The sequence below is a fragment of the Frigoribacterium sp. CFBP 8751 genome, from assembly GCF_014841545.1.
Taxonomy (GTDB): Bacteria; Actinomycetota; Actinomycetes; order Actinomycetales; family Microbacteriaceae; genus Frigoribacterium.
The window spans coordinates 958,642-1,072,697 of the sequence record NZ_JACYUB010000001.1 but is presented as its reverse complement, the minus strand read 5'-3'; the positions used below and the strand labels follow the sequence as shown (position 1 = coordinate 1,072,697).

Sequence of the window (114,056 nt, the reverse complement as noted above, 5' to 3'; positions counted from 1 at the left end):
GGCGCCGACGGGCTCGTCGTCTCGGGCGTCGCCGACGTCGTCGGGCCGCTCACGACCGAGGGCTGAGCCCCGACGCCCGCCGATGGGGCTCACCCCTCGCACCCCACGGGTCAGGCCGCGGTGACGGTCACCCGCTCGGGTCGCTCGGCGTCCGCCCCGAACACCAACCGACGGGTGGCGACCTTGTCGGCGAAGAACCGGTCGTGGCTGACCACGACGACCGCCCCGGGGAAGTGCTGCAGCGCCCGCTCCATCACCTGGGCGCTCGGCACGTCGAGGTGGTTGGTGGGCTCGTCGAGCAGCAGCACCGAGGCCCCCGAGAGCAGGCACTGCGCCATCGCGACGCGGGCCCGCTGACCACCCGAGAGCGCCCCGATGCGCTTCTTGAGATCGGCCTCGCTGAACTGGAACATGGCGAGGAACCGCCCGACCGACTTCCGCGTCGCGGTCAGGGCGAGGCTGTCGGGCATCGCGTTGACCGAGTGCGTGACGGTGTCGTCCTCGTCGAGTTCGGCGAGCACCTGGTCGTACGAGATCACCTTGACCCCGCCCGCCCACGCGGCCCGACCGGCGTCGGCACGTTCCTCGCCGGTCAGCACCCGCAGCAGCGTGCTCTTCCCGCTGCCGTTCGCCCCCGTGATCACCAGGCGGTCGCCTCGACGCAGCTCGAAGGTGAGGTCGTCGAAGAGCGTGCGGTCGTCGCGGGCCTTGCCGAGGCCGTCGACCCGGCAGAGGACGTCCTTGACGTGCAGCCCCGAGTAGATCTCGGTGATGATCTGGTCGACGGGGCGCGGTGCCCGCGACTTCTTCACCTTGGCCAGCTGCTTGAGCAGGTCGCCGCCGTCCTGGCGCTTGGCGGCCTTGGCGGCGTCGCGGCGGTCCGAGATGCCCTCGGCCTCGAACGCGAGCAGCTCGGACTCGTGCACGAACTGCTGCTCGAGGCTCTTCAACCGGAACTGCTTCTGGACGACGTACTCGGCGAAGTCGCCCGGGTAGTCGTGCAGGTGGAAGTTCTCGACCTCGACGATGCGGGTGACGACCGCGTCGAGGAAGCTGCGGTCGTGCGAGACGACCACGGCCGCGCCGTGGAAGTCGCGGAACCACGACTCGAGCCACTCGACGCCGGCCACGTCGAGGAAGTTCGTGGGCTCGTCGAGCAGCAGCACGTCGGGGTCCTCGAGGACGATCTTCGCGAGGGCCGCCCGGTTGCGCCAGCCACCGCTGAGGTCGTCGATCGGGCTGGTGCGGTGCGCGTCGCTGAAGCCGAGCACGCTCAGGGCGGTGTCGATGCGGCGCGGGTACTCCCAGCCGTCGACCCGGTCCATCTCGGCGAACAGCTCGGACTGCCGGTGGATCAGCTGGTCGAGGGCGTCCCCGCCGTCGGGGTCCATCGCGACCACGGCGATGTCGGCGTCGATCTGCGCCAGGTCGGCCTCGATCGCCCGCTCGTGGGCGAAGAGCCCGGTCAGCACCTCGACGATCGTCTGCGTGCCGTCGAGCTCGGAGAACTGCGAGAAGTACCCGACCCGGACGCCCTGCTCGAGCGTGACCGTGCCCTCGTCGGGCTGCACCTGGTCGAGCATCAGCTTGAGCAGCGTGGACTTGCCGCTGCCGTTGCGACCGACGATCCCCACGCGCTCCTTCTCGTCGAGGCGGAAGAACGCCTCGCGCACCACCGGGGTGCCGTCGAAGCGGACGGTCACGTCGTTCAGTCGGATCAGGCTCATGCGTCGATCCTCGCAGGCCGACGGAACACGCGGCGCCGCCCGGTTGTTGTCGTCGGAGGCATCGACGCGACCGCGGGCACCCGACCCATCCGATTGCACCGACGCCGACGAACAGGAGGCATCATGTCGGACCAGTACCGGAAAGACCCCGAGGCGGTCGCACGCCTCACCTCGACCCAGCGCCGGGTGACCCAGGGCGGCGGCACCGAACCCGCGTTCCGCAACGAGTTCTGGGACTCGAAGGACGCGGGCATCTACGTCGACGTGGTGTCGGGCGAGCCCCTGTTCGCCTCGGTCGACAAGTTCGACAGCCGCACCGGCTGGCCGAGCTTCACGCGCCCCATCGACGCCGAGCACGTCGTCGAGAAGCGCGAGGGCTTGTTCTTCAAGCGCACCGAGGTGCGCTCCACCGCCGGCGACAGCCACCTCGGCCACGTCTTCCGCGACGGCCCCACCGCCACCGGCGGGCTGCGCTACTGCATCAACTCGGCGGCTCTCCGCTTCGTCCCCTACGCCTCACTCGAAACCGAAGGATACGGTGCCTACATGACGCTCTTCTCCCCCGAATCCACCCCCGCCCCCAGCGGCACGACCGAGACCGCGATCCTCGCCGGCGGTTGCTTCTGGGGCGCCCAGCAGCTGCTGCGCCGCCGACCGGGCATCGTCTCGACCCGTGTCGGCTACTCGGGCGGCAGCGTGCCGAACGCGACGTACCGCAACCACCGCGGTCACGCCGAGGCCGTCGAGATCGTCTTCGACCCGGGCCTGACCTCGTACCGCGAGATCCTCGAGTTCTTCTTCCAGATCCACGACCCGTCGACGAAGGACCGCCAGGGCAACGACGTCGGCGACAGCTACCGCTCGGCGATCTTCTACACGAACGACGAGCAGCGGGCGACGGCCCTCGACACCATCGCCGACGTCGACGCGTCGGGCATCTGGCCCGGCAAGGTGGTCACCGAGGTCACCCCGGCCGGCGACTTCTGGGAGGCCGAAGAAGAACACCAGGACTACCTCGAGAAGGACCCCTTCGGCTACACCTGCCACTTCGTCCGCCCGGGTTGGGTGCTGCCGAAGCGCGACCAGCAGGTCGCCGCGGGCTGACGCCCGTCAGGCCCTCAGGAGGCGCGGTGCCGGTCCGACCGGCACCGTCCCTCCTTGCGCCTAGCCTGTGGGCATGCGCATCGACGACCACGGCCCCCATCGCGTCCTGCACGTCGACGCGGCCGGGCCGCGGCTGTCGACCGAGACGGACGCCGTCGACCTCGTCGGCGAGGCGTTCGGGGCGGACGCGTCGGTCCTCGTCGTGCCGGTCGCCCGTCTCGACCCGACCTTCTTCGACCTGAGCACCCGCCGGGCGGGCGAGTTCGCCCAGAAGCTCGTGGACTATCGCGTGCAGTTGGTGGTGCTGGGCGACGTCGGACGCCACGAGGCGGCGAGCGCCACGTTCCGTGACTGGGTGCGGGAGTCCAACCGTGGGCGGCACGTCTGGTTCGTCCCCGACGAAGGCACGCTGGCCGCCCGGCTCGCCGCGACCGGACCGCGCGGGTGATCGTGAGCCTCGTGTTCGACGCCGTCCTGCTCGCCGGGGGTCGCGCCTCCCGGGTGCACGGTGCCGACAAGACCGGGTTCACCAGTGGCGACGCGACGCTGCTCGACCGGGCCGTCGAGGCCTCGGTCGAGGCCCGCAGCCTCGTCGTGGTCGGCCTGCGCGACGGTCGGGTGCCGCCCGCCGGAGCCCTGCTCACCCGTGAGGAGCCCGCCTGGTCCGGGCCGGTCGCCGCCCTCGCGGCCGGTCTCGACGTGGTCGAGGACGCGGCGCCGTGGACGCTCGTGCTCGCCTGTGACCTGCCACGGGCGCCCGAGGCGGTGCAGGCCCTGCTGGCCGGCAGCGGCAGCGGCAGCGGCGACGACGTCGGCGAGCGCCGCGACGGCCTGCTGGCGATCGACTCGGGCGGGCGACGTCAGCCGCTGCTCGGGCTCTACCGGACCGGCGCCCTCGAGACCCGACTCGCGGCGCTGAGAGCCGACGGCCCCCTCACCGACCTCTCGCTGCGCCGTCTGCTCGACGGGCTCGACCTGCTCGAGGTGCCCGTGCCCGACGAGCTCTGCGCCGACGTCGACACCGTGGACGACGCCGACCGCCTGGGTGTCGTCCGGCGCGAGGCCGACGCGACTGGTTGAGTGTCGACCATGACCGACACACCTGCCGAACTCGACGCCTGGGCCGCACGACTCGTCCGGGCCCTGGGCCTGCCCGACGACTTCGTGGTCGACATCCCCGTGGTTCTCGACCTCGCCCGCGACGCGGCGCACGGCGTCGCCCGCCCGGCCGCCCCGCTGACGACGTTTCTCGTCGGCTACGCCGCGGGGCTCGCCGGCGGCTCGCAGTCCGAGCTGGACCGGGCGACCGCGACCGCCACCGCCCTGGCCACGGCCGACCCGGCGTGACGGTCCGGCGGGCCGACTGGCGGGTGGCCCGCGCCGAGGCGTCCGACGCCGCGCGGGCCCTGCCCCGCGACCTCGAGACCGTCGTGCTCGCCGACGCGGTCGGTCGCACGCTGGCCCGGGACGCCACGAGCCTCGCGCGCGTGCCCGGCTCCGACGTCTCGGCGATGGACGGCTGGGCGGTCGCCGGCGAGGGCCCCTGGCGACTCGGCCCGTCGATCGTCGCGGGCCGGGTCGCCGACGACGACGGCTCGCTGCCGACCGGGGTCGCGCGACCGGTCACCACGGGCGCCGTCGTCCCGGACGGGACGGACCGGGTGCTGCGCTCGGAGTCCGGGCACGTGGCCGACGGCGTCCTGACGGCCGACGACGACCCCCGCCGCCCGTCGCACGTCCGGCGGGCCGGAGAAGAGATCGACCGCGGCGACGCCCTGATCACCGCGGGCACGCTCCTCACCCCGCCCCGCGTCGCCGTGCTGGCCCTCGGCGGGCACGACGCCGTGCCCGTGGTGACCCGCCCGACGGTGGCCCTGGCCGTGCTCGGCGACGAGGTCGTGGCCGAGGGCGTGCCCGGGCGCGGCACGGTCCGCGACGTGTTCTCGGTGCCGGTGCCGCGCCTCCTCGGCTCCCTCGGCACGGCGTCCGCGACCACGACGCGGGTGGCCGACGACCTCGACGCGACGATCGCCGCCCTCGACCGCCCGGACCGTCGCCTCGTGGTGACGACCGGCGGCACCGCGCACGGCCCGACAGACCACGTCCGCGCCGCCCTCGACCGGCTGGGCGCCGAGCTGGTGGTCGACGGTCTCGCGATGCGTCCGGGGCAGCCCCTGGTCGTCGCGCGCCGCGACGACACGGTCTACCTGTGCCTGCCCGGCAACCCGATGGCCGCGTACGTGGGGCTCGTGGTCGTGGGGACCGCGGTGGTGGACGGCCTCCTCGGGAGGCGACCCGCGCCTCCCGGGTCCGTCACGCTCGCCGTCGACGTGGCCCACCCCCGACCCGGCGCGCTCGTGCAGGCGTACCGGGCGACCCCGGACGGAGCCGTGCCGACCGAGCGCCAGTCGTCGGCGATGCTGCGCGGCCTGGCCGACGCCGACGGGCTGCTCGTCGTGCCCGAGGGCGGGGCGCGGGCGGGCGACGTCGTCCCCTCGCTCGGCCTCCCGTGGTGAGGCGCGGACCCCGCCGGCTTTCGATTCCGGGGTTCGAGGGGTAGACCTGACCCATGGCACGCATCACGTCCCGCAAACCGGTGACCCGCATCACGGTCGGCGACGACGGCAGCGCCGGCGTCCGTAAGACCATGGACACCCTCGCGGTCGAGGAACCCCTCGAGATCCGCGTCGGCGGCACGTCGCTCGCCATCACCATGCGCACGCCCGGTCACGACTTCGACCTGGCCGCGGGGTTCCTCGTGTCCGAGGCCGTCATCTCGACCGGTGACGAGTTCTTCGCCGCCCGCTACTGCGCCGGGGCCACCGCCGAGGGGCTCAACACGTACAACGTGCTCGACGTCACGCTCGCGCCCGGGGTGCCGGCGCCCGACCCGAGCCTCGAGCGGGCGTTCTACACGACGAGCTCGTGCGGGCTGTGCGGCAAGGCCTCGATCGACGCCGTCCGCACGACGTCGCAGCACGACGTGCTGCACGACCCCCTCGTCGTCGACCCCGCACTGCTCGCCACCTTCCCCGACCGCCTCCGCGAGGGTCAGGACGTGTTCGAGAAGACCGGCGGGCTGCACGCCGCGGCGCTCTTCGACGGCCGCACCGGCGAGCTGCTCGTGCTCCGCGAGGACGTCGGCCGGCACAACGCCGTCGACAAGGTCGTCGGCTGGGCCGTCAAGGAGGCGCGGCTGCCGTTGACCGGGACCGTCCTGATGGTCTCGGGTCGCGCCTCGTTCGAGCTCACCCAGAAGGCCTCGATGGCCGGCATCCCGGTGCTCGCCGCCGTGTCGGCGCCGTCGTCGCTCGCCGTCGACCTCGCGACCGAGCTCGGCGTCACGATCGTGGGGTTCCTCCGCGGGCGGTCCATGGTCGTGTACTCACGGCCCGACCGACTCGGCGAGCCCGACGGGACCGAGCCCGCGGCCGACGTGGGCGTCCCCGGCGAGGCGGCCCGCGCCTCCTCGTCCTCCCTCGACTCCCCCGGTGGCGCGACGCGCGCCTCCTCGCCCGTCCCCCTGACGATCGGAACCAGACCGTGACCGAGAAACCGCCCGTCTCCGACGTGACCGACGCCGACATCGAGGTCGGCCCCCCGCGCGAGTGGGCCGCCGGCGTGCCCGGCGTGCTGCACTCGATGGACCCGGCCATCAAGCAGCTCGGGCTGGCCCGCACCGTCAAGCTCATGACGTCGCTGAACCAGAAGGACGGCTTCGACTGCATGAGCTGCGCCTGGCCCGACCCGAACCACCGCAAAGTGGCCGAGTTCTGCGAGAACGGCGCCAAGGCGGTCACCTGGGAGGCCAACCCGGTGCTCGTGCCCGACACGTTCTGGGCCGAGCACTCGGTGACCGACCTGCTCGACAAGACCGAGTACTGGCTCGGCATGCAGGGCCGCCTCACGAAGCCCGTGCACAAGCCGGCCGGCAGCGACCACTACCGCGAGGTGTCGTGGGACGAGGCGTTCCGCATCGTCGGCGACAAGCTGAGGTCCCTCGACAGCCCGGACGAGGCGTCGTTCTACACCTCGGGCCGCACCTCGAACGAGGCGGCGTTCGCGTACCAGCTGTTCGTGCGCGCCTTCGGCACGAACAACCTGCCCGACTGCTCGAACATGTGCCACGAGTCGACGAGCCTCGCCATGGCCGAGGTGGTCGGCATCGGCAAGTCGACCATCGCCTACGACGACTTCGAACAGGCCGACCTGATCGTCATCCTGGGCCAGAACCCGGGCACGAACCACCCGCGCATGCTGACGGCCCTCGAGGACGCCAAGCTGAAGGGAGCGAAGATCGTGGCGGTCAACCCGCTGCCCGAGGCCGGCCTGCGTCGCTACAAGAACCCGCAGCTGCCGCGGGGCGTCGCGGGTCGCGGCACCGAGATCGCCGACCAGTTCCTGCAGATCCGGCTCGGCGGCGACATGGCGCTGCTGCAGGCCGTCGCCAAGCGCGTCCTCGAGGCCGAGGACGCCGCCCCCGGCACGGTGCTCGACCACGAGTTCCTGGCCGAGCACACCGTCGGGCTCGAGGCCTTCCGCGAGCACATCGCGCAGGTCGACGACGACGAGGTGCTGCTCGCGACCGGGCTCGACCGCGCCGAGATCGACGAGCTGGCCGACCGTTACCTGGCCTCGGACCGGGTGATCATCACCTGGGCGATGGGCATCACGCAGCACCGCAAGGCCGTCGACACCATCAAGGAGATCATCAACCTGCTGCTCCTGCGCGGCAACATCGGCAAGCCGGGCGCCGGCGCCTCGCCGATCCGCGGGCACAGCAACGTGCAGGGTGACCGCACGATGGGCATCTGGGAGCAGGTCTCGGACGAGTTCCTCGACGCCCTACAGAAGGAGTTCCGCTTCGACCCGCCGCGCGAGCACGGCGTCGACGCCCTCAAGGGCATCAAGGCCATGCAGGAGGGGCGGATCAAGTTCTGGATGGGCATGGGCGGCAACCTCGTGGCCGCGATCTCGGACACCCAGCTCGCCGAGGCCGCGATGCGCGGCACCGACATGACCGTGCAGGTGTCGACGAAGCTGAACCGGTCGCACGCCGTCGTGGGCGCCGAGGCGCTCATCCTGCCCACGCTCGGCCGCACCGAGATCGACGTGCAGGCGGCCGGGCCGCAGTTCGTCTCGGTCGAGGACACCGTGTGCTCGGTGCACGGCAGCCACGGCCAGGTGCCGCCGGTCGCGCCCGACCTGCTCAGCGAGGTCGCGATCGTCAGTCGCCTGGCGCGGGCGACGCTCGGCGACCGGGCCGACCTCGAGATCGACTGGAAGGGCTTCGAGGACGACTACGACACGTTGCGCGACCACATCAGCCGGGTCGTGCCGGGCTTCGAGCGCTACAGCGAGCGGGTCCGCAGCCGCGACGGCTTCGTGCTGCCGAACGGGCCGCGCGACTCGCGCACCTTCGCGACGAAGGTCGGCAAGGCGATGATCACGGTCAACGACCTCGAGCACGTCGAACGCCCCGAAGGCACGCTGCTGCTGCAGACGCTGCGATCGCACGACCAGTACAACACCACGATCTACAGCCTCAACGACCGCTACCGCGGCATCAAGAAGGGTCGGCACGTGGTGTTCGTCAACCCGCTCGACCTCGACGACCTCGGGCTCGTCGACGGCCAGAAGGTCGACGTGTCGACGGTCTGGACCGACAACGTCGAGCGGGTGCTCCGCGACTACCGCATCGTCGCCTACCCCACGGCCCGCGGGTGCGCCGCCGCGTACTTCCCCGAGGCGAACGTGCTCGTGCCGCTCGACAGCGCGTCGATCGGCAGCAACACGCCCGTGTCGAAGGCGGTGCTGGTGCGGGTGACGCCGGCGGAGGTGCCGGTCGGGGTCTGAGCCCGGGCCGACGCGTCGGCGATCGGCGGCGCGCGGCGACGACGTCCGGTCGGTGCGGACCGACGCCCGCGGCGATGACGGGCGACTTCGCGGCATCCGGGCGGTCGACGACGCCCGGGTCCCCCGAACACGCCCGTTCTGGTCCGTCGGGTCAGCGGGCGGCGGCATGGACGGCGGTGACGGCCGCGGCCACGCCACCGTCCCAGGGGGCGCCGTGGCCGGGCAGCACCCAGGTGGCACCGGTGTCGAGCAGGGCGTCGAGCGACGCCAGCGCCTGCTCGGGCTCGTCGGTGAACGGAGCCGGTGCGGGCCCGACGTGGCCGGTCGTCACGTGTCGCGTGGTCAGGGCGTCACCCACGAAGACGGCGTCGACGCCCGGGACGAAGACGGCGATGCTGCCCTCGGAGTGTCCGGGCATCGGGATGATCCGGGGTGAGCCCGGCAGGTCGAGCGTCTCGCCGCCGTGCACCTCGACGACCTCGGTGAGCCAGGCGGTCTTCGCCCCGCCCTTGCGCAGGCTGTACCCGGCGAAGCCCAGCAGGGGGCCGAGCTTCACGGGAGGCATGCCGTTCTTCGGCTTCGGTCCGCCCTTCGCCCGCGAGGCGTCGGCCGCGTGGACGTACACGGGCACCCCGTGGTCGCGGCGCAGCCGTTCGGCGAAGCCGACGTGGTCGGAGTCGCCGTGAGTCAGCACGACGCCCTTCACGTCGGAGAGGGTGCGTCCGACCGAGGCGAGTTCGGTGACGAGTTCGGACCAGAGGCCGGGCAGGCCGGCGTCGATCACGGTCACGCCCTCGGGCGTGACGACGAGGTAGGCGGCGACGATGTCGTTGCCGATGCGGTGGAGGGAGGGGGCGAGTTCCATGATGGCTACGGTACTTAGCCATCATGGCTATTGTCAATAGCTATACTCGACGGATGCCCACACCGGACCGCACCTCGCTCGACGCCATCCTCCTCGCCGCCCGCGAGCTGCTCGAGGCCGACGGCCCCGCCGGCCTGACGATGGCCGCCGTCGCGGCACGGGTCGGCGTCCGCGCCCCCTCGCTCTACAAGCGGGTCGAGAACCGGGAGGCGCTGCTGCGGTCGGTCGCGGAGGCCACCCTCACCGACCTGGCCGCGCGGCTCGGGGGGGCGGGGTCGGCCCGCGAGGTGCTCGACGCCTTCCGCGCCTTCGGCCACGAACGCCCGGCTGCGTTCCAACTGGTCATGACGCCCGGGCCCGGCGTCCCCACCGCGCGACGCGAGTTCGGCGCCGCGGCGAGCGCTGCCGCCCTCCGGGTCGGCGAACAGCTCGTCGGGCCGGAGCGAGCCCTCGACGCAGCCCGCACGCTCACGGCGTGGGTGGCGGGCTTCGTCATCATGGAGCTCAACGGAGGCTTCCAGCTGGGCGGCGACGTCGACGAGGCGTGGGACTTCGGGGCCGGGCGCGTCCTGGCGGCCCTCGCCGCGCCTCCTGCGCCCTGAGCCGCCCGACGGACGGGCGGCTTCGTGGCGAACGGGCGTTCACGAACGCCCGGTTCCGCCGAGACCGCCCGGCCTGTCCGCCTTGCGTTCCTGCCTGCCTGCCTGCGCTAGCCGAGCGGTGCGTGCGGGTACGAGGAGGCGCGGTGCTGGAACTCGAGGATCGCCGCGTTCTCGACCCGCCCCTCCGCGATCTCGACGGCGCGGCGGATGGTGTCGGACGCCGCCCACGAGGTCGGCCCCTCCATGACGGTGCGCAGGAAGGGCAGGAGGGCTTCGCTGATCTCCCACGTCGTGGAGTTCCAGAGCAGTGAGGGGCTGTGGTCCACGGCGTAGTAGTTCGTGGTGGCGCCCACGGTGACGAGCGGCTCGGCGAAGGTCGTGGCGCGGGCCCAGTCGAAGCCCATGCCCTCGTCCACCGAGACGTCGACGATGAGGCTGCCGGGGCGGAAGGCGTCGAGGTCGGTCTCGCGGAGGTAGGTGAGCGGGGCGTTCGGGTCCTGGAGGGTGCAGTTGACGACGATGTCGGCGGCGGCGAGGAACGGGGCGAGGGCGACCGGCCCGTCGGGGGTGTTGACGGTGCTGGCGCCGGGTGTCTCGGGGTCGTGTTCGAACTGGAAGATGTCGACCGATGGGATCGGCGAGCCGACGGCGGCGATGTTGCGGTTCGTCAGGACGCGCACGTCGTGGATGCCGTGGGCGTTGAGGGCCGTGACGGCGCCGCGGGCGGTGGCGCCGAAGCCGATGACGACGGCGCTGAGGCGGCGGCCGTAGTCGCCGGTCGAGCCGCAGAGCTGGAGGGCGTGCAGCACCGAGCAGTAGCCGGCGAGTTCGTTGTTCTTGTGGAAGACGTGCAGACCGTAGCCGCCGTCAGACTGCCAGTGGTTCATGGCCTCCCACGCGATGAGGGTGAGCCGTTTGTCGATGGCGAGCTGGGTGATCTCGCGGTCCTGGACGCAGTGCGGCCAGCCCCAGAGGGTCTGACCGTCGCGCAGGCCCTCGAGGTCGGCGGCCTGGGGCTTGGGCAGCAGGACGACGTCGCTGTCCGCGACGATCTGCTCGCGGTCGGCCATCGCGACGAGGGGCTCGAGGTCGGCGTCGGGGATGCCGAAGCGCAGGCCGTAGCCGCGCTCGAGGGTCATGTTCGCGCGCAGATCGGCGTCGATGCGGTCGAGGTGGGCGGGGTGGATCGGCAGGCGCCGCTCGTCGGGCTTGCGCGAGGTGGCCAGGACGCCGAGGCGCAGCAGTGCGGGGGCGCCGGAGGTGGTGCCGGTGGGCGTGAAATCCGTTTGGCTCATGCTTGAGAGTAGATGAGTGGCGCTCGCCCCCGAGCCGGAGGGTCAGTTGTTGAAGCGGAACTCCACCACGTCGCCGTCCTGCATGACGTACTCTTTGCCCTCGATGCGGGCCTTGCCGGCCGAACGCGCCTCGGCGATGGAGCCGGTCTCGACCAGGTCGTCGAACGAGATGACCTCGGCCTTGATGAAGCCCTTCTCGAAGTCGGTGTGGATGACGCCGGCGGCCTGCGGGGCCTTCCAGCCCTTGCCGATCGTCCACGCGCGGGTCTCTTTCGGGCCCGCCGTCAGGTAGGTCTGCAGCCCGAGCGTCTCGAAGCCGATGCGGGCGAGCTGGTCGAGACCGGACTCGTCCTGGCCGAGCGACGCGAGCAGCTCGGCGGCGTCCTCGTCGTCGAGGCCGATCAGCTCGGACTCGACCTGCGCGTCGAGGAAGATCGCCTCGGCCGGCGAGACCAGGGCCTGCAGTTCGGCCTTGCGCGCCTCGTCGGTGAGGACGGCCTCGTCGACGTTGAAGACGTAGATGAAGGGCTTCGCGGTGAGCAACCCGAGTTCGCGGATCGGCTCGAGGTCGATGCTCGTGGCCGAGAGCGCCTCCCCGCGCTCGAGCGCCTCCTTGGCGGCCACGGCCGTCTCGTGCACGATCGGCTCGACGCGCTTCAGCCGCAGCTCTTTCTCGTACCGGACGAGCGCCTTCTCGACCGTCTCGAGGTCGGCGAGGATCAACTCGGTGTTGATCGTGCCCATGTCGCTCTCGGGGTCGACCTTGCCGTCGACGTGCACGACGTCGGGGTCGTCGAAGCCACGCACGACCTCGGCGATGGCGTCGGCCTCGCGGATGTTCGCCAGGAACTTGTTGCCGAGCCCCTCGCCCTCGCTCGCCCCCTTGACGATGCCGGCGATGTCGACGAACGACACCGGTGCGGGCAGGATCTTCTCGCTGCCGAAGAGACCGGCCAACACCTGGAGGCGCGGGTCGGGCAGGTTGACGATGCCCACGTTGGGCTCGATGGTCGCGAACGGATAGTTCGCCGCCAGCACCTGGTTCTTGGTCAGGGCGTTGAACAGGGTGGACTTGCCGACGTTGGGCAGTCCGACGATCGCGATAGTGAGAGCCACGAGGGTCAAGCGTACCGGGCCTGCCGAGCCGTGCCGTCGGCGTCGCGCCGGCTGGGGACGGAACGGCATCCGACCGTGCCTGGGGAGGCGGTGTCGGAGGCGCGTGAGACCATGAGTCAATGCCCATCGACTTCACCGCGATCGACTTCGAGACCGCGAACTCGAGCAGCGCCAGTGCCTGCTCCGTCGGCCTCGTCAAGGTCCGCGACGGGGTCGTCGTCGACAAGGTCGGCTGGTTGATCCAGCCACCGGCCGGGCACGACGAGTTCTCCGAGTGGAACACCCGAATCCACGGCATCGTCGCGAGCGACGTGGTCGGCGCCTTCGGCTGGGCCGAGCAGTTCGAGCTGCTCGCCGACTTCGCCGGCGACGACGTCTTCGTCGCCCACAACGCCGGTTTCGACATGGGCGTCATCAAGGCCGCCTGCGCGGCCACCGGGCTCACCCCTCCCCCGTGGTCGTACCTCTGCAGCCTGCAGGTCGCCCGCAAGACCTACTCGCTCGACTCGTACCGGCTTCCGGTCGCCGCGACGGCCGCCGGGTTCGACGCCTTCTCGCACCACGACGCCCTCGCCGACGCCGAGGCCTGCGCGGCCATCGTCGCCCACGCCGCGCTGTTCCACGGCGCCTCCGACCTCGGCGAGCTCGCGACGATCGCCTCGGTCAAGGTGAAGGTGCTGCAGCCGGCCGGGGCGCCGACGGCGCCCGCCGTGCCCCGGGCCGACCGACGCCCGATGGCCTTCGGCTAGGCGCCTCTCCCACGCCAGCCCGACGCCGTGAGGCGCGTCGGGCATCCCCGACCCCACCGCGTCGACTCCCGGTCGGTGTCGGTGGCCGCTGCCACACTTCCGCCATGCCCCTTCCGCTCGCGCTGTTCCTCGCCCTGCTGCTCGGTCTCGTCCTCGGCGTCGCCGTCGGCGCACTCGTCGCCCGCACCCGCGCGGCCGAGGCGACGGCACGCCTGTCGTCCGACCTCGCCGCTGCCCGCGCCGTGGCCGACGCGTCGCGCGAGCGCCTCGAGGGCCAGGACGACCAGTACCGTCGACAGATCGCGCAGCAAGAAGACCGCCTCCGCGAGTTCCAGGACCGCCTCCGCGACGTCCGCATCGCCGAGGCCGAGAGGGCGCGCACCGACGGCCAGGTGCTCGTCGCGCTCAGCCCGGTGGCCGAGAGCCTGCAGGCCGTCCAGCAGAAGGTGGCCGAACTCGAAGCCGAACGTACCCTCCAATACGGCGCCCTCAGCGAGCAGCTGCGAACCGCCGCCGAATCGGGTGAACGGCTCCGCGGGACGGCCGAGTCGCTCGCCTCCGCGCTGAAGTCGAACAGCACGCGCGGCGTCTGGGGCGAGACCCAGTTGCGCAACGTCGTGCAGGCCGCCGGCCTCGTCGAGCGCGTCGACTTCGACGTGCAGACGTCGATCTCGTCGGACGCCGGCTCCGGCCGGCCCGACATGGTGGTGCACCTCCCCGGTGGCAAGAACATCGCGGTCGACGCCAAGGTGCCGTTCTCCGCCTACCTCGAGGCGAGCGCCATCCCCGCATCCGCCACGGGCGACGAGGGCGCACGACGCGACCAGCTGGTCCGGCAGCACGTCAAGGCACTGCGGGCCCACGTCGACGCCCTGGCGGGCAAGACGTACTGGGCCGGGCTCGAGTCCTCGCCCGAGCTGGTCATCGCGTTCATCCCGAGCGAGTCGCTCGTGTCGTCCGCCCTCGAGGCCGACCCGGCCCTGATGGACTACGCCTTCCAGAAGCGCGTCGCCCTCGCCTCGCCCGTGACCCTCTGGTCCGTGCTCAAGACCGTCGCGTTCAGCTGGCAACAGGACGTCGTCACCGCCGAGGCCAAAGAACTGTTCGACCTCAGCCGCGAGCTCTACGGGCGGCTGTCGACCATGGCCGGTCACGTGGACAAGCTCGGCCGGTCGCTGCGCGCCGGCGTCACCGACTACAACCGGTTCGTCGGTTCGCTCGAGCGAACGGTCCTCCCGTCGGCCCGGCGGCTCAGCATGCTCGACGAGTCCAAGGTCCTCGCGACCCCGACGACCGTCGAGGAGTCACCCCGAGAGCTCACCGCCCCCGAGCTCGCGTCGGCCCTGGGCGAGGGCAGCACCGACCGCGACTGACCCCCGATGCGACGAACGCCCGGCCGAGGCCGGGCGTTCGTCGTGTCGTGAGGTGGCGTGGAGGTCAGGCCTTCTCGCCGTACCACTTCGACACGAGGTGGTCGGCCTCGACCCGGCGGATGGTGCCCGAGTGCGAGCGCAGCACGATGCTCGAGGTCCGGATCATGCCCTGCTTGCGCGTGACGCCCGCGACGAGTGCACCGTCGGTGACACCCGTGGCGACGAAGTACGCGTTGTCGCCCGTGACGAGGTCGTCCTGGTCCAGGACGCGGTCGAGGTCGTGACCCGCGTCGATCGCCTTCTGGCGCTCGGCGTCGTCCTTCGGAGCGAGACGGGCCAGGATCAGGCCGTCGAGGGCCTTCACCGCACAGGCCGTGATGATGCCCTCGGGCGTGCCACCGACGCCGACGCACATGTCGATGCGCGAGTCGGGACGAGCGGCGTTGATGCCGCCGGCCACGTCGCCGTCGAGCAGCAGGCGGGTCGACGCGCCCACGGCCCGGATCTCGGCGATGAGGTCCGCGTGACGGGGACGGTCGAGCACGGCGATCTGCATGTCCTCGACGGCGATGCCCTTGGCCGCCGCCAGGGCGGTGATGTTCTCGCCGATCGGACGGTCGAGGTCGATGATGCCGCGGCCCTCGGGGCCGGTGACGATCTTGTCCATGTAGAAGACGGCGCTGGGGTCGTACATGCTGCCGCGGTCGCTGACGGCGATCACCGAGAGGGCGTTCATGCGTCCCGCCGCGGTGAGGCTGGTGCCGTCGATCGGGTCGACGGCGATGTCGCAGGCCGGCCCGAAGCCGTTGCCGACGTGCTCGCCGTTGAAGAGCATCGGGGCTTCGTCCTTCTCGCCCTCGCCGATCACGACCACGCCGTCGAACGCCACCGTGCCGAGGAACTTGCGCATGGCGTCGACCGCGGCCTTGTCGGCGGCGTTCTTGTCGCCCTTGCCGATGAACGGCGCCGAGCGGATCGCGGCCGCCTCGGTGGCCCGCACCAGTTCCATGCCGAGGTTGCGGTCGGGGTGCGAGTAGAGGGTTCCGGAATCCGTGTCAGCCATGCTCCGGATCTTACCCGCGCCGCGCCTCCCGACCGGGCTCCGGCGACCAGGACGAACAGACGTGCGCTGACTAGGGTGGACGAGCCACCAGTCGTGATCGAAGGAGATTCAATGCCCGTCGCAACCCCCGAGCAGTACGCCGAGATGCTCGACAAGGCGAAGAACAAGGGCTTCGCCTACCCCGCCGTCAACGTCTCGTCGTCGCAGACGATCAACTCGGTGTTGCAGGGTCTCACCGAGGCGGGCAGCGACGGCATCATCCAGGTCACCACCGGCGGCGCCGACTACTTCGCCGGCCACACCGTCAAGAACCGTGCCGCGGGGGCCATCGCCTTCGCCAAGTTCGCGACCGAGGTCGCGAAGAACTACCCGGTGACCGTCGCACTGCACACCGACCACTGCCCGAAGGACGCCCTCGACGGCTTCGTGCTGCCGCTGATCGCCGCCTCCGAAGAAGAGGTCCGGGCCGGACGCAACCCGCTGTTCCAGTCGCACATGTGGGACGGTTCGGCCGTCCCGCTCGACGAGAACATCTCGATCGCGCAGGACGTGCTGAAGCGCACCAAGGCGATCAACGCCATCCTCGAGGTCGAGATCGGCGTCGTCGGCGGCGAAGAAGACGGCGTGCAGCACGAGGGCACCAACGACGCGCTCTACACCACGGTGGGTGACGTCACCCGCGTGGTCGAGGCGCTCGGCCTCGGCGAGCACGGCCGCTACATCGCGGCCCTCACCTTCGGCAACGTGCACGGCGTGTACAAGCCGGGCAACGTCAAGCTCCGTCCCGAACTGCTGGGCGAGATCCAGCAGGGCATCCAAGAGAAGTTCGGCACGGCCGCGAAGCCCCTCGAACTCGTCTTCCACGGTGGCTCGGGGTCGTCCGACGCCGAGATCGCCGAGGCCGTCTCGAACGGCGTCGTCAAGATGAACCTCGATACCGACACGCAGTACGCCTTCAGCCGGTCCATCGCCGACACCGTGCTGAAGAACTACGACGGCTTCCTCAAGGTCGACGGCGAGGTCGGCAACAAGAAGCAGTACGACCCCCGCGCCTGGGGCAAGGTCGCCGAGAGCGCCATGGCCGCCCGCGTCGTCGAGGCGACGAAGCAGCTCGGGTCGTACGGTCAGTCGGCGAGCTGACCCGCGCCTCCTGGTCGCACGACGAAGCCCCCGAGCGAGTGCTCGGGGGCTTCGTCGTCGAGGCGTGCGGCGAGGGTCAGTTCGATCCCGAGAAGTAGTCGTTCGTGAAGCTCTGCATCGCCTCGGCGAAGGCCGGGTCGCCCATCAGGATGGCCGCCGCTCCGAACCCCTGCACGAGACCGAAGACGACACCGGCGACGAGGGGCACGACGAATCCGAGACGCCCCGCGCGCAGCCGCCGGAGGGTCCACCAGGTCGAGACGGTGAACAACGCCACGGCCAGCACGGCCATGACGACACCGAAGGTCTGCAGCGCGGCCGACGAGCCGAACCCCGAGAGGTCGAGCCCGAACGTCTCGAACTGGGCGAGCTGCGTCGTCGCGTAGCCGGGCACGCGGGCGATCGCCTGGACAGCCCCGAAGGCACCCAGCCCGATCAGGGCGAACGTCGCCACCCGGTCGATGCGCCGCCCGGTCGAGAGCGCAGGAGGCGCGGTGCGGGTCTCGTCACCGGGGCGCACGTCGGTCGAGATGGCGGGCCGCGCGTCCTGACCGGCGACCCGCGCCTCCTCGGTGGTGTCGGCCTCGGCCGTGACGGGATTCACCCAGCCCTCGGGCGCGTACTCGCCGTAGCGCGGCTTCGGACGGTCGTCGGTCATCGGGTGCGACCGCCGAGGCCGCGGGCGTCGACCTGGCCCGTCGCGTCTTTGCGCAGCTCTTTGGGCAGCGAGAACATCAGGTCTTCTTCGGCCGTGACGACCTCTTGGACGTCGACGTAGCCGGCGTCGGACAGGTCGGCCAGCACCTCGTCCACGAGGACCTCGGGCACCGACGCGCCGGAGGTGACGCCGACCGTCTCGACACCGTCGAGCCACTCCTGCTTGATCTCGTTCGTGTAGTCCACGCGGTAAGCGGCCTTGGCCCCGTGCTCAAGGGCGACCTCGACGAGACGCACACTGTTCGAGCTGTTCGCCGAGCCGACGACGATGACGAGATCGGCACCCTGGGCGACCTTCTTGATCGCGACCTGGCGGTTCTGCGTGGCGTAGCAGATGTCGTCGCTCGGGGGGTTCTGGATGGTCGGGAAGCGCTCGCGCAGACGACGCACGGTCTCCATCGTCTCGTCGACGCTGAGGGTGGTCTGCGACAGCCAGACGAGGTTGTCGGGATCGGCGACGACGAGGTCGTCGACCTCGGCCGGGTTCTGCACGAGGGTCGTGCGGTCGGCCGCGTGACCCATCGTGCCCTCGACCTCTTCGTGCCCGGCGTGGCCGATCAGGATGATGTGCCGGCCCTGGTTGCCGAAGCGCACGGCCTCGCGGTGGACCTTGGTGACGAGGGGGCAGGTCGCGTCGATGGCCTGCAACTCGCGGTCGGCCGCACCCTTCACGACGGCCGGCGAGACGCCGTGCGCGCTGAAGACGATGTGCGACCCCTGGGGAACCTCGTCGACCTCGTCGACGAAGATCGCACCCTGGCTCTCGAGGGTCGCGACGACGTGGACGTTGTGGACGATCTGCTTGCGGACGTAGACGGGGGCGCCGTAGTGCTCGAGCGCCTTCTCGACCGCGATGACGGCTCGGTCGACGCCGGCGCAGTACCCGCGAGGTGCTGCGAGCAGCACCCGCTTGCGTCCGTTGACGGGGGTATCCTTTAGCCTGTTCCGCACCGCAGGAACACGCGGTGTCGGCAGGTCGATGGCGAGGGCGCCGTTGGAGATGTGGCTCACCCGACGAGTCTAGGTGTGCCGGACTGGTCGCGTACTGGGAGCGGCAGCGCGATCGGTCGATCGCCCCTGGCCGTCGCTCGTCCTGCCGGTGTCGACCACCCCTCGAACGGAGCTCCATGACGATCGTTCCCCCTCCCCCCACCGCCGAGTCCCCGTGGCCCGTCGGGCTCCTCGCGAGCAAGGTGCGCGACTGGATCGACCGCCTCGGCACGGCCTGGGTCGAGGGCGAGATCACCCAGTGGAACGTCTCCGGGGGCAACGTCTACGGCAAGCTCCGCGACCTCGAACAGGACGCCACCGTGTCGTTCTCCATCTGGTCCAGCGTGAAGTCGCGCGTGCCCGCCGACCTCAAGCAGGGTGACCGCGTCATCGCCGCCGTCAAACCGAACTACTGGGTCAAGGGCGGCAGCCTCACGATGCAGGTCTTCGACATGCGCCACGTGGGGATCGGCGACCTCCTCGAACGTCTCGAACGCCTCCGCCGCCAGCTCACGGCCGAGGGGCTCTTCTCCCCCGAACGCAAACGGGCCCTGCCGTTCCTCCCCGGGTGCATCGGCCTCGTCACCGGCAAGGACAGCGACGCCGAGAAGGACGTCCTGCGCAACGCCCAGCTGCGATGGCCCTCGGTCTCGTTCCGGGTGGTGCACGCGGCGGTGCAGGGCGACCGCATGGTCGGCGAGGTCACGGCGGCGATCCAGCGTCTCGACGCCGACGACGAGGTCGACGTCATCATCGTCGCCCGAGGCGGCGGCGACTTCCAGAACCTGCTCGGCTTCAGCGACGAAGGACTCGTCCGCGCCGTCTCGGCCTGCACCACGCCGGTCGTCAGCGCCATCGGGCACGAGGCCGACCGGCCGCTGCTCGACGACGTCGCCGACCTGCGCGCGTCCACGCCCACCGACGCCGCCAAGCGGGTGGTCCCCGACGTGACAGAAGAACTGTCACGCGTCCAACAGGCGCGCACCCGCATCGGCGTGCGACTGACGTCGCTTGTCGCCACCGAGATCGACCGCCTCGAACAGATCCGCAGCCGGCCCGTGCTCGCCTCACCCCAGACCCTCGTCGACGTCCGGGCCGACGAGGTCGTCCGGGCGGTGGCCCGGGGTGAAGAACTCGTCGGGCGGGCCGTCGAGAGGGCGCACACCCGGGTCTCCGAGCTGACGGCACAGCTGCGCGCCCTGTCGCCGCAGGGCACGCTGCGTCGCGGCTACGCGATCGTCCAGCTGCCGTCGGGCAGCGTCTTGCGGTCCCCCGACGAGGCCCCCGCCGAGACGCGGCTCGTCGTGACCACCGACGGAGGCGCGGTGGGCGCCGTCAGCACCGGTGCCTCCTCCCCAGGCTCCGCTGCGGCGAGCGAGTCCTCGCCCGTGGCGTCCGTCACGACCTCGGTCACCACCCCTCGTTAGGATCGTCCCGTGGACACCACCCCGACCAGCACCCCGCCCGACGTCTCCTCGCTCAGCTACGAGCAGGCCCGCGACGAGCTCGTGTCCGTCGTGAACGAACTCGAGCAGGGCGCATCGACCCTCGAACGCTCGCTGGCCCTCTGGGAACGCGGCGAGGCACTCGCCCGGCGCTGCGAGGAATGGCTGATGGGGGCGCGTGAGCGCCTCGAGGCGGCCCGCCGCCAGGTGTCCGCCGAATGACCTCCCCCTCCGACGGCGGCCCCCGGGGCCCGCGACGCCCTCGGGAGCCCCGCGTCGTCGCCGAGCTCGGCCGGCCCGAGACCCCCGACGAGACCGCGGCGCGCAAGGCCGAGAACACGCGCAAGCACTACGCGAACCAGACGGCGATCAACCTGACCCTGTCGATCGTCGCCTCGCTCGGCATCGTGCTCTTCCTCGTTCTCGTCGTGGTCCGCCCGAGCGGCACCGTGAACCGGCAAGAGATCGACTACGTCCAGGTCGCCTCACAGGCCCAGGCGAGCGTCGACGCCCCCCTGGCCGCGCCTCCGCTGCCCGACGGCTGGAGCTCGAACGCCGCCGAGGTCCGGTCCACGACCCGCGACGACGTGCCGACCTGGTACGTGGGGCTGATCACGCCCGCCCAGCAGTTCATCGGCCTCGAACAGGGCATCGACGCCAACCCGACCTGGGTCAGCCTGCAGGTGCAGAACGCGGCGGCGACGTCGACCCGGTCGATCGGCGGTCTCACCTGGGACGTCTACGACCGGCGTGACGCCGACGACCCGGGCAACTACGCCTACGCCCTGACCACGACGGTCGACCGCAGCTCGTACGTGCTGTACGGCACGGCCGACGACGCCGAGTTCGACGTCCTGGCCACCTCACTGGCCGAACAGATCTCCAGCCAAGAAAGCGAATGACGTGACCCGACACGACCCCGCCGACACCCCTTCCGCCTCCAGCTCCCCCTCCGGTTCCGCCTCGACGGACGTTCCGACGACCGACCCCACCGAAGATTCGGCTCCCGGTACCGCGTGGAGCCGCATGGTGGAGGGCAACCACCGATTCGTCGACGGGGCACCGCATCACCCTCACCAGGACAGCGACCGCCGATCGTCCCTCGCCGCCGGACAAGAACCGGTGGCCGCCCTCTTCGGCTGTGCCGACTCGCGACTCGCCGCCGAGATAATCTTCGACGTCGGTCTCGGTGACCTCTTCGTCGTCCGCAACGCCGGCCAGGTGGTCGGCGACACCGTCATCGCCTCGCTCGAATTCGCCGTCTCGGTGCTCCACGTCCCCCTCATCGTGGTCCTCGGCCACGACAGCTGCGGTGCCGTCGCCTCGGCCATCGACTCGATCGGTTCCGACGCCGCCCCCGGGTCGGAGTTCCTGGGTGGGCTGATCGACATGATCATGCCGTCGGTCGAGCGGGCGCAGATCGACCTCGAGAACGGTGCCGACCTCGACCCCCGCACGGTCGGCCAGCTGCACATCGAGGCGTCCGTCCGCACGCTCGTCGACCGGTCCGCCCTCATCGCGTCCGCCGTCGCGGACGGTAAGTTGGCCGTGGTCGGCGCGAACTACGACCTCGCCAACGGGCGGGTCGACCCTTCGGTCGTCGTCGGCCGACTCTGAACCGAGTCGGGGCGAACGCTCCGACGCCCCGCGCCCTCGACGGGCGCAGCAGCCCGGCAGGGCCCGAGGAAAGGACCACGACGTCGTGACCACATCCGAGACCGAGTACCGCATCGAGCACGACACGATGGGCGAGGTGCGGGTGCCCGCATCGGCCCTCTACCGTGCCCAGACGCAGCGTGCCGTCGAGAACTTCCCCATCAGCGGGGCCGGACTCGAGCCGGCGCAGATCGTCGCGCTCGCTCGCATCAAGCGGGCGGCCGCCCTGGTGAACGGCGAGATGGGCATCATCGACCGACCCGTCGCCGCCGCGATCGTCTCGGCCGCCGACCAGATCATCGGTGGCAGCCATCACGACCAGTTCCCGGTCGACGTCTACCAGACCGGCAGCGGCACGTCCTCGAACATGAACATGAACGAGGTGCTCGCGACCCTCGCCGGAACGGTCGACGGCGTCGCCGTCCACCCCAACGACCACGTCAACGCATCGCAGTCGTCGAACGACGTCTTCCCGACCTCCGTGCACGTCGCCGTCACGGGTGCGCTGCTGCACGACCTGATCCCCGCCCTCGACCACCTGGCGATCGCCCTCGAGAAGAAGGCCTCGGCCTGGGCCGACGTGGTGAAGGCCGGGCGCACCCACCTCATGGACGCCACTCCGGTCACGCTCGGTCAAGAGTTCGGCGGCTACGCACGGCAGATCCGTCTCGCGATCGAACGGGTGCAGAGTGCCTTGCCCCGCGTGGCCGAGGTGCCCCTGGGCGGAACGGCCACCGGCACCGGCATCAACACACCCCAGGGCTTCCCGCAACGGGTCATCGCCGTCCTCGCGGACGACAGCGGCCTGCCCGTCACCGAGGCGCTCGACCACTTCGAGGCGCAGGGGGCGCGCGACGCGCTCGTCGAGGCCTCCGGTGCCTTGCGAGTGCTCGCCGTGAGCCTCACGAAGATCAACAACGACATCCGGTGGATGGGTTCGGGTCCCAACGCGGGCCTCGGCGAGCTGCACATCCCCGATCTGCAGCCCGGTTCGTCGATCATGCCCGGCAAGGTCAACCCGGTCATCCCCGAGGCCGTGCTCATGGTCTCGGCACGCGTGATCGGCAACGACGCGACGATCGCCTGGGCCGGCGCGTCCGGAGCCTTCGAGCTCAACGTGGCGATCCCCGTGATGGGCACGGCGCTGCTCGAGTCGATCCGCCTGCTCTCGAACGCCACCCGTGCCCTGGCCGACAAGACCGTCGACGGGCTCGAGGCCAACGTGGAGCACGCCCGTGCCCTCGCCGAGTCGTCTCCCTCGATCGTGACGCCGCTCAACCGGGTCATCGGCTACGAGGCCGCGGCGAAGGTGGCCAAGCACGCGGTGACCCAGAAGCTCACCGTTCGCGAGGCCGTCGTCGATCTCGGGTTCGTCGAGCGGGGCGAGGTCACCGAGCAGCAGCTCGACACCGCCCTCGACGTGCTCAGCATGACCCACCCGGGCTGAGCCCAGCGCGACGGGGCGCCCTGCCCCACCCTGCCGGGCTGAGCCCTTGCCGGCGGGGCGCCCTGCCCCACCCTGCCGGGCTGCGCCCCGGTCGGTGGGGTGCCCTGCCCCACCCTGCCGGGCTGAGCCCAGCGCGACGGGGCGCCCTGCCCCACCCTGCCGGGCTGAGCCCCGGCCGGCGGGGCGCCCTGCCCCACCCTGCCGGGCTGAGCCCCGGCCGGCGGGGCGCCCTGCCCCACCCTGCCGGGCTGCGTCCAACGTGCGGCACCGAGCCCGGGTCGCCGCCCCCGGCGGCAGCCCGTCGGGCGTGCCCGACCGGGGCGTCGCCGACCCGGGCGTCCCGACCGGTCGTCGCGCCCGCAGCACGTCGAGGAGGTGCGCGCCCGTGGGAGACGGACACGCACCTCCTCGGCGTCACGGCCACTTCTCGTGCTCGTCCTCGTCCTCGTCGTGTGGCCGTGGCTGGACCGCGGCACGGTCCTCACAGAAGCGTCACGACGGCATCGATGCCGACGCTGCCCGAACGGACGACCACCACACACCAGAACGCCGCGAGCAGGCATGGCCCGAAGGGGACACCCCGACCGGCGCGTGCCGAGTCCGCCGCCGGATGCGAGCGTGACCGTCGCCGCCTCGTGCGGAACGTCCGAATGCCGGCCACGCCGGTGGCCAGAGTTCCGGCGAGGCCCCAGAAACCCAGCAGAGCCGTCGGGTCACCCGTGGACAGGAGTCCGGTCAGGACGGCCCCGAGCTTGACGTCCCCCATGCCCAGGCCACCCGCGAGGGCGGCCAGCAGACCGAACCCGGCCGCGGCCAGGGCGAGGGCCAGGCTCGTCGCCGCCTCGGCGGAGTCACCCCCGGCGACGCGCTGAGCCGTCGACACCCCCCACGCACCCGCGGCCACTCCGACGAGGACGTTGGGCAGTCGACGTTCGGCGAGGTCGATCCGGACCAGGGCCGGTGTCACGGCCGCGACTCCGAGAAAGCCGACGAGCGCCACCGTCCCCGCGTCGGCGCCCGCGCCCGAGAGCGGAACAGCGTGAGACGTGGCAGCCGCGGCAGCAACCGCGACCGCCGACAGCGCAGCCACGGCGACTGCTTCGCGAGCCTGTGTGCGCTCCGGCAGCGGCCCGCCACTGCGTCGAGGTGCTCCCCCGTCCGACGAGCGGGGTCCGTCCCACGAGCGGGGTCCGTCCGACGACATCGTCCCGTCCTCCGGACCGTCGGACGAGGTCATGTCGCTCCCGAAGTCGAAGCCGTCACCGGCCCAGGTGGACCCCAAGGCGAGACGCGCTCCCGAGCCGGTCGAACCAGATGCCACGGTCGTCGCCCCCGTGTGCGCCGGACACCAGGACGGCAGGCACGTCCGCGAGGCGCGACGAGACGGCGTCGAGGCCGTCGGGCGTCTTCGAGCACCGCGTGGACGGCCTCGATGACGAGCGGTCGATGGTCGCGCACCATCTCGTAACTGGCCCGAAGGGCGGTCCGACCCTGGATCGTGATGGCCAGGTCCTTCAGACGATCCGCGTCGAACGTGTCGTTGTGCCAGCTGCGGCCGTCGAGTTCGAGAGCGACGACGCCGTCGACGACGACGTCGATGCGACGACGGTCCCCCGGGCCGACTCGGGTCTGTGATTCGACCCGGTGCCCCAGACAGGCGAAAGTCATCCGCATGACACTCTCGAGGAAGCTCTCGCTCCGGACATCGGCCCAGTCGACGATGCCCCTCACGTCGGCTGGAGCGTCGGCGAAGGCCTCGTGCAGTCCGACGACCGAGAAGTGACCGCTGGACAGCGCCCAGTCCAGCAAGGCGACCGCCTCGTCGAGAGGTGCGGCCACGACGGCGTCAACCAGCGCGGTTCGAAGGGGCACCGCCCAGGCCGCCCGGTGTGCGTCGTCCACCGCGTGGTCGTCGTCGTCGGGGTGACGGGGCGTCGTCCCTGGTGACGGACGAGGGGGCACTCGCCCGTCGGACCGCCACCGGACCGTCGCGCCACGCCGTGGCCGAAGTCGTGACGCCCCGGGGGGCACCACGACGCTGACGGTGGGAGCAGCCGTCCACATCCACGCCCCGAGCAGGGCCAGAAGCGACGCCCCGGTCAACCTGCCCCCGATGCGCACGGCCTCGTGCCTCACGTCACCCGGCGGGAACGTCGTGTACCAGCCTCGGCGGGCCCGATGCACGTGCCCGAAGCGGACGGCTGCGGTGAGCATCCGGTCGGTGGCTCCGAGGGCGACGAGATCCCGCTTGTGGAGCACCCCGCCGGCATTCCTGACGTGGGTCGCGATCTGCTGCATGCCGACAGCGTGGCGCGACCCGCACCTCCTCGGCGGTGCGTGAGAGCCCACCGGTGGACAAGAAGGGCGTCGCACGAGCTGGGGCCGGGGCGTTCCGCACGCGGCTCAGGGGTTCACCGGCACACGAGCTCCCCGCCAACCTCCACTCCGAGGGTCCTTGCCTCCGTCCGAAGCTGCTCCTGTCGGCGGCCGGGCCGGCCCCGGCCCGCCCTGCCCGGCCCACCCGTGTGGGCAAGTCCGGAGAATGAGGCCCGCGAACCTCCATCCGCCCTCGAACCCTGCCGACGTGCTGAGTTGCCGACTCGGCAGGCCGCAGCCCCGCGGCGTTCGGAACGCCCCGCAAGGGCCCGTCGCGGACGGCAGAGCACGACGAGACCCCGAGCACCGCGGGTGACTCCGGAGAACGAGGTCCAGGTGCGGCGCTGGCAACCGTCAGCGCGCCGATCTCGGGAGTTGCCGACGCGGCGCGCGGCTCGCCACCCCTGCCCCGCTCACGCCGAGCGCACCCCGTACCGCCCGAACCGGCAGGAGGCGCGGGTCGGGTGACCAGCGCCTCCTGCGGTCCCTGCTACATCAGGTCGTTCGACTCGAGCATCTCGGTGACGAGGGCTGCGATCGCGGACCGCTCGGAGCGGGTCAGCGTCACGTGGCCGAACAGCGGGTGGCCCTTGAGCGTCTCGATGACCGAGGCGACCCCGTCGTGCCGACCGACGCGCAGGTTGTCGCGCTGCGCCACGTCGTGGGTCAGCACCACCCGCGAGTTCTGGCCGATGCGGCTGAGCACGGTCAGCAGCACGTTGCGCTCGAGGGACTGGGCCTCGTCGACGATCACGAACGCGTCGTGCAGCGATCGTCCCCGGATGTGCGTCAGGGGCAGCACCTCGAGGATGCCCCGCTCGACCACCTCGTCGAGGACGTTCTGGGACACGATGGCCCCGAGCGTGTCGAAGACGGCCTGCGCCCAGGGGTTCATCTTCTCGCCGGCATCGCCCGGGAGGAACCCCAGGTCTTGGCCGCCCACCGCGTAGAGCGGGCGGAAGACCATGATCTTCTTGTGCTGTTGCTTCTCGAGCACGGCCTCGAGGCCGGCGCAGAGCGCGAGGGCCGATTTGCCCGTGCCGGCACTGCCGCCCAGCGACACGATGCCCACCTCGGGGTCGAGCAGCAGGTCGATCGCGAGACGCTGCTCGGCCGAGCGGCCGTGCAGCCCGAAGACGTCGCGATCGCCGCGGACGAGACGTGCCTCGCCGCGGGCGAACACCCTCGCCAGCGCCGAACCACGATCCGAGTGCAGGACCACCCCGGTGTTCACGGGGACGTCCGCGAGCGATCGAGCGGAGATCTTCTCGGACTCGTAGAACGAGGCCATCTGCTCGCTCGAGACGTCGATCGAGGCCTGCCCGGTGTACCCGCTGTCGACGACCTGCTCGGCCCGGTACTCTTCGGCGGCGAGCCCGATGGATGCGGCCTTCACCCGGAGGGGCAGGTCTTTCGACACCACCGTGACGGCCAGCCCGTCGGCGGCGAGGTTCGACGCGACGGCGAGGATGCGCGAGTCGGCGTCGTTCAACTGCAGGCCCGAGGGCAGGACCGACATGTTCGAGTGGTTCAGCTCGACTCGCAGCGAACCCCCGTCGCCCACGGCCACCGGGAAGTCGAGACGGTCGTGCTTCACGCGGAGGTCGTCGAGGAGGCGCAGGGCCTGACGCGCGAAGTAGCCCAGTTCGGGGTCGTGACGTTTGCCCTCGAGTTCGCTGACGACGACGACGGGCAGCACCACGTCGTGTTCGGCGAAACGGAAGAGAGCCTGCGGATCGGACAGCAGCACCGAGGTGTCGAGCACGTAGGTGCGCTGGGCGACCGCCTGGTCACCCCCCGTGGCTGATGCGGTGTTGCGTTCGGTTGAGGTGATGTTCGACGCGGTCACGACCACTCCGTCCTCGGGCGGCTGGGCACCCGGGTACCTTCGGCAGAGACGGCCGCGGAGCAGTTGCGAGGCGAACTTTCGTGGCCGTCTCGATCGGGCTCCTTGCCCGATGTGACGAACCTACGACGCGCCTCCGACATCCGCATCATCGACGCCACCGTGTCGTGTGACGATCAGGTGAACGACCCTCATGTGGCGGTCGAGGGTGTTGAGTGCCGAGCCCCACCCCGCAGGGCGGACCCGCCTAGTAGAAGACGGTCGTGCCGAACGAGGTGAACGCGCCCCGCAGCATCTCGAACGACTCGTCGCCCGTGGACACGTGCACGCTCAGCCGGACGGTCGTGTCGCGGACGGTCGCCGTGACCCCGTGATTGATCAATGCGGCCGTCAGCGTCGTCATCTGGTCGAGGGCCGGCTCGAGCACGACGATGCCGGCGCGCTCCGCCTCGTCGCGGGGTGAGACCACGGGCACGGCGAACTCGTCGGCGAGGTCGATCACCCGGGTGGCCCGCTCGGCCACGGCTCGCGAGACGGCGGCGACGCCCACGTCGGCGAGGTCCTCGAGCGCCGTGGCGAACCGCGCCTGGGCGATGGGGTCGGGGTTCGTCAGCTGGAAGGCCGCGGCACCCGGACGGGTCGGCTGCCGTTCGTGGTACGAACCGCCGAGGGTCAGGTCGCTGCCGGCGACACCGCTGAACACCGGGGTCAAGGCCGAGAGGGCCCGATCGCTCAAGGCCAGGAACCCCGTTCCCCACCCGGCCCGGACCCACTTCTGGCCGCCCGACGCGACGACGTCGGCCACGGCGTAGGGCGCGTCGACCACGCCGAACCCCTGGATCGCGTCGACGATCAGCAACCGGTCGCCGATCACCTGGCGGATGCCCTCGAGGTCCACCAGGTACCCCGTGCGGTAGTCCACCAGGCTGACGGCGACGGCGGTGACCGAGTCGGTGAGGTGGCGCTGCACCACGGCCGGCGTCACGACGTCGTGGTCGAGGTCCATCCAGACCGGCTCGAGCACGCGCAGCGCCTCGGCCGATCGCGTCGCCGCGATGGGCATGCTCGGGTAGTCCCGCGGCGACATCAGCACCTGTCCGGTCAGACCGAACAGCGTGTGGGTGAGTCCCGCGCTCGTGTTCGGCTGGAAGACGACGTGGTCGGGTGCGAAGCCGACGATCGACGAGATCGCCCGTCCGACGCGCCCCGCCTGCTCGGTCAGGGCGATCTCAGACCCGAAGCGGGCCCGGGCCTGCACCTCGACCAGCGAGCGCTGCTCGTCGGCGACGGCACTCGAGATGGGTCCCCACTTCGCGAAGTCGAAGTATCCGGGTTCGTCGGTGAAACCCGAGGCGAGGTCGTCGATGGTCTTCACGGTGTTCTCCTAGGCGGCGGTGACTGGTCCACCGTAGTGCCGTCCGTGGTTCGCCGACCCGCGCCTCCTCGTCCCGTCGTCGGCGCAGGCGCGTGCGCGGCCGTCGGCGAGCCGTCGGCAACTCAGGAGAACGGCACACCCGACGCCCCTCAGGAGGCGCGGTGCAGCCCGTCTCCGGAGTTGCCGACACCAGCCCGCTCCCGCCCACCCCACACCGGCGCCAGCGCTCGCGCCGCGCCCGCTCGCGCCCCCGCCCGCGCCCGCTCCCGCGCCCGTCGATCAGGCCGTCGGCAACTCAGGAGAACGGCACACCCGACGCCCCTCAGGAGGCGCGGTGCAGCCCGTCTCCGGAGTTGCCGACACCAGCCCGCTCCCGCCCACCCCACACCGGCGCCAGCGCTTGCGCCCACGCTCGCGCCCCCGCCCGCGCCCGCTCCCGCTCCCGTCGATCAGGCCGTCGACAACTCAGGAGAACGGCACACCCGAACCCCGTCAGGAGGCGCGGTGCAGCCGAACTCCGGAGTTGCCGACACCAGCGCGGTCACCGAGCCGGCAGCCGCGCCCCGATCAGCTGCCGTAGCGGCGGTGCCGGAGGGCGAAGTCGCGCACGGCACGCAGGAAGTCGACCTCGCGCAGGTCGGGGTAGAAGGCCTCGACGAAGTAGAACTCGCTGTGGGCGCTCTGCCACAGCATGAAGTCGCTCAACCGTTGTTCGCCCGACGTGCGGATGACGAGGTCGGGGTCGGGTTGGCCGCCGGTGTAGAGGTGGTCGGCGATGAGCTCGGGGGTGAGCACCTCGGCCAGGGCGTCGAGCGTGCCGCCCGCCGCGTCGTGCGCCCGCACGATGCTGCGCATGGCGTCGGCGATCTCGCGGCGCCCGCCGTAGCCCACGGCGAGGTTCACGTGGAGCCCCGTCTTGTCGGCGGTCCGGGCCTGGGCCTCGCGGAGGGCCGAGCAGAGCGCCGGCGGCAGGTCGTCCGTCGCGCCGACGTGCTGCACGCGCCAGTCCCGCTGACGCGAGAGCTCGTCGGCGACGTCGCCGATGATGCCGAAGAGCTCGGTCAACTCGTCGGACTGGCGGTTGCCGAGGTTGTCGGCGGAGAGCAGGTACAGCGTGACCACCTTGATGCCGAGGTCGTCGCACCAGGTGAGGAACTCGCTGATCTTCGCCGCACCCGCGCGGTGCCCGTGGGCGGCGGTCTCGAGCATGCGCTGCTTGGCCCAGCGCCGGTTGCCGTCGACGATCATGGCGACGTGGTGCGGCAACTCTTGACCGTCGAGGCTGCGGCGGATGCGGTTCTGGTAGAGGCCGTACAGGACTCCCCTGGCGAGGGGAGAAGGACGGCGCTTTTTCACAGGGCTACGGTAGCCCACGGTGGGCCCTCCACAGAGCAAACGATTCTCAGCCCGCCTTCTCGGACGCTCCCCTAGGCTCGGCCCCATGAGCAGCCACACCGACGGAGATCGCGCGGGCCTCCAGGCCGACGAGGTCGACCGGGCCGACCGATCCGACGGGGCCGACATCCCGAACCTGCCGTTGCTCGACGACGCCCTCGCCTACCCCGGCATCGAGCGCAAACCGAGTTGGCGCGGCTGGATCCATGCGGCCACCTTCCCGGTCGCGATCGCGACCGGAGTGGTGCTCGTGGTCCTCGCGCAGGGCGTGGCGGCGACCTGGGCCTGTGCCGTGTTCATGACCACGTCGCTCCTGCTCTTCGGCATCTCGGCGACCTACCACCGCTTCCCGTGGAGCCCGAACGCGAAACGCTTCCTGAAGCGCCTCGACCACGCCAACATCTTCTTGCTGATCGCCGGCACCTACACGCCGATCGCGGTCATCGCCCTGCCGCCGTCCAAGGGCGTCACGCTGCTCGTGCTCGTCTGGACGGGCGCCGTGCTGGGCATCCTCTTCAGGGTGTTCTTCCTGAACGCGCCACGCTGGTTGTACGTGCCGCTCTACGTCTTGCTGGGTGTCGGCGCGTTGGGCTTCATCGTCGACCTGCTCGACGCGAACGTCGCGATGATGGTGCTCGTGCTGGTCGGCGGCGCCCTCTACATCGCGGGCGCCGTGTTCTACGGAATCAAGAGGCCGAACCCCGTACCGGGGCACTTCGGATTCCACGAGCTGTTCCACACCATGACGGTGCTGGCGTACCTCTGCCACTGGACGGGCATCCTGCTCGTGGCCCTGGACCCACCGACCTTCTAGGGCGAGGTCACCCGAGCCGAGGAGGCGCGGGTCGCCGCCCCGGCACCGGTCGCGTCGGTCACGAGTCGCCCTCGCGCCTCCTGCGGTCGGCGTCGTCGTCGAGGTCGCCCTCGACGGGGCGAGCCCGTCGGTCGGCGTCTCCGGGGAGTTCTTCGTCGTCGAGAGCCGCGGCGGCCAGGGTCGCCTCGTCACGCTCGGCCTGGATGCGCTCGCGCACCTCGCCTCGGTAGCGGGTGCGTCGGACCCGACGGGTCATGTCGACGACGATCAGCACCGTCGCGATCGCGACGAACGCGATGGCGACGAAACCCCAGACGCCGGGCGTGACCGCCTCGTCGGGGATGGTCGACGGCGGCAGGGTCGGATCGGGCGTCTGCGGCTGGGCGAGCAGACGGGTCGTGACCGTGAGCACCGAGTCGGAGAGCGCGCTCATCGCTGCACTCCGACGAGGCCGGTGTCGGGGTCGACGACGCCCGCGAACAGGTCGTCCTCGGGCACGTCGGACTCGACGTTCGACTCGACCAGCTGGAAGTCCTCGGTGGGCCAGGCGGCCACCTGCAGGTCGTGAGGCCAGAAGAAGAAAGCGCTGTCGAGCGGCACCTGACTGGCATGCGACCGGAGGGCGGCGTCGCGCACGGGGAAGAAGTCGGAGACCGGCACGCGGGTCGTGGCCAGGTCGGGACGGTCGCTGAAGCGGGCCAGCATCTCGGTCAACGACTCGATGAGGGGCGACTCGGGGTCGCTCTCGCGCAGGTGCGTGATCATCGCGCCGATGCGTCCGGCACTGAACATGCGGTCGTAGTACACCTTGTCGATCTGCCAGGCGTCGCCGGTCGCCGGGTAACGCTCGGGGTCGGCGGCGTCGCGGTAGGCCGCCATCGAGATCTCGTGCGTGCGGATGTGGTCGGGGTGCGGGTACCCGCCGTTCTCGTCGTAGGTCACCAGAACCTGCGGCTTGAACCGGCGGATGATCGCGACGAGCGGCTCGGCGCTGATCTCGAGCGGGATGGTCGAGAACGAGTTCACCGCGACCGATTCTCCCTCGGCCGGAAGCCCCGAGTCGGCGTAGCCGAGCCAGAGGTGCTCGATGCCCATGGCCGCCTGGGCGGCCGCCATCTCGTGCACGCGCAGGCCCGCGATGTCGCGCTCGGCGTGAGCACTGGCCTCGAGCTGCTCGTTGAGGATCGACCCCTGCTCGCCGCCGGTGCAGCTGACGACGAGGACGTCGACGCCGAAGCTGCGGTAGTAGGCGTAGGTCGCCGAGCCCTTGCTGGACTCGTCGTCGGGGTGGGCGTGGACCGCCAGCAGGCGCAGGGTCAATTCTTCCTCGCAATGTGTGCCGGGCAGACGTTGCTACCCTGGGGACAGCTTAATCGGACGGAGATCCGCGTGACGTCCACGCCCCGTGTCACCTCGCCCTCGTCGCGCCTCGACGCACGGTACGGGCGTTCGCCGCGGGGTCGCCGCAGACGCCTCGTCGTGGGCCTGTCCGTCGCCGTCGCCTTCGTCGTCGTCTTCGCGGCGTGGGTCGTCTTCGCCGCCTTCGACGGGACCTCGTCGCAGCTCGAATCCGCCGACGTGGGCTACCAGGTCACCTCCGATCGGGCCGTCGAGGTCCAGTACACGGTCACCGCGGACACGGGCGAGGCCGTCGACTGTGCGGTCGAGGCCCAGAACAGCGGCTTCGCGGTCGTCGGCTGGAAGATCGTGCACCTGCCCGCCTCCGAGCGGCGTTCGGTGACCTACACGACCTCGCTCGCGACGTCGGAACGGGCGGTCACGGGCTTGATCTACCGGTGCTGGCTTCCCTAGACTGCTCGGAATCGCACGACGAGACCGGCCACTCGGCCGGTCTCCTTTTTTCGGTGGGCGACCTCGCCCCGGCTCCCGGCACCGCGCCTCCTCGGCTCGATACGCCCGACCGGGTTCGGCCGCCGCACGAAACGGAGACACCATGAGCACTGACAACGAGACCACCTGGCTCACGACGGACGCCCGCGACCGTCTGCAGGCCGAGCTCGACACCCTCAGCGGCGAGGGACGTCGCGAGATCGCGTCACGCATCGAGGCCGCCCGCGAAGAGGGCGACCTGAAGGAGAACGGCGGCTACCACGCGGCCAAGGACGAGCAGGGCAAGATGGAGGCGCGCATCCGCACGCTCATCAACCTGCTGAAGCACGCGACGGTCGGCGACTCGACGGCCGCCGACGGCATCGTCGGCCCCGGCACCGTCGTCACGGCGACCATCGCCGGCGACGAGAGCACGTTCCTGCTCGGCAACCGCGAGATCATCGCCGCGGGCAGCGACCTGTCGGTCTACAGCGAGACCAGCCCGCTGGGACAGGCCATCAACGGTCTGAAGGTCGGCACGACGACCAGCTACACCGCCCCGAACGGCAAAGAGATCTCGGTCTCGATCACGAACGTCGAGACCTACCAGCCGTAGGTCGCCCGACTCGAAGGCCCCCGCTCGATCGGAGCGGGGGCCTTCGTCGTCCCCGGGCCTGCTGGCGGCGACTGCCGACGCGGGTGTCGGCAACTCCGGAGGACGACGTGCGGAACGCCCGTCCCGCGCCCTGCGGGTCGTCGTTCTCCTGACTTGCCGACCGGGACACGAGCCCACAGGAGGCGCGGGCCGGGTCAGGAGGCGCGCGTCGCGTCAGGAGGAACGGGCCGGGTCAGGAGGCGCAGGTCACGTCAGCAGGCGCGCGTCACGTCCGCAGGTACGGGCAGCGGCACATCAGGGAGGGGCGGCTCAGAAGTCGACGTTGGGCTCGTACCCGGCGTCGCGGAGCCGCTGCAGCACCTCTTCGACGTGGTCGGGGCCGCGCGTCTCGACGCTGAGCTCGAGCTCGACCTCGCTGATCTGGAGCCCACGACCGTGGCGGGTGTGCAGCACCTCGACCACGTTCGCGTTGGCGTCGGACAGCACCTCGCTGACGCGGGTCAGCTGGCCGGGGCGGTCGGGCATGCCGATGCGCAGCTTGACGTAGCGGGCGGCGGCCGCGAGGCCACGACCGATCACGCGCTCCATCATCAGCGGGTCGATGTTGCCGCCGCTCAGGATCACCACGGTCGTGCCGAGGTCGCGCACCTGCTCGGTGAGGATGGCGGCGATGCCCACGGCACCCGCGGCCTCGACGACGAGCTTCGCACGCTCGAGCAGCACGAGCATCGCCCGGGCCGTGTCGTCGTCGCTGACCGTGACGATCTCGTCGACCGTGTCGCGGATGATCTCGAAGTTGAGCACGCCGGGTTTCGCCACGGCGATGCCGTCGGCGATCGTGGGCTGGGCGTCGATGTCGGTCCGGACGCCGAGTTTCATCGAGACGGCGTAGGGGGCGGCGTTGGCCGCCTGCACGCCGATGATGCGGACGTCGCGCCCGATGCGTGCCGCGCTCTGCTTCAGGGCACTGGCCACACCGGCTGCCAGCCCACCCCCGCCGACGGGCACGATCACGGTGTCGACGTCGGGCACCTGTTCGAGGATCTCGAGCCCCAGCGTGCCCTGGCCCGCGACGACGTCGGCGTGGTCGAACGGGGGGATGAAGACGGCGCCGGTCGTGTCGGCGAACTCTTGCGCGGCTCGCAGCGACTGCTCGACCGTGTGCCCTCGGAGGACGACGTCGGCGCCGTAGTGCCGGGTCGCCTGCAGCTTGGGCAGGGCCACGCCGACGGGCATGAAGATCGTGGCCACGATGCCGAGTTCACGGGCCGCCAGGGCGACGCCCTGCGCATGGTTGCCGGCCGAGGCGGCGACGACCCCGCGCGCCTTCTCGTCGTCGCTCAACTGGGTCAGGCGGTTGTAGGCGCCTCGGATCTTGTACGACCCGGTGCGCTGCAGGTTCTCGCACTTGAGGTGCACCCGCGAGCCGAGCACCTCGGCGAGGTAGTGCGAGGTCTCCATCGGGGTGACGCGGACGACCTGCGAGACGCGGTCGCGCGCCTCCTCGATCTCGACGAGGGTGGGACCGGCCAGGGTGCGTTCAGACATCGGTGAGGCCTCCGGGCTGCGTGACGTCGTGCTCGACGGGTCGCGGCTTCTCTCGCCACGTGCCCCTCGCGACGTAGGTGATCATGACGTTCAGCACGGCCACGAACGGGACCGCGAAGAGGGCGCCGGGGATCCCGGCGACCAGGGTGCCGGCCGCGACGGCGAAGACGACGGCCAACGGGTGCACCTTGACGGCGCTGCCCATGACGAACGGCTGCAGCAGGTGCCCCTCGATCTGCTGCACGAGGATCACCACGGCGAGCATGAGTAGGGCCACGACCCAGCCGTTGTAGACGAGGGCGATGACGACGGCGACGGCCCCGGTCGCGACGGCGCCGACGACGGGAACGAACGACCCGAGGAACACCGCGATCGCGATCGGCGCCACCAGGGGCAGGCCGAGGAAGAACGCCCCCAACCCGATGCCCACGGCGTCGACGAACGCGACGAAGATCTGCACCTTGACGAAGTTCGTCAGCGTGAGCCACCCGGCACGGCCCGCCCCGTCGATCGCCGGACGCGAGACGCGGGGGAAGAGCCTGACGACCCATCGCCAGATCTCGGCCCCTCCGATGAGCAGGAAGATCGTCGCGAAGAGCCCGAGCACGAGCCCCGCACCCACGTGCCCCGCCGTCGACCCGACCGAGAGGGCACCGCGCACGAGCGGCTGGCTGTCTTGCTGGACGGCCGCGACGGCGTCGGACACGTACCCGTTGATCTGCGCCTCGGTCAGGTGCAAGGGCGAGGTGAGCAGGAAGGCCTTGAAGTCGCCGTACGAGGCGATCGACCGATCACGCAACGAGGGCCAGCCGTCGACGATCTGGAGCACGACGAGCAGCAGGAGGCCGGAGACCGAGACGAAGAACCCGACCAGGACCGACACGACCGCCAGCCACTTGGGCCAGCCGTGCCGCTGCAACCACCCCGACAGCGGGACGAGCAGGGCGGAGATCAGCAGGGCCACCAGGAAGGGGATGACGATGACCCGCAGCTGGGTGACCAGCCAGATGAACACGCCGGCCACGGCCACGATCAGCAGGATGCGCCAGGACCAGGCCCCGGCGATGACCATGCCCCGCGGCACCGACGGATCGGCGACGACACCGGCCGCGCGACCGCTCGTCGCGTCACCCAGCACCTCGTCGCCGCGCGTGGGGCGGTTCCGCCAGATCATCGCGTCAGTTTATGGCCCCGCGGGGCCGGTGACCTACCCCTCCACATGCCGTTGCGCGCATGTGTCGACGGGAACCAGTCGACGGCAGGAGGCGCGGCGCCTGTCGGTGGCCGTGGCTACAGTCGTCCGCGTGCCCCGTCAGCAGCTCTCCCCCGCCCAGGCCCGTCGAGTCGCCCTGGCGGCCCAGGGCTTCGGGAGGCCCGTCGGCGGCCAGGCCCGCCCGGGGACGCGGCAGTTGAACGGCCTCGTCGATCGTCTCGGACTGCTGCAGATCGACTCGGTGAACGTGTTCGAGCGCAGCCACTACCTGCCCGCGTTCGCACGCCTGGGCGCGTACGACCGCGCGACCCTCGACCGTCTCACCTTCGCTCCCCGCGGGCGGTACGTCGAGTACTGGGCCCACGAGGCGGCCATCGTCCCGGTGTCGACCTGGCCCCTGTTGCGGTGGCGCATGCGCGACTACGACGTGAAGTGGCGGGGGGACGCCTCGTCGTGGCTGTCCACGAGTCCGCGCATGGAACGCTGGCTGCTCGACGAGATCCGTGACAAGGGGCCTCTGCCTGCCAGCCTGGTCGAGGCCGACGCCGCCCTCTTCCCCCAGCCCGACCGGACGGGCCCGTGGTGGGGGTGGGGCGACGTGAAGCGCGGTCTCGAATCGCTGTTCCGCACCGGCGCCCTGGTCAGCGCCGGTCGCCGTCGATTCGAGCGCGTCTACGCACTTCCAGAACAGGTGCTGCCGGCCGAGATCCTGGCCGTCGACGTCGACCGGCACGAGGCCCACCGGCGCCTCGTCGCCCACGCGGCCCGCGCCTCCGGGGTGGCGACGGCCGCCGACCTCGCCGACTACTTCCGCCTCAAGGTCGCCGACGTCGTGCCCGCCCTGCGCGAGCTGCACGACGAAGGAGTCGTCGAGCCCGTGGTCGTGCCGGGCTGGGGTGCGACCGCGTGGCTGCACCGTGACGCCCGCGTACCCCGTCGGCTCGAGGCCGACGCCGTGCTGTCGCCGTTCGACCCCGTGGTCTGGTACCGGCCCCGGGCGGAGCGCCTCTTCGGCTTCCGCTATCGCATCGAGATCTACACCCCCCGCGAGAAGCGAGTGCACGGCTACTACGTGCTGCCCGTCCTGCAAGACGACCAGCTCGTGGGGCGGGTCGACCTCAAGAGCGATCGTCAGGCGGGCGTCCTGCGGGTGCAGTCGGCGTGGCGCGAGCGCGACCTCCCCATCGACGTCGAGCGGCTCGCGACGACGCTGCGCCGGGCAGCCGCCTGGCAAGGGTTGGGCGCGGTCGAGGTCGCCGACCGCGGGGACCTGGCAGGAGCCCTCCGAGCGCCCCTGGCCGGCCACGCCGAGTCAGACGCCGACGCCGACGTCGCGGTCCGCCGCCTCGACTAGAAGGTCCCCGCGTTCTGTCGCAGACGCTGGATGCGATCGGCGAGCGGAGGGTGCGTGCTGAAGAGTCGGTCCATCATGCCGGGCTTCATCGGATCACTGATCCAGAGGTGCGACATCGAGGTGTTCTGTTGCCGCATGGGCCGCCCCTGGGCACCGAGCTTCTCGAGGGCTCGGGCGAGACCTTCGGGGTACCGCGTCGTCAATGCCCCGGTGGCATCGGCGAGGTACTCGCGCTGACGCGAGACGGCGGCCTGGACACCCGCCGCGGCGAGAGGCGCGATGATCATGGCCACCAGACCGAGCACCAGGAAGACCGGGTTCCCGCCGCCCCCACCGTTGTTGTTCGAGTTGCGGTTCCCCCCGGACAACGCGCTGAAGAACGACATGCGCAACAGGATGTCGGCGATGAATCCCACGGCCACGACGAGGCCGAACACCATCGTCGACACACGGATGTCGTAGTTCTTCACGTGGCCGAGCTCGTGAGCCATCACGCCCTGGAGCTCGCTGTCGTCCATGATCTCGAGCAGGCCGGTCGTGGCGGCGACCACGGCGTGTTCCGGGTCGCGCCCCGTGGCGAAGGCGTTGGGAGCCGGATCGACCACGACGTAGACCTTGGGCATCGGCATGCCCATCGTGATGCTGAGGTTCTCGACCGTGCGGTACAGCCGCGGAGCCGTCACGCCGTCGACCTGCTGGGCGTTGCTCATCGAGAGTGCCTGCCCGCTGGCCGCGAAGTACTGGATCACGGCGTACACCGCGGCACCGCCGAGCACCAGGAAACCGATCGATCCGTTGTTCCAGATGGCGCTCGCGGCGAACCCGAGAGCCCCGACGATCACCAGGAAGATCAGGACGATGAAGACGGTGTTGCGCTTGTTGCGCGAGATCGCGGAGTACACGGTGTCGAGGACGACTCGGGCTGGATCAGAACTGGACGCGCGGCGGTTCGGCGATCGCCGACGGCTCGGAGACCTCGAAGAAGTCCCGCTCGCTGAAGCCCAGCCGCTTGGCGAAGAGGGAGTTGGGGAAGACGCGGTTCTTGGTGTTGAACTCGCGAACGCCGCCGTTGTAGAAGCGGCGGGCGGCCTGGATCTTGTCCTCGGTGTCGACCAACTCGGACTGCAACTGCAAGAAGTTCTGGCTCGCCTGGAGCTGTGGGTAGGCCTCGGCCACGGCGAAGATGCTCTTCAGGGCGGTCTGCATGTGCCCCTCGGCAGCCGACGCCTCGGCCGGTGTGCCGGCCCCGATGGTCTCGGCACGGGCCGCTGTCACGTTCTGGAACACCGACGACTCGTGCGAGGCGTATCCCTTGACCGCCTCGATGATGTTGGGGATCAGGTCGGCCCGGCGTTTCAGCTGGATCGTGATGTCGCTCCACGCCTCGTCGACGCGCACCTTGAGGGTCACCAACGAGTTGTAGGTGGCCCAGAGGTAGATGCCGATGATGACCGCGAGCAGGACGATGATCCCTGCTGCTACCAAGATGCCGATCGTGGCCGGTTGCATGACGTGTCACTCCTAGGTGGTGGACCGATGACGGCGGGCGCCGGATGGTCGCCCGCGACCTGGGTCGGGTCGTCGGGAGCCCGTTGGACACTATAAATGCGCTGCATGTGGGCTCCCTGCCCGTCGGGAGATCTCGGAGCAGACTCCCGACGGGCGCTCCGCCGGGCATCTCCCCCGCGCAACGGATTGACTTGTACCCCGAGAACGTGCTGAATGGGTGACAGTGTTCGAGTCGCCGACCCTGCATCCGACGCGTCCGTCGACCTCGGTCGACGAACGGCTCCTGGTCGTGCCGCGACGCGGGCGACGCATCGTGTCGACCCTCGCGGCGGTCGTGCTCGGTCTCTCGCTCGTCCTGTGGGTCGGCGTCGGCGCCCATGCCGCAGGCAACCCCTCGGGTACACCCACACCCGTCCCGTCGAACGGCCAGCCCGGTCCCGTTCCGGTCACACCGACCATCCGCGACGTCGGCGATCAGGACGTGAACACCGTCGTGGTCGGCGGCACGGGCACGTCCGGAGCCACCGTGAGGGTGCTCGACCCCCGCGTCCCCAGTCGGGCCCTCTGTGAGGTCACCCTGCCCACCGGAGGCACGACCGGCGTCCCCTGGTCGTGCACGGTGACACTCGAGGACGGTGCCGACCAGACCCTCACGGTCCGCGACGTCACGAACTCGGCCGTGGTCGGCGACGCGATCAGCGCTCCGTTCTCGGTGCTCGGTCCGCCGACGGTCCAGGGCGGACCCGCCGTCGGCGGCAAGGTCGCGGGCACCGCCTTCGCGGGTGCCCGCGTGACCCTCGACGGAGGCGCGGCGCCGGTCTCGGTGACGGCCGACGCATCCGGGGCCTGGTCGGCGGTGCTCCCGTCGACGACCTGGCCGACCGGCCGGTACACGGTCACCGCGTCCCAGTCCTCGGGATCCGTTCCTGCCGTGCCCCGGTCCTCGACCTCCACCGGCGTCACCGTCACGATCGACCGCGACCCACCCGCCGCGCCGGCCGTCCTCTCGCCCCGGGCCGGCGAACGGTTCGCCACGCAACCCCTCACCTTCTCGGGGACGGGAGAAGACGGCGCGACCGTCACCGCGTACGTCGACAGCACCCCCGTCTGCCAGGCCACCGTCGCCGACGGCGCATGGGGCTGCACGTCCTCCGACGCCGCTCTCTCCGACGGAGAGCACGTGGTCCAGGCCGCCCAGATCGACTCGTCGGTGAACGTCGGGCCGCCCAGCGCGGGCATCTCGATCACGGTGACGTCGTCGGCCGCGCAACCCGCGCCTCCGTCGTCCTCGACCGCACCGGCACCGACACCGGGGCCCGGCGCGTCCGGGGGTCCTGCCGTCCCGACCGAGCCGACTCCCGGGACGCCCGGGGGGACGGTGCCCGGCGACGGCTCGGGAGGCACACCGGGCGACGGCGGCGGGGGCCGGTCCGAGGCGGCCACGCCGACGACCGACTCCTGGGCCGTCGCGACGACCTTCGGCCGCGACCTGCCCTCGCTCGGCCAGACGATGGGCGGCACGGGGTGGTTACTCGCTCTCGGCCTGGCAGCCGCGTTCGTGCTGCTCGTCGTCGCCCCGGCACGACTGCTGGCCACGGCACTCAGAGGCCGACTGGTGCCTCGTGGCCCACGGCTCACCGGCCGCAATCGTCGCCGCGAGCTCCCCACCTCGTTCTCGACCGCCACGCTCGACCCCCGCCTCGCCGCCGCATTGACCGTCACCGCCGGAGCCGCCGTGGTCGCGCTGGCGGCCGGCCTCGACGACGAGGTCCGCTACGCGCGCCTGTTCGCCGGGATCGTCATCGGGGTCGCCCTGGTCAACCTGCTCGTCGTCGTCGTCCCCACCCGGCTGATGGGGCGTGCCCGAGAACGCGAGGGGCGCGTCCGCATGTCACCGCGCCTCCTTCTCGTCGCCGTCGTCGCGTGCGCGGTCACGCGGCTGCTCGGCCTCGACCCGCCCCTCGTGCTCGGCGTGGTGCTCGTCGGCAGCCTTGCCGCAGCACCCCGGTCGCCGGCGCGCCACGGCCGCACCGACGCGGTGGACGATCGCGAGGCCGGGCTGCTGGCGCTCGTCCAGGTCGTCACCCTGGTGGCCGTGTCGGCCGCGGCCTGGGCCGTCCACGGGGCCTTGCCCGCCACCGGGGGGTTCGTCACCGAGCTGGCCCTCGAGACGAGCGCGACGGTCTGCCTGACCGGGCTCGGGTCCCTCGTGCTGGCACTCGTCCCCCTGAGCTCCCTGCCGGGTCGGCGGATCTGGGCCTGGTCGCGCCCGCTGCACGTCGGACTCAGCGTGGTCGGCGTGGCTGCGGCGGCCGCCGTGCTGACGGGCGGTTCGTCGTCGTTCCCCGTCGGAGGAGCGGTCGTGGCCGCCGCCGTCACGGCAGGGCTCTGCCTCGCCGTGTGGCTCTGGACGTCGTTCGTCGAGATCACTCCCGACGACGCCTGACCCGACGCGCCCCTTGGCGGTGGCCACGCGTGCCGTGGCCCGGCCGGACGCCAGACCGCCGACTGCGGTCCGGCCGACGGTGATCCTGCCGACTGCCACCCCCTGACTGCGATGCCCCTGACTGCAGTCCCGGGTCGCGCCGCGCCTCTTGCGACGGCCGTCGTCGGCACGTCAGGTGGACGACGCACGAACATGCTCGCCGGCCCCGCGAAGGCGCCGATCTCCTGAGTTGCCGACGACCCGCAGGCAGAGCATGGCGAGGCGAGGCGAGGCCAGGCGAGGCGAGGCGAGGCGAGGCGAGGCGAGGCGAGGCGGCCGGGGCGGGAGCGGCGCGGCGAAGCGGGCGAGACGGTTGTCCCGGCCGCCGGACAGAGCCCCGACCGCAGACGACAACTCAGCAGAACGACACAGCGGCGGGCGCTGCACGCCCACCAGCATGCCGATCTCCTGAGTTGCCGACGCGCGCGGAGGCGACGGCGAGGCGCGGCGCTGGAGAGGCGGGGGCTGGCGCATCAGGGCGCGGCGGGGCGACAGGCGCGGCCGAGATCAGGAGGCGCGGGCGGGGTCGACGACGAGAGGCTGCGTTCCACAAGGGGACGGAGGCGCGGGCGGGCCCCCAGCCTCAGGGCACAGGTCCTCGTGCCACCTCGGGGGCAGGTGCCCCGTGCAGCCACGGGTGGCAGGTGCCCCCGCAGGGACTCGAACCCTGACTGAAGCGATTTTAAGTCGCCTGCCTCTGCCGATTGGGCTACGGGGGCCCGAACGACCAGCCTACGAGACGCAGACGCCCGCCACGCTGCAGGCAGCGGGCGGGCGTCTCGAACGTGCTCGTGGGTCACTCGGAGGCGGTTGCTCCGTCGGTTGCCGCGGTCTCGCCGGTCGCCGTCTTCTTGGCGGCGGGCTTGCGGGCAGGGGTCTTGCGAGGAGCCTTCGCAGCGGCCTCGACCCCTTCGGCCGTGCCCTTCTTCGCCGTGCCGTCGTCCTCGACCGGGTTCGCGTACGCGGGACCGGCCTCGCCGGCGGGCTGGCCGGCACCGACGGATGCGGGAGCGGTCGCCTCGGCGGGCGTCTCGACGGCCGGCTTGGGACGCGAGGCGAACTCTTCGAAGGCCGCGCGGGGACGCTCACGGTTGTCGAGCGACACGATGTCGCGCCCCAACCAGAAGTTGTTCCACCAGCCGCCCACGACGCGGAACTTGCGCTCGAACGACGGCATGGCCATGCCGTGGTACCCACGGTGGGCGGCCCAGGCCGGGAAACCCTTCATGGCGAACTTGCCGCTCTGGAAGACCCCGACGTTCAGACCGAGGCCAGCGACGGCACCGAGGTTCTCGTGCTTGTAGTCGACGAGGCCCTCACCGCGGAGCGACGCGACGATGTTCTTCGAGAGGCGCTTGCCCATGCGGACGGCGTGCTGGGCGTTCGGGACGCAGAACCCGCCCACGCCCTTCCCGGTGAGGTCGGGGGTGGCGGCGACGTCGCCACAGGCCCAGGCGTCGGGGACGACGGTCTCGCCGTCGACGATGCGCAGGTCGGCCTTGACGGTGATGCGTCCGCGCTGCTCGAGCGGGAAGTCGGTGCCGCGGACCATCGGGTTGGCCATGACGCCGGCCGTCCAGACGATGAGGTCGGACTCGAACGACTCACCGGTGGAGAGTTCGATCTTGCCGCCGACCGCCGACTGCAGCTGCGTGTCGAGGTGGACCGTGGCGGCGCGTTCGGCGAGGTTCTTGAGCACCCAGTGGCTCGTCTCGAGCGAGACCTCGGGCATGATGCGGCCCATCGCCTCGACGAGGTGGAAGTGCGTGTCGTCGATGGTGAGGTCGGGGTAGTTCTTGAGCAGGTCGCTGGCGAAGCTGCGCAGTTCGGCGAAGACCTCGATGCCGGCGAAGCCACCGCCGACGACGACAACCGTGAGCAGACGGTCTCGCTCGGGACCGGCCGGCAGGTTCGCCGCCTTCTGGAAGTTCGTGAGCACCTTGTCGCGGATCGCGGCGGCCTCTTCGATGGTCTTGAGGCCGATGGCCTCGTCGGCCACGCCCGGGATCGGGAAGGTGCGGGACACGGCACCGGCCGTCATGACGATCTGGTCGTACTGCATCGTCCAGGCGTCGCCCACCTCGGGCGTGATGGTGGCGGTCCGCGAAGCGTGGTCCACGCCGGTGACCTTCGCCGTGACGACGTTCGTCTTCTTGAGGTGGCGTCGGAGGGCGACGACCGCGTGGCGCGGCTCGATCGAGCCGGCGGCCACCTCGGGCAGGAACGGCTGGTACGTCATGTAGGGCAACGGGTCGACGATCGTGACCTCGGCCTCACCCGCGCGCAGCCATTTCTCGAGCTTCCAGGCGGTGTAGAAACCGGCGTAGCCGCCGCCGACGATCAGGATTTTGGGCACGGCGAATGTCTCCTTGAGGTGGGGGTGTCGCAGACGACCTTACCCCGACCGCCGCGCACGCCTGAACTGGCGGACCGCGCCGACGGCGACGAGCACGGCCGCTCCGCCGAAGACCGTGAACACGATCAAGGGGATGCCCGTGGACCTCATGGTCTCGACGGTGGGCAGCAGGACCGCCAACGGCTGACCCGGATCGGTCACCGGCGTCGGCACGGGCGCCTCGACGGCCGGGTTCGACGCCTGCGCCGACGGCGCCGGCACGTCCGCTCGCCGGTGCACCCTGATCCACTCGGCCAGGTCGCCCATCGGGTTCTCGGCGACCGTTGGCACCGAGGCGGTGACGGCCGCCGCGGCGTCGACGAGCCCGTAGCCGTACAGGGGGTCGGGGGTCGTGGTGCCCTTCGGGGTGGCCGTCGCCACCACTCGGTTGATGACGTCGTCGGCGTCGAGCTCGGGGTGGGCACTGCGCACGAGCGCGACGATGCCCGCGACGAGGGGGGTGGCCCCGCTCGTGCCGCTCCAGCTGTAGTGGACGTCGCCGGGACCGACACCCACCAGGTCTTCGCTGGGAGCGGCCACGCCGATCGTGATGCCCTGACTCGACGCGTCGAAGCTCGCCGTTCCTTGCCGGTCCACCCCGGCGACGGTCAGGACGCCCGGCATCGTCGCCGGTGCACCCACCTCGGTCGTCCCGCTGCCGCGGTTGCCGGCCGCCGCGACGACGACGACGTCGTGCTGCATGGCGTAGAGGAAGGCGTCGTCCCAACTGGTCGGCCAGTCGAGCGTGTTGCGGGTGAGGGACATGTTGATGACGTCCGCCCCGGCATCGACCGCCCAGCGCACGGCTCGGGCGATCTGGTCGTCGGAGTCCACGGCCGTCGAGCCGAAGCCCACCGACACCGAGAGCAGGTCGGCCTCGGGCGCGACACCGATCACACCGTCGCCCGACCCGGTGCCGCGGCCCGCGACCATCGATCCGACCAGCGTGCCGTGGTTGGGGTCCTCGCCGACCGGCGTCTGGCCGTCGGGCGAGCCGAGCCCCGAGACGTCCGTGCCGCCGACGACGGCGCCCTGGAGTTCACGCACCGACGAATCGACACCGGTGTCGATCACCGCCACGGTCGTCCCCGCACCACGTGTCGTCTGCCACGCCCGCTGGATGCCGTAGTCGGCGAGCCAGTACTCGGCGTCTCGCACCTGATCGGCCGACGCCGCCGACGCCGGCACGACGGCCGCGACAAGGGCCCCCAGCACGATCGCCACCACGAACCCCCCGGAACGGCGCACGCGCGTCAGGCTCCCCCGCGGATCGCGGAAGCGGCGACGGACGGTTGGTCGTCGGCCAGGAAGTCGGGGCACCGGCACACGTCGGGACTCCACGACGCGCGCTCGAGGGCGAGGTCTCCGAACGGATTGACGCCCGGCCCGGCGGCCAACGAGTGGCCGACGAGGGCGTGCAGGCACTTGATCCGCTCGGGCATGCCGCCCGCCGTGACGTGATCGATCTCGTCGATGTGCTCGATGCCCTCACGGTCGGCCAGGTAGGCCTCGTGGGCGGCCTGGTACCGGCTCCGCAGCGCGGGGTCGGACTCGAGGAGGTCGGTGAACTCGGCCATCACCCCGGTGGCCTCGAGGGTCGACACGGCAGCCGTGGCACCGGGGTGGCACAGGTAGTAGAGCGTCGGGAAGGGCGTGCCGTCGGTCAGACGAGGTCTCGTCGCCACGACGGTGGGTGCACCGCAGACGCAGCGCGCGGCGATGCCGATCACGTCGCGCGCGGGACGCCCGAGCTGGGCCGTCACGACGCGGACGTCGTGGTCGGTGACGGGGTCGAAGGGGGGCGTGGTCACGGCGTGCCGCCTGTCTGCTCGGAGGTCGGGGCGGGCACCTGGCTGCCGCTGATGTCGGGGGCCACGAGTTCGGTCGCGGGTTCGTCGCTCAGGCCGGCGTCGAGCACCGAGGCCGTCATGGCCGCCACCCAGTCGACCTGGGGCGTCTGCAGCGAATCGCTGATCGTCGTACCGGTGCCCGGAGCCGTGCCGGAGGTCTGAGCCGCGTCGTCGCCCATCACGAGGTAGCTGTACTCGCCGGGATAGACGTAGAGCAGGCGATCACGCGCCTGCGCCTCGATGTACGCCGGGTCGCTCCACCGCGCGACGTCCTCTTTCAACTCGTCGACGGACTGCTCTTGCTGCCGGACGTCGTCCTGAAGGGCGGCGATCTGCTGCTGCTGCTGGATCAGGGTGCGCAGCGAGGGGGCGAGGATGACGACGAACATGACGAGGATGACCAGCATGAGCACGCTGAATCCCGAGAACCGGATGGAGCGCAGCCAGTGGCCCGTCGGCGTCTCGCCGGTCGGCAGGGTCACCGGCACACGGCGGTTCGCGGTCTCACGGGGCATGCGACGAGCCTAAACGACGTCTCTGGGGAACGACGGAGGCCCGCCCCGCACGAGCAGGACGGGCCCCGAGGAGGCGCGGGTCGCGTCAGGCGGAGAAGCGCGGGAAAGCGCTGTACCCGGCGTAGACCGCGGCGTCGCCGAGTTCTTCCTCGATGCGGAGGAGCTGGTTGTACTTCGCGACGCGCTCGCTGCGGGCGGGTGCGCCGGTCTTGATCTGGCCCGCGTCGGTCGCGACGGCGAGGTCGGCGATCGTGGTGTCCTCGGTCTCACCCGAACGGTGCGAGAGGACGGTCGTGTAGCCGCTGCGCTGGGCGAGCGCCACCGCGTCGAGCGATTCGGTCAGCGTGCCGATCTGGTTGACCTTGACGAGGATCGAGTTGGCGGCGCCGGCCTTGATGCCCTTGGCGAGGCGCTCGGGGTTCGTGACGAAGAGGTCGTCACCGACGATCTGCGTCTTCGAGCCGATCTCGCTCGTCAGGTGGGCCCAGCCCTCCCAGTCGTCCTCGTCGAGCGGGTCCTCGATGGTGACGAGGGGGTACGACGCGACGAGGTCGGCGTAGTAGTTCGCGAGGAAGGCCGAGTCGCGCTTCTCGCCCTCGAAGGTGTAGCTGCCGTCGGAGTAGAACTCGCTCGACGCCACGTCGAGTCCCAGGGCGAGGTCCTTGCCGGGGGTGAAGCCGGCCTTGGTGATGGCCTCGACCAGCAGGTCGAGCGCGGCGCGGTTGCTGTCCAGGTTCGGCGCGAAGCCACCCTCGTCGCCCAGCCCGGTCGAGAGGCCCTTGGCCTTGAGCTCGCTCTTGAGGGCGTGGTACGTCTCGGCACCCCACTGCAGCGCCTCGGCGAACGAGGACGCGCCGACCGGCAGGATCATGAACTCCTGGATGTCGACGTTGCTGTCGGCGTGCGAACCGCCGTTGATCACGTTGAGCATCGGGACGGGCAGCGTGTGCGCGTTCGGCCCGCCGAGGTAGCGGAACAGGGGCAGGTCGGCCGAGTCGGCCGCCGCACGGGCCACGGCCAGCGAGACGCCGAGGATGGCGTTCGCGCCGAGGCGCTTCTTGTTGTCGGTGCCGTCGAGCTCGATCATGGCCTGGTCGATCAGGCGCTGGTCCGTGGCGTCGAGACCCTCGACCTCGGGGCCGATCTCGTCGATGACGGCGGCGACGGCCTTGAGCACGCCCTTGCCGAGGTAACGGCTCTTGTCGCCGTCACGCAGCTCGTAGGCCTCGAAGGCCCCGGTCGATGCACCCGAGGGGACGGCCGCACGCGACACCGTGCCGTCCTCGAGCAAGACCTCGACCTCGACGGTGGGGTTGCCCCGCGAGTCGAGGATTTCGCGGGCGCCTACGGCGTCGATTGCTGCCACTGGAGAGCTCCTTAGTAGTCGTTCGTCTGGGGACGCGAGGTCCGCGGCCCAGCTTAGCCGCGCCTCCTGCTCTGGTTCGTGGCGAGGAGCGGTGGGAGGCGGTCAGCCGATCGTGCGGACCTCGAGGTCGGCGACCGACTCGCCCCCGCGCACGGTCACGAACCGGCCGAAGCCCGCCGCCGCCAGGCCGTCGAGCTGGTTGGTGAAGTTCTTGGCCTTCTTCTCGAGGCGTACGCGTCGCTCACCGCCCGCCAGGAGCGCACGCTGGAGGGCGAGCAGCTCGACCGGTTCGACCTTCTTGTCGTAGACCAGCGCGAGACCCTCGTCGCCGTCGGCCTCGAGCGTCACCAGGTCGACGAGGCGTTCGAATCCCAGTGAGAAACCGGCCGCGGGCACGTCGCTGCCGAGGAAGCGGCCGATCATGCCATCGTAGCGACCGCCACCGCCGAGCGAGTAGGGCACGTCGGGGTGGGCGATCTCGAAGATCGTGCCCGTGTAGTAGCCCATGCCACGGACCAGGGTCGGATCGAACTCGAGGGTCGATCCCGGCAGTGCCTCGCGCAGCGCGACCAGGTCGGCGAAGGCCGCGCGGTCGAGCCACGGAGCGTCGTCGGCCTCGCCGGTGGCCCAGGACGCGTCGGCCAGCTGGGTGAGCGCCTCGCCGAGACCGGGAGTGGTGACGCCGAGGTCGACGAGTTCGGCCACGACTCCGTCGACGCCGATCTTGTCGAGCTTGTCGACGACGATCAGCGCCTGGTCGGTGAGCGCCTCGGGCACGGCCCAGTGCGCGAGCATCGCCAGCAGGATGCGGCGGTCGTTCACGCGGATCGTCGTCCCGGTGAGACCGAGGGCGTCGAGCACGGCGGTCGTGGCCTGGATCAGTTCGATCTCGGCCAGGGGCCCGGCCTCGCCCAGGACGTCGATGTCGCACTGGACGAACTGGCGGTAGCGCCCCTTCTGCGGACGCTCGGCCCGCCACACCGGAGCGATCTGCACGGAGCGGAAGACCGTCGGGAGCTCGGCTCGGTGTGACGCGTAGAAGCGTGCGAGCGGCACCGTGAGGTCGAAACGGAGCCCCAGATCGGCGAGTCCGAGCACGCTCTCGGCCGACCGCAGGTCGTCGAGGTCGAGGCCGCGCCGGAGCACGGCGAAGACCTGCTTCTCGTTGTCGCCCCCCAGACCCGAATGGAGGCGCGAGCTCTCTTCGACGACGGGGGTCTCGATCTCGTCGAAGCCGTAGGAGCGGTAGACGCCCCGGATGACCGAGAGGACGCCCTCGCGGCGCCTCTTGTCGGCGGGCAGGTGGTCGCGCATGCCGCGCGGCGGGTTGACGGGGGTCGGCATGAGGACATCATCCCAGAGACGCCGAGCCCCCGAGGTCGTGCCGAGTTGCAGGCATGTCACATTCTACGTTATGGTTTTCTCGGGTGGTCGGCGCGAATCGGGTTGCGTGCCGGTCACACCTCGAGGCCCTCCCTTCCCTGCGGTGAGGGCCCGGGCCGGGTCGGGCGCCATGCGTTCGGCCCGGCTCCGCCTCACCGGAGACCCCAACCGAGACCCGCGCCAGGCTGGGTCAGTCGCGAGGAACGCGAGAGACCAGGGTCTCGACCGACTCCTTGTAGGCCGCAGACGCTCGACGCCCGTCACCCGAGACGATGGCGTCGTACTGCAGACCGAAGAACGCGTCGACGAAGACCCGCGCCGCGACCTTGGCCTCGGCTGCCGCGACTCCGTTCGCCGAGAGCCAGTCGGCGACGTGGTCGACCCACCGGCCGACGGTCCCGCGCGCAGTGCCATCGGCCTCGCCCGCCACGGTCTCGAGCAGGGCCGCCTCGAGCTCGAGGCGATGCAGATCGCGCCCCCGTTCGGTGGAGACGTCGTGCCAGACCTTCGCCAGGTGTTTGCCGAACGCCTCACGATCGAGCTCGGAGACCGCGACCGCGAGCAGTCCGTCGTTGCGGGCGACGACGGCACGGACGATCTCGGCGACGAGCTCGGCCCGGTTGCCGAAGTGGTAGACGAAGACGTACGTGCTGACCCCGAGGGCCTCGGCAAGGGTTCGGAAGGACACGGTGGCGAGGGAGCGACCCCGGAGGTGCTCGAGGATCTGACCGAGCAGTTCGGGCTTGCGGGTGGGGTCAGGCTTGCGAGGCATGGTGCCGCTCCTTCGTGCCGACGAGTCGTACTCGCCCTGCGCGGTCGCCGTCGTCGTAGTGGACCATAACAGACGTCTGCCGTGGCCGACCGGTCGGCCGATCGACGGTCTCGCTGCCCCGCCGAACACCGTCGAACCGGACGACGAGTAGACCGACATGTCGTCTTTTGACATGTCAGCAATCACCCTCTACATTGAGGACAACACTCGATCTCCGCCGGGTCGCTGCCCCTCGGGCCGATCCGCTGGTGGACGAGCGCCGGCCTCGCCGCTCATTCGGGTTGAGCAGGCGACGCCGAGGTGCCCCCTCATTCGGGTTGAGGGGGCACCTGCTCGACCGGGGCTGCGTCAGACGCCCCGTGCTCGGACGATCCGTTCTCGGCCGATCCGTTCTCGGCCTGTTCCCCTCGGGCCCGTCGCCCCTCGGCCCGTCCTTCTCGGGCTGGTCCCGCCTCATCTCGCCGTAGCAGTGTCTCGCGTTCGCGCACGGCCGCCCGGAGGGCACGCTCGGCGTCGATGCCGTGATCGGTGGCCTCGTCGACCCGGGCGAGCAGCGCCCTGCCCCACGCGAGCTCACTCGACTCGGCCCGGGCGACGGGGACGTCCGTGCCCGACGTCACCGTCGGCGCATGATCCGACGCAGGCCGTGCCGCGCCCGCGGAGGCCCGACGCGCGTCGAGCTTCTGAGCCCGGGCGAGAGCCGGCTGCCCGACCGGGACACCGTCGTAGGCACTCGTCCGCTGCGACTTCTCGACCGCCTTCGCCGCCGACCAGAGCCGGACGATGTCGTCGACGCCGTCGGCCCGGTCGGCCCCGAACACGTGAGGATGACGCCGGACGACCTTCTCGGCGACGTCGCGGACGACGTCGGCGAGTTCGAACGACCCCGAGGAGGCGCGCGCAGCCAGAGCGCTGTGCAAGACCACCTGGTAGAGCACGTCCCCGAGCTCTTCCCGGAGGTCGTCCACGGTGCCGTCCTCGATCGCCTCGACGAGCTCATAGGTCTCTTCGACGAGATAGGTCACGAGGGATCGAGGGGTCTGCGCCCTGTTCCAGGCGCACCCGCCCTCGTCGGCGAGGAGGGCGTCGACCACGCCGACGAGCTCGTCGAGCCGGACACCTGCCCCGGGCTCGAGGCCGCCCCGCGCCTGGTCGTCCGGGGCGCCGCCCGCCCGCCGGGCCGACACGGTCAGTTCGCCGCGGCCGTGTCGGTCGCCGGACGGGCGACCGGGGCGGAGTAGATCGCCGACAGCAGCTGCTCGACCCAGACGATCAGCTCGTCGTCGCTCGGCGACTGCCCGTGAGCGCGCGGCAAGGGCACGCTGACGGCGTTCGCCTGCGCGAACCACCGCGCACCCGGGTACATGCGCTGCAGGCGCACCTGCATGCTGTCGGGCAGGTCGATGCCCGCGACGCGCAGGTTGCTGCCCATGACGACCACCTCGCTGAGCCCGGCCTTCTGGGCCGCACGGCGCAGACGCGAGACCTCGATGAGGGCCAGCACGGGCGCCGGGGGCTCGCCGTAGCGGTCGGTGAGCTCGTCGAGCACCGAATCGATCTGCTCGTCGGTCGAGGTGGGCGAACTCGCCGTCGAGAGCTTCTGGTAGGCCTCGAGGCGCAGTCGCTCGCTCTCGACGTACTCTTCGGGCACGTGGGCGTCGACCGGCAGTTCGAGGCGCAGCTCGGTCTGTCCCTCGGCGACGTCGCCGCGGAACGAGCTGACGGCCTCGCCGATCATGCGCAGGTACAGGTCGAAGCCGACACCGGCGATGTGCCCGGACTGCTCGCCGCCGAGCAGGTTGCCGGCGCCGCGGATCTCGAGGTCTTTCAGGGCGACCTGCATGCCCGCGCCGAGCTCGTTGTTGGCGGCGATCGTCTCGAGCCGGTCTTGCGCGGTCTCGCTGAGCGGCTTGTCGGCGTCGTAGAGGAAGTACGCGTAGCCGCGCTCCCGGCCTCGGCCGACGCGACCTCGGAGCTGGTGCAACTGACTCAGGCCGTACTTGTCGGCCCGGTCGATGATCAACGTGTTCGCGTTGGCGATGTCGAGGCCGGTCTCGATGATGGTGGTCGAGACGAGGACGTCGAACTTGCGCTCCCAGAAGTCGACCATGACCTGCTCGAGCGTCGACTCGGCCATCTGACCGTGGGCGACGGCGACGCGGGCCTCGGGCACCAGCTCGGCGATCTGCGCCGCGATGCGGTTGATGCTCGACACGCGGTTGTGCACGTAGAACACCTGTCCCTCGCGCAGCAACTCGCGCCGGATCGCCGCGGCTTTCTGGCGGTCGCTCTCGGGGCCGACGAAGGTGAGGATCGGGTGGCGGTCCTCGGGCGGCGTGGCCAGGGTCGACATCTCGCGGATGCCCGTCACGGCCATCTCGAGCGACCGCGGGATCGGGGTCGCCGACATGGCCAGGATGTCCACGTTCGTCTTGAGCTTCTTGAGGGCGTCCTTGTGCTCGACGCCGAAACGCTGCTCTTCGTCGATGATGACGAGGCCCACGTCCTTGTACGAGATGCTCTCGCTGAGCAGCCGGTGCGTGCCGATGACCATGTCGACCGTGCCGTCACCGAGCCCGGCGATCGTCTCTTTCGACTCCTTCGCGGTCTGGAACCGGCTCAGGCTGCGGAGGTGCACGGGGAACCCGGCGAAGCGGTCGGTGAACGTGTCGAAGTGCTGCTTCACGAGCAGGGTCGTCGGCACGAGCATCACGACCTGTTTCCCGTCCTGGATCGCCTTGAACGCGGCACGGACGGCCACCTCGGTCTTGCCGTAGCCGACGTCACCCGAGAGCAGGCGGTCCATCGGGATCGGGCGCTCCATGTCGGCCTTGATCTCGTCGATGGTCGTGAGCTGGTCGGGGGTCTCGGCGAACGGGAAGGCCTCTTCGAGCTCGCGCTGCCAGGGGGTGTCGGGTGGGAACGCGTGACCCTTGCTCGCCATGCGGGCCGAGTACAGCTTGACGAGCTCGACGGCGATGTCGCGGACGGCCTTGCGCGCCTTGCCCTTGGCGGCCGCCCAGTCACCGCCGCCCATCTTGCTGAGCGACGGGGCTTCACCACCCACGTAACGGCTGAGCAGGTCGAGCTGATCGGTCGGGACGTAGAGCTTGTCGCCGGGATAGCCGCGCTTCGAGGGTGCGTACTCGAGGACGAGGTACTCGCGGGAGTGCTTGACGGCGTTCTTCCCGCCGCTCGACACCTCGCGACTCGTGAGTTCGAGGAACTTGCCGATGCCGTGGGTCGAGTGCACGACGACGTCGCCCGGCTTGAGCTGCAAGGGGTCGACGACGTTCTTGCGTCGGGTGGCGAGCTTCTTGACCTGGCGCGAGTCGTAGTTGGCCGAACGGCCGTAGAAGTCGGACTCGCCGAGGACGGCGATCTTGGACTCGAACAGCTCGAATCCGGCCTCGACGCCACCGGCCACGAGATGGACGACGCCGGGTTCGAGCCTGTCGGGCAGGTTCTCTTCGAGTCGGGCGGCGACCTCGCGCTCGGCGAGCACGTCGCGGGCCCGTTCGACGAGGCCCACGCCGCGTGCCGTGACGACGACGGACCAGCCGTCACGCACGCGCTCGACGACGTGCTCGAGGGCTCCCTCGGCGTGGCCGCTGAAGCTCGGCACGACGGCGGCGTCGACCCGCACGTAGTCACCGGCCGACGCGACGGCCTCGTCGTCGGACAGGACCTCGCCCGAGTCGAAGCCGCTCATCGTGAACCAGGACCTGTCGCCGGCCGCCTCGCGCAGGTCGCGGAGGCTGAGGAAGTCGCCCGAGTCGAGGTCGATCGGCGCTTCGGCACCGGCGGTCGCGGCGTTCCAGGCGGCCGACAGGAACTCGCGGTTGGTCTCGGCCAGACTCTGCGCGCGCGACACCACCCGCTCGGGCGAGAGGACGACGACGGAGGCGCCGGCCGGCAGATAGTGCGTCACCGGCACCAGCCGGTGCACGAGCGCGGGCGCCAGGCTCTCCATGCCCTCGACCGGGATGCCCTCGGCGATCTTCGCGAGCATCTGGGAGAGGCTGGGGAACTCGTGCTGCATCTCTCGTGCCCGTTGGCGGACCGCCTCGGTGAGCAGCATCTCGCGGCTGGGCGGCAGCTCGACCGAGGGGACCTCGCCGTCGAGGCTGCGCTGGTCGGCCACCGAGAAGCGACGGATCTGATCGACCTCGTCGCCGAAGAAGTCGACGCGGACGGGGTGCTCGGCCGTGGGGGGGAAGACGTCGAGGATGCCACCCCGGACGGCGAACTCGCCCCGACGGGTGACCATGTCGACCCGGGCGTACGCCAGGTCGACGAGGTGCACGGCGATGCCCGAGAGGTCGTGCCCGCGTTCGCCGACCGTGAGACGCACGGGGTCGAGCTCGACGAGGTTGTCACTGAGCGGCTGGAGAGCGGCACGCACGCCCGCGACGACGACGATCGGCCGCACGGAGCCGGGCGCCTCGGCCGCCTCGCGCTGCCACGTGGCGAGGCGTCGCAGGGCGTGGATGCGCTTGCCGACCGTCTCGGCGCTGGGGCTGAGGCGTTCGTGCGGCAGGGTCTCCCACGCCGGGAACTCGATGATCTCGGCCTCGGGCAGGTAACTGTCGAGCGACCCCCGGACCGCCTCGGACTCGCGGCCCGTGGCGGTGACGACCAGCATCGCCTGCGGACCCTCGCGACGGTCGAGCAGCCCCGCGAGCAACGGGACGCGGAGGCCGTCGACGACCGAGAAGTCGGTGCTGCGTGCGGCCCGGTCGAGGGCGGCAGAGAAGGTGGAGGCGCGCGAGAGCGCCTGGATCAAGCCCGCGAGTATCACCCGCACGATGTTACGCGGCACCACCGACACCGCGGCCGGGGTTCGCTGACGGCGACACCGGCACCGGGCCCGCGGCGGTCGGCATCCGGCGAGCCGGTCAGCTCTTCGCGGTGTGGAACTTCAGCTGGGCTGCCGTGAGCCCGTCGGTCGCGATCATCTCGACGGCGTCGGCCGCGTCACCGATCAGGAAGGGCAGCTCTTTGCGCTCGGTGGACGAGAAGTCCTTGAGGACGAAGTCGGCGGCGGGTTGCCTGCCGGGAGGACGGCCGATGCCGACCCGCACCCGGGTGAACTCGTTCGAGCCGGTGGCGGCGATGATGTCGCGGATGCCGTTGTGGCCGCCGTGGCCACCACCGTGCTTCAGCCGGACGACGTCGAAGTCGATGTCGAGCTCGTCGTGGACGACGATCAGCCGCGACACGTCGAGGTCGTAGTACCGCAGGAGCGCCTGCGTCGGACCGCCCGAGACGTTCATGTACGTGGCGGGCTTGGCCAACACGAAGCGAGGGCCGCCGGGAGCGGTACGCCCCTCGGCGACCGTCGCGTTCGTGCGGTGGTTCTTGAAGCCGGCGGACAGACGTTCGGCCAGTTCGGCCAACACCATCTGCCCCACGTTGTGCCTGTTGCCGGCGTAGCCGGGCCCGGGGTTGCCGAGCCCGACCACGAGCCACTGGTCGTCGAGTGCCATCGTCGTGGTCGTCGTTCTCTCAGTGGGTCTGCGCCGGCAGGGTGTTCGGGGTGTGCCGTGTTACTCGGAGCGCTCTTCGTCCTCGATGGAGTCGACGTCGCCCTCGGCCTCGGCGGCTTCGCCGTCCTCGTCGGAGACTGCGTCGGTCGTCAGGTCGAGCTGGGGCACCGAGACGGCGAGCACGAGGGTCTCGGGCTCGCTGACCAGGGTCGCGCCCTTGGGCAGGGCGAGGTCGGCGGCCGAGATCTGGGCGCCCTCTTCGAGGCCCTCGATCGAGACGACGACGCTCTGCGGGATGTGCGTGGCCTCGACCTCGAGCTCGACGACGTTGAGCTCGACGACGTGGATCGTGCCGGGAGCCGACTCGCCCTCGACGTGCACGGGGACCTGGACGGTGACCTTCTCGCCCTGGCGGACGACGATCAGGTCGATGTGCTCGATGGTCTGCTTGACCGGGTCGCGCTGGATGTCCTTGACGAGGGCGAGCTGGTTCGTGCCCTCGATGTCGAGCGTGATGACGGCGTTGGCGCGACGCGTGATCAGCATGGTCTCGTGACCGGGCAGCGTGACGTGCTGGGGGTCGGTGCCGTGGCCGTAGATGACCGCGGGGATCTGGTCGTTCGCGCGGATCTTGCGGGCCGCGCCCTTGCCGAAGCTGGTGCGCACGAGGGCGCTGAGGGTGTTCTGGTCGGACATGTCGTCTCCTTGCAGGGGCCGCGGACGGCCCGGGGGTGTGTGGTCGGTGTCAACTCGAACGCGCATCGCGTGAGGAAGGACCCGCAACCCGAGGGGCGCCGCCCGAAGGACGATCACCGCTGCACGAGTGGTGCCTGAGCACCGAGCGCCTGCCTACCGCGTCGATCACGGGTGCCGGAGCACCCCTCGCCGAGGTTCAGCTGCCCAGGTTACACGTCGGCCGGGCGTGTCGCCAACCCGCGCCTCCTCTGGTTCGTCCGCCCGCGAGGGCGCACGGTCAGTTGGTCCGTCCGCCCGCGAGGGCGCACGGTCAGTGTTCGAGCTCGCCTCGTCGCACGGCCTCGAGATGGGCCACGACCGTCGCCACGACGTCGTCCGGGCCGGGACGCACGTCGACCTCGAACCCGGCCTCGTCGTCGGCCAGCGGCTCGAGGGTGGCGAACTGCGACTCCATCAGCCCGGGCGGCATGAAGTGCCCCTTGCGCTCCCGCTGGCGACGGGCGACGAGGTCGCGCACGCCGGTCAGGTGCACGAACCGGAGGCGCGGGTCGCCTTCGCGCAGGACGTCGCGGTACGCCCTCTTCAACGACGAGCAGGCCACGACGACCGAGTCGTCGCCCGCGGCGGTGATGCGGTCGGCGACGATGCGGAGCCACGGCCACCGGTCGTCGTCGTCGAGCGGGTGCCCCTCGGCCATCTTGCGGCGGTTCGCCTCGGGGTGCAGGTCGTCGGCGTCGACGAACGGGATGCCGAGGGTCTCTGCCAGCAGCTCGCCCACGGTCGACTTGCCCGATCCGGAGACCCCCATCACGACGACGGGTGGGAAGGGAGCGGGGTGGGGCTGGTCGGTCACGGACGGCCTTCGATCGGGTACACGGTCGCGTCAACCCTAGGCGAGCCGTACGGGAGGGGTACGGACGGTGCCTGTCGGACGCTCGGCACCGAGGCATAGTCTGCGATCACCATCGACCGAGAAGGAGGCACCGTGACCGAACACGGAGCAGCAGCGCAGTCCACCGCCAAGGCGAACATCGGAGTCGTCGGCCTGGCCGTCATGGGCTCGAACCTGGCTCGCAACCTCGCCAGCCGCGAAGGCAACACGGTCGCGGTCTACAACCGTTCCCCCGAACGCACCGACACCCTGATGGACGAGCACGGCGACGCGGGGTTCGTCCCCTCGAAGTCGATCGAGGACTTCGCGGCCTCGCTGCAGAAGCCGCGCACCGCGATCATCATGGTGCAGGCCGGTCGCGGCACCGACGCCGTCATCGACCAGCTCGCCGACGTGTTCGACGAGGGCGACATCATCGTCGACGGCGGCAACGCGAACTTCCAGGACACGCGGCGACGCGAGGCCGCCCTCAAGGAGCGCGGACTCAACTTCGTGGGTGCCGGCATCTCGGGCGGCGAGGAGGGTGCCCTGAAGGGTCCGTCCATCATGCCCGGTGGCTCGAAGGAGGCCTACGAGACGCTCGGCCCGATCCTGGCGTCGATCGCGGCGGTCGCAGAGGGCGAACCCTGTGTCACGCACGTCGGAGCCGACGGCGCGGGCCACTTCGTCAAGATGATCCACAACGGCATCGAGTACGCCGACATGCAGCTCATCGCCGAGTCGTACGACCTGCTGCGCCGGGTCGGCGGCCACGAGCCCGCCGCCATCGCCTCGGTCTTCGAGGAGTGGAACAAGGGCGAGCTCGAGTCGTACCTGATCGAGATCACGGCCGAGGTGCTGCGCCAGACCGATGCCAAGACCGACGGCCCGCTCGTCGACTCCATCGTCGACCAGGCCGGCTCGAAGGGCACGGGCGTCTGGACCGTTCAGAACAGCGTCGGGTTGGGCGTGCCGGTCGGCGGCATCGCCGAGGCCGTCTTCGCCCGCGCCGTGTCGTCGAAGCCCGCCCAGCGTGCGGCGGTGCAGAAGACCCTGCAGGGGCGACCCACGATCCAGGAGGCCGGCGACGGCTTCGAGGACGACGTGCAGAAGGCGCTCTACGCCTCGAAGATCGTCGCCTACGCCCAGGGCTTCGACGCCATCATCGCCGGTGCCGACGAGTACGACTGGGACATCGACAAGGGCGCCATCGCCAAGATCTGGCGCGGCGGCTGCATCATCCGCGCACAGTTCCTCAACCGCATCGTCGACGCCTACGAGAAGGACGCGTCGATCGCGACCCTGCTCGAGGACGACTACTTCGCCGCGGCCGTCCGCGACGGCGAAGAGGCCTGGCGCCGCGTCGTCGCCAAGGCCGCCCTCTCGGGCATCCCCGTGCCCGGGTTCGCCTCGGCGCTGTCGTACTACGACTCGCTCGCGTCCGAACGTCTGCCCGCCTCGCTCATCCAGGGACAGCGCGACTTCTTCGGCGCCCACACCTATCAGCGCGTCGACGAGGAGGGCACGTTCCACACCCTCTGGTCGGGCGACCGCTCCGAGATCGAGACGGAGCCCTCGACCCACTGACGGGTGCCCAGGGGCGCTCACCGCGCCTCCTGCGTTCTGACGGGCGTGCCCGTCGATGCGGTGCCGCTGCGGCGGCCGGCGTCGGCGGGCACGCCCGTTCGTCGCCCGCCGGAGGGGACCTCGGCTCTTCCCCATGCCGTCCCGCCCACGTCGGCAACTCAGGAAAGTGACCACCGGTACGGCCCGCAGGAGGCGCGGCGCAACCGAACTCCGGAGTTGCCGACCGCAGACGAGCGGCATCGCGAGCCGAACCCGACCATTACCGCCACCGCCACCGCCACCGGGACGTGCCGGGCCGTGCCTGCCGGACCGGGCCGGGTCACGCCCCTCGCAGCCCGACGTCACCCCGCCCACGTCGGCAACTCAGGAGAACGACCACCGGAGCGGCCCGCAGGAGGCGCGGCGCAGCCGAACTCCGGAGTTGCCGACCGCAGACGAGCGGGCAGGGCGGGGCGGGGCGGGGCGGGGCGGGGCCGGGACGGGCAGGGGCGGGCAGGGCCGGGCCGGGACGTGCCGGACCGGGTCACGCCCCTCGCAGCCCGACGTCACCCCGCCCACGTCGGCAACTCAGGAGAACGACCACCGGAACGTCCCGCAGGAGGCGCGACGCAACCGAACTCCCGAGTTGCCGACCGCAGACGAGCGGGCGAGGTAGGGCGGGGCGGGGCCGGCGGAGAAGCCTGGGGTGGGAGTGCGGTCACGGCGGGGCCGCCGGGCGCGCGCGCGGGGGGAGCGAGGTCGCGCCGCCGGGCGCTCGAGCGGGGGGGCGAGGTCACGCCGTCGGGCGCCCGGGCGGGGGGCGAGGTCGCGCCGTCGGGCGCCCGGGCGAGCGACGCCGCGACGGGCGGGTGGGGCTAGGCGGCGCCGTCGAACATCGAGGTGACCGAGCCGTTGTCGAAGACCTCGTGGATGGCCCGGGCGATCAGCGGGGCGATGGGCAGGATCTCGAGCTTGTCGAACTTCTGGTGCTCGGTGAGCGGCAGGGTGTCGGTGACGACGACCGAGTCGATGAACTCGCTGTTGAGGATCTCGGGGGCGGGGTCGCTGAAGACCGCGTGGGTCGCGGCGACCACGACGCCGATCGCGCCGGCGGCCTTGAGCGCCTCGGCGGCCTTGACGATGGTGCGACCGGTGTCGATCAGGTCGTCGACCAGCAGGCACACGCGACCCGAGACGTCGCCGACGATCTCGTGGACGGTGACCTGGTTCGGCACCAGCGGGTCACGACGCTTGTGGATGATGGCGAGGGGGGCGTCGAGCTTCTCGCTCCAGATGTCGGCGACGCGGACGCGGCCCATGTCGGGCGAGACCACGGTGAGGGTGGTGTTGTCGAGCTTGGCGCGGAAGTGTTCGAGCAGCACGGGCATGGCGAAGAGGTGGTCGACCGGGCCGTCGAAGAAGCCCTGGATCTGCGGTGCGTGCAGGTCGACGCTCATGATGCGGTGCGCGCCGGCCGCCTTGAAGAGGTCGGCGACGAGCCGGGCCGAGATCGGCTCGCGGCCACGACCCTTCTTGTCTTGCCGGGCGTACGGGTAGAACGGCGCCACGACGGTGATGCGCTTGGCCGAGGCCCGCTTCAGCGCGTCGACCATGATCAGCTGTTCCATCAGCCACTCGTTGATCGGCGCCGAGTGGGACTGGATGACGAAGGCGTCCGAGCCACGGACGCTCTCGTCGAAGCGGGCGTAGAGCTCGCCGTTCGCGAAGGTACGGGCGTCGGTCGGGATCAGTTCGCTGCCGAGCTCGGCGGCGATCTGGTTGGCCAGTTCGGGGTGCGCACGCCCCGAGATCAGAACGAGTCGGTTCTCGCCGGTGATCTTGATTCCGGACACGTCACTCGCTCTCCGGCCCCGAGGGGCCAACCCGACCGGGTTCAGTCGGTCGTTCGTTCGGCGCGAGCGGCGGCCTCGGCAGCCGCCGAGCCGGGGCGGTTCGCCTCGACCCATCCGCTCGCATTGCGCTGTGGAGCGATGCTCAAGGCCAGGGCACCGGCCGGCACGTCTTTGCGGACGATCGTTCCGGCGCCTGTGTACGCTCCGTCGCCAATCCTAACGGGGGCGACGAAGACGTTGTGCGACCCGGTGCGGACGTGCGACCCGACCTCGGTGCGGTGCTTGTTCACCCCGTCGTAGTTGGCCGTGATGGTGCCGGCGCCGATGTTCGACCCCTCGCCCACCTCGGTGTCGCCCACGTAGCTGAGGTGCGGCACCTTCGACCCGGCACCGATCTGCACGTTCTTGGTCTCGACGAAGGTGCCGATCTTGCCGTCGGCCGAGAGCAGGGTGTTGGGCCGCAGGTACGCGAACGGACCCACGGAGGCGCGGGCACCGATGACCGCGAGGGTCGCGTCCGTGCGCTTGACCGTCGCCCCCTCGCCCACCTCGGTGTCGACGAGGGTGGTGTCGGGCCCGACGACCGCGCCCGGGGCGATGTACGTCGCCCCGCGGAGCTGGGTGCCCGGCAGCAGTTCGACGTCGGGGCTGAGGGAGACGTCGCGGTCGATCCAGGTGGTCTGCGGGTCGACGATCGAGACGCCCTCGCGCTGCCAGTGCTCGACGATGCGGTCGTTCAGGCGACGGGCCGCGGCGGCGAGCTGCACGCGGTCGTTGATGCCCTCGAGGCGCCAGGTCTCGTCGATCGCCCGGGCGGCGACGACCTCGCCGGCACCGGTGAGCAGGCCGACCATGTCGGTGACGTACTTCTCGTTCTGCGCGTTGGCCGACCCGATGCGGGGCAGGTGGGTGCGCAGGGCGGCGACCGTGAACACGTAGGTGCCCGAGTTGATCTCGCGCACGGCACGTTCGTCGTCGGTGGCGTCCTTGTGCTCGACGATGCGGTCGACGTCGCCCGACTCGCGGCGGACGACCCGCCCGTAGCCGGTGGCGTCGGGCAGCACGGCGCTCAGCAGCGTCGCCGAGGCGGAGGCGGCACGGTGCTGGTCGAGCAGGGCGGTGAGCGTCGCGTGGTCGAGGAAGGGCACGTCGGCGCTGACGACCACGACGTCGCCGGTGAACTCGGCGGGCAGCGCCTCCACCGCTTGTTCGACGGCTCGACCGGTGCCGGGGACGTCGTCCTGGTCGACGACGAGCGCGTGCGGGGCGGTGTCGAGCACGCTCGCGACGACCAGGTCGCGCTCGTGCCGCACCACGGCGACGAGGTGGTCGGGCCGGAGCGCGCCGGCGCTCTCGAGCACGTGCTGGATCAGCGGCAGCCCCGCCAGGCGGTGCAGGACCTTCGGGGTCGAGGACTTCATGCGGGTGCCCTGCCCTGCGGCGAGGACGACGACGGCGAGCTGGCGTTCGGGCATGGTGCTCCTTGGTGAGGGGTGGCGCGTGATCACCGCCGATCCTCCCACGGGAGGCGACGCGGCCGCGGGTCACCCGCCCGGCGTGGGGACGTCGCCGAGGCCGAGACGAGGTGGGGAGGAGTCAGCGGGAGCGGACGACGGCGACCGAGCCCGAGACCGCGACGACGTCCTCGACGAGCGCGACGGCGACGTCGGGCAACCCGGTCTTCTCGACGACGGCCTTCCGTGCCCGGTAGAAGAACCAGCTGCCGACGAGGGCGCCGGACGCCCCGGCGAGCGCTGCGGCCACAGGGGTGCCCCGACGGCCGGTGCCGGCCATCGCGATCCCCGCGACGGCACCGGAGACCGCGCGACCGAACAGCGGGCCGGCACCGACCCGACTCGGCGTGGCCGGCAGCTTGTCGCCGACGAGCTCACCGACACCCGTGGCCACCAGGGCGCCACGACCGAGGGGTGAGCGGAACAGGCGCCAGCGCTGCCAGGGGCCTCGCGCCTCCCGGGCGTCGTGGTTCAGGGCGAGGACGGCGAGTGGCGTCGCCGAACGTGATCCGCTGAGGACGCCGAGCAGGGCGGCACGGAGCAGGGGCGGCAGGGAGTCGGTCTTCGACATGACGGGAGTCCTCGTCGTCAGGCGGACGCCGGGGCGCCCACGATCGGGAGCGGGACGGGACCGACGAGCCGACCGCGACCTGCGACGCTCGGGGCTCCGCCACCAGGATTCGAACCTAGACCTAACAGCTCCAAAGGCTGTCGTGCTGCCGTTACACCATGGCGGACCGCGCGTGCGCGCCGGACCATTCTGCCAGACCGCGACTCGACCGAGGTGACCGCGAGGGGTGACGTGCCCGCCGGGCCGCACCGCGCCTCCCGCGTCCGAGGACGGCCTCGGGCATGATGGGCGGATGCCCGAGCAGGACGAGGTCGACCGGATCGTCGAGGCGTGGCGCCACGAGCGACCCGACCTCGACTTCGCGCCGCTCCACGTGCTCTCGCGCGTGGGTCGGCTCTCGAAGCACCTCGACCGGGCGCGACGCGAGGCCTTCCACGCCAGCGCCCTCGAGTCGTGGGAGTTCGACGTGCTCTCGGCGCTGCGTCGGGCCGGCGGCTCCTACCAGCTGAGCCCCAAGACGCTGCTGCAGCAGACCCTCGTCTCGAGCGGCGCGATGACCAACCGCATCGACCGGCTGGTCGCGCGGGGCCTGGTCGAACGCCGCACCGACCCGAACGACGGCCGGGGCATCCTGGTCACGATGACGCCCGAGGGGCGCCGCGCCGTCGACGCCGCGATCGAACGACTCGTCACGGCCGAGGACGCCCTGCTCAGCGACCTCAGCGACGACGACCGCCTCCGGTTGACCGACCTGCTGCGCACGCTGAGCCTGACGCTCGGCGGCTGAGTCGGGCGACCGACGGAGCACGTCGGCCCGGCCCCCTACGCCAGCAGCTCGCTCAGCTCGAGCCAGCGCACCTCGAGTTCGCCCGTCTTGTGGTCGAGCGCCGTCAGCTTCGCCTGCAACGCGGCCAGGCCGTCGAAGTCGGACTGGTCGAACGAGGCGAACTGGGCCAACAGGGTCTCGCGCTCGCCCGCGGCCTTGGCGAGCTTGCGGTCGATCGAGCCGAGCTCTTTCTCGGCGTTGCGCTTCTCGGCTCCCGACAGGCCCGAGGCGGCGGCCGAGGCCGCGACCGACGCCGAGGCCCCCTGGACGGCCGTCGGGCGGTCGGTCGCGCCTCCTTGGTTCTGGGTCGCCTCGCGACGCAGCTGGAGGTACTGGTCGACACCGCCGGGCAGGTGACGGAAGCGGCCCTCGAGCACGGCGTACTGCTGGTCGGTCACGCGCTCGAGCAGGTACCGGTCGTGCGAGACGACGAGCAGGGTGCCGGGCCAGCCGTCGAGGAGGTCCTCCATCGCGGCGAGCATGTCGGTGTCGAGGTCGTTGGTGGGCTCGTCGAGGATCAGCACGTTCGGCTCGTTCAGCAGGATGAGCAGGAACTGCAGGCGGCGCTTCTGGCCACCGGACAGGTCCTTGATCGGCGTCTGCAGCTGGGCACTGGTGAAGCCGAGGCGCTCGAGCAGCTGCCCGGGCGTCATCTCTTTGCCGCCGGTGACGTACGAGGTGCGCTGTCGCCCGATGACGTCGTTGACCCGCTCGTGGGCGACCTCGTGCAGGTCGGCGAGCTGCTGGTCGAGGATCGCGAACTTGACCGTCTTGCCCTGCTTGACGCGCCCCTCGGTGGGCGTGATGGCCCCGGTGACGACCTTGAGCAGCGTCGACTTGCCGGCGCCGTTGACTCCGAGGACGCCGGTGCGCTCGCCGGGAGCGATGCGCCACTCGACGTCCTGCAGGACGCGCTTGTCACCGAACGAGACACCGACCTCGACGAGGTCGACGACGTCCTTGCCGAGTCGCGCGGTCGCCATCTGCGACAGCTGGACCGCGTCGCGCACGGGCGGCTCGTCCGCGATCAGCTCGTTGGCCGCGTCGATGCGGAACTTGGGCTTGGTCGAGCGCGCCGGGGCCCCGCGACGGAGCCAGGCGAGCTCTTTGCGCATCAGGTTCTGGCGCTTCGACTCGGAGGCCGACGCCATGCGGTCGCGCTCGACCCGCTGCAGCACGTACGCCGCGTAGCCGCCCTCGAAGGGTTCGACGATGCCGTCGTGGACCTCCCACGTGTCGGTCGAGACCTCGTCGAGGAACCACCGGTCGTGGGTCACGACGACGAGGGCGCCCGAGTTGGGCGACCAGCGGCGCGAGAGGTGCTGGGCCAGCCACGCGACGCCCTCGACGTCGAGGTGGTTGGTGGGCTCGTCGAGGAACAGGACGTCCCAGTCGCCGACCAGCAGCGTCGCGAGGGCCACGCGTCGACGCTGGCCGCCCGAGAGGTCCTCGACCCGCGCCTCCCACGGGATGTCGGTGGCGAGGCCCGAGATGACGTCGCGGATGCGCGCGTCGCCGGCCCATTCGTGCTCGTCGCGGTCGCCGACGATCAGGCTGCCGACCGTGGCGCCCTCGGGGAGCACGTCGCGCTGGTCGAGCATGCCGATCGTCAGGCCGCGGCGGGTCGTCACGCGGCCGTCGTCCGGTTCGAGCCGGCCGGCGAGCACCGACATGAGCGTCGACTTGCCGTCGCCGTTGCGGCCGACGACACCGATGCGGGAGCCCTCGTCGATGCCGAGGGTCACCCCGTCGAGGACGACCTTGGTCGGGAATTCGAGACGGAGGTTTTCTGCGCCGAGTAGATGAGCCACCACAGAAGCGTAGACGGCCCGGGCCGGGCGGCCGACTCGGCGGCGCACGGCCGGTGTCAGCCCAGCGACGCCACCCACTCGTCCGAGCCGTCGGTGAACTCCTGACGCTTCCAGATCGGGGTGCGGGCCTTGACCTCGTCGACGAGGGCGGCGCAGGCCGCGAACGCCTCGGCGCGGTGGGCCGACGCCACGGCGCAGGCCAGGGCGACGTCGCCCACGACGAGGTCGCCGTACCGGTGCTCGACCGCGATCGCGACCTCGGGGTGTGCCTCGGCCACGGCCAGCGCGACCTCACGGATCACCTCGGACGCGGTCGGGTGCGCCTCGTAGTGCAGCGCCTGGACGCCACGCCCCTCGTCGTGGTCGCGCACGACCCCCTCGAACGTCACGACCGCCCCGGAGGCGCGGCTCGTCACGAGCGCGGAGCACTCGGCCACCGACACGGTCACGTCGACGACGCGGGCGAGCAGCACGCGCTCGGAGGCGGGTGCTGCCGAGGGTGCGTTCGGCGCGCCGGAGCCCGGGGTGGCGCCGGCCTCCCGGGTGGGCTCCCCGCCGGGCAGGAGGGTCGGATCGTCGGCGGTCATGCGGCCCCCTCGGGACTGGGATGGCGGTTCTGGGCGTGGTCGACCCCGTGCAACTGGTCGACCACGTGGTCGAGGACGTCCTCGAGGACGGCGAGCCCGTCGCGCACCCCGCCGCGCGAACCGGGCAGGTTGACGACGAAGGTGCCGCCGGCCACGCCCGCGAGCCCACGGGAGAGGACGGCCAGGGGCGTCGAGGCCGCGCCGCGCCTCCTGAGCTCTTCGGCGATGCCGGGCAGCTCGCGGTCGAGCAGGGGCAGGGTCATCTCGGGCGTCGCGTCGGTCGGCGAGACGCCCGTGCCACCGGTGGTGACGACGGCGTCGACGCCCCACTCGAGCGCCGCCTCGAGCACCGCGCCGACCGGTTCGCCGTCGGCCACGACGACGGGACCCTCGACCAGCCAGCCGCGCGCCGCGAACCAGTCGCGGATGACGGGGCCGGTCGTGTCGTCGGCCGTGCCGGCGGCCGCGCGGGTCGAGGCGACGACGACGACGGCCCGGCGCCGGTCGGAGGAACCCGAGGGGGTCGGGCCGTCCGGCACGGCGGGACCCGGTGCGACGGTGGCGTCGCTCATCGCGACCAGTCCCCCGACTTGCCGCCCTGCTTGTCGAGCACCTTGATCTCGCCGATCACGGCGAGCGCGTCGACCGCCTTGATCATGTCGAAGAGCGTGAGGGCCGCGACCGACGCGGCGGTCAGGGCCTCCATCTCGACCCCGGTGACGCCGCGGGTCGAGACGCGCGCGATCACGGTGACCTGCGCCTCCGCGGTCTCGAAGTCGACGGTGATCGCGCCGAGCGGCAACGGGTGGCAGAGCGGGATGAGCGTCGGAGTCTGCTTGGCGGCCAGGATGCCGGCGATGCGGGCGGTGCCGAGGGCCTCGCCCTTGGGCAGCGAGCCGTCGACCAGTCGCGCGATCACGTCGGGCCGCGTGGTCAGCACGGCCTGGGCCGTCGCGACGCGCTTCGTCTCGGTCTTGCCGGTCACGTCGACCATGTGCGCGGTGCCGTCGTCGCGGACGTGCGAGAGCGGGGCGTCGGACAGCGCGGTGTCGGCCAGCGGGGTGTCGGACAGCGGGGCGTCGGACAAAGGCACGTCGGGCGGCGGGTTCTCGGTCATCGGTCGGCCTTCTCGTGGGGGGCGGGATCGTCGAGCGCCCAGACCTCGACCCGGTCGCCCTCGTCGACGCGGTCGACCCCGACGGGGACGGAGACGAGCACGGTGGCCTCGGCGTGGGCGGCGAGCAGGTGCGAGCTGGGCCCGCCGACGACGTGGGCGCGCCCGTCGACGTCGACCCGCCCGCGACGCAGCTGGTGCTTGCCGACCGGCGAGTCCAGGGGGTGCGCCATGGGCACGGTCCACCGCCGTCGGGGCAGGCCGACCCCCGTGACGCCGTTCAGCGCGGGACGAAGGAAGGCCTCGAACGACACGAGCGAGCTGACGGGGTTGCCGGGGAAACAGACGACGGGCAGCTCGCGATCGCGCACGAGGACGCTGCCCCAGCCCTGCGGCCCGCCGGGCTGCATCGCCACCGAGCCGAAGCTGACGCCCGAGCCCTCGAACGCGTCGCGCACGACCTCGTAGGCGCCGGCGCTGACCCCGCCGCTCGTCAGCACGAGGTCGACCTCGTCGGCGTGGCGGGCGACGACGGCGAGCAGGGCGGCCGCGTCGTCGGTCACCCGGGCGGTCGTGACGATCACGCCGACCTCGGCGATCGCGGCGGCCAGCGCGACGCCGTTCGCGTCGTGGATCTGGCCGGGCCCGAGCGGGGCACCGGGTGCGGCGAGCTCTTCGCCGGTGGAGACCAGCAGGAGGCGCGGGCGGCTCCGTACCTCGACCGCGTCGATCCCGGCGGCGGCGAGCACGCCCCACCGAGCGGGCGTCAGTCGCGTCCCGGCCGCGAACAGCACGGAACCCGCGACGACGTCGCTGCCCGCGGCCCGGACGAAGGCCCCGGCGGAGACGCCGGCCGGCACCTCGACGACGGCGTCGACCCCGACGGGAGGGAACGCGTCGGGCGAGACCTTCTCGATGGGCACGATCGCGTCGGCGCCGGCGGGGACGGCCGCACCGGTCATGATCGGGGCGGCGGTGCCGGCGACCAGGTCGGGGGCGGCCCGGCCGGCGGGGATGCGCGCCGCGACCCGGAAGCTGGTGGGACCGGCCGGGTCGAGCCCGGCGGTCGAGACGGCGTAGCCGTCCATCTGCGAGTTGGCGAAGGGCGGCAGGTCGATCGGGGCGACGACGTCGACGGCGAGCACCCGGTCGCGGTACCGGTCGGAGCGCGAGGCGAGCGCCTCGGGGCTGACCACGAGTGCATCGACCGGCCGGGCCCGCACGGCGGCCTCGACGACGGCCGTGACCTCGGCGAGGTGGGTCTCGATGGTGCGCACGCGGTTCCTCTCGGGCGATGGTCAGTAGCGTATCGGGGGTGACCGACCCCGCGACCGAGACCGACGTCCCTCAGCCCACCCGCGCCTCCTCGGGGCCGCCGCCCGTCGACGTCGCCGTCATCGGCGGATCGGGGCTGTACTCGCTCTTCGCCGAGGGCGAGGCGACCCGGCACGTCGTCGAGACTCCCTACGGCCCGACCTCGAGCGAGGTGACGATCGGCGAGCTGGGCGGCAAGCGGGTGGCGTTCCTCACCCGGCACGGCGCGGGCCACGCGGTCGCGCCGCACCTGATCGACTACCGGGCCAACGTGTGGGCGCTCGCGTCGCTCGGAGCGAAGGCCATCGTGTCGTCCTCGGCGGTCGGCGGGGTCAGCCCCGACGTCGCCCCGGGCACGATGGTCGTCACCGACCAGTTCATCGACCGCACCTGGGGACGCCGCGACACGTTCTTCGACGTCGAGGGGCACGTGCAGCACCTGATCGCCGCCGACCCGTTCGACCCCGTGCTCCGGGCCGCCGCGATCGCGGCCCTCGAGGCGCAGGGCGAGCCGTTCGCCCCGACCGGCACCTGCGTCGTGATCCAGGGGCCGCGGTTCTCGACCCGGGCCGAGTCGCTGTGGTTCCGTGCCGCGGGGGCGCACACGGTCAACATGACGATGTACCCCGAGATCCCGCTCACCCTCGAACTCGGCATGGGGGCCGTCAACCTCTCGTACGTGACCGACAGCGACGCCGGTCTGGCCCCGGCCGAGGGCGACGCGCCCGACGCCGACGCGGTGAGCGCCTCGCTCGTCTTCGAACGGCTCGCGGCCGCCCAGCCGCGCATCGTCGCGGCCATCGAGTCGATCGTCGCCGCGTTGCCCGACGACTACTCGCCGCGCGAGCTGATGCCGCCCGAGGCGGTGGCCGAGGTGCTCTCGCGGCCCGTCTCGGCTCGGAAGGCCGCGCTGTGAACGCGGCCCGCGCCTCCTCGTCAGCTGCCCCCGCTGCGTCCGCCGACGGTCCCGGCCTGCTGCTCGTCACCGGCGGGGCCGGCTTCATCGGGTCGGCGATCGTCGACCTCGCGCTCGAGGGCGGCTGGCGGGTGCGCGTGCTCGACTCGCTGCGGCCCGACGTGCACGGCGGCGAGCCGACGGTCGACCCGCGCGTCGACTTCGTGCACGGCGACGTGCGGGATGCCGAGACCGTCGACCGGGCACTCGTGGGCGTCGACGCGGTCTGTCACCAGGCGGCCAAGGTCGGGCTCGGCGTGGACTTCCAGGACGCGCCCGACTACGTCTCGTCGAACGAGCTCGGCACGGCCGTCGTGCTCGCGGCGATGGACCGCGCCGGCGTCGACCGCCTCGTCGTGGCCTCGTCGATGGTCGTCTACGGCGAGGGCAGCTACCGCACCTCGTCCGGCGCGACCGAGCGCCCCGCCCCCCGCCGGATCGCCGACCTCGACGCCGGCGTCTTCGACCCGCGTGACGAGGCGGGTGAGCTGCTCGAGCCGCAGCTGATCGGCGAGGAGGCCCCGCTCGACCCCCGCAACGTCTACGCCATCACGAAGCTGACCCAGGAACACCTGTCGACCTCGTGGGCACGCAGCACCGGCGGTCGGGCCGCCGCCCTGCGCTACCACAACGTCTACGGTCCGGGCATGCCGCAGAACACGCCCTACGCCGGCGTGGCCTCGCTCTTCCGCTCGGCGCTCGAACGCGGCGAGGCACCTCGCGTCTTCGAGGACGGTGCCCAACGGCGCGACTTCGTCCACGTCCGCGACATCGCGTCCGCCAACCTCGCGGCCCTCGGGTGGACGGCCGACCAGCCGACCGACACGTTCCGAGCGTTCAACGTCGGCAGCGGCACGGTGCACACCATCGGCGAGATGGCCGAGGCCCTGGCCCGCGAGGCCGGTGGTCCCGAGCCCGTCGTCACGGGCGAGTACCGTGCGGGCGACGTGCGGCACGTCACCGCGTCGTCGGCCCGGTTGCAGGGCGAGCTGGGCTGGCGACCCAGCGTGACCTTCGAGCAGGGCATGCACGAGTTCGCCACGGCCCCGCTGCGCGCCGCGGTCGTCCGGTAGGCGGAGTGGGGCGGCTCCCCCCGTTCGGGGCGCGGGCCGCCCGTTCCCATCACCTTCATGGGATCGCATCCGTACAGTCGACAGGATGAGCAGCCCCCGAGTCGACGTCGTGCTTCCCTGTCTCGACGAAGAAGGCGCGTTGCCGTGGGTGCTCGGCCGCCTGCCCGAGGGCTGGCACGCCATCGTCGTCGACAACGGCTCGACCGACGACTCCGCCCGCGTCGCCGCCGAGCACGGCGCGACCGTCGTGCAGGAGGCGCGGCGCGGCTTCGGCAGCGCCGCCCACGCCGGTCTCGAGGCGGCCACGGCCGACTACGTGGCGTTCTGCGACGCCGACGCATCGATGGACCCCGCCGACCTCGTCGCCCTCGCCGCCCCCGTGATGGCCGGTGACGCCGATCTCGTCCTCGGCCGTCGCCGCCCGACCACCCGGGGCGCCTGGCCGGTGCACGCCCGCCTCGCCAACCTCGCCCTCTCGCACCTCATGCGGCGCGCCAGCGGCGTCGCCCTGCACGACCTCGGCCCCATGCGCGTGGCCCGGCGCCGGGCACTGCTCGACCTCGACCTGAAAGACCGCCGCAGCGGCTACCCGCTCGAGATGGTGCTGCGCGCCAGCGAGGCCGGCTGGCGCATCGTCGAGCAGGACGCCCCGTACTCGCCCCGGGTCGGCCGGAGCAAGGTGACCGGCACCATCCGCGGCACGTCGGTCGCGATCAAGGACATGTCCCGCCTGCTGCGGGAGGTCGGCCGATGACGACCCTCGTGGTGATCGCGAAAGAGACGATCCCGGGCAAGGTCAAGACGCGCCTGCACCCCCCGCTCAGCCTCGAGCAGGCCGCCGACGTGGCCGCCGCCGCCATCCAGGACACCCTCGACGTGGCCCGCCGCCTGCCGGCCACGCGGCGCGTGTTGCTGTTCGACGGCAACCGGAGGCCCGTCGGCTCCGAAGACTTCGATGTGATCCCTCAGATCGGTGGCGACCTCGACGCACGCCTCGGCGCCCTCTTCGACGAGGTCGACGGGAAGACCGTGCTGATCGGCATGGACACCCCCCAGGTGACGGTCGAGGCCCTCGCACCCGTCTTCGACGCGTGGACCGACGACGTCGACACCTGGTTCGGGCCCGCGAACGACGGCGGATTCTGGGCGCTGGGCCTCGCCCGACCGACCGGCGACCTGCTGCGCGGCGTGCCGATGTCGCGGGACGACACGGGCGCCCACCAGCTCCGTCGGCTCGCCGACGCCGGCCTCAGCGTGCGCATGCTGCCCGAACTCGTCGACGTCGACACCATCGACGACGCCCGCCTCGTCGCGGCCACCGCACCCGACAGCCGGTTCGCGGCGGCCCTGCGGCACGCCGAGGCCGCTGCCACCACCACCACGAACGGCGTCGCCCGCACGACCGATCCCGCCACAGAAGGGGTCACCTCGTGACCATCGCCCCCGACCGACCCGCCACCTTCGGATCAGGAGGCGCGGAGCCGTACGCCCGCGCCCTGCGTCACGAGGGGCTCCTGCAACTCGTCCGCGTGACCGGCGGTGCCGGACGCCCGGCGTCGCCCCCTGCCGCGGGCGACGCCGACGAAGCGTTCGACGTCGCGCGCTGGAGCGCCGACGCCGACGCCGCCGACCTCACGACCCTCGACGACGAGACCGGCCCGGTGCTCGACATCGGCTGCGGGCCCGCCCGCATGGTGCGTGCCGCCGTCGACCGCGGCCTGACCGTGCTCGGCCTGGACGTCTCGCCCACGGCCGTCGCGATGGCCCGCGAGGCCGGCCTGCCCGTGGCCGGCGGTTCGGTCTTCGACCCGCTGCCCCGCGAGGGCCAGTGGAACCTCGCCCTGCTGCTCGACGGCAACGTCGGCATCGGCGGCGACCCGACGGCGCTGCTGACCCGCTGCGCCGAGATCCTCACGGCGACCGGCTCGATCGTCGTCGAGACCGCCCCCGAGGCGTCGCTGGACGACAGCTACGAAGCCCACGTGGTCGACGACCAGGGGCACGCCAGCGCGACCTTCCCCTGGGCCGAGGTCGGCCGCGAGGCCCTGCACCGCCACGCCAAGCGGTCGGGCCTGCGAGTCGCTCAGACCTGGTCGGTCGACGGACGCACCTTCTGCCGCCTGCGCGCCAGGTAGAGCGCCACGAGGCCGGCGGCCACCGCCGCGATCACGAGCCAGAGCACGGCCAGGCGCAGGCCGTAGTCGAACGGCAGCACCGTGTCGTTCTTCGGGCCCTTCGTCTTCGCGACGATCTCGGGCACCACGATCAGCGAGAAGATCGCCCCGACGACGACCGCGCCCTGCACGATCCAGAGGACGGCAGGTCGGACGCGACGCCCGGTCCGTCGCACGACCAGCGAGACGACGGCCACGACGGGGGCGAGCACGGCGTCGTGGACGACGACCGAGCCGACCAGCCAGAGCAGCAGGCCGCCGTACCGGTTCGGGTTGACCGTGTCGGTGAGCACCCAGCCGCCGAGGCCGATCAGGGCGATGCCGAGGGCGATCAGCACCCCCCGCACGACGCGGACGGTGCGCGACGTGCCCGCGCCTCCGGCGCTCGACGCGGCCGAGGGGACGCGCGCGGTCACGAGAGCACCTCGATCGAGCTGAGCCACTTGGTCTGCAGCACGCCGGGGCGCCCCGGGGCGATCATGCGCGCCGGGTAGCCGTGGTCGATGCTGAGCGGCTCGCCGTTCAGCTCGAGGGCGACGAGGGTGCGCGGGTCGGAGGCGTACTCGGGGCCCATCTCGGTCACGCGGTAGCCACCCTTCTTCTCGAGGCTGGTGAGCCGCAGACGGTGGTCGGTCGGGGCTCCGGCGGCGGCCAGCAGGTCGACGAGGCGGACCCCGCGCCAGGCGCCGGTCTGGCTCCAGCCCTCGACGCAGGCGATCGGCAGGCGCTCGTCGGCCCCGTCGAACCCGCGCAGGGTGTCGAGCGTGAACGAGGTCGCGACGCCGCCGACGACGACGTCGAGCCGCCAGTCGGGGTCCATGGCCGTCTCGAGCACCTGGGCCGCGGCCGCCGTGCGGTTGATCGGCAGGTCGTTCGGACCGAGTCCGCGCTGCCGCGGAGCGAAGGCGTTGAGCGGCGACAAAGGGGCGAAGGACTGCCCGGCCGTGAGCGCGACGACTCCCCCGGTGGCGACGCCGGCGGCGGTGAAGAAGCCGCGGCGCGACACCCGGGCGCGACCCGGCTCGCGGTCGACGTCGTGCGCGGAGTCGATCCAGCGCGTCACGCGGCCGGTGAGGCCCCGGGCGGGAGCAGGAGGTGCGGCGTGCGGATCACGGTCGCGTCGCGTCCCGTCGGCGTCGCGCACGGCACGGAAGCGGGCGAGCTCGGCGGTCGCCTCGGTCTCGCCCACGAACGCGGCGCGGGCCTCGTCGAGCTCGGCCGACGGCTCGACGAAACGCCCCTCGGCGTCGTAGCTGTCACGCGCCCGCCAGTAGCGGGTGATCAGCGGCAGCTTCACCGCGATGTGGACGGCGAGCGAGCCGATGATGACGAACGACAGGGCGAAGTGCACCTGCTTGAACGGGAACGGCCACGGGTAGTACTGGTACGTGTTCAGCAGGCCGGTGACGAGCTGCAGGATCGTCGCCGCGACGAACAGGGCGATGGAGGCGCGCTCGAGCACGTCGACCGGGTGCTTGATCGGCGGGTGCTGGAAGAGCTGCGGGAACACCGAGTGCAGCTTCGCCAGCAGCAGGGGGATGCAGGCGATCCCGGCGGTGATGTGGATGCCCTGGCTCACCTGGTAGAGCCAGACGGGGCTCGTCGGGAACCGCATCCCGTCGAGCGGTTCCTGCAGGAAGTGGCTGTAGAGCCCGGTCAGCAGGCAGATGACGAACGCGGCGCCGAGGAGGCGACCGAAGACGGTCGCCGACCGGGCGTTGCGGTTCGGCGACGAGGCGGCGCGGCGCGCCTCGTACAGCAGGCGCCTCATGGTGTTGGTCGTCTCATGTGGCTCATCATCTCCGATGTGCACGACTCCCAGGGCCGATTCGGCCAGACTGGGGGCGTGCGTACTGTGTTCGCGGCCGTGGCCGTCCTCGGATTGGCCGGGGCGATCGCCTGGGGAGTCGTGAACGTCGGGTTCCTCACGAAAGAACTGCGGACCGACTTCGTCGTCTGGACCGCCGTGTGCTGGGCGCTGTTCGCCCTGGCGGTGGTGCTGCTGCGACGGGTGCCCGTGCGACACGTCACCGCTCTCGTCGTGGCGGGCACGGCCCTGGTCGGCGGGGCGGGTCTGACCGGCGTGCCCAACACGAGCACCGACCCGGCGCGCTACGCCTGGGACGGCATCGTGCAGACCGCCGGCGTCTCGCCGTACGAGTACACGCCCGACGCAGGCGAGTTGCGCGACCTGAGACCGGCGTGGATCTTCCCCGAGTCGACGCCGTTCACCCGCGACGACGGCACGATCGGCGAACGCTGCGGCGAGCCCGACCGCCAGGTGCACCGCGCCTACGACAGCCAGACCGGCGACGTCGTCTGCACGTTGATCAACCGGCCCGACGTGCCGACCATCTACCCGCCGATGGCCGAACTGTACTTCTGGGCGGTCTCGGCGGTGGTCGGTCCCGACGCCGGGTTCTTCCCGCTGCAGGCCATGGGCTTCGTGCTCGTGCTGGGGACGACCCTGGCCCTGCTGGCGACCCTGCGCCGTCGCGGTCTCGACCCCCGCTGGGCCGCGCTGTGGGGCTGGTGCCCGCTCGTGGTCGGCGAGGGCGTCACGAACTCCCACGTCGACCTCCTGGGTGCCGTGCTCGTGGTCGCCGCGTCGTTGCTCGTCGCGACCGGCCGGCGACTCCGCGGCGGCATCGCGCTCGGGGCCGCGATCGCGACCAAGTTGATCCCGGTGATCGCGGCACCCGCCCTGCTGCGCGGGCAGCCCTGGAAGGTGATCAGCGCCTCCGTCGTCACCTTCGCCGTGCTCTACGTTCCCTACGTCGCCATGACCGGGTGGGGCGTGCTCGGGTACCTGCCGGGCTACCTGACCGAAGAGGGCTACGAGGACGGGTCGCGCTTCGTGTTCCTGTCGGCCTTCATGCCGGACGCGTGGACGACACCGGTCGCCGTGCTGATCGTCGGCGTCACGGCGGTGCTCGTGTGGGTGAGGACCCCGGCACACGACCCGTGGCTCGGGCAGCTCGTGATGATCGGCGTGACGCTCGTCGCGGTCAGCCCGCGCTACCCCTGGTACGCGCTGCTGCTCGTGCCGTTCGTCGCGCTGACCGGGCGGGTGGAGTGGCTGGCGATCCCGCTCGCCCTGCTCGTCCGGCAACTCGAGCCGGGCATGGCGCTGCAGCGGGCGTCGCTCGCCTCGGCCGTGCTCGTCATCCTGCTCGTGACGCTCTGGCGGGCCGGCCCCGGCTTCACCGACCGGTTGCTCGACGCCGTCGGGCACGACGTCGACCGGCTGCGTCGGGTCGTCGGCCACCGACGGTCCGCCCCCTCGTCGGCCCCCGGGCCCGCTCAGACCAGGTAGGCGACGGCGTCCCCGGCGTCGAACGAGAAGCGGACGGCGCTGCCCGGCACGAGGTCGAGGCCGGCGACCACGCCGGGCGGGACGTCGGCCGACACGTCGCCGGCCCGGACGCGGACGACGTCCCCGCGGGGCTCGAGGTCCGTGACGACGACGTCGAGGACGTTCTCGGATGGCGTCGGACTCGCAGGGGACCCGGTCGACACGCGCACGGTGCTCGGTCGCACGGCCACCGCGGCCGCCGCTCCCGCCGGGAGCCCGTCGGCGGACCGGGCGGTCAGCTGGGTGCCGTCCTCCAGCCGGACGCCTCCCCCGTGAGCCGTGCCGGTCAACAGGTCCAGGCCCGCGAGCCCGGCCGCGAACGGCGTGGTCGGGCGTTCGAGGACGTCGTGCGTCGGTCCGGCGTCGACGACCCGACCGCCCTCGAGCACGACGACCCGGTCGGCCAGGGTGAAGGCGTCGAGGACGTCGTGCGTGACGACGATCGCCGTGCGGTCGGCCAGGACGTCGCGGAGGGTCCGTCGCAGGGCGGGAGCCACCGACACGTCCAGGGCGGCCATCGGCTCGTCGAGCAGAAGCAGGTCGGGACCCGCCGCCAGGGCGCGAGCGACGGCGACGCGCTGCGCCTGGCCGCCCGAGAGCTGCGCCGGCCGGCGGTCGGCGAGCCCCGTCGCGTCGACCCGGGCGAGCCAGTCGGCGGCACGTCGGCCGGCCTCGTGGCGCCGCACGCCGGCGCTGCGCGGGCCGAACGCGACGTTGTCGAGGGCACTGAGGTGGGGGAAGAGCAGGGCGTCCTGCGCGAGCATCGAGACGCCACGCTCGTGCGGGCGCAGCGCAGGCCCCCGCCCTCGGTCGTCGACGTCGAAGAGCAGGTGGCCACCCAGCCGGGCCGTGCCGTGGTCGGGTCGCAGCAGGCCCGCGATCAACGCCAGCAGCGTCGACTTGCCCGCACCGTTCGGGCCGAGGACGGCCACCGTCTCGCCCTCGGCGACGGTCAACTCGACGTCGAAGCCGCGGTCCTCGACGACCGCCGCGAACTCGAGCGTCACGACCCGCGCCTCCTCGTGGCGGCACCGGAGGACTGGCCGGCCTGATGCGCGAGGGCGACGACGACGACCGCCACGAGGACGAGCACGAGCGACAGCGCCACGGCGGCGTCGGGGTCGGTCTCGCGTTGCAGGTAGATCTCGAGCGGCAGGGTGCGCGTGACGCCCTGCAGCGACCCGGCGAAGGTCAGCGTCGCCCCGAACTCGCCGAGGGCGCGTGCGAACGACAGCACGGCTCCCGAGACGAGGGCGGGCAGCACGAGCGGCAGGGTGACCCGCCGCAGCACGGTCGTGGGTCGGGCCCCCAGGGTCGAGGCGACGGCCTCGTAGCGCGTGCCCACCGTGCGGAGGGCGCCCTCGAGGCTCAGCACCAGGAAGGGGAGGGCGACGAAGGTCTGGGCCAGCACGACCGCCGTCGTCGAGAACGCGATGGTGACGCCGAGCGCGTCGAAGGTCTGGCCGAGCAGGCCGCGGCGCCCGAAGGTGTAGAGCAACGCGATGCCCCCGACGACGGGCGGGAGCACCAGCGGCAGCAGTACGAGCGACCGCAGGACCTTCTGGCCGCGGAACTCGGTGCGGGCCAGCACGACGGCCATCGGGACGCCCAGCACGACGCAGATCAGGGTGGCCGTCATCGAGGTGCGGAGGCTGAGCCAGAACGCGGCGACCGAGGACTCGGACGTGACCAGCGGCACGAACTCGGCCCAGTCGACCCTCGACACCATGGCGACGAGGGGCAGCAGCACGAAGGCGGCACCGAGCGCCGCGACGACCGCGACCCAGGCCGGGACGCTCGCGTACGCCCGGCGACGTCGACGGAGGAGGCGGGCGGAGGGCCCGGGCCTGACGGTCGAGGTCACGGACTGCCGAAGCCGGCGGCCCGCAGCACGCCCTGCCCGACCTCGCCGGTGACGAAGGCGACGAACGCCTCGGCCACCTCCGGGTTCGCCGTGTCGGCCACGGGGGCGATCGGGTAGGTGTTGACGGCCTGGTCCGCCTCGGGGAAGTCGATGCCCTCGACACCGTCGCCAGCGGCCTCGACGTCGGTGACGTAGACCAGCCCGGCGTCGGCCTCGCCCGAGGTGACCTTGCCGAGCACGTCGGTCACCGACGACTCCTCGCTGACCGGCGAGATCGTGACGCCGGTGGCCTCCTCGACGGTCTTCGTGGCCGCCCCGCAGGGCACCTGGGCCGCGCAGATCACGGTCTTCACGTCGGGCTTCGCGAGGTCGGCGAAGTCGGAGACCCCGGCAGGGTTCGACGGCGGCACGGCGATGGTGAGGACGTTCGTGGCGAAGTCCTCGGACGCCGACGGGTCGACGAGACCGGCGTCGGTCAGCTCGGCCATGTTCTTCTCGTCGGCCGAGGCGAAGACGTCCGCGGGGGCGCCCTCGGTGATCTGCGTGACGAGATCGGACGACCCCGCGAAGGTCAGCTCGACGGTCGTGCCGGGGTGGGCCTCCTCGAACTCGTCGGCCAACTCGGTGAACGTCTTCTTGAGCGAGGCAGCGGCGTAGACGGTGATCGACCCGTCGAGCGCCGAGCCGGAGGCCGTCGGGGTCGCGCTGGTCGCCGGATCGACGCTCGCACCCGAGCAGCCCGTCAGGGCGAGGGCCGTCGCCACCGCGAGGGTTCCGGCGAGCGTCGTGAGGTTCGAGCGGATTCTTCTCATGGGTCAGGCCTTCCCGCCGGGGGTCTCGATGATGACCGTCGTGGCCTTGACGACGGCGATGGCCACCGAGCCGGGCTCGAGGCCCAGCTCGCGGACGGCCTCGCTGCTCATCAGCGAGACGATGCGGTGGGGTCCGCACTGCAGTTCGACCTGGGCCATGACCCGGTCCGCCGTGATCTCGGTGACGACGCCCACCAGGCGGTTGCGTGCCGAGCGCCCCACCTCGGACGGGTCGGCGGGCAGGACGGCGTTCTTCCGGGCGAGCGTCGCGAGCGCGAGGCCGTCGACCACGCCGCGCCCGGCGTCGTCCTTCACGCTCTCGAGCAGTCCGAGGTCGATCCAGCGACGCACCGTGTCGTCGCTCACGCCGAGGAACGCCGCGGCATCCTTGATCCGTATCTGCGTCATGAGAGCTATCCTAGTTCCGAATGCGCGGACGCGCGCCCCCGGCGGACGTCGTCGGGCGAGCCTCCGACGCCGGGCGCCGTGCGCCGGTGAGCGAACGGAGGCGCGGGTCGCCTCCCCCGGACACCGCACGTTCGGCCTCGCGGGCTTAACCTCGACGAATGACCGTCTCGCTCGGACTGCCCACCATGCCCGGCCGGGCCTCCGCCGACGCCCTGCTGCCCCCGCGGCCGACGAACGACGTGGCACCCGGACTGCTCGACCGCTTCGGTCGGACCGCGACCGATCTGCGGGTCTCGCTGACCGACAAGTGCAACCTGCGCTGCACGTACTGCATGCCGGCCGAAGGCCTGCCGGCGCTCCCCCGTGAACAGGCGCTGGACGCCGACGAGATCGTGCGGCTGGTCGGCATCGGCGTGCGTGACCTCGGCATCCGGCAGGTGCGGTTCACCGGCGGCGAGCCGCTGCTGCGTGCCGACCTGATCGACATCGTCCGACGGGTCGCCGCGATCGACCCGCGGCCCGAGGTCTCGCTGACCACGAACGCCATCGGCCTGGCGCACCGCGCCCAGGCCCTCGCCGACGCCGGGCTCGACCGGGTCAACGTGTCGCTCGACTCGCTGCACGCCGAGACGTTCATGAAGGTCTCGCGTCGCCCGTTCCTCGACAAGGTGCTCGCCGGGGTCGACGCCGCCGCGGCGGCCGGCCTCACCCCGGTCAAGATCAACGCGGTGCTGCTACCGGGCGTCAACGACCACGAGGCGCCCGACCTGCTCGCCTGGGCCCTGCGCGGCGGCCACGAGCTGCGCTTCATCGAGCAGATGCCGTTGGACGCCGACCGCAGCTGGGACCGCGCCTCCTTCGTCACCTCCCGGGACATCCACTCGCTGATCGCCACGCGCTTCGACCTCAGCCCCGCCGACGTCCTGCGTGACGGCGCCCCCGCCGAGCTGTTCGACGCCGTCGGCCGCGGCGACGACGCCGGCCTGACCGGGCGGGTCGGCATCATCGCCTCGGTGAGCGAACCGTTCTGCGCCGACTGCCGACGCACCCGCATGACCGCCGAGGGCGGCATCCGCAGCTGCCTCTTCAGCGGCGGCGAGACCGGCCTGCGCGACCTGCTGCGCAGCGGGGCGAGCGACCTCGAACTGGCCGACGCCTGGCGCGGCGCCATGTGGGCCAAGCCCTCGGGCCACGGCATCGACGACCCTGACTTCGTCCAGCCCGAACGCACCATGAGCGCCATCGGAGGCTGAGATGACGACCACGAACCCCGCCCCCACCGTCGACGAGGCCGCCTCGACCCCCGTCTCGGCGACGCTGCGGTTCTTCGCCGCCGCCCGCACCGCCGTGGGCCGCGACGACCAGCGCGTCGAGGTGCCCGCGGGCGAACGCCCGACCATCGGACGCCTGCTGACCGAGGTCCGCCCGGTCGAGGGCGTGTCGGCCGCGGACTTCCGCGACGTGCTGCTGCGCTGCTCGTTCCTCGTCGACGGCCTGACCACGCGCGACCGCGAACAGCTCGTCCCCGACGGCACGGTGATCGACGTCATGCCGCCCTTCGCCGGCGGCTGACGGCAGCCCGCCTAGGGCCGCGTGGGTGCCCCCTGCGCGAGCTGCCACCCGAGCATGCCGCCGTGCAGCACCGACACGTCGAAGCCCTCGCCCGCCAGCAGGTCGGCCGCGGCGCGGGCCCGGGGACCTCGGGCGCAGTAGACGACCACCCGCTGCGCCGGGTCGAGCTCGGGCCGCTGACGGGTGCGCGTGCCGTACCCGGGGGCCTGCACGTCACCGGTGATGTGGGCGAAGTCGTGCTCGTCGACCTCGCGCACGTCGAGCAAGGTGAAATCGGCGTCGCCGGCCGCGCGCGCCCCGAGCAGGGTCGACAGCTCGTCGGCGTCGACGTCGGGGCCGACGCGACGGCCGCGCACCGGTGCCTCGGTGGTGGTCGCCGACGTCCCCGGGACCGAGGACGAGGAGGCGCGGCGCGCGTCGTTCACCGTGGCCCGGGCCTCGACCCGGTGCGGGGCACGGGCCAACCGGCTCTCGCGCCAGGTGCCACCCAGGGCGTCGACGGTCACGACCCGGCCGAGCAACGGCTCGCCCAGACCGGTCAGCAGCTTGACGACCTCGCTCGCCATGCCCGTGCCCACCGTGCCGCACAGCGGCCCCAGCACGCCGACGTCGGCACAGGACTCGTCCCAGCCCGAGGCGGGCGGGGCGGGGTGGAGGTCGCGGTAGTCGACCGCCCGGCCGTCGGGGGCGTCGTCCCAGAAGACGCTGAACTGGCCGTCCCAGCGGTTGACGCTGCCCCAGACGACCGGCAGGCCACGGGCGGCCGCGGCGTCGGCCACGAGGTAGCAGGTGTCGAACGAGTCGCTGCCGTCGACCACGAGGTCGTAGTCGTCGAGCAGGTCGGCGGTGCGTTCGCTCAGGCGGAACGGGTGGGCGACGACGGTCACGTCGGGGTTCGCGGCGCGCACCCAGTCGGCGGCGGCACGGGCCTTCGGGAAGCCCAGCTGGTCGGGGCGGAACAGCACCTGGCGTTGTAGGTTCGACAGATCGACGGCATCGTCGTCGACGATTCCCAGGGTTCCCACACCCGAGGCTGCGAGATATTGGATGACCGGCGCGCCCAGCCCGCCGGCCCCGACCACCAGCACCCTCGACGCCGCCAGGCGCCCCTGGGAGCCCAGACCGAACCCCGGCAGGCGCACGCTTCGCGAGTAGCGTTCGCCCTCGGCGGGGTCGCCGCCGTGTCCGCCGTCGCGCACGTCGGCACCGTGCACGCCACCGTCGCGCACGGCCGCCCCGTGCGCGTCACCACCGTGTCGCGCGCGAGATCCGCCGAGAGGGGGAAGAGACGACATGACGAACCTCCTGAATCCGGCCGACCGTCGTTCGACCGCGCCCACTGTACCCACGACCTCCGACACCGGTCGGGGCACGACCCTCGCGCGCCTCCGGCACTGGCGTCACCTCGACGCCCTGCTGATCGGGCTGCTGGCCGCGGCGATCTCGGGTGCCTTCCTGTGGGTGCCCTCGGTCTGGTACGACGAGGCCGCGACGGTCATCTCGGCGACCCGCAGCTGGGGACAGCTCTGGCAGATGGTCCAGACCGTCGACCTGGTGCACGCCACCTACTACGCGTTCATGCACCTCTGGTTCGACGTGTTCCCGTACTCCCCCGTGTCGCTGCGCGTGCCCAGCACGATCGTCACGGGGCTGGCGGCCGCGTTCACGGTCGTGCTGGCGCGCACCCTGGCCGACCGCCGGACGGCCGTGGTCGCCGGCCTGCTGTTCTGCCTGATCCCCCGCGTGACCTGGATGGGCGGCGAGGGCCGTTCGTACGCCTTCTCGGCGATGTTCGCCGTCGTCCTGACCATCGTGCTCGTCACCGCCGCGCGCCGCACCGCCCAGGTGGGCGAGACCCGCACCCGGGCGTCGGCGGTGCGCTGGTGGGTCCTCTACGCGGTGCTCGCCGTCGTCTCGGTGCTGTTCTTCCTGTACGTGGCCTTCGTCGTGGTGGGGCACGGCGTCACCATGCTGGTGCAGTGGCGACGGGAGCGCCGCCTCCGCGCCTCCTCCGGGTCGGTGGCGCGGTCGCACGACGCCGCGGCCCCGCCCCCGCTCGTCGGCGGACCGCACGGCGCGCGCGGCTCGTTCCTCGGCTGGTTCGCCGGCGCGGCCGTCGCCGGTCTCGCGAGCCTGCCCGTCGTGTACTTCACGTCCGAGCAGAGCGGCCAGGTCGGCTGGCTCGACCGACCGAGCTTCGCCACGATCAACCAGGTGCTGACGACGCAGTGGTTCTACCAGAACGACCGTTTCGCCGTCTTCGGCTGGATGCTCGTGGTCGCCAGCCTGGTCGTCGTGGCCGCCGGTCTCGTGCCCCGCGCCCGGGGTCTCGCCGAGGTCGTCCTGCCCTGGATGATCGTGCCCACGGTCGGCCTCGTGGGCGTCTCGCTCGTGACCGAACCGCTCTACTCGCCGCGCTACCTGACCTTCGGCACCCCGGCGGTCGCGATCATGATGGCCGTCGCGGTGGCCGCCATCCCCTGGCGGCGGGTCATCGCGCTCGTGCTGCTGCTCGCCCTGGTGCTCACCGCCCCGACCTGGGAACGTCAGCGACAGCCCGAGGCGAAGGACTCCGCCGCCTGGAACCAGGTGGCCGACCTCGTCGCCGAGCAGCGCGCCCTCGAGCCCGCCGGAACGACCGAGGGCGTCGTCTTCGGCCCCGTGCGTCGACACCCGAAGGCCACGTCGCGCATCATCGAGAACACCTACCCCGCGGCGTTCGAGGGCATGTCCGACTTCACGCTCGAGACCCCCGCGGCCGAGACCGGCGGCCTGTGGGAGGTCCAGCACCCGCTCGAGGACGTCATCGACCGCACCGACGACCTCGACGTCGTCTGGCTGATCACGAGCGACAAGCAGGACTGGCGCCCCCGCGTCACCGCCGACCTCGCCGCGAAGGGCTTCCACGTCGCCGACGAGTGGCACCTCACCCGCACGAACGTGCTCAAGTACGAGCGCTGAGCCCGCGAGACCCCGCGAAGTCGCCGAGACCCCGCGAAGTCGCCGAGACCCCCGTGCGCGCGCGGGGGTCTCGGCGACTTCTTAGGGTCTCGGGGCCCGCGGCGAACGAGTCAGTCGGTGACGACGCGGGCGCCGTGCACGGGACCCGTCGCGCGCACCACCGTGAGGCGGGCGGCGCTCAGGGCGATCTGGAGTTCGAGGGCGCCGTCGAGGTCGGGCGCGAGGAACGCCACGGTCGGGCCGGAACCCGACACGATGCCCGCCAGGGCGCCGTTGCCCTCGCCGAGCTCGAGGACGTCGGCCAGGCCCGGCTGGAGGTGCAGGGCGGGCGCCTGGAGGTCGTTGTGCATGGCGTCGGCGAGCATGCCCGGGTCACCCGCGCGGAGGGCCTGCAGGACGCCGGCGTCGACGACGGGGTGCCGCACCGACCGGATCTCGCCCTGGTGCCGCAGCCGGTGGGCGTCGAGTTCGTCGTAGACGCGGGGCGTCGAGAGGCCGACGTCGGCCACGGCCAGGACCCACTGGAACTGCCCCTTCGCCAGGGCCGGGCTGAGTTCGTCGCCGCGGCCGGTGCCGATCGCGGTGCCCCCGGCGAAGGCGAACGGGACGTCGGCCCCGAGTCGCGCCGAGAGCCGCAGGAGTTCGTCACGACCGACGCCGGTGCCCCAGAGGGTGTCGCACGCGAGCAGCGTGGCGGCGGCGTCGGCCGAACCGCCCCCCATGCCGCCGGCCACGGGCACCGCCTTGTCGACGGTCAGTGCGACGCCGCCCGTGTAGCCGGTCGTCTCGGCCAGCAGGCGGGCGGCCTTGATCGCCAGGTTGGACCCGTCGGTGGGCACGCCCGACACGTCGATCGACGGACCGCCCGCGACGCTGACCGTGAAGCCGTCGGCGTGACGCGCGCGCACGTCTTCGTAGAGCGACACGGCCTGGTAGGCGGTCGCGAGGTCGTGGTAGCCGTCGTCCTGCAGGTCGCCGACAGCGAGGAAGACGTTGATCTTGCCCGGTGCACGCGTGTGGACCACGGTCGGGGCGGCCACGGACGTCATGCGTCCAACCTAGTCAGTTCTGGCGATCACTCATGACGCCGAACGCCCGCGTCAACCCCTCTTTCACGGGCTGCACCCGTTCGGGCAGGCGCAAGCTGCCCTGCGTCAACGACACCGAGCACTTCGGACCGGCGGTCGACATCACCCGGAGGCGCAGCGTGTCCCCGTGCGCGAGGGTCCAGTCGGCGGTCGGGTGCGTCGCCGACCGGGTGACGACCTCGGGTGGGCCCCCGGCGTACCCGGCGAACCGGGCGACGGCGAGGTCGAACAGTTCGAGCGCTCCGCCCCGCAGGCTCCGGCCGACGGTGACCGCGTAGCTGCCGTCGGGCTGACGCCCGGGCGGCTCGACGCCGCGCTCTTGCTCGTAGCGCACCGTGATGCCCTCGGCCCACCACGGCACGACCTCGAACTCGTCGACCAGGAGGCGCGAGATCTGCTCGTGGGACAGTCGCGTCGCCCCCGCGGCGTCGAGCCGCGCGAACCACTCGGCCGCACTGCGCCCCGTGCCCGACCCGAGTCGGGCGTCGCTGAGCCGCTGTTCGTCGCGCCCACCCCCGACCCCGCCCGTGCCGGGGGGCACGCCGCCGGAACCGTCCTTGCGTCGGGGCACGGCTCAGTCGGCCTCGCCCTCGTGGGCCTCGCCCTCGTCGGCGTGCAGCACGGCGGCGACGGACGCCCCGGCGAGGGCGTCGACATCGCTGACCCGGGCCACGGCGAGGAAGTCGTCGACGGTGAGTTGCTCGCCCCGCTGCGTCGGAGCGAGGCCGGCTCGCTCGAGGGCCTCGGACGCCGCGGCGGACGAACCGTAGAGGGACGACAGCGACTGGCGCAGCATCTTGCGACGCTGCTGGAACGCGGCGTCGACGAGGGCGAACGTCGCCCGACGTTCGAGTTCGCTGCCCCGGGCCGGCTTGCGGTCGAAGGCGACGAGGATGCTGTCGACGTTGGGCACCGGCCAGAACACCTGGCGGCTGACCTGACCCGCGGCCCGGAATTCGCCGTACCACGCGGCCTTGATGCTCGGGCCGCCGTAGACCTTCGAGCCGGGCTCGGCGGCGAGACGCAGACCGACCTCGGACTGCACCATGACGAGCCCGTGCTCGAGCCCGCCGAAGTGTTCGAGGAAGTGCAGCAGCACCGGCACGCTGACGTTGTACGGCAGGTTCGCCACGAGGTGGGTGGGCTCGTCGGGCAGGGTCGTCACGCGCAGGGCGTCGTCGACCACGACGGTGAGGTCGGCCGCCGGCTGCAGCTGTGCGACGGTCTTCGGCAACTGCTCGGCGAGGCGCTTGTCGATCTCGACGGCCACCACCTTGGCACCCGCCTCGAGCAGGCCGAGGGTGAGCGAGCCGAGACCGGGGCCGATCTCGACGACGGTCATGCCGGCCGAGACGCCCGACGCGGCGACGATGCGGCGCACGGTGTTGGCGTCGTGGACGAAGTTCTGCCCGAGCTTCTTGGTCGGCTGCACGCCCAGCAGGTCGGCGAGGTCGCGGATCTCGGCGGGGCCGAGCAGGGTGGCGCGCGACATCAGCCCTCGACCGTCACGGGTTCGCTGTCCCAGGTGCCGTAGACGAGCTCGGTCGTCGACGAGATCTGGGCGGCGAGCATCGACACGTCGGTGCCGATCGTCTCGGCCATCGACCGCAGCGTGAACGGGATGAGGTACGGCGCGTTGGGCCGACCACGGTAGGGCACCGGCGTCAGGTAGGGCGCGTCGGTCTCGACCATGATCAGGTTGCGAGGCAGCTGCACCAGGGCGTCACGCAGGGGCTGGGCGTTCTTGAACGTCACCGTGCCGGCGAAGGACGCGTACCAGCCGTTCTCGGCGAGGATGCTCGCCAGCTCGGGCCCGCCGCTGAAGCAGTGGAACACGGTGCGTTCGGGAGCGCCCACCTCGAGCAGCAGGTCGACCACGTCGTCGTGGGCGTCGCGGTCGTGGATCTGCAGCGCCAGGCCGTGGCGCTTGGCGATCTCGATGTGGCCGCGGAAGGCCTCGAGCTGGGCCGCGCGACCGTCGTCGCCGGTGCGGAAGAAGTCGAGGCCGGTCTCGCCGACGGCACGGACGCGCGGGCGGGCGGCGAGCCCGTCGAGCTCGGTGAGGGCGTCGTCGAGGGTGCCCGCGGCGGCGAGGGCCGGCGCCTCGTTCGGGTGGATCGCGACGGCGGCGAGCACGCGGGGCTCGCGGCTGGCGATCTCGGCCGACCAGCGGGACGTCTCGAGGTCGGTGCCGACCTGCACGACGCCGCGGACGCCGACGGCCGAGGCCCGGTCGAGGTGCTCGCGGTAGTCGAGGGGGCCGTCGCCGTCGTCTCCGACGCCGTCGGCGATCTCGAGGTGCGTGTGATTGTCGTAGACCGGGACGACGAGGGGCTGAGGAGGCGCGGGGTAGGTCAGGTCGCGCTTCTGGCCGTCCGCGCCCGACGAGCGGTGTCGGACGTGCGTCGCCGGGCCACCTGCGGTCGCGCCTCCGCCGCCCGGGCCGCCGGTCACGCCGTCACCTGACGTGTCGTCGCTCATGCCGCGGGCTCGGGCTGTTCGATGCGCGGGAAGAGTCCGGCGGCGAGCGGCTGGACCTCGGGAGCGCTGGACCACTCGGCCGCCCGGTCGACGGGCTGGCTGGTCAGCTCGCCCTGCCCGATCGACTGCCACAGGGTGTGCGTGGCCGTCGGGATGAAGGGCGACAGCAGCACGGTGAGGGTGCCGAGACCCCGCAGGGCCGTGGCGAGGACGGTCGCGAGACGCTCGCGCTGCGACGAGTCTTTCGCGATGGCCCAGGGCTCTTGCTCGGTGATGTAGCCGTTCAGCTGGTCGACGAGCTGCCAGATGGAGGCCAAGGCCTCGTTGATGGCGAAGCGGTCGATCGCCGCGTCGGCCTCGGCCGTGACGCGCAGCTCGGTCTCGCGCACGGCGAGGTCGGCCTCGGTCAGGTCGCCGGCGACGGGGACGGTGCCGTCGAAGTACCGGGTGATCATGGCCACGACGCGCGAGGCCAGGTTGCCGAACCCGTTGGCCAGCTCGGCCTGGTAGCGGGCCGCGATGTCTTCCCAGCTGAAGTTGCCGTCCTGGCCGAAGGTGATGGCGCGCATGAAGTAGTAGCGGAACGCGTCGGCCCCGAAGACGTCGGTGATCTGCTGCGGGGCGATGCCCGTGAGCTTCGACTTCGACATCTTCTCGCCGCCGACCAGCAGCCAGCCATGGCCGAAGACGTTCTTCGGCACCGGGAGCCCGGCCGCCATGAGCATGGCGGGCCAGATGACGGCGTGGAACCGCACGATGTCTTTGCCGACGAGCTGCACGGCCGGCCAGCGACGCCGGAACTCGTCGTCGTCGACGCCGTAGCCGATCGCCGTGACGTAGTTGAGCAGGGCGTCGAACCACACGTAGACGACGTGCTTCTCGTCCCAGGGCACCTTGACGCCCCAGTCGAAGCTCTGTCGCGAGATCGAGAGGTCGCGCAGACCCTGCTTGACGAACGAGACGACCTCGTTGCGCACCGAGTCGGGCTGCACGAAGTCGGGCTGGGCCTCGTAGAGGTCGAGCAGTCGCTGCTCGAAGTCGCTCATGCGGAAGAAGTAGTTGCTCTCTTGCAGCACCTCGACCGGGATGCTGTGGATCGCGCAGACCTGCTCGCCCTCGTAGGCGCCGGTGCCGGGCACCAGGTCGCTCGGCTGCTTGTACTCTTCGCAGCCGACGCAGTAGAAGCCCTCGAACTCGCCCTGGTAGATGAAGCCGTCGTCGTAGAGCTTCTGCAGGAACTTCTGCACGCCGGCCTCGTGGCGGGCGTCGGTCGTGCGGATGAAGTCGTCGTTGGCGATGTCGACGGTCTTCAGCAGGGGCTTCCAGGACTCGGTGACGAGCTTGTCGGCCCACTCTTGCGGGGTCACGCCGTGACTCGTGGCGGTGCGCAGGATCTTCTGACCGTGCTCGTCGGTGCCGGTCAGCAGCCAGGCGTCGTCACCCCGCTGACGGTGCCACCGGGCGAGCACGTCGGCTGCGACCTCGGTGTAGGCGTGACCGATGTGCGGCACGTCGTTGACGTAGAAGATGGGCGTTGCGATGAAGAAGGAGTCGCCGGCGGGCATGGGGACCATCTTAGGTGGGGGCACCGACGTGATGACGCGACCCGCGCCTCCTGCGTCCGCCGTCGGGGACGAGGAGGCGCGGGTCGCGTCGACCGGTCAGGTCGCGTCGTGCTCCTCGGTGCGGTCGTCGGAGCCGGCCCGCTCGCCGGCGTGCTCGCCCGGGTACTCGACGACGTCCATGCCGAGCACGTACTTGCCCCGGGCGTGGCCGTCCTCGAGGTCGCGGTAGGCGTCCTTGACGTCGTCGAGGGGGAAGATCCCGTCGATCGGCACCATGATCTTGTTGGTCGAGATCAGCTCGAGCAGCTCGGACAGCACGGCCTGCGACGTCGCCTGGGCGCTGCCCTCGGCCTTGACGCCGTGCTGCTCGACGGCAGCGAAGTCGATGATCGTGTCGACGCGCTGCGGCGCGACGCCGAGCTCGAGGGCGTACCCGACGTTTCCCTGGCCGAAGCAGTCCACGAACGCGTCCACGCCCTGGGGGGCGGCCTCGCGGATGCGGTCGACGACGCCGTCGCCGTACTCCACGGGCGTGACGCCGAGCTGCCGCAGGAAGTCGTGGTTGCGCTCGCTCGCCGTGCCGATCACGGTGAGCCCGCCGAGGACGGCGAGCTGCGACACCATCACGCCGACGCCGCCGGCCGCGGCGGAGACGACGATCGTGTCGCCCTCGGTGGCCTGCACGGCACGCAGCGCGGCGTAGGCGGTGGGTCCGGTCACGCTGATGCTGCCCGCGACCTCCCACGGCACGTTCTCGGGCTTCGCCACGAGTTCGTCGTGGTCGACGACGACGAACTCGGCGTGCGAGGACCGGTTCGCCCACCCGACGACCTCGTCACCGACGGACCACTCGTCGACGCCCGCGCCGACCTCGTCGACCACGCCGGCGAAGTCGGTCCCCTGCCCCGACGGGAACGCCGCGGGGAACGCGTCGTGCATCAGTCCGGCGCGGATGGCCGCCTCACCGGGGTTCAGGCCCGCCGCCTTGACGGCCACCACGACCTGGCCGGCACCCGCCTCGGGCTTCGCCACCTGTTCGACCTTCAGCTCGTCGATGTCGCCGTACTGCTCGAAACGGACCGCCTTCATGTCGTACCTCCTGCTCGTGGTGGGCCGCGCCTCCGCCGGGCACGCGCCTCCTCCGAGCTTGCACCCGCCGGGCTGGGCGGGGTACGCCACGCCCTACGCGCGGGGCGGGCGGGCGGCGAGGGCGGCCTGGTAGAGGTCGCGCCTCGACAGACCCGTGGCGGCGGCCACGTCGGCGGTGGCCTCTTTGAGGCGGGTGCCGTCGGCGACGAGGGCCTGCACCTGCACGAGCCCGGCGGCGAGGTCGACGACGCGCTCGGGGGCACCCTCGACCACGAGGCAGATCTCGCCTCGGACGCCGTCGGCCGCCCACTCGGCGAGCTCGGCCGCGGTGCCGCGGCGCACCTCTTCGTGCAGTTTGGTCAGCTCGCGGCAGACGACGACGCGACGCGAGGCCCCGAGGGCCGTCACGAGGTCACCGAGCGAATCGGCCAGGCGGTGCGGCGACTCGAAGAACACCATGGTGCGGCGCTCGTCGGCGAGCGCGCCCAGCACGCGCAGCCGGTCGCCCTGCTTCCGCGGAAGGAAGCCCTCGAAGCTGAAACGGTCGGTGGGCAGCCCCGAGACGGCGAGCGCGGTGAGCACCGCGGACGGGCCGGGGATCGCCGTGACGGTCACTCCCGCGGCGGCGGCCGCCTCGACGAGCGGGAACCCGGGGTCGCTGATGGCGGGCATGCCGGCGTCGGTGAGCACGACCACGTCAGAGGCGCGGGCCAGCTCGACGATCTCGCCCGCCTTCTCGCGCTCGTTGTGCTCGTGCAGGGCGATCAGGCGGGGGCGGTTCTCGACGCCCAGGGCGCGCATGAGGTGGATCGCGGTGCGCGTGTCCTCGGCGGCGACGACCTCGGCGTTCGAGAGCGTCTCGATCAGGCGGCGGCTGGCGTCGCCGAGGTTTCCGATGGGGGTGGCGGCGAGCACGATCACCCGCCCATTGTCCCCCGGCCCCGGACCGCCCACTTACGATGGCCCGATGACGACCGGGCCCGAGCGCGAATTCGACGCGCTCGTCGAGACCGACACCGCGCCTCCTGCCCGTCCGGTGGCGGGCGAGCCGGCCCTCGTGCCGGCCGGTCCGCTCGCCGGCCGGGCGATCGTCCCGGACGTCGGCACGCCGGTCGAGGACGCGAGCCCGGCCCACACCCGCGAGGCTCCCCCGACCCGGCTGGACGCCTGGTGGGGTCGCGTGCTGCGCACCCCGGTCAGGAGTCGCGTCTGGGCCTGGGCGGGCCCGCTCGCGGTCACGCTGCTGGCCGCGGTGCTGCGCCTGTGGCACCTGAACTCCCCCGCGTCCCTCGTGTTCGACGAGACGTACTACGTCAAGGACGCCTGGTCGCTGTTCAACCTCGGCTACGAGGGGTCGTGGCCGGCCGACTACGACCCGACCTTCGCCGCCGGCGGGGTCGACGGGTTCCTCGCGTCACCGTCGTTCGTGGCGCACCCACCCCTCGGCAAGTGGCTGATCGGCCTCGGCATGGCGGCGGCCGGCCCGGAGAACCCGGCGAGCTGGCGCATCAGCACGGCCGTCGTGGGCATCCTCGCCGTCGCCCTGGTCGCGGTCATCGGGTCGCTGCTGCTGCGGTCGACGCTGCTCGGCACGCTGGCGGGGTTCTTCCTCGCGATCGACGGGCACGCGATCGTCATGTCACGGGTGGCCCTGCTCGACAACTTCGTGATGTTCTTCGGCCTGCTGGCCTTCGGGGCGGTGCTGCTGGACCGCCGGCAGAGCGCCCGGCGGCTCGAGGCCTGGCGGGCGAGGAGGCGCGGTGCCGGTCGCGACATCGCCTGGGGTCCTGCCCTGTGGGCGCGTCCCTGGCTCGTCACGGCCGGCCTCCTGTGCGGACTGGCGACGGCCGTGAAGTGGAACGGCCTGTACTTCCTGGCGTTCTTCGCGGTCTACACGGTGGTCGTCGACATGGTGGCGCGCCGCCGGGCCGGCGTGGAGTTCTGGCTGTCCGGCACGCTCTTCAAGCAGGCACCGGTGAGCTTCCTGCTGACCGTGCCGATCGCCGTGGTGGCCTACCTGGCGAGCTGGACCGGTTGGTTCGTGACGTCGGGCGGTTACTACCGCAGCTGGGTCGAGGACGGCGGCACGCGGTGGACGGGCGCCCTGGCATGGGTGCCCGACGTCGTGCAGAACTTCTGGCACTACCAGGCGGGCGTCTACGGGTTCAACGTCGGTCTGCACACCCCCCACGCCTACCAGGCGAACCCGCTCACCTGGCTGCTGATGCTGCGGCCGACGAGCATGTACTACCAGGGGTTCGACGAGGGCCAGGGTGGCTGCGACGTGGCCCGGTGCGGCGAGGCGATCACCTCGGTCGCGAACCCGCTGATCTGGTACGCGGCGGTCGCGGCCTGCCTCTACCTCGTCTACCGCGTCGCGCGGTACCGCGAATGGCGGTACGGGGCGATCCTCGTCGGCGTCGCGGCGGCCTACCTGCCGTGGCTGGCGTTCACCGACCGGACGGTGTTCCAGTTCTACACGATCGCGTTCGAGCCCTACCTCGTGCTCGGCCTGGCCGCGGTGCTCGGCATCGTCCTCGGACGACGCACCGACGATCGGTCCCGTCGACTGAGCGGCATCGGCGTCACGGCGATCGTCGTCGTGGTCGCCGTCGCCGTCTCGGTCTTCTTCTACCCCTTGTGGACGGCTCAGCTCGAGGACTGGGAGTTCATCCGGTTGCACTACTGGATCCCCAGCTGGAAGTAGACGCGGGGGCCCGACCGTCGCGGCCGTCGCCGTCGCCGTCGCCGTCGCCGTCGCCTAGAGCCGCAGGGCGAGTGCGTTCGCGGTGAGACCGGCCGCCGTGCCGCAGAGCAGGACGGTGTCGCCGCGACCCAGGCGGCCGTCGTCGAGACAGCGGGCCAGCGTGTACGGCACGGACGCCGAGACCATGTTCCCGTACTCGGCCACGGCGTCGACGTAGGTCCCGGGCGCCATGCCGAGCCGGCGCATGGCGATGCCCAGCGCTCCGCTCGCCTGGTGCGGCACCACGAGGTCGACGTCGTCGAGGCCGAGGCCGGCCTTCTCGAAGAACGACGCGAAGAAGCCCGGCAGCACGGCGAGCATCCCCATGAGCGCCCGCCGACCGTTCATGTCGAAGAGGTAGTCCCTCGGGTCGCCGTCGGCGTAGGCCTGCGCCGGGTGCCGCGACAGCCCGCCGCGGAGCTCGGTGTCGTGCGCGTGCTCCGGCCAGGTGCGCTGCAGGCTCGCGATGACGCCCGGCCCCTCGGAATCGTCGGCGCCGCGGGTGAGGACCACCGCGGCCGCCGCGTCCGAGAACAACTCGAAGCTCTCGCGCTGGCCGGGGTCGAGGAACCTCGAGCCGACGTCGCCCGAGACGATCAGCACGTTCTCGTACTCGCCGTCGGCCAGGTAGCGGGAGGCGACGTCGACGGCCGTGACGAAGCTGGTGCAGGTCGAGTTGACGTCGAACGCCGCGGCCGCCGCGCCCGGTGCGACCCGCTCCATGACCAGTGCGGCGGTGCACGGGATGGGCTGGACGCCGGCGGCGCAGGCCGCGATGACGCAGTCGACGTCGTCAGGGCGCAGGCCCGCACGCTCGAGGGCCTGTTCGGCGGCCGCCGCGAGCATGTCGAGCTGCGAGGTGTGGTCGGCGATCCGGTACCGGGTCTGGGACCCGAAGGTCACCACCTCGTCGGGCAGATAGGTGCCCCAACCGGCGATCTGGCAGTTCTTCATGGTCGTCCCCCTCGTGTCGACGCGCACCGGACCCCCGCCGGTGCGCTCCTCAGAGTAGGTCCGTCCGGGTCGGGTGCGGGTCGTGGGCGAGCAGCAACCGCGCGCCGGACCGTTCGGCCGCCAGGAGCGACCGGGCCGTGCGGGCCTGCGCGGCACCGTCGTGGGCCACCAGGCGGGGCACCGCACGGAGGCGGGCCTCCTGGCCCAGCAGGTCGCGTCCCCAGGCCGCGTCGCCGGCGAGCACGACCCGCCCCTCGACGAGGGCTCCCAGGTGACCCCGGGCGTGACCCGGCAGGTCGACGAGCAGGTAGCGGTCGTCGTCGAAGGGGTCGGCGACGCGCAGCCCGAACGGCCCGTCGGCGAAGTCGGACACCACCGTCGCCCGGCCGACGTCGAACCCGTCGGGCAGCAGACGGCGCAGCACGCCGTCTCGCAGCCGCGGCCGGCCGAGGGTGCGGGCCAGACCCTCGCTGAGGACGAGCGTCGCGTGCGGGAAGGACCGCAGGCCGCCGACGTGGTCGGGGTGCAGGTGCGACAGCACGACGTGGGTGACCGTGGCGGGGTCGACCTGTTCGGCGATCGTGGCGCCGGCGGGCACGGTCGGCGGCAGGAGGCGCCGGTACGCCCAGGCCGCGGGCCCGGCCCGCCAGGGCAGCGGGGCGTAGCCGGTGTCGAAGAGGACCCGCCGGGTGGCGGACGTCCAGAGGAACGCCCCCGACGGGAAGACCCGTCGCCCCCGGGCACCTCCCCGCGTCAGCAGGCCCATGTCGTGGCCGGTCTCGCCGCAGGCGAAGTACTCGAGGCGGGTCGCCGTCGGGTCGGGCGCGTCGGCCCCCGGCACGTCGCCCCCTGGCGCGTCGGCCCCCGGTGCGTCGCGGTCACGCACGCGCGTACCCCGCGAGGCTCTCGTCGAGGGTCACCTCGGGCTCGTAGCCGAGCAGTCGCCGCGCCTTCGAGATGTCGAGGGTCTGCGAGTGCGCGATGGTCGTGACGGTGTACCGGGTCATCGGCGGCTCGGGGCGCCCCGGTAGCACCGAGCAGACGCCCTCGAGCACGCCGGCGAGGGCGTAGGCGGCCCGCGCCGGGACGGGGCGGCTCCGCAGGGGCAGGTCGAGGCCGCGCAGCAGCTGCTCGAGGACCTCGCCGAAGGGACGGGGATCGCCGTTCGTGACGTTGAACGCCTCACCGTGCACCCCCTCGGCCGTGGCCGCGAGCCGGATCGCGAGTGCGACGTTCTCGACCGACGTCAGATCGACGAGCCCGCGGCCGCCCCGCATCAGCGGCACCCCGACCCGGGCGTGGACGCGCAGCAGGCGCGGGACGAGGCTCGGGTCGCCCGGCCCGACGATGCCGCGCGGCCTCAGCACGACGATCTCGGGCGCGTCCGACCGGGCGGCGGCGGCCGACAACAACGCCTCGGCCGCGAGCTTGGAGCGGATGTACTCGTTCATGGGGCGTCGCGCGTCGACCTCGTCCTCGCGGATGCCCACCCGGTCGCGGGGTGCCGCGTAGATCCCCGGCGACGACAGGTGCACGAGACGCCGAGCGCCCACCCGCCGGGCGAAGTCGAGCACGCGCGCCGTGCCGGTCACGTTGGCGTGCTCGAACTCGGCCCGGCGACCCCACGGCGACGAGAGCGCCGCGCAGTGCACGACGACGTCGACCCGGTGGGAGGCGCGGGCCAGGTCGTCGAGGTCGCCCACGAAGGTCTCGCCCCCGGTCGGCAGGCGGTCGGCCCGACGGCCCGCCGCGACGACGTCGTGGCCACGGCGGCGCAGGTCGCGGACGACGTGACCCCCCACGAACCCGCTGGCACCGGTGACGAGGTAGGAGTCCATGCCCGAATGCTAGACGGATCGGTCCCTAGGATCGGACCGTGCGCATCGCCCTCGTGACCGACTACTACCCGCCCACGCTCGGCGGGGTGCAGACCGCGGTGAAGGCGCTCGCCGAGGCCCTCGCGGCCGCCGGACACGAGGTCACCGTGTTCTGCCCCCTGGCCGGGCCGTCCGACGACGCCGGGGTGGTCGCGCTGCCGGTGGCGAGATGGTTCCGCCCCGACGGCTACCCGTTCGCCTGGTCGCCGCGCCGCGTCGCCGACCGGCTGCGCCGCGAGTTCGTCGACCGTCGCATCGAGGTGGTGCACACGCACTCCGAGATGTTCGCCGCCCTGGGCGCCATCACGGCGGCCCGGTCGCTCGGTCTGCCCGTCGTCCACACGATGCACGGCCGGGTCGACGTCTACACGGCTCACGCCCTGCCCCTGCCCGCGGTGACGACGGCACTGCTCGGCGCCCTCCACGCCCGACACGTGAGCCGGCGGGGGCTCCGGGTCGAGCCCGGGACGCCGTACACCGCGACCGTCTCGGCCCGCCGGATGTGGCGGCTCATGCTCGCCCAGTCCCGGGCCAGCGCCCACGTCTTCGTCCCCTCGGCCCACTTCGCCCGCAAGCTCGTCGCCCAGGGCGTGACGACCCCGGTCAGCGTGTCCTCGAACGGACTCGAGCCGTCGGTGCTGGCGGCGATCGGTGAACCCGCCCCGCGCCTCCTCGTCCCCGGCGAGACGGTGACCGTCGTCTGGGTGGGGCGCCTCTCGCGAGAGAAGAGGCCCGCGGCGCTGGTCGAGGCCGCGCTCCGACTCGGGTCGGCTGTGCGGGTGGACGTGTACGGCGACGGCCCCGAGCGGCGCGCGCTCGAGCGGCTGGGCGGGCCCGTGACGCTGCACGGAGCCGTCCCCCACGCCGAGGTGCTCGCCGCGATGCGCCGCAGCCACCTGCTCGTCTCGAGCTCGGTCGACTTCGACAACCAGCCCATGGTGATGCTCGAGGCGATGGCGACGGGACTGCCCGTCCTGTACTGCGACCCCGACCTGGCCGAGGTGGTGCCGCCCGGCGGTGGCTTCGTCACCCCGACGCCCGACGTCGACGGCATCGTCGACGAAGTCCGCCGGCTGGTGCGCGAACCGGACGCCCTCGGCGCGGCGAGCGCCGTCATGGTGGCCGAGCGCGATCGCGCGGCGCAGCACGTCGACGACGCCCTCGAGGTCTACGACAGGGTGGTGGCCCGCGACTGACCGACGTCTCCTCCCCCGCAGGAGGCGCGGGTCGGCCGTGTTCCGCCGTGTGACGTCCCGGGTCCCCGCGTGACGCCCAGCGGCTAGCGTGGGGGCATGGCAGATCGTGAGTACGGCTTCCGCACGCGGGCGATCCACGCGGGCAACATCCCCGACGCGGCGACGGGAGCGCGGGCGCTGCCCATCTACCAGACCAGCGCCTTCGTGTTCGACGACACGGACGACGCCGCGGCGCGGTTCGCCCTGCAGAAGTACGGCAACATCTACAGCCGCCTCGCCAACCCGACCACCGCCTCCTTCGAGGAGCGCGTCGCCAGCCTCGAGGGGGGCCTCGGCGCCGTCGCCACGGCGAGCGGGCTCAGCGCCCAGTTCGTCACCTTCGCCTCGCTGGCCGGAGCGGGCGACCACATCGTCGCCAGCGCGAACCTCTACGGCGGGTCGATCACCCAGCTCGACGTCACGCTGCGTCGCTTCGGCGTCGAGACGACCTTCGTGCAGTCCTCCGATCCGGCGGACTACGCCGCCGCGATCCGACCCGAGACGAAGCTGGTGTTCGTCGAGACGGTCGCCAACCCGTCCGGCGAGGTCGCCGACCTCGAGGGCCTCGCCGACGTCGCCCACGCGCACGGCCTGCCGTTGATCGTCGACTCGACCATCGCCACGCCCTACCTCAACCGGCCGATCGAGTGGGGTGCCGACGTCGTCGTGCACTCGGCCACGAAGTTCCTCGGCGGGCACGGCACCACCCTCGGCGGCGTCGTCGTCGAGTCCGGGCGCTTCGACTGGGACAGCGAGCGCTTCCCGCTCTTCGACCAGCCCGTGCCGAGCTACGGCGGGCTGAACTGGTCCGGCAACTTCGGCGAGTACGCCTTCCTCACCCGGTTGCGCGCCGAGCAGCTGCGCGACATCGGGCCGGCCCTCGCTCCCCACTCGGCCTTCCTGCTCGCCCAGGGCGTCGAGACCCTGCCGTTCCGCATGCAGGCCCACGTCGACAACGCCCGCCAGGTCGCCGAGTGGCTCGACGCCGACCCGCGCATCGAGCGCGTGCGGTGGGCCGGGCTGCCCGGGCACCCGCACCACGAGCGTGCGGCGAAGTACCTGCCGAAGGGCCCCGGCTCGGTCTTCACCTTCGAGCTGAAGGGCGGTCGTCCGGCCGGCAAGACCTTCATCGAGTCGGTCGAGCTCGCCAGCCACCTCGCCAACATCGGCGACGCGAAGACGCTCGTCATCCACCCGGGCTCGACCACCCACGCCCAGCTCAGCGAGCAGCAGCTCGTCGACGCGGGCGTGCTGCCCGGCTCGGTGCGCATCAGCGTCGGCATCGAAGACCCCGACGACATCATCCACGACCTCGACCAGGCGCTGGCCGCGGCGACGAAAGGCGAGTGACCCGACGTGACCGACACCGTCACCACGCAGCTGACCAACGGGCTGACCTGCGAGCTGCCCTCGTCGTCGCCCCTCGCCAAGCTGCTGAAGTCGCAACGCACCTGGGTCGGGCCGTCGGCCCGCGAGCGGCAGGCGATCCTGCGGTCGGCGAAGAGCGTCGCCGTCGTCGGCGCCTCACCGAACCCCAGCCGGTCCAGCTCGTTCGTCGGCACGTACCTGCAGCAGTCGACCGATCTGCGCGTCTACTTCGTCAACCCCCGCGCCGACACGATCCTCGGCCAGAAGGCCTACCCCGACCTGGCCTCGCTGCCCGAGGTCCCCGACGTCGTCGACGTGTTCCGCAAGGCCTCCGACATCCGGTCGGTCGTCGACGACGTCCTGGCGATCGGCGCGAAGACGATCTGGGTGCAGCTCGGCATCTACGACGAAGAGGCCGCCCGCTACGGCGAAGAGCAGGGGCTCACCGTCGTCATGGACCGCTGCATGAAGGTCGAGCACGCCCGGTTCAACGGCGGGCTCAACCTCATGGGCTTCGACACCGGTGTGATCACCGCGAAGAAGGCCGGTCGCTGACACGTCCGTCAGGGCCCGTGACGGTCTCCCCGGCTGTTCCGGCGCAGACCCTGTGACGCTTCGTTGCGGACTCAGGGTCCAATGTCACCTGTCGGAGTTAGCGTGGGCCGCATGGCACCCGTCCTCACCTCACCCGTCGTCTCGACCCAGTGGTTGGCCGACCACCTCGGGGCCGACGACCTGACGATCGTCGACGCGACCGTCCTCGTCGACCTCGGACTCGACGGCGACACCGACCACGCATCCGTCGCCTACGCCACCGGCCGGGACGGGTTCGAGCACGACGGGCACGTCCCCGGGGCGGTCCTGGCCGATCTGGTGGCGGAGTTCAGCGACCCCGACTCCGGCCTGCCCTTCACCCGTCCCGGCGCCGCGCGCTTCCAGGCCGCGGTCGCCGCCCTGGGCGTCTCGAACGACAGCACCGTCGTGGTCTACGACACGGTCGACGGCCGCTGGGCGTCCCGCCTGTGGTGGCTGTTCCGCGCCTACGGGCACGACGCCGTGGCGGTGCTCGACGGCGGGTGGTCGCAGTGGCTCGCGCAGGGCAAGCCGTACGACCTCGGTGACGTCCTGCCGACGCCCGCCCCGTTCGTCGCGACCGAACGTCCCGACCACTGGGTCGACAAGGCCTTCGTCGAGTCCGTGGTGGCGGGCGACGAGAGAGCAGCGCTCGTCTCCGGTTCGCCCCGCGACGAGTTCGACGGCACGTCGAGCCCGCTCACCCGCGCCGGGCACATCCCCGGCAGCGTCAACGTGCCGGCCGAGACGCTCCTCGCCGACGACGGCACCCTCGCCCGCGACCCGGTGCTCCGCGACCGCCTCGCCGTCGTGCCCGACGAACCGCGCACGGTCGTCTACTGCGCCTCGGGGGTGTCGGCCAGCGTCGACGCCCTCGCCTTCGCCGTCCTCGGCCGCCCCGACGTCGCGGTGTACGACGGTTCGCTCGCCGAGTGGGTCGCCGACCCGGCCGCACCGCTCGTCCCCGCCGCCGCCTGAGCCCTCCGTTCGACAGCCCGCACGGTGCCCCAGCCCGGCGCCCCGACGGCCTCCCCGGCGCGACGCCTGAGCCTCGGCGACCGACGCGGCCGTGCCGTCACGCCTCGAGCAGCAGCCCATCCAGGTCGTCGCCGGTCGTGACCGGCAGTCGGCAGACGAAGTCGCGGCACAGGTACGCGGTGGGCACGCGCCCGGGAGCCGAGCGACCCGCGAACAACTCGAAGCCCGCGTGCTCGAACGCGAATAGCGCCTCCTCGTCCAGCACGGCGACGACGCTGCCGGGACGGACGAGGCCCCGCGCGCGCCGGGCGAGACCGTCGTCGGCACCGTCGGCGCGGGCCGACGGTGCCGGCTCGACCACGACCAGCTGCGTCAGCGGGGCCTCGAGCTCGACGAGCAGCCCGAAGGCCGCGCCGTACGCGAGCGGGTTGTCGAGGGCCGAACCGGCCACCTCGGCGACGAGCCGCTCGGCGACGGACCGGTAGCGCGCCTCCCCGGTGAGCTGGTGCAGCGTGAGCGCGGCCGCCGCGACCGCACTGCGTCCCGACGGGTAGGCGCCCTCGCTCGGGTCGCTCGACAGGGCCACGCCCTGCGAGACCAGCACCGGGTCGCCGCCCGACGGCGCCGCGACGATCCTCGGGTCGGCCTCGTCGAGCAGGCAGGCGTCGACGAACGACCGCGCGGCGACGGCGTACCGGGCCTCGCCCGTCGCGAGCGAGAGGGCCAGCAGGCCGGACGCGAACAGACCGTGGTCCTCGAGGGTCGCCACGGCGTCCGACACGGTCGACCCGACGGAGGCGCGCAGCAGACGACCGTCGTCGGTCACGTGACGCGCGAGCAGCAGGTCGGCCGCGCCCCGCGCCGTCCCGACCCACTCGGGCCGGACGTGTCGCGCCCCCGCCTCGGCGAGCGCCGCGATCGCCAGGCCGTTCCAGCCGGTGAGCACCTTGTCGTCGACGGGCGGCGGGTCGAGGGCCGCGCGGCCCGCGGCGTCCCGCCGGTAGTAGCCCCCCTCGTCACGGACGCCGTCGATCGTGCTCTCGCTGTCCTGCGCCGAGCCGAAGGCGCCGTCGACCGTGCGCAGTCGGGAACTCAGGAAATCGGCGACCCCGGCGGCGACCCGGGCCGGAAGCGTGTCGATCTCCTGAGTTGCCGACGTCGGCGCGGTGCCCGGGGCGGCAGGAGCGGCCGGGGCGGCCGGGGCGGTGGTGGCGTCCTGGCCCGCGTCGAGCACCGCGAGCCGCGAGTAGGCGAGCAGCAGCTGCGCGTTGTCGTAGAGCATGCGCTCGTAGTGCGGCTCGGACCAGTCGCGGCGCACCGCGTACCGGAAGAACCCGCCCTCGACCGGGTCGCGCAGCGACGACGCGGCCATCCGGGTGAGCGTCCGCGACACGAGTTCGAGCGCACCGTCGTCTCCCCCGGCGCCGAGGGCGAGCAGCGCCAGCTGGGCCGGCGCCGTCGGGAACTTCGGGGCCCCGCCGAATCCTCCGTGCTCACGGTCCTCGTGGGCGGCGAGCCGGGCGACGGCGTGGGCGAGCTCGGGGCGCCCCGGCAGGGCGACCCCGGCACCGGGACCAGGAGGCGCGGTGCCGGTGACCGACGCGGGTCCCGCGGCCAGCGCCTCCTGCACCGCCGACGCGGTCGCGTCGACCTCGGACCGCCTGGTCGTCCACGCGTCGGTGACGGCGTCGAGCACCTGTCGGAACGACGGTCGACCCTGCACGGGCACCGGCGGGAAGTACGTGCCGGCGTAGAAAGGACGACCCTCGGGCGTGACGAAGACGGTCAGCGGCCAGCCCAGCCCCTCGGTGAAGGCCGACGCGGCGGCCAGGTAGCTCGAGTCGACGTCGGGATGCTCCTCGCGGTCGACCTTCACCGAGACGAACCCTGCCGAGAGCTGCGCCGCGACCTCGGGATCGGAGAAGCTCTCGCGCGCCATGACGTGGCACCAGTGGCAGGTCGAGTAGCCGATCGAGACCATCACGGGCACGTCTCGCTCGACGGCCTCGGCGAACGGCCCCGGCCCCCAGGCGCGCCACTCGACCGGGTTGTCGGCGTGCGACCTGAGGTAGGGGCTGACGGCGTCTCGCAGCTGGTTCGGCATGCGGGCCACGGTAGGCGTCAGCGCGCGGGGACGTCCCTCAGGGGTGCGCCGTCGTACTCGCTGAGGGGGCGGATCAGCGAGTTGGCCTCGCGCTGCTCGATGACGTGGGCGCTCCAGCCGAGGACGCGCGACGCGACGAACAGCGGCGTGAAGACCGGCGTCTCGAAGCCCATCAGGTGGTACGCCAGACCGGACGGGTAGTCGACGTTGGGCTTCAGGCCCTTGCGCTCGAACACCGTCGCGGCGACGACGTCGTAGGTCTCCTTGAGCCCGTCGACCCGGGCGTCGCCCTGCTCGCGGGCCCGGTCGACGAGACGGCCGAGGGCGTCCTCCATCGTGGGCACGCGGCTGTCGCCGTTCTTGTAGACCCGGTGCCCGAAGCCCATGATCTTCTCCTTGCGGGCGAACGCGTCGTCGAGCCAGGCCGCGGCCCCGTCGGCGGGGCCGACCCGGTCGAGCAGCTCGAGCGCTGCCTCGTTGGCGCCGCCGTGCAACGGGCCCTTGAGGGCGCCGATCGCGCCGACGATCGACGAGTGCAGGTCGGACAGCGTCGAGGCGATCACCCGCGCGGTGAAGGTCGAGGCGTTGAACGAGTGCTCGGCGTAGAGGGTCATCGAGGTGTCGAACGCGTCGACGTCGAGCGCGTTGGGCTCGCGATCGAACACCTGGTGCAGGAAGTCGGCGCTGTAGCCGAGGTCGTCGCGCGGCGGCACCGGCGGCAGGTCGTGGCGGCGCCGTTGGTCGTAGGCGATGACGGCGGGCAGCACGGCGAACAGGTGCGTGGCGAGTCGACGGGTGTCGGCGACGTCGTAGGCACCCGCACCCGTGGTCGGTTCGGGCCGGGCGGCCCCGATGGCGCTGACCGCGGTGCGGACCACGTCCATCGGGTGGGCCGAGGTCGGGATCAGGTCGATCAGGTGCTGCAGCCCGGGCGCGAGCGAGCGGTGCGCGCGGAGCTCGGCGTCGAAGTCACGCCGTTCGTCGGCGCTCGGCAGCTCGCCGTGCAGCAGCAGCCAGGCGACGTCCTCGACGTCCCGCTCGGCGGCGAGCTGCTGCACCGGGTAGCCGCGGTAGAGCAGGGAGTTGCTGGCCGCGTCGACCTTCGAGACCGCCGTCCGGTCGACCGTGACGCCGGCCAGGCCCTTGTGGATCTCGGGGCCGTCGGAGGCGGCCGGGGCGGGTGCGGTGATGGTGTCGCTCATGTCACTCCTTCGTGATGAGGCGGGCCCGCCGGGACGGGCCGGTCGTGCGTGGCCGGGGGCCACGACACGTTCGTCGAGGCTCCACTCTAGGTCGCGACCGCTCCCGGCCGGGAGGGGCTCGGGGTCGACGCGACCCGGCGTCAGCTGCTCTGGCGCGCCTCCTGCGGCGACCCGAAGCGCTCGACGAGCTCGCGCTTGAGCACCTTGCCGCTGGGCCCGAGGGGTAGGGCGTCGAGGACGTGGACGACGCGGGGGAACTTGTAGGCCGCGATCTCGTCGGAGACGAACGCGACCAGCTCGTCGGGAGTTGCCGTGGCGCCGTCGCGCAGGACGACGGCCGCCTCGATCTCTTGCCCGTGCAGCTCGTGCGGCACGCCGAAGACGGCCGCCATCGTGACGTCGGGGTGCTGCGCGAGCACCTCTTCGACCTGCCGCGGGTACACGTTGTAGCCGTTGCGGATGATCATGTCCTTCGTGCGGTCGACGATCGTCAGGTAGCCGTCGTCGTCCTTCGTGCCGAGGTCGCCGGTGCGGAACCAGCCGTCGACGATCGCCTTCGCGGTGTCGTCGGGGCGGTCGAGGTAGCCGTTCATGAGGTTGTGGCCACGGATGACGAGCTCACCGATCTCGCCGTGCGGCAGCAGCACGATCGAGTCCTCGACGTGCTGATCGGCGATCTCGACGTCGACGCCCCAGATCGGCGTGCCGATGGTGCCGGGCCGCGGCGGCACCCCGACGTGGTTGAAGGTGGCGACGGGCGAGGTCTCGGTCAGGCCGTAGCCCTCGTGGATCGGTGCGTCGTACACCTGCTGGAACTTCTCGAGCACCGCGAGCGGCAGGGACGCCCCGCCCGAGACGGCGTAGCGCAGCGGCGGACGGGCCTCGCTGCGGGTGGCGGCGGCGATGAGGGCCATGTACATCGTCGGCACGCCCATGAACACCTCGCAGCCGTGCTCGACCATCGCGGCGAGCGCCGCGTCGCCGTCGAACTTCGGCAGCATGACGATGGTCGCGCCGACCCGGAACCCGGTGTTCATCGTGCAGGTCTGCCCGAACGTGTGGAACAGCGGCAGCGCCCCGAGCAGCACGTCGCCGCGGTGCATGTCGAACGTCGTCATCAGGTTGGTGTTGACCTGCTCGATCAGGGCGAGGTGCGACCCCTCGGCGCCCTTGGGCTGACCGGTGGTGCCGCTCGTGTAGAGGATCGTGGCGGTGTCGAACGGGTCGCGGGGCACGTAGGTGTCGAGGGGTTCGGCGGCCGTGGCCAGGTCTTCGAGTCGGTCGGGCGCTTCTTCGTCCTGACCGGCAGGAGGCGCGAGCACGGTGAGGACGTCGACCCCGGCCAGCTGCCCTCCCGCACCCCCTTCGCCGAGCAGCGGTGCGGCGCAGACGAGCAGGCGGGAGCCGCTGTCGCGCAGCACGTACTCGATCTCGTGGCGCTTGAGCAGGGCGTGCACGGGGACGGCGACCGCACCGAGCGCGAGCGTCGCGTAGTAGACGCGGGGGAAGTCCGCGACGTTCGGGACGAGCATGGCGACCCGGTCGCCGGGGCCGACGCCGCGGGCGCGGAGGGCGCCGGCGTAGGCCAACGTCTGCTGCCAGAGCTCGGCGTAGGTGGTCGAGGTGGGTCCGACGATCACGGCGACGTCGTCGGGGTGACGGGCGGCCGACTCGGCGAGGATGGCCGCGACCGACGCGGTGGCGTGGCCCCGGGGGCTGGGTGCTGATGACATCTGTGTCTTCTCCGTCTCCGTTGACGTGCAGTCTGCCGCGATCCTACGACGCGACACCCGACGACCCGCCCAGCCCGCGCCTCCTGTACTGGCGAAGGCGTCACCGGGTGCGGGGAGCATGCCGCGCCGGGCTCGTGCCGGCCGGCGACCCGTCGCCGTGGGTTGTCGTCGACCGCGCCTCCTCGTCCCCCACCCGACCTCTGCAGGACCGACACGGAGACGCCGCCGGGGGCGACACGACCGGCGCGGCCCCCGACCAGCCCGGGCGGCTTACGATGGAGGGCTCATGATCCCCACCATCACGTATCCCGCCGAGCTGCCGGTCAGCCAGAGGCGCGACGACATCGCCGCGGCGATCCGTGACAACCAGGTCGTCATCGTCGCCGGCGCCACCGGCTCGGGCAAGACGACGCAGCTGCCCAAGATCTGCCTCGAGCTCGGTCGCACCAAGATCGGCCACACCCAGCCCCGGCGCATCGCGGCCCGCACGATCAGCGAACGCATCGCCGAAGAACTCGGCGACGAGGTCGGCGGCGTGGTCGGCTACCAGGTGCGGTTCACCGACAAGGTCGGCGCCGACACGCAGATCAAGCTGATGACCGACGGCATCCTGCTCAACGAGATCCACTTCGACCGCGAGCTCGAGCGCTACGACACGATCATCATCGACGAGGCCCACGAGCGCAGCCTCACCATCGACTTCCTGCTCGGCTACCTCAAGCAGCTGCTGCCCCGACGCCCCGACCTCAAGCTGATCATCACCAGCGCCACGATCGACCCCGAGTCGTTCTCGAAGCACTTCGGCGACGCGCCCATCGTCGAGGTCTCGGGCCGCACCTACCCGGTCGAGGTCCGCTACCGGCCGCTCGTCGCCGACGACACCACGAGCGACGACGACGGCGACCTCGACGACGACGAGCGCCCCTCGGGTCGGTCGGGCGACCGGCCGGAGGCGCGGGCGGGCGACCGCTGGCAGCGCGCCGACGACAAGGACTACCTCCAAGGCATCAACGAGGCCCTCGACGAACTCGCCCGGGAGTCGAGCGGCGACGTCCTCGTCTTCCTCAGCGGCGAGAACGAGATCCGCGACGCCGAAGAGAGCATCCGGGGCCGCAACCTCCCGTACACCGAGGTGCTGCCCCTCTACGGACGGCTGAGCGCCGCCGATCAGCACCGGGTCTTCCAGCCCAGCACGACCGCGGGCACCCGGCGCCGCATCGTCCTCGCGACCAACGTCGCCGAGACCAGCCTGACCGTGCCCGGCATCAAGTACGTGATCGACGCCGGCACGGCCCGCATCAGCCGCTACTCGACCCGGGCCAAGGTGCAGCGCCTGCCGATCGAGGCCATCTCGCAGGCGAGCGCCAACCAGCGGTCCGGTCGCTCCGGTCGCACGAGCAGCGGCATCGCGATCCGCCTCTACAGCGAGACCGACTTCGAGAAGCGTCGCGAGTTCACCGAGCCCGAGATCCTGCGGACCAACCTCGCCGCGGTCATCCTGCAGATGATCTCGTTGGACCTCGGCGACATCGCCGCGTTCCCCTTCCTGCAGCCGCCCGACTCGCGCGGCATCAAGGACGGCCTCGACCTGTTGCGCGAGCTCGGCGCCGTCACCCAGGGCGGCCAGATCACGCGCGTCGGCAAGCAGCTCACGCGGCTGCCGATCGACCCGCGCCTCGCCCGCATGGTCGTCGAGTCGAAGACGCAGGGCACGACGCGCGAGGTGCTCGCCATCGTCTCGGCGCTGAGCATCCAGGACCCTCGCGAGCGCCCGCTCGAACGACGAGCCCAGGCCGACGAGAAGCACTCGCGCTTCCGCGACCCCAAGGGCGACTTCCTCACCCTGCTCAACCTGTTCGAGTACCTCGAGGACAAGCAGGAAGAGCTCAGCGGCAACGCCTTCAAGCGCCTGTGCCGCGACGAGTTCCTCAACTACCTGCGCATCCGCGAGTGGCAGGACGTCTACCGCCAGCTCAGCCGGGCCGCCCGGCCGCTCGGCCTGCACATCGGCGAGCGCAGCGCCAACCCCGACGGCGTGCACCGCAGCCTGCTGGCCGGCCTGCTCAGCCAGATCGGCCTGTTCGACCCGCAGAAGAAGGACTTCGTCGGCGCCCGCCAGACGAGGTTCCTGATCTTCCCGGGCAGCAGCCTGGCGAAGAAGCCACCGGCGGCCGTGATGACCGCCGAACTGGTCGAGACCAGCCGCCTGTTCGCCCGCGTCGCCGGCTCGATCGACCCGGCCTGGGCCGAACCGCTCGCACCCGACCTGGTGAAGCGCAGCTACGGCGAGCCCCACTGGGAGAAGAAGCAGGGCGCCGTCGTCGCCTACGAGCGCGTCACGCTCTACGGCGTGCCGATCGTCGAGCGTCGGCGCATCCAGTTCTCGCGCATCGACCCCGCCTACGCCCGCGAGTTGTTCATCCGGCACGCGCTCGTCGAGGGCGACTGGGAGGGGCACCAGGCCTTCGAGCAGAAGAACCGGCAGCTCATCCGCGAGCTGACCGAGGTCGAAGAGAGGACGCGTCGGCGCGACATCCTGGTCGACGGCGACGCCGCGTTCGAGTTCTTCCAGCGGCGCATCCCGGCCGACGTCGCCAGCATGCGCGACTTCGAGGGCTGGTGGCGCAAGGCGAAGGTCGACACCCCCGACCTGCTCACCATGACCGCCGCCGACCTGCTCGGGGACGACGAACCCGACGTCGACGAACAGGGCTTCCCGAGCACGTGGCAGCAGGGCGACCAGACGTTGACCCTGCGCTACAAGTTCGAGCCGGGGGCCGACGACGACGGCGTGACCGTGATCGTCCCCTTGCCGCTGCTACCGCGCCTCCGTCCGGTCGGGTTCGACTGGCAGGTGCCGGGGCTGCGTGACGAGCTGGTCACGTCGCTGATCAAGTCGCTGCCCAAGCAGATCCGCAAGAACGTGGTCCCCGCCGCCGACTGGGCGTCGAAGATCACCGACGAGCTGCCCGACACACCGCCCTCCGACGTCGACGAGCCGTTCACGGCGACCGTCGCCGCGGCGATCAAGAAGCTCACCTACACGCCCGTCACGACCGACGACTTCGACCTGCACCGCGTGCCCGCACACCTGCGGATGACGTACGCGGTGGTCGACGAGCGGGGTCGCACGGTCGGGGCCGACAAAGACCTCGACGCGCTGCAGCACCGGCTGCGCGACGCCACGCGCGACAGCGTCGCCCGCGTCACGCAGGGCGGCGGGCGCGACGAGCGCGGCCGCGGCCGGGGTCGCGGACGAGGAGGCGCGGGTGGCGACACCACGCCGGTCGCGACCCGCCCCACGAGCTCGATCGAGCGCGAGGGTCTGACGTCGTGGGACTTCGACGAGCTCCCGACCGTCGTCGACACCCGCCACGGCGACACGGTGATCCGGGCCTACCCGGCCCTGGTCGACCACGGCGACTCGGTGTCGATCACGTTGATGGCGACGCCCGCCGACCAGGCCCTCGCGACGCCCAAGGGCGTGCGGCGCCTGCTGATGCTGGCGACCCCGTCGCCCGTGGCCTACGTGCAGCAGCACCTGACGAGCGCCGAGAAGCTCATCCTCGCGACGAGCCCGTACCAGAACACGTCGGCACTCTTCGCGGACTGCCTCGTCGCCGTCGTCGACGACGTGCTGTTCCGGGTCAAGCCCGACGGCATGGTGATGACCAAGAAAGAGTTCCTCTCGACGCGCGACCGGGTCTCGGGGGCCGTCATGGACCAGATGTTCCAGACCGTCTCGCTCGTCGCCCGCACGCTGACCGCCGCCCGCGACGCCGACAAGGCGATGAAGGGTGCGACGTCGATGACCCTCCTCGCCGCACTGACCGACATGCGCCAGCAACGCGACCGGCTGATCCGTCCGGGCTTCGTGTCGCAGACCGGGCTCCAGCAGCTGCAGCGCGTGCCGGTGTACCTCGTGGGCATCACGAAGCGCACGGCGAAGCTGCTCGAGAACCCCGGGCGTGACCGCGTCTGGCTGAGCGAGGTGCAGCAGGCGACCGAGCGGTACGAGGCCGCGGGCGGGACCTTCCCGCCGACCGACACCGCGCCTCCTGCGCTCGTCCGTGCCCGATGGATGATCGAGGAGTTCCGCCTCAGCCTGTTCGCCCAAGACCTGCGCCCGAGCGAGAGCGTCTCGCTGCAGCGCATCGTGAAGGTGCTCGCCTCCGCCTGAGCGGAGTCCCGGGGTCTCGTGGCCGCCACTACCCTGTGACAATGCGCGCGACGGTGAAGGACGTGGCGGCACTCGCCGGGGTGTCGCCGAAGACCGTCTCGAACGTGATCAACGGCGTCGTCTTCGTGCGACCCGACACCCGCACGCGGGTCGAGAGCGCGCTCGCCGAGCTCGACTACGTGCCGAACCTCAGCGCGCGCGGCCTGCGCACCGGGCGCACCGGATCGATCGCGTTGGCCTTCCCCGACCTGAGCACCCCGTACAGCGCCGAGATGACGCACTGGTTCGTCGAGCAGGCCCACGAGCGCGGCTGGTCGATCCAGCTCGAGCAGACCGGTTCGCGGCCCGAGCGCGAGGGCGAGCTGCTCTCGCGGGGCAAGGAGCACCTCGTCGACGGCCTCGTCCTCAACCCGATCACGCTCGACGCCAGCGCCCTGTCGTCGGCCGGCACGGGCACCGGCACCGGCGCCGCCACCGACTCGCTGCCACCCGTCGTCGTGATCGGCGAGGTCGAGCAGACCCTCGTCGACCAGGTGCGGGTCGACAGCGTCGCCGCGGCCCGCGACATGACGGCCCATCTGATCGCCGCCGGACACCGCCGCATCGCGACCCTGGGCGACTCGGCCGGCGAGTTCGACACGGCGACGGCCCGCGCCCGCACCCGCGGCTTCGAGCAGGCCATGGCCGAGGCCGGGCTGCCCGTCGACCACGCCCTGCAGTACTCGTGCCCCGAATGGACGTCGGCCGACGCCTTCGCCGTCGTGCGCGCCGCGATCGATCGCGGCGACCGGCCCGACGCGATCTTCTGCTTCACCGACTCGCTCGCGATCGGCGCCGTCAGCGCGCTGAGCTCGGCGGGCCTGCGCGTCCCCGACGACGTCGCGGTGGCCGGCTTCGACGACATCGTCGACGGGAGGTTCTCCGTGCCACCGCTGACGACCGTCACCTTCGACAAGCGACTGTTCGTCGACCGCACCCTCGAGTTGCTCGCGGCCCGCATCGCCGACCGCCAGGGCGCGGCCGAGCTGGTGCTGATCCCGCACGAGATCGTCGTGCGCGCCAGCACCCGCGCCTGACACCACGAGATGGGCACGACGCCACGACAAAGCCTGGCGCCGTGTCCATGTCCTGGCGGTGTGCCGGACACCTCTTGCGATTCCGTTACAACGATGGAATAGTCGCTCTCGTCACACATCACAAAGGAGTGAAGATGACCGAGAACCATCGGACGACCCCGGTACCGCGACCGGGCACCACCCCCGGCACCACCACCGCCCGCGGCCTCAGCCGCCGCAGCATGTTGCTCGGCTCGGCGGCCCTCGTCGGCGGGGCGTTCGTCGCCACGGGCCTGTCGGGCTGTGCGCCCGGTGCCGTCACCGGCTCGGGCGCGGACGTCGCGCAGTTGAAGTTCTGGCACCTGCTCAGCGGCGGTGACGGCATCAAGATGTCGGCGCTGATCGACCAGGCCAACGAGCAGAACCCCGAGTTCCACGCGACGCAGACCGTGCTCGCCTGGGGCACCCCGTACTACACGAAGCTCGCCATGGCCTCGGCCGGTGGGCGCGCGCCCGACGTCGCGATCATGCACGCCTCGCGCGTGCCCGGCTACGCCCCCGGCGGCCTGCTCGACCCGTGGGACGTCGAGAAGCTCGCGTCGTACGGCGTCCGCGAACAGGACTTCGCCGAGGCGGTCTGGAAGAAGGGCTTCAACGGCGGCGACCTGTACTCGGTCGCGCTCGACTCGCACCCGTTCATCCTCTTGTACAACACCGACATCGCCGCCCAGGCGGGTGCCCTCGGCCCCGACGGCAAGCTCGTCGAGATCACCAGCCCCGAGCAGTTCCTCGAGGTCGCGAACGCCATGCAGCAGGTGACCGGCAAGCACGGCGCCTCGTGGGGCTACCTCAACGACGGCGCCCAGCTGTGGCGCATGTTCTACACCTTCTACAAGCAGCAGGGCGCCGACATGGTGCTGAAAGAGGGCGGGACGGTCGAGTACGACGAGCAGGCCGCCGTGACCGCGCTCGAGTTCATGCAGCAGCTCACCGACGGCACGGCGATGGCCACGGCCAGCGACATCCAGTCGGGCATCGCCGAGTTCGTCAGCGGCGAGAGCGGCATGCTCTTCACCGGCGTGTGGGAGGTCCCGAGCGCCGAGAACGCGGGCATCCCGTTCGACGGCAGCATCATCCCGACGCTGTTCGGCACGCCGGCCGTCTACGCCGACTCGCACGCGTTCGTCCTGCCGCGGCAGAGCGAGGTCGACGACGTCAAGCGCGAGGACGTCTACAAGATGGTCTCGACCATCCTGAAGGACTCCATCTCCTGGGCCGCGGCCGGGCACATCCCGGCCTACCTGCCGATCGTCGAGAGTCCCGAGTACGCCGAGCTGCGACCGCAGGCGAACTACGCCGAAGCCGCCGACTACCTCAACTACGACCCGCCCGCCTGGTTCACGGGCTCGGGCTCGGACTTCCAGACGTACTTCCTCGACTCGATCCAGTCGGTGATCCTCGCCAAGGACGACGCGGCCGACGGCATGCGGCGGTTCGTCACGCGGGTGAACACCCAGCTGTCGCGCCCGGCCCCGGTGTGACCACCGTGCACGCCCTCACCCCGGCACGACACCGCCGCCCCGTCCGCCCGACACCGCCCTCCTCCCCCTCCGCACGACCCGACCATCACGACGACGAAGGAGTCGATCTGTGACCTCCACCACGGTCAAGGCCCCCCGGGCCACCGCCGAACGCGCGCGGTCCGACGCCCGCGCGACCGACCGCAGCCGCGCCTCCCGCAAGCGGACCGGCCCGTCCGACAACCGCATCGGCTGGGGGTTCGCCGCCCCGTTCACCGTGCTCTTCGCGGTGTTCCTGGTCTGGCCGCTGCTGCACGGCTTCTACCTGAGCTTCACCGGCCAGAGCCTGACCGGCCAGGGAGGCGAGCTGATCGGCGTCGCCAACTACGCCGAGGCCTTCACCGACGGCGACATGTGGCGTTCGATGCTCAACACCCTGTGGTTCACGGTGCTCAGCACGATCCCGCTCGTCGTCGTCGCGCTCGTGCTCGCCATCCTCGTCAACACCGGGCTGCCGGGGCAGTGGCTCTGGCGGCTGAGCTTCTTCCTGCCGTACCTGCTCGCCTCGACGGTCGTCTCGCTGTTCTGGATCCAGCTCTACAGCCCGACCCTCGGCCCGATCAACAACGTGCTCGGCACGCTCGGGCTGCCGCAGCCCGCCTGGCTGCAGGACCCCGACACCGCCATGATCGCCGTCGTCGCGACCACCGTCTGGTGGACGGTCGGCTTCAACTTCCTGCTGTACCTCGCCGCCCTGCAGAACATCCCCGACCAGCAGTACGAGGCCGCGTCGCTCGACGGCGCCGGACGCTGGCGGTCGCTGCTGTCGATCACCATCCCGCAGCTCGGCCCCACCACCGGCCTGATCGTCATCCTGCAGGTGCTCGCCTCACTGAAGGTCTTCGACCAGATCTACCAGATGACCACCGGCGGACCGGCGGGCAGCACCCGCTCGGCCGTGCAGTACATCTTCGACACCGGGTTCACCGGCTACCGCTTCGGCTACTCGTCGGCGATCTCGTACATCTTCTTCGCGGTGATCGTCGTCATCTCGGTCGCACAGTTCAGCATCACGGCCCGCAACCGCAAGGGAGCCCAGAAATGACCGCCCCCGCCCTCGCCCCGACGTCCGACCTGCGCGCCCCCACGGCCGACCGCGGCCGGAAGGGCCACAAGCCCGGCCAGAAGCCGTTCGGCCCGATGGCCGTCCTCAGCGTGGTCATCCTGGTCGTGCTCGCCGTCCTCTGGCTGCTGCCGTTCCTGTGGTCGCTCGCGACCTCGTTCAAGAGCGAGACCGACGCCGCGGCGACGCCGCAGACCTGGATCCCGGCCGGCGGCTTCACCCTCGACGCCTACCGAGGGGTGCTCGAACAGGGCAACATCCCGGTGTGGCTGTTCAACAGCCTGTTCACCTCGATCGTCATCACGCTGATCGTCGTGGCCACCTCGGCCCTCGTCGCCTACGCCTTCTCGCGCCTCGACTTCCGGGGAAAGAAGTGGCTGTACGTCGCGACGATCGCGTCGATCATCATCCCGCCGCAGGTGCTGATCGTGCCGCTGTTCTACCAGATGCTCGCCTTCGACATGGTCGACACGTACTGGGGCATCATCCTGCCGCAGGCCATCGCCCCGGCCATGGTCTTCGTCCTGAAGAAGTTCTTCGACCAGGTGCCGATCGAGCTCGAGGACGCCGCCCGCGTCGACGGCGCCGGGCGCATCCGGGCCTTCTTCACGATCCTGCTGCCGCTGTCGCGCCCCATCCTCGGCGCGGTGTCGATCTTCGTGTTCATCGGCGCCTGGAACAACTTCCTGTGGCCGTTCATCGTCACGAACGACGCGTCCCTGCTCACCCTGCCGGTCGGCCTGCAGACCATCGAGAGCGCCTACGGCATCCAGTACGCGCAGAACATGGCCGCAGCGGTCCTCGCGGCCCTGCCGCTGATCCTGGTGTTCCTGTTCTTCCAGCGCCAGATCATCAAGGGCATCTCGACCACCGGGTTCGGGGGTCAGTGATCCGTCCGCCCCGGACGCGACCGCCCTGCCGCACCGCGCCTCCTCGTCCCCGTCCCCACCACACGCACGCCGTTCCCCTCACCTAGGAGATCCATGTCCACCGCCCGCATCACCGTCGACCGCGAGTTCACCATCGGCCCGGTCCCGCGCCGCCTGTTCGGCTCGTTCGTCGAGCACATGGGCCGCTGCGTCTACACCGGCATCTACGAACCCGGTCACCCCACCGCCGACGAGAACGGCTTCCGTCAGGACGTCCTCGACCTCACCAAGGAGCTCGGCGCGACCGTCATCCGTTACCCCGGCGGCAACTTCGTGTCGGGCTACAACTGGGAGGACGGCGTCGGGCCGGTCGACCAGCGCCCGCGTCGCCTCGACGGTGCCTGGCACACGGTCGAGACCAACGCCTTCGGCCTGCACGAGTTCGTCGCCTGGTCGAAGCTCGCCGGCACCGAGGTGATGGAGGCCGTCAACCTCGGCACCCGCGGCGTCGACGCCGCCCGCGAGCTCGTCGAGTACGCCAACCACCCCGGTGGCACGGCACTCAGCGACCGGCGCATCGCCAACGGCGCGAAGGACCCCTTCGACATCAAGCTCTGGTGCCTCGGCAACGAACTCGACGGCCCGTGGCAGATCGGCCACAAGACCGCCACCGAGTACGGCCGCCTCGCCCAGGAGGCCGCCAAGGCCATGAAGTTCGTCGACGACTCGATCGAGCTGGTCGCGGTCGGCAGCTCGGGCCGCGGCATGCCCACCTTCGGCACCTGGGAGCACGAGGTCCTCACGCACGCGTACGACGAGGTCGACTACGTCTCGATGCACGCTTACTACCAGGAGCACGACGGCGACGCGAAGAGCTTCCTCGCGACGGCCGTCGACATGGACGCGTTCATCGAGGAGGTCGTGTCGACCATCGACGGGGTCAAGGCCGCCGGCAAGCACACGAAGCAGGTCGACATCTCGTTCGACGAGTGGAACGTCTGGTACCAGACGGGCCTCGACTCGGACGACCAGCCGCACAACGTGTCGAAGGGCTGGCGCGAGCACCCCCGCCTGATCGAGGACCCGTACAACGTCACCGACGCGGTCGTGGTCGGCACCTTCCTCAACTCGTTGCTGCGTCAC

The 114,056-nt window shown here is 71.8% G+C and carries 102 protein-coding genes, 2 tRNA genes and 1 pseudogene (2 of these 105 only partly in view); 45 read left to right on the top strand and 60 right to left on the bottom strand.

Features of this window, described 5'->3' with window-relative positions:
• Window positions 1–66: the end of a glycerophosphodiester phosphodiesterase gene (locus IFT88_RS05170; RefSeq protein WP_192119218.1), read on the top strand. 861 nt of this gene lie to the left of the window's left edge; only the last 66 of its 927 coding nucleotides appear in the window; its start codon lies off the left edge, out of view; it ends in the stop codon at window positions 64–66.
• 44 nt (window positions 67–110) lie between these two features.
• Here the strand turns inward: IFT88_RS05170 and IFT88_RS05165 are convergent, their stop codons facing one another.
• Window positions 111–1,727: an ABC-F family ATP-binding cassette domain-containing protein gene (locus IFT88_RS05165; protein WP_137847363.1), complete on the bottom strand. Its 1,617-nt coding sequence runs from the start codon at window positions 1,725–1,727 to the stop codon at window positions 111–113.
• 123 nt (window positions 1,728–1,850) lie between these two features.
• Between IFT88_RS05165 and IFT88_RS05160 the strand changes: the two genes are divergently transcribed.
• The 7 genes from IFT88_RS05160 to IFT88_RS05130 all read left to right on the top strand — a co-directional run bounded on the left by IFT88_RS05160 (window position 1,851) and on the right by IFT88_RS05130 (window position 8,687).
• Window positions 1,851–2,831, top strand: a complete 981-nt coding sequence (locus IFT88_RS05160) for a bifunctional methionine sulfoxide reductase B/A protein (protein WP_192119216.1) — start codon at window positions 1,851–1,853, stop codon at window positions 2,829–2,831.
• Window positions 2,832–2,904: 73 nt separating this feature from the next.
• The gene (locus IFT88_RS05155; RefSeq protein ID WP_192119214.1) at window positions 2,905–3,279 is read left to right on the top strand and encodes a DUF4180 domain-containing protein; all 375 of its coding nucleotides are present in this window, start codon (window positions 2,905–2,907) and stop codon (window positions 3,277–3,279) included.
• A gap of 2 nt (window positions 3,280–3,281) precedes the next feature.
• A complete protein-coding gene (gene mobA, locus IFT88_RS05150; protein WP_192119212.1) occupies window positions 3,282–3,911 on the top strand; it encodes an NTP transferase domain-containing protein in 630 nt (209 codons plus the stop codon).
• Window positions 3,912–3,920: 9 nt separating this feature from the next.
• Complete coding sequence (locus tag IFT88_RS05145; RefSeq protein WP_192119210.1) at window positions 3,921–4,178, top strand: DUF6457 domain-containing protein; 258 nt, start codon at window positions 3,921–3,923, stop codon at window positions 4,176–4,178.
• Window positions 4,175–5,347 carry a molybdopterin-binding protein gene (locus tag IFT88_RS05140; RefSeq protein ID WP_192119208.1) on the top strand — a complete coding sequence of 391 codons (1,173 nt, stop codon included), beginning with the start codon at window positions 4,175–4,177 and terminating at the stop codon, window positions 5,345–5,347. The genes IFT88_RS05145 and IFT88_RS05140 overlap by 4 nt, the downstream gene beginning before the upstream one ends.
• Before the next feature lie 53 nt (window positions 5,348–5,400).
• The gene (fdhD, locus tag IFT88_RS05135) at window positions 5,401–6,378 is read left to right on the top strand and encodes a formate dehydrogenase accessory sulfurtransferase FdhD (RefSeq protein WP_082060239.1); all 978 of its coding nucleotides are present in this window, start codon (window positions 5,401–5,403) and stop codon (window positions 6,376–6,378) included.
• Window positions 6,375–8,687: an FdhF/YdeP family oxidoreductase gene (locus IFT88_RS05130; protein ID WP_192119206.1), complete on the top strand. Its 2,313-nt coding sequence runs from the start codon at window positions 6,375–6,377 to the stop codon at window positions 8,685–8,687. Before fdhD ends, IFT88_RS05130 begins: the two co-directional genes overlap by 4 nt.
• Window positions 8,688–8,838: 151 nt before the next feature.
• Here the strand turns inward: IFT88_RS05130 and IFT88_RS05125 are convergent, their stop codons facing one another.
• Complete coding sequence (locus IFT88_RS05125) at window positions 8,839–9,552, bottom strand: MBL fold metallo-hydrolase (RefSeq protein WP_192119204.1); 714 nt, start codon at window positions 9,550–9,552, stop codon at window positions 8,839–8,841.
• Window positions 9,553–9,605: 53 nt separating this feature from the next.
• On the opposite strand from IFT88_RS05125, the gene IFT88_RS05120 reads away from it, so the two are divergent.
• Window positions 9,606–10,154, top strand: coding sequence for a TetR/AcrR family transcriptional regulator (locus tag IFT88_RS05120; RefSeq protein ID WP_192119202.1), 549 nt, complete (start codon window positions 9,606–9,608; stop codon window positions 10,152–10,154).
• 107 nt (window positions 10,155–10,261) lie between these two features.
• On the opposite strand, the gene IFT88_RS05115 is transcribed toward IFT88_RS05120, so the two are convergent.
• A complete protein-coding gene (locus tag IFT88_RS05115; protein WP_192119200.1) occupies window positions 10,262–11,449 on the bottom strand; it encodes a N(5)-(carboxyethyl)ornithine synthase in 1,188 nt (395 codons plus the stop codon).
• Window positions 11,450–11,491: 42 nt separating this feature from the next.
• A complete protein-coding gene (gene ychF, locus IFT88_RS05110) occupies window positions 11,492–12,565 on the bottom strand; it encodes a redox-regulated ATPase YchF (protein WP_043597911.1) in 1,074 nt (357 codons plus the stop codon).
• Window positions 12,566–12,684: 119 nt separating this feature from the next.
• Between ychF and IFT88_RS05105 the strand changes: the two genes are divergently transcribed.
• On the top strand, window positions 12,685–13,314 hold the full coding sequence (locus IFT88_RS05105; RefSeq protein ID WP_137847371.1) for an exonuclease domain-containing protein: 630 nt from the start codon (window positions 12,685–12,687) through the stop codon (window positions 13,312–13,314).
• A 104-nt stretch (window positions 13,315–13,418) separates the two neighbouring features.
• A complete protein-coding gene (locus tag IFT88_RS05100) occupies window positions 13,419–14,687 on the top strand; it encodes a DNA recombination protein RmuC (RefSeq protein ID WP_056229187.1) in 1,269 nt (422 codons plus the stop codon).
• Between the two features lie 64 nt (window positions 14,688–14,751).
• Here the strand turns inward: IFT88_RS05100 and glpX are convergent, their stop codons facing one another.
• Entirely contained in the window at window positions 14,752–15,750 is a 999-nt protein-coding gene (gene glpX, locus IFT88_RS05095; RefSeq protein WP_043597850.1) for a class II fructose-bisphosphatase, read from the bottom strand.
• Between the two features lie 111 nt (window positions 15,751–15,861).
• Between glpX and fbaA the strand changes: the two genes are divergently transcribed.
• Window positions 15,862–16,890, top strand: a complete 1,029-nt coding sequence (gene fbaA, locus IFT88_RS05090) for a class II fructose-bisphosphate aldolase (protein ID WP_043597847.1) — start codon at window positions 15,862–15,864, stop codon at window positions 16,888–16,890.
• Window positions 16,891–16,966: 76 nt separating this feature from the next.
• Here the strand turns inward: fbaA and IFT88_RS05085 are convergent, their stop codons facing one another.
• Complete coding sequence (locus tag IFT88_RS05085) at window positions 16,967–17,548, bottom strand: DUF6264 family protein (protein ID WP_192119198.1); 582 nt, start codon at window positions 17,546–17,548, stop codon at window positions 16,967–16,969.
• Window positions 17,545–18,618: a 4-hydroxy-3-methylbut-2-enyl diphosphate reductase gene (locus IFT88_RS05080; RefSeq protein WP_082060238.1), complete on the bottom strand. Its 1,074-nt coding sequence runs from the start codon at window positions 18,616–18,618 to the stop codon at window positions 17,545–17,547. The genes IFT88_RS05085 and IFT88_RS05080 overlap by 4 nt, the downstream gene beginning before the upstream one ends.
• Window positions 18,619–18,734: 116 nt before the next feature.
• Here IFT88_RS05080 and xseA point away from each other — a divergent pair, with 116 nt between their 5' ends.
• From xseA to IFT88_RS05055, 5 genes are all read left to right on the top strand, one after another.
• Window positions 18,735–20,024, top strand: coding sequence for an exodeoxyribonuclease VII large subunit (gene xseA, locus IFT88_RS05075; protein ID WP_056229182.1), 1,290 nt, complete (start codon window positions 18,735–18,737; stop codon window positions 20,022–20,024).
• 9 nt (window positions 20,025–20,033) lie between these two features.
• Window positions 20,034–20,264 carry an exodeoxyribonuclease VII small subunit gene (locus tag IFT88_RS05070; protein WP_043597840.1) on the top strand — a complete coding sequence of 77 codons (231 nt, stop codon included), beginning with the start codon at window positions 20,034–20,036 and terminating at the stop codon, window positions 20,262–20,264.
• Window positions 20,261–20,944, top strand: coding sequence for a DUF4245 domain-containing protein (locus IFT88_RS05065; protein WP_043597837.1), 684 nt, complete (start codon window positions 20,261–20,263; stop codon window positions 20,942–20,944). Before IFT88_RS05070 ends, IFT88_RS05065 begins: the two co-directional genes overlap by 4 nt.
• 124 nt (window positions 20,945–21,068) lie before the next feature.
• Window positions 21,069–21,659 carry a carbonic anhydrase gene (locus tag IFT88_RS05060; RefSeq protein ID WP_056229177.1) on the top strand — a complete coding sequence of 197 codons (591 nt, stop codon included), beginning with the start codon at window positions 21,069–21,071 and terminating at the stop codon, window positions 21,657–21,659.
• 85 nt (window positions 21,660–21,744) lie between these two features.
• A complete protein-coding gene (locus IFT88_RS05055; protein ID WP_342212067.1) occupies window positions 21,745–23,145 on the top strand; it encodes a class II fumarate hydratase in 1,401 nt (466 codons plus the stop codon).
• Between the two features lie 481 nt (window positions 23,146–23,626).
• On the opposite strand, the gene IFT88_RS05050 is transcribed toward IFT88_RS05055, so the two are convergent.
• The gene (locus IFT88_RS05050; RefSeq protein ID WP_192119195.1) at window positions 23,627–24,235 is read right to left on the bottom strand and encodes a hypothetical protein; all 609 of its coding nucleotides are present in this window, start codon (window positions 24,233–24,235) and stop codon (window positions 23,627–23,629) included.
• Window positions 24,236–24,564: 329 nt separating this feature from the next.
• Between IFT88_RS05050 and IFT88_RS05045 the strand changes: the two genes are divergently transcribed.
• On the top strand, window positions 24,565–24,780 hold the full coding sequence (locus tag IFT88_RS05045) for a hypothetical protein (protein WP_192119194.1): 216 nt from the start codon (window positions 24,565–24,567) through the stop codon (window positions 24,778–24,780).
• 1,231 nt (window positions 24,781–26,011) lie between these two features.
• Here the strand turns inward: IFT88_RS05045 and IFT88_RS05040 are convergent.
• The 3 genes from IFT88_RS05040 to IFT88_RS05030 all read right to left on the bottom strand — a co-directional run bounded on the left by IFT88_RS05040 (window position 26,012) and on the right by IFT88_RS05030 (window position 30,098).
• Window positions 26,012–27,355, bottom strand: a complete 1,344-nt coding sequence (locus IFT88_RS05040; RefSeq protein WP_342212080.1) for a PhoH family protein — start codon at window positions 27,353–27,355, stop codon at window positions 26,012–26,014.
• A gap of 259 nt (window positions 27,356–27,614) precedes the next feature.
• Window positions 27,615–28,742 (bottom strand): aminotransferase class V-fold PLP-dependent enzyme, encoded by a 1,128-nt coding sequence (locus IFT88_RS05035; RefSeq protein ID WP_192119190.1) that lies wholly within the window; start codon window positions 28,740–28,742, stop codon window positions 27,615–27,617.
• Between the two features lie 567 nt (window positions 28,743–29,309).
• Window positions 29,310–30,098, bottom strand: a complete 789-nt coding sequence (locus IFT88_RS05030; RefSeq protein ID WP_043597826.1) for an isoprenyl transferase — start codon at window positions 30,096–30,098, stop codon at window positions 29,310–29,312.
• 85 nt (window positions 30,099–30,183) lie between these two features.
• Between IFT88_RS05030 and trhA the strand changes: the two genes are divergently transcribed.
• Entirely contained in the window at window positions 30,184–30,951 is a 768-nt protein-coding gene (gene trhA / locus IFT88_RS05025) for a PAQR family membrane homeostasis protein TrhA (RefSeq protein WP_192119186.1), read from the top strand.
• A gap of 58 nt (window positions 30,952–31,009) precedes the next feature.
• On the opposite strand, the gene IFT88_RS05020 is transcribed toward trhA, so the two are convergent.
• On the bottom strand, window positions 31,010–31,384 hold the full coding sequence (locus tag IFT88_RS05020) for a hypothetical protein (RefSeq protein WP_137847380.1): 375 nt from the start codon (window positions 31,382–31,384) through the stop codon (window positions 31,010–31,012).
• The gene (gene mca / locus IFT88_RS05015) at window positions 31,381–32,271 is read right to left on the bottom strand and encodes a mycothiol conjugate amidase Mca (RefSeq protein ID WP_192119184.1); all 891 of its coding nucleotides are present in this window, start codon (window positions 32,269–32,271) and stop codon (window positions 31,381–31,383) included. Before mca ends, IFT88_RS05020 begins: the two co-directional genes overlap by 4 nt.
• A 69-nt stretch (window positions 32,272–32,340) precedes the next feature.
• Here mca and IFT88_RS05010 point away from each other — a divergent pair, with 69 nt between their 5' ends.
• Both IFT88_RS05010 and greA read left to right on the top strand, forming a co-directional pair.
• Window positions 32,341–32,763 (top strand): DUF4307 domain-containing protein, encoded by a 423-nt coding sequence (locus tag IFT88_RS05010; RefSeq protein ID WP_043597824.1) that lies wholly within the window; start codon window positions 32,341–32,343, stop codon window positions 32,761–32,763.
• A gap of 142 nt (window positions 32,764–32,905) precedes the next feature.
• On the top strand, window positions 32,906–33,397 hold the full coding sequence (gene greA, locus IFT88_RS05005; protein WP_043597822.1) for a transcription elongation factor GreA: 492 nt from the start codon (window positions 32,906–32,908) through the stop codon (window positions 33,395–33,397).
• Window positions 33,398–33,706: 309 nt separating this feature from the next.
• On the opposite strand, the gene ilvA is transcribed toward greA, so the two are convergent.
• Together ilvA and IFT88_RS04995 are read right to left on the bottom strand one after the other, a co-directional pair.
• Window positions 33,707–34,945, bottom strand: a complete 1,239-nt coding sequence (gene ilvA / locus IFT88_RS05000) for a threonine ammonia-lyase (RefSeq protein WP_043597819.1) — start codon at window positions 34,943–34,945, stop codon at window positions 33,707–33,709.
• Window positions 34,938–36,119, bottom strand: a complete 1,182-nt coding sequence (locus tag IFT88_RS04995) for an AI-2E family transporter (protein WP_137847382.1) — start codon at window positions 36,117–36,119, stop codon at window positions 34,938–34,940. The genes ilvA and IFT88_RS04995 overlap by 8 nt, the downstream gene beginning before the upstream one ends.
• 130 nt (window positions 36,120–36,249) lie before the next feature.
• Here IFT88_RS04995 and IFT88_RS04990 point away from each other — a divergent pair, with 130 nt between their 5' ends.
• Window positions 36,250–37,512 carry a winged helix-turn-helix domain-containing protein gene (locus IFT88_RS04990; protein WP_342212066.1) on the top strand — a complete coding sequence of 421 codons (1,263 nt, stop codon included), beginning with the start codon at window positions 36,250–36,252 and terminating at the stop codon, window positions 37,510–37,512.
• On the opposite strand, the gene IFT88_RS04985 is transcribed toward IFT88_RS04990, so the two are convergent.
• Window positions 37,509–38,414 (bottom strand): M48 family metalloprotease, encoded by a 906-nt coding sequence (locus IFT88_RS04985; protein WP_192119182.1) that lies wholly within the window; start codon window positions 38,412–38,414, stop codon window positions 37,509–37,511. The two genes, IFT88_RS04990 and IFT88_RS04985, sit on opposite strands and share 4 nt — an antisense overlap.
• 25 nt (window positions 38,415–38,439) lie before the next feature.
• Window positions 38,440–39,021, bottom strand: a complete 582-nt coding sequence (locus IFT88_RS04980; RefSeq protein WP_043597810.1) for a LemA family protein — start codon at window positions 39,019–39,021, stop codon at window positions 38,440–38,442.
• 217 nt (window positions 39,022–39,238) lie between these two features.
• On the opposite strand from IFT88_RS04980, the gene IFT88_RS04975 reads away from it, so the two are divergent.
• A complete protein-coding gene (locus IFT88_RS04975) occupies window positions 39,239–41,467 on the top strand; it encodes an Ig-like domain-containing protein (protein WP_192119180.1) in 2,229 nt (742 codons plus the stop codon).
• 684 nt (window positions 41,468–42,151) lie between these two features.
• Here IFT88_RS04975 and IFT88_RS04970 read toward each other — a convergent pair.
• The 13 genes from IFT88_RS04970 to IFT88_RS04910 form a co-directional block, all read right to left on the bottom strand.
• Window positions 42,152–42,225: transfer RNA gene (locus IFT88_RS04970), tRNA-Leu, on the bottom strand.
• Window positions 42,226–42,302: 77 nt separating this feature from the next.
• The gene (locus IFT88_RS04965) at window positions 42,303–43,862 is read right to left on the bottom strand and encodes an FAD-dependent oxidoreductase (RefSeq protein WP_192119178.1); all 1,560 of its coding nucleotides are present in this window, start codon (window positions 43,860–43,862) and stop codon (window positions 42,303–42,305) included.
• Between the two features lie 39 nt (window positions 43,863–43,901).
• Complete coding sequence (locus IFT88_RS04960; RefSeq protein WP_235472300.1) at window positions 43,902–45,149, bottom strand: S8 family serine peptidase; 1,248 nt, start codon at window positions 45,147–45,149, stop codon at window positions 43,902–43,904.
• A 5-nt stretch (window positions 45,150–45,154) separates the two neighbouring features.
• Complete coding sequence (locus IFT88_RS04955) at window positions 45,155–45,712, bottom strand: DUF501 domain-containing protein (RefSeq protein ID WP_192119176.1); 558 nt, start codon at window positions 45,710–45,712, stop codon at window positions 45,155–45,157.
• Window positions 45,709–46,266 (bottom strand): FtsB family cell division protein, encoded by a 558-nt coding sequence (locus IFT88_RS04950; protein ID WP_056229150.1) that lies wholly within the window; start codon window positions 46,264–46,266, stop codon window positions 45,709–45,711. The genes IFT88_RS04955 and IFT88_RS04950 overlap by 4 nt, the downstream gene beginning before the upstream one ends.
• 85 nt (window positions 46,267–46,351) lie before the next feature.
• Window positions 46,352–47,632: a phosphopyruvate hydratase gene (gene eno, locus IFT88_RS04945; RefSeq protein WP_043597801.1), complete on the bottom strand. Its 1,281-nt coding sequence runs from the start codon at window positions 47,630–47,632 to the stop codon at window positions 46,352–46,354.
• A gap of 102 nt (window positions 47,633–47,734) precedes the next feature.
• Window positions 47,735–48,976 carry a histidine--tRNA ligase gene (gene hisS, locus IFT88_RS04940; protein ID WP_192119174.1) on the bottom strand — a complete coding sequence of 414 codons (1,242 nt, stop codon included), beginning with the start codon at window positions 48,974–48,976 and terminating at the stop codon, window positions 47,735–47,737.
• A 229-nt stretch (window positions 48,977–49,205) separates the two neighbouring features.
• Window positions 49,206–49,787: a TetR/AcrR family transcriptional regulator gene (locus tag IFT88_RS04935; RefSeq protein WP_043597881.1), complete on the bottom strand. Its 582-nt coding sequence runs from the start codon at window positions 49,785–49,787 to the stop codon at window positions 49,206–49,208.
• A 308-nt stretch (window positions 49,788–50,095) separates the two neighbouring features.
• Window positions 50,096–50,974, bottom strand: a complete 879-nt coding sequence (locus IFT88_RS04930) for a MazG nucleotide pyrophosphohydrolase domain-containing protein (protein WP_192119172.1) — start codon at window positions 50,972–50,974, stop codon at window positions 50,096–50,098.
• A gap of 2 nt (window positions 50,975–50,976) precedes the next feature.
• On the bottom strand, window positions 50,977–54,588 hold the full coding sequence (gene mfd / locus IFT88_RS04925; RefSeq protein WP_043597878.1) for a transcription-repair coupling factor: 3,612 nt from the start codon (window positions 54,586–54,588) through the stop codon (window positions 50,977–50,979).
• Between the two features lie 97 nt (window positions 54,589–54,685).
• Window positions 54,686–55,276, bottom strand: coding sequence for an aminoacyl-tRNA hydrolase (gene pth / locus IFT88_RS04920; protein WP_192119170.1), 591 nt, complete (start codon window positions 55,274–55,276; stop codon window positions 54,686–54,688).
• Window positions 55,277–55,336: 60 nt separating this feature from the next.
• The gene (locus IFT88_RS04915; protein ID WP_043597793.1) at window positions 55,337–55,972 is read right to left on the bottom strand and encodes a 50S ribosomal protein L25/general stress protein Ctc; all 636 of its coding nucleotides are present in this window, start codon (window positions 55,970–55,972) and stop codon (window positions 55,337–55,339) included.
• A gap of 310 nt (window positions 55,973–56,282) precedes the next feature.
• Window positions 56,283–56,825, bottom strand: coding sequence for a gluconokinase (locus IFT88_RS04910; protein WP_235472299.1), 543 nt, complete (start codon window positions 56,823–56,825; stop codon window positions 56,283–56,285).
• 201 nt (window positions 56,826–57,026) lie between these two features.
• Between IFT88_RS04910 and gndA the strand changes: the two genes are divergently transcribed.
• Entirely contained in the window at window positions 57,027–58,430 is a 1,404-nt protein-coding gene (gene gndA, locus IFT88_RS04905; RefSeq protein ID WP_043597872.1) for an NADP-dependent phosphogluconate dehydrogenase, read from the top strand.
• Between the two features lie 854 nt (window positions 58,431–59,284).
• On the opposite strand, the gene IFT88_RS04900 is transcribed toward gndA, so the two are convergent.
• The 4 genes from IFT88_RS04900 to IFT88_RS04885 form a co-directional block, all read right to left on the bottom strand.
• Window positions 59,285–60,262, bottom strand: a complete 978-nt coding sequence (locus tag IFT88_RS04900) for a ribose-phosphate diphosphokinase (RefSeq protein ID WP_055974200.1) — start codon at window positions 60,260–60,262, stop codon at window positions 59,285–59,287.
• Between the two features lie 41 nt (window positions 60,263–60,303).
• On the bottom strand, window positions 60,304–61,737 hold the full coding sequence (gene glmU / locus IFT88_RS04895) for a bifunctional UDP-N-acetylglucosamine diphosphorylase/glucosamine-1-phosphate N-acetyltransferase GlmU (protein WP_043596402.1): 1,434 nt from the start codon (window positions 61,735–61,737) through the stop codon (window positions 60,304–60,306).
• A gap of 121 nt (window positions 61,738–61,858) precedes the next feature.
• Complete coding sequence (locus IFT88_RS04890) at window positions 61,859–62,347, bottom strand: DUF4126 family protein (protein WP_192119168.1); 489 nt, start codon at window positions 62,345–62,347, stop codon at window positions 61,859–61,861.
• Between the two features lie 94 nt (window positions 62,348–62,441).
• Window positions 62,442–62,513: transfer RNA gene (locus tag IFT88_RS04885), tRNA-Gln, on the bottom strand.
• Window positions 62,514–62,639: 126 nt separating this feature from the next.
• On the opposite strand from IFT88_RS04885, the gene IFT88_RS04880 reads away from it, so the two are divergent.
• Window positions 62,640–63,134 (top strand): MarR family winged helix-turn-helix transcriptional regulator, encoded by a 495-nt coding sequence (locus tag IFT88_RS04880; protein WP_043596399.1) that lies wholly within the window; start codon window positions 62,640–62,642, stop codon window positions 63,132–63,134.
• A 35-nt stretch (window positions 63,135–63,169) separates the two neighbouring features.
• Here the strand turns inward: IFT88_RS04880 and IFT88_RS04875 are convergent, their stop codons facing one another.
• From IFT88_RS04875 to IFT88_RS04855, 6 genes and pseudogenes are all read right to left on the bottom strand, one after another.
• Window positions 63,170–64,504: an ABC-F family ATP-binding cassette domain-containing protein gene (locus IFT88_RS04875; protein WP_446718820.1), complete on the bottom strand. Its 1,335-nt coding sequence runs from the start codon at window positions 64,502–64,504 to the stop codon at window positions 63,170–63,172.
• Window positions 64,505–64,515: 11 nt separating this feature from the next.
• Window positions 64,516–64,918, bottom strand: a pseudogene (locus tag IFT88_RS17755) (ATP-binding cassette domain-containing protein); the annotation flags it as partial.
• 122 nt (window positions 64,919–65,040) lie between these two features.
• Window positions 65,041–65,571: a molybdenum cofactor biosynthesis protein MoaE gene (locus IFT88_RS04870; RefSeq protein WP_192119166.1), complete on the bottom strand. Its 531-nt coding sequence runs from the start codon at window positions 65,569–65,571 to the stop codon at window positions 65,041–65,043.
• A complete protein-coding gene (locus tag IFT88_RS04865; RefSeq protein WP_082060127.1) occupies window positions 65,568–66,143 on the bottom strand; it encodes a MogA/MoaB family molybdenum cofactor biosynthesis protein in 576 nt (191 codons plus the stop codon). The genes IFT88_RS04870 and IFT88_RS04865 overlap by 4 nt, the downstream gene beginning before the upstream one ends.
• Window positions 66,140–66,688, bottom strand: coding sequence for a cyclic pyranopterin monophosphate synthase MoaC (moaC, locus tag IFT88_RS04860; RefSeq protein WP_192119165.1), 549 nt, complete (start codon window positions 66,686–66,688; stop codon window positions 66,140–66,142). The genes IFT88_RS04865 and moaC overlap by 4 nt, the downstream gene beginning before the upstream one ends.
• Window positions 66,685–67,962, bottom strand: coding sequence for a molybdopterin-binding protein (locus IFT88_RS04855; protein ID WP_192119163.1), 1,278 nt, complete (start codon window positions 67,960–67,962; stop codon window positions 66,685–66,687). The genes moaC and IFT88_RS04855 overlap by 4 nt, the downstream gene beginning before the upstream one ends.
• A gap of 38 nt (window positions 67,963–68,000) precedes the next feature.
• Between IFT88_RS04855 and IFT88_RS04850 the strand changes: the two genes are divergently transcribed.
• From IFT88_RS04850 to IFT88_RS04830, 5 genes are all read left to right on the top strand, one after another.
• Window positions 68,001–68,915, top strand: coding sequence for an MTAP family purine nucleoside phosphorylase (locus IFT88_RS04850; RefSeq protein ID WP_342212065.1), 915 nt, complete (start codon window positions 68,001–68,003; stop codon window positions 68,913–68,915).
• A gap of 56 nt (window positions 68,916–68,971) precedes the next feature.
• A complete protein-coding gene (locus IFT88_RS04845) occupies window positions 68,972–70,027 on the top strand; it encodes an NAD-dependent epimerase/dehydratase family protein (RefSeq protein ID WP_192119464.1) in 1,056 nt (351 codons plus the stop codon).
• Window positions 70,028–70,112: 85 nt separating this feature from the next.
• On the top strand, window positions 70,113–70,781 hold the full coding sequence (locus IFT88_RS04840) for a glycosyltransferase family 2 protein (RefSeq protein WP_043596396.1): 669 nt from the start codon (window positions 70,113–70,115) through the stop codon (window positions 70,779–70,781).
• Window positions 70,778–71,461, top strand: coding sequence for a TIGR04282 family arsenosugar biosynthesis glycosyltransferase (locus IFT88_RS04835; protein WP_192119159.1), 684 nt, complete (start codon window positions 70,778–70,780; stop codon window positions 71,459–71,461). Before IFT88_RS04840 ends, IFT88_RS04835 begins: the two co-directional genes overlap by 4 nt.
• Window positions 71,458–72,162, top strand: coding sequence for a class I SAM-dependent methyltransferase (locus IFT88_RS04830; RefSeq protein ID WP_082452614.1), 705 nt, complete (start codon window positions 71,458–71,460; stop codon window positions 72,160–72,162). Before IFT88_RS04835 ends, IFT88_RS04830 begins: the two co-directional genes overlap by 4 nt.
• Here the strand turns inward: IFT88_RS04830 and IFT88_RS04825 are convergent.
• Together IFT88_RS04825 and IFT88_RS04820 are read right to left on the bottom strand one after the other, a co-directional pair.
• Window positions 72,111–72,617, bottom strand: coding sequence for a hypothetical protein (locus IFT88_RS04825; protein ID WP_192119157.1), 507 nt, complete (start codon window positions 72,615–72,617; stop codon window positions 72,111–72,113). The genes IFT88_RS04830 and IFT88_RS04825 overlap by 52 nt on opposite strands.
• Entirely contained in the window at window positions 72,614–73,972 is a 1,359-nt protein-coding gene (locus IFT88_RS04820) for a molybdopterin-dependent oxidoreductase (protein ID WP_192119155.1), read from the bottom strand. Before IFT88_RS04820 ends, IFT88_RS04825 begins: the two co-directional genes overlap by 4 nt.
• A gap of 75 nt (window positions 73,973–74,047) precedes the next feature.
• Between IFT88_RS04820 and IFT88_RS17595 the strand changes: the two genes are divergently transcribed.
• Complete coding sequence (locus IFT88_RS17595; RefSeq protein WP_192119153.1) at window positions 74,048–75,517, top strand: glycosyltransferase 87 family protein; 1,470 nt, start codon at window positions 74,048–74,050, stop codon at window positions 75,515–75,517.
• Here IFT88_RS17595 and IFT88_RS04810 read toward each other — a convergent pair.
• Genes IFT88_RS04810 through IFT88_RS04795 form a run of 4 tightly spaced genes read right to left on the bottom strand, consistent with a single transcriptional unit; the run spans window position 75,505 to window position 78,640 of the window.
• Window positions 75,505–76,563: an ATP-binding cassette domain-containing protein gene (locus IFT88_RS04810; protein ID WP_192119150.1), complete on the bottom strand. Its 1,059-nt coding sequence runs from the start codon at window positions 76,561–76,563 to the stop codon at window positions 75,505–75,507. The genes IFT88_RS17595 and IFT88_RS04810 overlap by 13 nt on opposite strands.
• The gene (locus IFT88_RS04805) at window positions 76,560–77,420 is read right to left on the bottom strand and encodes an ABC transporter permease (RefSeq protein WP_043593475.1); all 861 of its coding nucleotides are present in this window, start codon (window positions 77,418–77,420) and stop codon (window positions 76,560–76,562) included. Before IFT88_RS04805 ends, IFT88_RS04810 begins: the two co-directional genes overlap by 4 nt.
• Window positions 77,417–78,232 carry a molybdate ABC transporter substrate-binding protein gene (gene modA / locus IFT88_RS04800; protein WP_043593467.1) on the bottom strand — a complete coding sequence of 272 codons (816 nt, stop codon included), beginning with the start codon at window positions 78,230–78,232 and terminating at the stop codon, window positions 77,417–77,419. The genes IFT88_RS04805 and modA overlap by 4 nt, the downstream gene beginning before the upstream one ends.
• Before the next feature lie 3 nt (window positions 78,233–78,235).
• Complete coding sequence (locus tag IFT88_RS04795) at window positions 78,236–78,640, bottom strand: TOBE domain-containing protein (RefSeq protein WP_043593466.1); 405 nt, start codon at window positions 78,638–78,640, stop codon at window positions 78,236–78,238.
• 158 nt (window positions 78,641–78,798) lie between these two features.
• On the opposite strand from IFT88_RS04795, the gene moaA reads away from it, so the two are divergent.
• Together moaA and IFT88_RS04785 are read left to right on the top strand one after the other, a co-directional pair.
• Complete coding sequence (moaA, locus tag IFT88_RS04790) at window positions 78,799–79,893, top strand: GTP 3',8-cyclase MoaA (RefSeq protein ID WP_369700682.1); 1,095 nt, start codon at window positions 78,799–78,801, stop codon at window positions 79,891–79,893.
• Between the two features lies 1 nt (window position 79,894).
• Window positions 79,895–80,212 carry a MoaD/ThiS family protein gene (locus tag IFT88_RS04785; RefSeq protein ID WP_043593465.1) on the top strand — a complete coding sequence of 106 codons (318 nt, stop codon included), beginning with the start codon at window positions 79,895–79,897 and terminating at the stop codon, window positions 80,210–80,212.
• Window positions 80,213–80,223: 11 nt separating this feature from the next.
• On the opposite strand, the gene IFT88_RS04780 is transcribed toward IFT88_RS04785, so the two are convergent.
• On the bottom strand, window positions 80,224–81,507 hold the full coding sequence (locus IFT88_RS04780; protein WP_082452612.1) for a ThiF family adenylyltransferase: 1,284 nt from the start codon (window positions 81,505–81,507) through the stop codon (window positions 80,224–80,226).
• Here IFT88_RS04780 and IFT88_RS04775 point away from each other — a divergent pair.
• On the top strand, window positions 81,506–83,173 hold the full coding sequence (locus IFT88_RS04775; protein ID WP_192119148.1) for a glycosyltransferase family 39 protein: 1,668 nt from the start codon (window positions 81,506–81,508) through the stop codon (window positions 83,171–83,173). The two genes, IFT88_RS04780 and IFT88_RS04775, sit on opposite strands and share 2 nt — an antisense overlap.
• Window positions 83,174–83,283: 110 nt before the next feature.
• On the opposite strand, the gene IFT88_RS04770 is transcribed toward IFT88_RS04775, so the two are convergent.
• The 7 genes from IFT88_RS04770 to rsmI all read right to left on the bottom strand — a co-directional run bounded on the left by IFT88_RS04770 (window position 83,284) and on the right by rsmI (window position 90,317).
• The gene (locus tag IFT88_RS04770) at window positions 83,284–84,222 is read right to left on the bottom strand and encodes a 4-(cytidine 5'-diphospho)-2-C-methyl-D-erythritol kinase (protein WP_056229106.1); all 939 of its coding nucleotides are present in this window, start codon (window positions 84,220–84,222) and stop codon (window positions 83,284–83,286) included.
• Between the two features lie 13 nt (window positions 84,223–84,235).
• Window positions 84,236–84,832, bottom strand: a complete 597-nt coding sequence (locus tag IFT88_RS04765; protein WP_192119146.1) for a hypothetical protein — start codon at window positions 84,830–84,832, stop codon at window positions 84,236–84,238.
• A gap of 3 nt (window positions 84,833–84,835) precedes the next feature.
• The gene (gene rsmA, locus IFT88_RS04760; RefSeq protein ID WP_192119144.1) at window positions 84,836–85,753 is read right to left on the bottom strand and encodes a 16S rRNA (adenine(1518)-N(6)/adenine(1519)-N(6))-dimethyltransferase RsmA; all 918 of its coding nucleotides are present in this window, start codon (window positions 85,751–85,753) and stop codon (window positions 84,836–84,838) included.
• A complete protein-coding gene (locus tag IFT88_RS04755; protein ID WP_137847213.1) occupies window positions 85,753–86,742 on the bottom strand; it encodes a TatD family hydrolase in 990 nt (329 codons plus the stop codon). The genes rsmA and IFT88_RS04755 overlap by 1 nt, the downstream gene beginning before the upstream one ends.
• A complete protein-coding gene (metG, locus tag IFT88_RS04750; protein WP_192119142.1) occupies window positions 86,739–88,307 on the bottom strand; it encodes a methionine--tRNA ligase in 1,569 nt (522 codons plus the stop codon). The genes IFT88_RS04755 and metG overlap by 4 nt, the downstream gene beginning before the upstream one ends.
• Before the next feature lie 96 nt (window positions 88,308–88,403).
• A complete protein-coding gene (locus IFT88_RS04745; RefSeq protein ID WP_192119140.1) occupies window positions 88,404–89,396 on the bottom strand; it encodes an NADP-dependent oxidoreductase in 993 nt (330 codons plus the stop codon).
• Between the two features lie 93 nt (window positions 89,397–89,489).
• Complete coding sequence (gene rsmI, locus IFT88_RS04740; RefSeq protein ID WP_192119138.1) at window positions 89,490–90,317, bottom strand: 16S rRNA (cytidine(1402)-2'-O)-methyltransferase; 828 nt, start codon at window positions 90,315–90,317, stop codon at window positions 89,490–89,492.
• Between the two features lie 46 nt (window positions 90,318–90,363).
• Here rsmI and IFT88_RS04735 point away from each other — a divergent pair, with 46 nt between their 5' ends.
• Window positions 90,364–92,103: a dolichyl-phosphate-mannose--protein mannosyltransferase gene (locus IFT88_RS04735; protein WP_192119136.1), complete on the top strand. Its 1,740-nt coding sequence runs from the start codon at window positions 90,364–90,366 to the stop codon at window positions 92,101–92,103.
• A gap of 54 nt (window positions 92,104–92,157) precedes the next feature.
• Here the strand turns inward: IFT88_RS04735 and IFT88_RS04730 are convergent, their stop codons facing one another.
• Genes IFT88_RS04730 through IFT88_RS04720 form a run of 3 tightly spaced genes read right to left on the bottom strand, consistent with a single transcriptional unit; the run spans window position 92,158 to window position 94,934 of the window.
• A complete protein-coding gene (locus tag IFT88_RS04730; protein WP_043593456.1) occupies window positions 92,158–93,096 on the bottom strand; it encodes a 3-oxoacyl-[acyl-carrier-protein] synthase III C-terminal domain-containing protein in 939 nt (312 codons plus the stop codon).
• A 49-nt stretch (window positions 93,097–93,145) separates the two neighbouring features.
• Entirely contained in the window at window positions 93,146–93,982 is an 837-nt protein-coding gene (locus IFT88_RS04725; RefSeq protein WP_192119129.1) for an MBL fold metallo-hydrolase, read from the bottom strand.
• Window positions 93,975–94,934, bottom strand: coding sequence for an NAD-dependent epimerase/dehydratase family protein (locus IFT88_RS04720; RefSeq protein ID WP_192119127.1), 960 nt, complete (start codon window positions 94,932–94,934; stop codon window positions 93,975–93,977). The genes IFT88_RS04725 and IFT88_RS04720 overlap by 8 nt, the downstream gene beginning before the upstream one ends.
• 38 nt (window positions 94,935–94,972) lie before the next feature.
• Between IFT88_RS04720 and IFT88_RS17590 the strand changes: the two genes are divergently transcribed.
• From IFT88_RS17590 to IFT88_RS04700, 4 genes are all read left to right on the top strand, one after another.
• The gene (locus tag IFT88_RS17590; protein WP_192119125.1) at window positions 94,973–96,169 is read left to right on the top strand and encodes a glycosyltransferase; all 1,197 of its coding nucleotides are present in this window, start codon (window positions 94,973–94,975) and stop codon (window positions 96,167–96,169) included.
• 96 nt (window positions 96,170–96,265) lie between these two features.
• Window positions 96,266–97,558 (top strand): O-acetylhomoserine aminocarboxypropyltransferase/cysteine synthase family protein, encoded by a 1,293-nt coding sequence (locus IFT88_RS04710; RefSeq protein ID WP_137847220.1) that lies wholly within the window; start codon window positions 96,266–96,268, stop codon window positions 97,556–97,558.
• Between the two features lie 6 nt (window positions 97,559–97,564).
• Window positions 97,565–98,131, top strand: coding sequence for a CoA-binding protein (locus IFT88_RS04705; protein ID WP_043593450.1), 567 nt, complete (start codon window positions 97,565–97,567; stop codon window positions 98,129–98,131).
• A gap of 111 nt (window positions 98,132–98,242) precedes the next feature.
• Window positions 98,243–99,127 carry a sulfurtransferase gene (locus tag IFT88_RS04700; protein WP_056229083.1) on the top strand — a complete coding sequence of 295 codons (885 nt, stop codon included), beginning with the start codon at window positions 98,243–98,245 and terminating at the stop codon, window positions 99,125–99,127.
• Window positions 99,128–99,224: 97 nt separating this feature from the next.
• On the opposite strand, the gene IFT88_RS04695 is transcribed toward IFT88_RS04700, so the two are convergent.
• The 3 genes from IFT88_RS04695 to IFT88_RS04685 all read right to left on the bottom strand — a co-directional run bounded on the left by IFT88_RS04695 (window position 99,225) and on the right by IFT88_RS04685 (window position 104,166).
• Window positions 99,225–101,231, bottom strand: coding sequence for a thioredoxin domain-containing protein (locus IFT88_RS04695; protein ID WP_192119124.1), 2,007 nt, complete (start codon window positions 101,229–101,231; stop codon window positions 99,225–99,227).
• 17 nt (window positions 101,232–101,248) lie between these two features.
• Window positions 101,249–102,433 (bottom strand): bifunctional 2-methylcitrate synthase/citrate synthase, encoded by a 1,185-nt coding sequence (locus IFT88_RS04690; RefSeq protein ID WP_192119122.1) that lies wholly within the window; start codon window positions 102,431–102,433, stop codon window positions 101,249–101,251.
• 140 nt (window positions 102,434–102,573) lie between these two features.
• Window positions 102,574–104,166, bottom strand: a complete 1,593-nt coding sequence (locus IFT88_RS04685) for a long-chain-fatty-acid--CoA ligase (RefSeq protein ID WP_056229075.1) — start codon at window positions 104,164–104,166, stop codon at window positions 102,574–102,576.
• A 286-nt stretch (window positions 104,167–104,452) separates the two neighbouring features.
• On the opposite strand from IFT88_RS04685, the gene hrpA reads away from it, so the two are divergent.
• From hrpA to arfA, 6 genes are all read left to right on the top strand, one after another.
• Window positions 104,453–108,346, top strand: a complete 3,894-nt coding sequence (gene hrpA / locus IFT88_RS04680) for an ATP-dependent RNA helicase HrpA (protein WP_192119120.1) — start codon at window positions 104,453–104,455, stop codon at window positions 108,344–108,346.
• Between the two features lie 41 nt (window positions 108,347–108,387).
• The gene (locus tag IFT88_RS04675; protein ID WP_192119118.1) at window positions 108,388–109,422 is read left to right on the top strand and encodes a LacI family DNA-binding transcriptional regulator; all 1,035 of its coding nucleotides are present in this window, start codon (window positions 108,388–108,390) and stop codon (window positions 109,420–109,422) included.
• 134 nt (window positions 109,423–109,556) lie between these two features.
• Window positions 109,557–110,942, top strand: coding sequence for an extracellular solute-binding protein (locus IFT88_RS04670; protein WP_192119116.1), 1,386 nt, complete (start codon window positions 109,557–109,559; stop codon window positions 110,940–110,942).
• Window positions 110,943–111,168: 226 nt separating this feature from the next.
• Window positions 111,169–112,026, top strand: a complete 858-nt coding sequence (locus IFT88_RS04665) for a carbohydrate ABC transporter permease (protein WP_342212079.1) — start codon at window positions 111,169–111,171, stop codon at window positions 112,024–112,026.
• The gene (locus tag IFT88_RS04660; protein ID WP_192119112.1) at window positions 112,023–112,934 is read left to right on the top strand and encodes a carbohydrate ABC transporter permease; all 912 of its coding nucleotides are present in this window, start codon (window positions 112,023–112,025) and stop codon (window positions 112,932–112,934) included. The genes IFT88_RS04665 and IFT88_RS04660 overlap by 4 nt, the downstream gene beginning before the upstream one ends.
• A gap of 93 nt (window positions 112,935–113,027) precedes the next feature.
• Window positions 113,028–114,056, top strand: the 5' portion of a protein-coding gene (gene arfA, locus IFT88_RS04655; protein WP_192119110.1) for an arabinosylfuranosidase ArfA. The gene runs 507 nt beyond the window's last position; only the first 1,029 of its 1,536 coding nucleotides appear in the window; it begins with the start codon at window positions 113,028–113,030; the stop codon falls past the right edge of the window.

Excerpts from the sequence above, each read along its gene's own strand:
- IFT88_RS05165 (WP_137847363.1), bottom strand. The coding sequence starts at position 1,727 with ATGAGCCTGATCCGACTGAACGACGTGACCGTCCGCTTCGACGGCACC.
- IFT88_RS05160 (WP_192119216.1), top strand. The coding sequence starts at position 1,851 with ATGTCGGACCAGTACCGGAAAGACCCCGAGGCGGTCGCACGCCTCACC.
- IFT88_RS05155 (WP_192119214.1), top strand. The coding sequence starts at position 2,905 with ATGCGCATCGACGACCACGGCCCCCATCGCGTCCTGCACGTCGACGCG.
- IFT88_RS05145 (WP_192119210.1), top strand. The coding sequence starts at position 3,921 with ATGACCGACACACCTGCCGAACTCGACGCCTGGGCCGCACGACTCGTC.
- fdhD (WP_082060239.1), top strand. The coding sequence starts at position 5,401 with ATGGCACGCATCACGTCCCGCAAACCGGTGACCCGCATCACGGTCGGC.
- IFT88_RS05125 (WP_192119204.1), bottom strand. The coding sequence starts at position 9,552 with ATGGAACTCGCCCCCTCCCTCCACCGCATCGGCAACGACATCGTCGCC.
- IFT88_RS05120 (WP_192119202.1), top strand. The coding sequence starts at position 9,606 with ATGCCCACACCGGACCGCACCTCGCTCGACGCCATCCTCCTCGCCGCC.
- IFT88_RS05115 (WP_192119200.1), bottom strand. The coding sequence starts at position 11,449 with ATGAGCCAAACGGATTTCACGCCCACCGGCACCACCTCCGGCGCCCCC.
- IFT88_RS05105 (WP_137847371.1), top strand. The coding sequence starts at position 12,685 with ATGCCCATCGACTTCACCGCGATCGACTTCGAGACCGCGAACTCGAGC.
- IFT88_RS05100 (WP_056229187.1), top strand. The coding sequence starts at position 13,419 with ATGCCCCTTCCGCTCGCGCTGTTCCTCGCCCTGCTGCTCGGTCTCGTC.
- glpX (WP_043597850.1), bottom strand. The coding sequence starts at position 15,750 with ATGGCTGACACGGATTCCGGAACCCTCTACTCGCACCCCGACCGCAAC.
- fbaA (WP_043597847.1), top strand. The coding sequence starts at position 15,862 with ATGCCCGTCGCAACCCCCGAGCAGTACGCCGAGATGCTCGACAAGGCG.
- IFT88_RS05085 (WP_192119198.1), bottom strand. The coding sequence starts at position 17,548 with ATGACCGACGACCGTCCGAAGCCGCGCTACGGCGAGTACGCGCCCGAG.
- xseA (WP_056229182.1), top strand. The coding sequence starts at position 18,735 with ATGACGATCGTTCCCCCTCCCCCCACCGCCGAGTCCCCGTGGCCCGTC.
- IFT88_RS05065 (WP_043597837.1), top strand. The coding sequence starts at position 20,261 with ATGACCTCCCCCTCCGACGGCGGCCCCCGGGGCCCGCGACGCCCTCGG.
- IFT88_RS05060 (WP_056229177.1), top strand. The coding sequence starts at position 21,069 with ATGGTGGAGGGCAACCACCGATTCGTCGACGGGGCACCGCATCACCCT.
- trhA (WP_192119186.1), top strand. The coding sequence starts at position 30,184 with ATGAGCAGCCACACCGACGGAGATCGCGCGGGCCTCCAGGCCGACGAG.
- IFT88_RS05020 (WP_137847380.1), bottom strand. The coding sequence starts at position 31,384 with ATGAGCGCGCTCTCCGACTCGGTGCTCACGGTCACGACCCGTCTGCTC.
- greA (WP_043597822.1), top strand. The coding sequence starts at position 32,906 with ATGAGCACTGACAACGAGACCACCTGGCTCACGACGGACGCCCGCGAC.
- ilvA (WP_043597819.1), bottom strand. The coding sequence starts at position 34,945 with ATGTCTGAACGCACCCTGGCCGGTCCCACCCTCGTCGAGATCGAGGAG.
- IFT88_RS04995 (WP_137847382.1), bottom strand. The coding sequence starts at position 36,119 with ATGATCTGGCGGAACCGCCCCACGCGCGGCGACGAGGTGCTGGGTGAC.
- IFT88_RS04980 (WP_043597810.1), bottom strand. The coding sequence starts at position 39,021 with ATGCAACCGGCCACGATCGGCATCTTGGTAGCAGCAGGGATCATCGTC.
- IFT88_RS04950 (WP_056229150.1), bottom strand. The coding sequence starts at position 46,266 with ATGCCCCGTGAGACCGCGAACCGCCGTGTGCCGGTGACCCTGCCGACC.
- hisS (WP_192119174.1), bottom strand. The coding sequence starts at position 48,976 with ATGCCGACCCCCGTCAACCCGCCGCGCGGCATGCGCGACCACCTGCCC.
- IFT88_RS04935 (WP_043597881.1), bottom strand. The coding sequence starts at position 49,787 with ATGCCTCGCAAGCCTGACCCCACCCGCAAGCCCGAACTGCTCGGTCAG.
- pth (WP_192119170.1), bottom strand. The coding sequence starts at position 55,276 with ATGGCACTCGACGACCAGTGGCTCGTGGTCGGGCTCGGCAACCCCGGG.
- IFT88_RS04915 (WP_043597793.1), bottom strand. The coding sequence starts at position 55,972 with ATGTCCGACCAGAACACCCTCAGCGCCCTCGTGCGCACCAGCTTCGGC.
- gndA (WP_043597872.1), top strand. The coding sequence starts at position 57,027 with ATGGGCTCGAACCTGGCTCGCAACCTCGCCAGCCGCGAAGGCAACACG.
- glmU (WP_043596402.1), bottom strand. The coding sequence starts at position 61,737 with ATGCCCGAACGCCAGCTCGCCGTCGTCGTCCTCGCCGCAGGGCAGGGC.
- IFT88_RS04890 (WP_192119168.1), bottom strand. The coding sequence starts at position 62,347 with ATGTCGAAGACCGACTCCCTGCCGCCCCTGCTCCGTGCCGCCCTGCTC.
- IFT88_RS04880 (WP_043596399.1), top strand. The coding sequence starts at position 62,640 with ATGCCCGAGCAGGACGAGGTCGACCGGATCGTCGAGGCGTGGCGCCAC.
- IFT88_RS04870 (WP_192119166.1), bottom strand. The coding sequence starts at position 65,571 with ATGACCGCCGACGATCCGACCCTCCTGCCCGGCGGGGAGCCCACCCGG.
- IFT88_RS04865 (WP_082060127.1), bottom strand. The coding sequence starts at position 66,143 with ATGAGCGACGCCACCGTCGCACCGGGTCCCGCCGTGCCGGACGGCCCG.
- moaC (WP_192119165.1), bottom strand. The coding sequence starts at position 66,688 with ATGACCGAGAACCCGCCGCCCGACGTGCCTTTGTCCGACGCCCCGCTG.
- IFT88_RS04840 (WP_043596396.1), top strand. The coding sequence starts at position 70,113 with ATGAGCAGCCCCCGAGTCGACGTCGTGCTTCCCTGTCTCGACGAAGAA.
- IFT88_RS04835 (WP_192119159.1), top strand. The coding sequence starts at position 70,778 with ATGACGACCCTCGTGGTGATCGCGAAAGAGACGATCCCGGGCAAGGTC.
- IFT88_RS04820 (WP_192119155.1), bottom strand. The coding sequence starts at position 73,972 with ATGAGGCGCCTGCTGTACGAGGCGCGCCGCGCCGCCTCGTCGCCGAAC.
- modA (WP_043593467.1), bottom strand. The coding sequence starts at position 78,232 with ATGAGAAGAATCCGCTCGAACCTCACGACGCTCGCCGGAACCCTCGCG.
- IFT88_RS04795 (WP_043593466.1), bottom strand. The coding sequence starts at position 78,640 with ATGACGCAGATACGGATCAAGGATGCCGCGGCGTTCCTCGGCGTGAGC.
- moaA (WP_369700682.1), top strand. The coding sequence starts at position 78,799 with ATGACCGTCTCGCTCGGACTGCCCACCATGCCCGGCCGGGCCTCCGCC.
- IFT88_RS04785 (WP_043593465.1), top strand. The coding sequence starts at position 79,895 with ATGACGACCACGAACCCCGCCCCCACCGTCGACGAGGCCGCCTCGACC.
- IFT88_RS04775 (WP_192119148.1), top strand. The coding sequence starts at position 81,506 with ATGACGAACCTCCTGAATCCGGCCGACCGTCGTTCGACCGCGCCCACT.
- IFT88_RS04780 (WP_082452612.1), bottom strand. The coding sequence starts at position 81,507 with ATGTCGTCTCTTCCCCCTCTCGGCGGATCTCGCGCGCGACACGGTGGT.
- IFT88_RS04770 (WP_056229106.1), bottom strand. The coding sequence starts at position 84,222 with ATGACGTCCGTGGCCGCCCCGACCGTGGTCCACACGCGTGCACCGGGC.
- rsmA (WP_192119144.1), bottom strand. The coding sequence starts at position 85,753 with ATGTCGCGCGCCACCCTGCTCGGCCCCGCCGAGATCCGCGACCTCGCC.
- IFT88_RS04755 (WP_137847213.1), bottom strand. The coding sequence starts at position 86,742 with ATGAGCGACGACACGTCAGGTGACGGCGTGACCGGCGGCCCGGGCGGC.
- metG (WP_192119142.1), bottom strand. The coding sequence starts at position 88,307 with ATGCCCGCCGGCGACTCCTTCTTCATCGCAACGCCCATCTTCTACGTC.
- IFT88_RS04745 (WP_192119140.1), bottom strand. The coding sequence starts at position 89,396 with ATGAAGGCGGTCCGTTTCGAGCAGTACGGCGACATCGACGAGCTGAAG.
- IFT88_RS04735 (WP_192119136.1), top strand. The coding sequence starts at position 90,364 with ATGACGACCGGGCCCGAGCGCGAATTCGACGCGCTCGTCGAGACCGAC.
- IFT88_RS04730 (WP_043593456.1), bottom strand. The coding sequence starts at position 93,096 with ATGAAGAACTGCCAGATCGCCGGTTGGGGCACCTATCTGCCCGACGAG.
- IFT88_RS04720 (WP_192119127.1), bottom strand. The coding sequence starts at position 94,934 with ATGGACTCCTACCTCGTCACCGGTGCCAGCGGGTTCGTGGGGGGTCAC.
- IFT88_RS04710 (WP_137847220.1), top strand. The coding sequence starts at position 96,266 with ATGGCAGATCGTGAGTACGGCTTCCGCACGCGGGCGATCCACGCGGGC.
- IFT88_RS04700 (WP_056229083.1), top strand. The coding sequence starts at position 98,243 with ATGGCACCCGTCCTCACCTCACCCGTCGTCTCGACCCAGTGGTTGGCC.
- IFT88_RS04695 (WP_192119124.1), bottom strand. The coding sequence starts at position 101,231 with ATGCCGAACCAGCTGCGAGACGCCGTCAGCCCCTACCTCAGGTCGCAC.
- IFT88_RS04690 (WP_192119122.1), bottom strand. The coding sequence starts at position 102,433 with ATGAGCGACACCATCACCGCACCCGCCCCGGCCGCCTCCGACGGCCCC.
- IFT88_RS04685 (WP_056229075.1), bottom strand. The coding sequence starts at position 104,166 with ATGTCATCAGCACCCAGCCCCCGGGGCCACGCCACCGCGTCGGTCGCG.
- hrpA (WP_192119120.1), top strand. The coding sequence starts at position 104,453 with ATGATCCCCACCATCACGTATCCCGCCGAGCTGCCGGTCAGCCAGAGG.
- IFT88_RS04675 (WP_192119118.1), top strand. The coding sequence starts at position 108,388 with ATGCGCGCGACGGTGAAGGACGTGGCGGCACTCGCCGGGGTGTCGCCG.
- IFT88_RS04670 (WP_192119116.1), top strand. The coding sequence starts at position 109,557 with ATGACCGAGAACCATCGGACGACCCCGGTACCGCGACCGGGCACCACC.
- IFT88_RS04660 (WP_192119112.1), top strand. The coding sequence starts at position 112,023 with ATGACCGCCCCCGCCCTCGCCCCGACGTCCGACCTGCGCGCCCCCACG.